Source organism: Sporomusaceae bacterium (assembly GCA_031460455.1).
Lineage (GTDB): Bacteria > Bacillota > Negativicutes > Sporomusales > UBA7701 > Anaeroselena.
The window spans coordinates 54,624-149,832 of the sequence record JAVKTQ010000009.1; the positions used below are offsets into that span (position 1 = coordinate 54,624).

Annotated in this window: 93 protein-coding genes, 5 tRNA genes and 1 pseudogene (1 of these 99 running past the window's edge); 31 read left to right on the top strand and 68 right to left on the bottom strand. The window is 61.5% G+C overall.

Annotation, left to right across the window (positions count from 1 at the left end):
- The 4 genes from RIN56_13655 to RIN56_13670 all read right to left on the bottom strand — a co-directional run.
- Window positions 1–123: the beginning of an ABC transporter ATP-binding protein gene (locus RIN56_13655; protein MDR7867849.1), read on the bottom strand. Its footprint begins 1,416 nt before the window's first position; the window shows 123 of its 1,539 coding nt (coding positions 1–123); it begins with the start codon at window positions 121–123; its stop codon lies off the left edge, out of view.
- 82 nt (window positions 124–205) lie between these two features.
- Window positions 206–1,312 (bottom strand): BMP family ABC transporter substrate-binding protein, encoded by a 1,107-nt coding sequence (locus RIN56_13660; GenBank protein MDR7867850.1) that lies wholly within the window; start codon window positions 1,310–1,312, stop codon window positions 206–208.
- A gap of 161 nt (window positions 1,313–1,473) precedes the next feature.
- Window positions 1,474–2,526 carry a hypothetical protein gene (locus RIN56_13665; GenBank protein MDR7867851.1) on the bottom strand — a complete coding sequence of 351 codons (1,053 nt, stop codon included), beginning with the start codon at window positions 2,524–2,526 and terminating at the stop codon, window positions 1,474–1,476.
- Between the two features lie 43 nt (window positions 2,527–2,569).
- Entirely contained in the window at window positions 2,570–2,863 is a 294-nt protein-coding gene (locus RIN56_13670) for a hypothetical protein (GenBank protein ID MDR7867852.1), read from the bottom strand.
- Window positions 2,864–3,086: 223 nt separating this feature from the next.
- Here RIN56_13670 and RIN56_13675 point away from each other — a divergent pair, with 223 nt between their 5' ends.
- Window positions 3,087–3,509: a Fur family transcriptional regulator gene (locus tag RIN56_13675; GenBank protein MDR7867853.1), complete on the top strand. Its 423-nt coding sequence runs from the start codon at window positions 3,087–3,089 to the stop codon at window positions 3,507–3,509.
- Between the two features lie 18 nt (window positions 3,510–3,527).
- Entirely contained in the window at window positions 3,528–4,499 is a 972-nt protein-coding gene (locus RIN56_13680) for a metal ABC transporter substrate-binding protein (GenBank protein MDR7867854.1), read from the top strand.
- 37 nt (window positions 4,500–4,536) lie between these two features.
- Here the strand turns inward: RIN56_13680 and RIN56_13685 are convergent, their stop codons facing one another.
- The 3 genes from RIN56_13685 to RIN56_13695 are packed head-to-tail and all read right to left on the bottom strand — an operon-like array spanning window position 4,537 to window position 6,162.
- Window positions 4,537–4,866, bottom strand: a complete 330-nt coding sequence (locus RIN56_13685; protein ID MDR7867855.1) for a DHCW motif cupin fold protein — start codon at window positions 4,864–4,866, stop codon at window positions 4,537–4,539.
- A 46-nt stretch (window positions 4,867–4,912) separates the two neighbouring features.
- Complete coding sequence (locus tag RIN56_13690; protein MDR7867856.1) at window positions 4,913–5,866, bottom strand: GntR family transcriptional regulator; 954 nt, start codon at window positions 5,864–5,866, stop codon at window positions 4,913–4,915.
- Window positions 5,815–6,162, bottom strand: coding sequence for a hypothetical protein (locus RIN56_13695; protein ID MDR7867857.1), 348 nt, complete (start codon window positions 6,160–6,162; stop codon window positions 5,815–5,817). Before RIN56_13695 ends, RIN56_13690 begins: the two co-directional genes overlap by 52 nt.
- Window positions 6,163–6,350: 188 nt before the next feature.
- Here RIN56_13695 and RIN56_13700 point away from each other — a divergent pair, with 188 nt between their 5' ends.
- The gene (locus RIN56_13700; protein MDR7867858.1) at window positions 6,351–6,677 is read left to right on the top strand and encodes a DUF1992 domain-containing protein; all 327 of its coding nucleotides are present in this window, start codon (window positions 6,351–6,353) and stop codon (window positions 6,675–6,677) included.
- 37 nt (window positions 6,678–6,714) lie between these two features.
- Here RIN56_13700 and RIN56_13705 read toward each other — a convergent pair whose 3' ends face one another.
- Together RIN56_13705 and RIN56_13710 are read right to left on the bottom strand one after the other, a co-directional pair.
- A complete protein-coding gene (locus RIN56_13705; protein ID MDR7867859.1) occupies window positions 6,715–7,566 on the bottom strand; it encodes a GNAT family N-acetyltransferase in 852 nt (283 codons plus the stop codon).
- Between the two features lie 16 nt (window positions 7,567–7,582).
- Window positions 7,583–8,671 carry a zinc-binding dehydrogenase gene (locus tag RIN56_13710; GenBank protein MDR7867860.1) on the bottom strand — a complete coding sequence of 363 codons (1,089 nt, stop codon included), beginning with the start codon at window positions 8,669–8,671 and terminating at the stop codon, window positions 7,583–7,585.
- A gap of 201 nt (window positions 8,672–8,872) precedes the next feature.
- On the opposite strand from RIN56_13710, the gene RIN56_13715 reads away from it, so the two are divergent.
- Window positions 8,873–9,865, top strand: coding sequence for a type II asparaginase (locus tag RIN56_13715; protein ID MDR7867861.1), 993 nt, complete (start codon window positions 8,873–8,875; stop codon window positions 9,863–9,865).
- Window positions 9,866–10,070: 205 nt separating this feature from the next.
- Here the strand turns inward: RIN56_13715 and RIN56_13720 are convergent, their stop codons facing one another.
- Entirely contained in the window at window positions 10,071–10,643 is a 573-nt protein-coding gene (locus RIN56_13720; GenBank protein MDR7867862.1) for a flavin reductase family protein, read from the bottom strand.
- Between the two features lie 272 nt (window positions 10,644–10,915).
- Here RIN56_13720 and RIN56_13725 point away from each other — a divergent pair, with 272 nt between their 5' ends.
- Together RIN56_13725 and RIN56_13730 are read left to right on the top strand one after the other, a co-directional pair.
- Complete coding sequence (locus RIN56_13725; GenBank protein ID MDR7867863.1) at window positions 10,916–11,455, top strand: hypothetical protein; 540 nt, start codon at window positions 10,916–10,918, stop codon at window positions 11,453–11,455.
- A 164-nt stretch (window positions 11,456–11,619) separates the two neighbouring features.
- Entirely contained in the window at window positions 11,620–12,213 is a 594-nt protein-coding gene (locus RIN56_13730; protein MDR7867864.1) for a cupin domain-containing protein, read from the top strand.
- Window positions 12,214–12,285: 72 nt separating this feature from the next.
- On the opposite strand, the gene RIN56_13735 is transcribed toward RIN56_13730, so the two are convergent.
- The 6 genes from RIN56_13735 to RIN56_13760 form a co-directional block, all read right to left on the bottom strand.
- Window positions 12,286–12,939 carry a YIP1 family protein gene (locus RIN56_13735; protein ID MDR7867865.1) on the bottom strand — a complete coding sequence of 218 codons (654 nt, stop codon included), beginning with the start codon at window positions 12,937–12,939 and terminating at the stop codon, window positions 12,286–12,288.
- Window positions 12,940–12,992: 53 nt separating this feature from the next.
- Entirely contained in the window at window positions 12,993–13,865 is an 873-nt protein-coding gene (locus RIN56_13740) for an EamA family transporter (protein MDR7867866.1), read from the bottom strand.
- Between the two features lie 131 nt (window positions 13,866–13,996).
- Complete coding sequence (locus tag RIN56_13745; protein ID MDR7867867.1) at window positions 13,997–14,389, bottom strand: hypothetical protein; 393 nt, start codon at window positions 14,387–14,389, stop codon at window positions 13,997–13,999.
- A 469-nt stretch (window positions 14,390–14,858) separates the two neighbouring features.
- Window positions 14,859–14,990, bottom strand: coding sequence for a hypothetical protein (locus tag RIN56_13750; protein ID MDR7867868.1), 132 nt, complete (start codon window positions 14,988–14,990; stop codon window positions 14,859–14,861).
- A 22-nt stretch (window positions 14,991–15,012) separates the two neighbouring features.
- Window positions 15,013–15,195, bottom strand: a complete 183-nt coding sequence (locus tag RIN56_13755) for a hypothetical protein (protein ID MDR7867869.1) — start codon at window positions 15,193–15,195, stop codon at window positions 15,013–15,015.
- The gene (locus RIN56_13760) at window positions 15,192–15,419 is read right to left on the bottom strand and encodes a hypothetical protein (protein ID MDR7867870.1); all 228 of its coding nucleotides are present in this window, start codon (window positions 15,417–15,419) and stop codon (window positions 15,192–15,194) included. The genes RIN56_13755 and RIN56_13760 overlap by 4 nt, the downstream gene beginning before the upstream one ends.
- 234 nt (window positions 15,420–15,653) lie before the next feature.
- Here RIN56_13760 and RIN56_13765 point away from each other — a divergent pair, with 234 nt between their 5' ends.
- Complete coding sequence (locus RIN56_13765) at window positions 15,654–16,031, top strand: helix-turn-helix transcriptional regulator (GenBank protein ID MDR7867871.1); 378 nt, start codon at window positions 15,654–15,656, stop codon at window positions 16,029–16,031.
- Between the two features lie 10 nt (window positions 16,032–16,041).
- Here the strand turns inward: RIN56_13765 and RIN56_13770 are convergent, their stop codons facing one another.
- The 4 genes from RIN56_13770 to RIN56_13785 form a co-directional block, all read right to left on the bottom strand.
- Window positions 16,042–16,167, bottom strand: a complete 126-nt coding sequence (locus RIN56_13770) for a hypothetical protein (GenBank protein ID MDR7867872.1) — start codon at window positions 16,165–16,167, stop codon at window positions 16,042–16,044.
- 226 nt (window positions 16,168–16,393) lie between these two features.
- A complete protein-coding gene (locus tag RIN56_13775; GenBank protein ID MDR7867873.1) occupies window positions 16,394–17,236 on the bottom strand; it encodes an MBL fold metallo-hydrolase in 843 nt (280 codons plus the stop codon).
- A gap of 11 nt (window positions 17,237–17,247) precedes the next feature.
- Window positions 17,248–17,454 (bottom strand): hypothetical protein, encoded by a 207-nt coding sequence (locus RIN56_13780; GenBank protein ID MDR7867874.1) that lies wholly within the window; start codon window positions 17,452–17,454, stop codon window positions 17,248–17,250.
- 1 nt (window position 17,455) lies between these two features.
- Window positions 17,456–17,971 (bottom strand): DUF134 domain-containing protein, encoded by a 516-nt coding sequence (locus RIN56_13785; GenBank protein ID MDR7867875.1) that lies wholly within the window; start codon window positions 17,969–17,971, stop codon window positions 17,456–17,458.
- Between the two features lie 141 nt (window positions 17,972–18,112).
- Between RIN56_13785 and RIN56_13790 the strand changes: the two genes are divergently transcribed.
- Window positions 18,113–19,006 carry a DMT family transporter gene (locus RIN56_13790; GenBank protein MDR7867876.1) on the top strand — a complete coding sequence of 298 codons (894 nt, stop codon included), beginning with the start codon at window positions 18,113–18,115 and terminating at the stop codon, window positions 19,004–19,006.
- A 65-nt stretch (window positions 19,007–19,071) separates the two neighbouring features.
- Here RIN56_13790 and RIN56_13795 read toward each other — a convergent pair whose 3' ends face one another.
- The 3 genes from RIN56_13795 to RIN56_13805 all read right to left on the bottom strand — a co-directional run bounded on the left by RIN56_13795 (window position 19,072) and on the right by RIN56_13805 (window position 21,179).
- Window positions 19,072–20,043 carry an EamA family transporter gene (locus RIN56_13795; protein MDR7867877.1) on the bottom strand — a complete coding sequence of 324 codons (972 nt, stop codon included), beginning with the start codon at window positions 20,041–20,043 and terminating at the stop codon, window positions 19,072–19,074.
- Window positions 20,044–20,191: 148 nt separating this feature from the next.
- Window positions 20,192–20,641 carry an Lrp/AsnC family transcriptional regulator gene (locus RIN56_13800; protein ID MDR7867878.1) on the bottom strand — a complete coding sequence of 150 codons (450 nt, stop codon included), beginning with the start codon at window positions 20,639–20,641 and terminating at the stop codon, window positions 20,192–20,194.
- Between the two features lie 94 nt (window positions 20,642–20,735).
- Window positions 20,736–21,179: a MarR family transcriptional regulator gene (locus RIN56_13805; GenBank protein ID MDR7867879.1), complete on the bottom strand. Its 444-nt coding sequence runs from the start codon at window positions 21,177–21,179 to the stop codon at window positions 20,736–20,738.
- 187 nt (window positions 21,180–21,366) lie between these two features.
- Here RIN56_13805 and RIN56_13810 point away from each other — a divergent pair, with 187 nt between their 5' ends.
- Entirely contained in the window at window positions 21,367–22,434 is a 1,068-nt protein-coding gene (locus tag RIN56_13810) for a radical SAM protein (protein ID MDR7867880.1), read from the top strand.
- Window positions 22,435–22,762: 328 nt separating this feature from the next.
- On the opposite strand, the gene RIN56_13815 is transcribed toward RIN56_13810, so the two are convergent.
- From RIN56_13815 to RIN56_13840, 6 genes are all read right to left on the bottom strand, one after another.
- Window positions 22,763–22,978: a hypothetical protein gene (locus tag RIN56_13815; protein ID MDR7867881.1), complete on the bottom strand. Its 216-nt coding sequence runs from the start codon at window positions 22,976–22,978 to the stop codon at window positions 22,763–22,765.
- Window positions 22,979–23,130: 152 nt separating this feature from the next.
- A tRNA-Trp gene (locus tag RIN56_13820) sits at window positions 23,131–23,206 on the bottom strand.
- 5 nt (window positions 23,207–23,211) lie between these two features.
- Window positions 23,212–23,286 (bottom strand) — tRNA-Gly (locus RIN56_13825).
- A 3-nt stretch (window positions 23,287–23,289) separates the two neighbouring features.
- Window positions 23,290–23,366 (bottom strand) — tRNA-Asp (locus tag RIN56_13830).
- A gap of 154 nt (window positions 23,367–23,520) precedes the next feature.
- Complete coding sequence (locus RIN56_13835) at window positions 23,521–24,093, bottom strand: hypothetical protein (protein MDR7867882.1); 573 nt, start codon at window positions 24,091–24,093, stop codon at window positions 23,521–23,523.
- A 14-nt stretch (window positions 24,094–24,107) separates the two neighbouring features.
- Entirely contained in the window at window positions 24,108–24,299 is a 192-nt protein-coding gene (locus tag RIN56_13840; GenBank protein MDR7867883.1) for a hypothetical protein, read from the bottom strand.
- A gap of 154 nt (window positions 24,300–24,453) precedes the next feature.
- Here RIN56_13840 and RIN56_13845 point away from each other — a divergent pair, with 154 nt between their 5' ends.
- The 6 genes from RIN56_13845 to RIN56_13870 all read left to right on the top strand — a co-directional run bounded on the left by RIN56_13845 (window position 24,454) and on the right by RIN56_13870 (window position 28,151).
- Window positions 24,454–25,065 (top strand): DNA-3-methyladenine glycosylase, encoded by a 612-nt coding sequence (locus RIN56_13845; protein ID MDR7867884.1) that lies wholly within the window; start codon window positions 24,454–24,456, stop codon window positions 25,063–25,065.
- A 220-nt stretch (window positions 25,066–25,285) separates the two neighbouring features.
- Window positions 25,286–25,477, top strand: a complete 192-nt coding sequence (locus tag RIN56_13850) for a hypothetical protein (protein MDR7867885.1) — start codon at window positions 25,286–25,288, stop codon at window positions 25,475–25,477.
- Window positions 25,478–25,546: 69 nt separating this feature from the next.
- Window positions 25,547–25,966 (top strand): VOC family protein, encoded by a 420-nt coding sequence (locus RIN56_13855; GenBank protein ID MDR7867886.1) that lies wholly within the window; start codon window positions 25,547–25,549, stop codon window positions 25,964–25,966.
- A 128-nt stretch (window positions 25,967–26,094) separates the two neighbouring features.
- Window positions 26,095–26,508 carry a GNAT family N-acetyltransferase gene (locus RIN56_13860; protein MDR7867887.1) on the top strand — a complete coding sequence of 138 codons (414 nt, stop codon included), beginning with the start codon at window positions 26,095–26,097 and terminating at the stop codon, window positions 26,506–26,508.
- Window positions 26,509–26,677: 169 nt separating this feature from the next.
- Complete coding sequence (locus RIN56_13865; protein ID MDR7867888.1) at window positions 26,678–27,268, top strand: TetR family transcriptional regulator C-terminal domain-containing protein; 591 nt, start codon at window positions 26,678–26,680, stop codon at window positions 27,266–27,268.
- 82 nt (window positions 27,269–27,350) lie between these two features.
- Window positions 27,351–28,151, top strand: coding sequence for a nitroreductase family protein (locus tag RIN56_13870; GenBank protein MDR7867889.1), 801 nt, complete (start codon window positions 27,351–27,353; stop codon window positions 28,149–28,151).
- Between the two features lie 88 nt (window positions 28,152–28,239).
- Here RIN56_13870 and pyrE read toward each other — a convergent pair whose 3' ends face one another.
- The 11 genes from pyrE to RIN56_13925 all read right to left on the bottom strand — a co-directional run bounded on the left by pyrE (window position 28,240) and on the right by RIN56_13925 (window position 42,132).
- Window positions 28,240–28,812, bottom strand: coding sequence for an orotate phosphoribosyltransferase (gene pyrE, locus RIN56_13875; protein MDR7867890.1), 573 nt, complete (start codon window positions 28,810–28,812; stop codon window positions 28,240–28,242).
- Window position 28,813: 1 nt separating this feature from the next.
- Entirely contained in the window at window positions 28,814–29,533 is a 720-nt protein-coding gene (gene pyrF / locus RIN56_13880) for an orotidine-5'-phosphate decarboxylase (protein MDR7867891.1), read from the bottom strand.
- 212 nt (window positions 29,534–29,745) lie between these two features.
- A complete protein-coding gene (locus RIN56_13885) occupies window positions 29,746–30,654 on the bottom strand; it encodes a dihydroorotate dehydrogenase (GenBank protein ID MDR7867892.1) in 909 nt (302 codons plus the stop codon).
- Window positions 30,654–31,370, bottom strand: a complete 717-nt coding sequence (locus RIN56_13890) for a dihydroorotate dehydrogenase electron transfer subunit (GenBank protein ID MDR7867893.1) — start codon at window positions 31,368–31,370, stop codon at window positions 30,654–30,656. The genes RIN56_13885 and RIN56_13890 overlap by 1 nt, the downstream gene beginning before the upstream one ends.
- Before the next feature lie 46 nt (window positions 31,371–31,416).
- Window positions 31,417–34,638 carry a carbamoyl-phosphate synthase large subunit gene (gene carB, locus RIN56_13895; protein ID MDR7867894.1) on the bottom strand — a complete coding sequence of 1,074 codons (3,222 nt, stop codon included), beginning with the start codon at window positions 34,636–34,638 and terminating at the stop codon, window positions 31,417–31,419.
- 2 nt (window positions 34,639–34,640) lie between these two features.
- Complete coding sequence (gene carA / locus RIN56_13900; protein ID MDR7867895.1) at window positions 34,641–35,705, bottom strand: glutamine-hydrolyzing carbamoyl-phosphate synthase small subunit; 1,065 nt, start codon at window positions 35,703–35,705, stop codon at window positions 34,641–34,643.
- Window positions 35,702–36,991, bottom strand: a complete 1,290-nt coding sequence (locus tag RIN56_13905; GenBank protein ID MDR7867896.1) for a dihydroorotase — start codon at window positions 36,989–36,991, stop codon at window positions 35,702–35,704. The genes carA and RIN56_13905 overlap by 4 nt, the downstream gene beginning before the upstream one ends.
- Entirely contained in the window at window positions 36,975–37,931 is a 957-nt protein-coding gene (locus RIN56_13910) for an aspartate carbamoyltransferase catalytic subunit (protein MDR7867897.1), read from the bottom strand. The genes RIN56_13905 and RIN56_13910 overlap by 17 nt, the downstream gene beginning before the upstream one ends.
- Before the next feature lie 458 nt (window positions 37,932–38,389).
- A complete protein-coding gene (locus tag RIN56_13915) occupies window positions 38,390–39,283 on the bottom strand; it encodes a hypothetical protein (GenBank protein ID MDR7867898.1) in 894 nt (297 codons plus the stop codon).
- 427 nt (window positions 39,284–39,710) lie between these two features.
- On the bottom strand, window positions 39,711–40,787 hold the full coding sequence (locus RIN56_13920) for a hypothetical protein (GenBank protein ID MDR7867899.1): 1,077 nt from the start codon (window positions 40,785–40,787) through the stop codon (window positions 39,711–39,713).
- 31 nt (window positions 40,788–40,818) lie between these two features.
- Window positions 40,819–42,132: a hypothetical protein gene (locus RIN56_13925; protein ID MDR7867900.1), complete on the bottom strand. Its 1,314-nt coding sequence runs from the start codon at window positions 42,130–42,132 to the stop codon at window positions 40,819–40,821.
- 190 nt (window positions 42,133–42,322) lie between these two features.
- On the opposite strand from RIN56_13925, the gene RIN56_13930 reads away from it, so the two are divergent.
- Together RIN56_13930 and RIN56_13935 are read left to right on the top strand one after the other, a co-directional pair.
- Window positions 42,323–43,561 carry a M20 family metallopeptidase gene (locus RIN56_13930; protein ID MDR7867901.1) on the top strand — a complete coding sequence of 413 codons (1,239 nt, stop codon included), beginning with the start codon at window positions 42,323–42,325 and terminating at the stop codon, window positions 43,559–43,561.
- A gap of 313 nt (window positions 43,562–43,874) precedes the next feature.
- The gene (locus RIN56_13935) at window positions 43,875–44,786 is read left to right on the top strand and encodes a serine hydrolase (protein ID MDR7867902.1); all 912 of its coding nucleotides are present in this window, start codon (window positions 43,875–43,877) and stop codon (window positions 44,784–44,786) included.
- Window positions 44,787–44,941: 155 nt separating this feature from the next.
- On the opposite strand, the gene RIN56_13940 is transcribed toward RIN56_13935, so the two are convergent.
- The 4 genes from RIN56_13940 to dcuC form a co-directional block, all read right to left on the bottom strand.
- A complete protein-coding gene (locus tag RIN56_13940) occupies window positions 44,942–45,850 on the bottom strand; it encodes a DMT family transporter (protein ID MDR7867903.1) in 909 nt (302 codons plus the stop codon).
- Window positions 45,851–46,060: 210 nt separating this feature from the next.
- Window positions 46,061–48,574 (bottom strand): magnesium-translocating P-type ATPase, encoded by a 2,514-nt coding sequence (gene mgtA, locus RIN56_13945; protein MDR7867904.1) that lies wholly within the window; start codon window positions 48,572–48,574, stop codon window positions 46,061–46,063.
- Window positions 48,575–48,624: 50 nt separating this feature from the next.
- Window positions 48,625–49,938, bottom strand: a complete 1,314-nt coding sequence (locus RIN56_13950; GenBank protein ID MDR7867905.1) for an amidohydrolase — start codon at window positions 49,936–49,938, stop codon at window positions 48,625–48,627.
- A 22-nt stretch (window positions 49,939–49,960) separates the two neighbouring features.
- Entirely contained in the window at window positions 49,961–51,247 is a 1,287-nt protein-coding gene (dcuC, locus tag RIN56_13955) for a C4-dicarboxylate transporter DcuC (GenBank protein MDR7867906.1), read from the bottom strand.
- Between the two features lie 120 nt (window positions 51,248–51,367).
- Between dcuC and RIN56_13960 the strand changes: the two genes are divergently transcribed.
- Both RIN56_13960 and RIN56_13965 read left to right on the top strand, forming a co-directional pair.
- The gene (locus RIN56_13960) at window positions 51,368–51,526 is read left to right on the top strand and encodes a hypothetical protein (protein MDR7867907.1); all 159 of its coding nucleotides are present in this window, start codon (window positions 51,368–51,370) and stop codon (window positions 51,524–51,526) included.
- 37 nt (window positions 51,527–51,563) lie between these two features.
- Entirely contained in the window at window positions 51,564–51,791 is a 228-nt protein-coding gene (locus RIN56_13965) for a hypothetical protein (protein MDR7867908.1), read from the top strand.
- Between the two features lie 81 nt (window positions 51,792–51,872).
- Here the strand turns inward: RIN56_13965 and RIN56_13970 are convergent, their stop codons facing one another.
- The 3 genes from RIN56_13970 to RIN56_13980 all read right to left on the bottom strand — a co-directional run bounded on the left by RIN56_13970 (window position 51,873) and on the right by RIN56_13980 (window position 55,661).
- Entirely contained in the window at window positions 51,873–53,057 is a 1,185-nt protein-coding gene (locus RIN56_13970; GenBank protein MDR7867909.1) for a GGDEF domain-containing protein, read from the bottom strand.
- Window positions 53,058–53,161: 104 nt separating this feature from the next.
- A complete protein-coding gene (gene ade / locus RIN56_13975; GenBank protein MDR7867910.1) occupies window positions 53,162–54,862 on the bottom strand; it encodes an adenine deaminase in 1,701 nt (566 codons plus the stop codon).
- Window positions 54,863–54,899: 37 nt separating this feature from the next.
- On the bottom strand, window positions 54,900–55,661 hold the full coding sequence (locus tag RIN56_13980) for a hypothetical protein (GenBank protein MDR7867911.1): 762 nt from the start codon (window positions 55,659–55,661) through the stop codon (window positions 54,900–54,902).
- Window positions 55,662–55,913: 252 nt separating this feature from the next.
- Here RIN56_13980 and RIN56_13985 point away from each other — a divergent pair, with 252 nt between their 5' ends.
- The 3 genes from RIN56_13985 (at window position 55,914) to bfr (ending at window position 57,664) form a co-directional block, all read left to right on the top strand.
- Entirely contained in the window at window positions 55,914–56,375 is a 462-nt protein-coding gene (locus tag RIN56_13985; GenBank protein MDR7867912.1) for a hypothetical protein, read from the top strand.
- 137 nt (window positions 56,376–56,512) lie between these two features.
- Window positions 56,513–57,082, top strand: a complete 570-nt coding sequence (locus RIN56_13990; protein ID MDR7867913.1) for a hypothetical protein — start codon at window positions 56,513–56,515, stop codon at window positions 57,080–57,082.
- Between the two features lie 117 nt (window positions 57,083–57,199).
- A complete protein-coding gene (bfr, locus tag RIN56_13995) occupies window positions 57,200–57,664 on the top strand; it encodes a bacterioferritin (GenBank protein ID MDR7867914.1) in 465 nt (154 codons plus the stop codon).
- Between the two features lie 64 nt (window positions 57,665–57,728).
- On the opposite strand, the gene RIN56_14000 is transcribed toward bfr, so the two are convergent.
- Window positions 57,729–58,202 carry a hypothetical protein gene (locus RIN56_14000; protein MDR7867915.1) on the bottom strand — a complete coding sequence of 158 codons (474 nt, stop codon included), beginning with the start codon at window positions 58,200–58,202 and terminating at the stop codon, window positions 57,729–57,731.
- Between the two features lie 267 nt (window positions 58,203–58,469).
- Between RIN56_14000 and RIN56_14005 the strand changes: the two genes are divergently transcribed.
- The gene (locus tag RIN56_14005; GenBank protein ID MDR7867916.1) at window positions 58,470–59,336 is read left to right on the top strand and encodes a substrate-binding domain-containing protein; all 867 of its coding nucleotides are present in this window, start codon (window positions 58,470–58,472) and stop codon (window positions 59,334–59,336) included.
- 11 nt (window positions 59,337–59,347) lie between these two features.
- Window positions 59,348–61,153: a diguanylate cyclase gene (locus tag RIN56_14010; GenBank protein ID MDR7867917.1), complete on the top strand. Its 1,806-nt coding sequence runs from the start codon at window positions 59,348–59,350 to the stop codon at window positions 61,151–61,153.
- A gap of 115 nt (window positions 61,154–61,268) precedes the next feature.
- Here RIN56_14010 and RIN56_14015 read toward each other — a convergent pair.
- The 13 genes from RIN56_14015 to RIN56_14075 form a co-directional block, all read right to left on the bottom strand.
- A tRNA-Leu gene (locus tag RIN56_14015) sits at window positions 61,269–61,354 on the bottom strand.
- Window positions 61,355–61,405: 51 nt separating this feature from the next.
- A tRNA-Leu gene (locus RIN56_14020) sits at window positions 61,406–61,491 on the bottom strand.
- Between the two features lie 77 nt (window positions 61,492–61,568).
- On the bottom strand, window positions 61,569–63,218 hold the full coding sequence (locus RIN56_14025; protein ID MDR7867918.1) for a peptide ABC transporter substrate-binding protein: 1,650 nt from the start codon (window positions 63,216–63,218) through the stop codon (window positions 61,569–61,571).
- A gap of 161 nt (window positions 63,219–63,379) precedes the next feature.
- A complete protein-coding gene (locus RIN56_14030) occupies window positions 63,380–63,946 on the bottom strand; it encodes a lytic transglycosylase domain-containing protein (protein ID MDR7867919.1) in 567 nt (188 codons plus the stop codon).
- Between the two features lie 62 nt (window positions 63,947–64,008).
- Window positions 64,009–64,608: a dephospho-CoA kinase gene (gene coaE / locus RIN56_14035; protein ID MDR7867920.1), complete on the bottom strand. Its 600-nt coding sequence runs from the start codon at window positions 64,606–64,608 to the stop codon at window positions 64,009–64,011.
- Between the two features lie 13 nt (window positions 64,609–64,621).
- Window positions 64,622–65,446 (bottom strand): bifunctional DNA-formamidopyrimidine glycosylase/DNA-(apurinic or apyrimidinic site) lyase, encoded by an 825-nt coding sequence (gene mutM / locus RIN56_14040; GenBank protein ID MDR7867921.1) that lies wholly within the window; start codon window positions 65,444–65,446, stop codon window positions 64,622–64,624.
- A gap of 13 nt (window positions 65,447–65,459) precedes the next feature.
- Window positions 65,460–68,084, bottom strand: a complete 2,625-nt coding sequence (gene polA, locus RIN56_14045) for a DNA polymerase I (GenBank protein ID MDR7867922.1) — start codon at window positions 68,082–68,084, stop codon at window positions 65,460–65,462.
- Window positions 68,085–68,204: 120 nt separating this feature from the next.
- Window positions 68,205–69,428 carry a L,D-transpeptidase gene (locus RIN56_14050; protein ID MDR7867923.1) on the bottom strand — a complete coding sequence of 408 codons (1,224 nt, stop codon included), beginning with the start codon at window positions 69,426–69,428 and terminating at the stop codon, window positions 68,205–68,207.
- Window positions 69,429–69,526: 98 nt separating this feature from the next.
- Window positions 69,527–70,666, bottom strand: a complete 1,140-nt coding sequence (locus tag RIN56_14055; GenBank protein ID MDR7867924.1) for an ATP-binding protein — start codon at window positions 70,664–70,666, stop codon at window positions 69,527–69,529.
- A 350-nt stretch (window positions 70,667–71,016) separates the two neighbouring features.
- Window positions 71,017–71,379 carry a hypothetical protein gene (locus RIN56_14060; GenBank protein ID MDR7867925.1) on the bottom strand — a complete coding sequence of 121 codons (363 nt, stop codon included), beginning with the start codon at window positions 71,377–71,379 and terminating at the stop codon, window positions 71,017–71,019.
- Window positions 71,380–71,434: 55 nt separating this feature from the next.
- Window positions 71,435–74,494: an SMC family ATPase gene (locus RIN56_14065; GenBank protein MDR7867926.1), complete on the bottom strand. Its 3,060-nt coding sequence runs from the start codon at window positions 74,492–74,494 to the stop codon at window positions 71,435–71,437.
- Window positions 74,491–75,639, bottom strand: a complete 1,149-nt coding sequence (locus RIN56_14070; protein ID MDR7867927.1) for an exonuclease SbcCD subunit D — start codon at window positions 75,637–75,639, stop codon at window positions 74,491–74,493. The genes RIN56_14065 and RIN56_14070 overlap by 4 nt, the downstream gene beginning before the upstream one ends.
- 19 nt (window positions 75,640–75,658) lie before the next feature.
- Entirely contained in the window at window positions 75,659–76,492 is an 834-nt protein-coding gene (locus RIN56_14075) for a flavodoxin family protein (GenBank protein ID MDR7867928.1), read from the bottom strand.
- Between the two features lie 147 nt (window positions 76,493–76,639).
- Here RIN56_14075 and RIN56_14080 point away from each other — a divergent pair, with 147 nt between their 5' ends.
- From RIN56_14080 to RIN56_14090, 3 genes are all read left to right on the top strand, one after another.
- Window positions 76,640–76,894: a hypothetical protein gene (locus RIN56_14080; GenBank protein ID MDR7867929.1), complete on the top strand. Its 255-nt coding sequence runs from the start codon at window positions 76,640–76,642 to the stop codon at window positions 76,892–76,894.
- A gap of 119 nt (window positions 76,895–77,013) precedes the next feature.
- Window positions 77,014–77,145, top strand: a complete 132-nt coding sequence (locus tag RIN56_14085; GenBank protein ID MDR7867930.1) for a hypothetical protein — start codon at window positions 77,014–77,016, stop codon at window positions 77,143–77,145.
- 30 nt (window positions 77,146–77,175) lie between these two features.
- On the top strand, window positions 77,176–77,355 hold the full coding sequence (locus RIN56_14090) for a hypothetical protein (GenBank protein ID MDR7867931.1): 180 nt from the start codon (window positions 77,176–77,178) through the stop codon (window positions 77,353–77,355).
- 639 nt (window positions 77,356–77,994) lie between these two features.
- On the opposite strand, the gene RIN56_14095 is transcribed toward RIN56_14090, so the two are convergent.
- Window positions 77,995–78,999: a DUF3089 domain-containing protein gene (locus RIN56_14095; protein ID MDR7867932.1), complete on the bottom strand. Its 1,005-nt coding sequence runs from the start codon at window positions 78,997–78,999 to the stop codon at window positions 77,995–77,997.
- Between the two features lie 159 nt (window positions 79,000–79,158).
- Window positions 79,159–80,334 (bottom strand): GHKL domain-containing protein, encoded by a 1,176-nt coding sequence (locus RIN56_14100; GenBank protein MDR7867933.1) that lies wholly within the window; start codon window positions 80,332–80,334, stop codon window positions 79,159–79,161.
- Between the two features lie 218 nt (window positions 80,335–80,552).
- Between RIN56_14100 and RIN56_14105 the strand changes: the two genes are divergently transcribed.
- On the top strand, window positions 80,553–81,296 hold the full coding sequence (locus RIN56_14105; GenBank protein MDR7867934.1) for a LytTR family DNA-binding domain-containing protein: 744 nt from the start codon (window positions 80,553–80,555) through the stop codon (window positions 81,294–81,296).
- A gap of 212 nt (window positions 81,297–81,508) precedes the next feature.
- Window positions 81,509–83,251: a TIGR03768 family metallophosphoesterase gene (locus RIN56_14110; GenBank protein MDR7867935.1), complete on the top strand. Its 1,743-nt coding sequence runs from the start codon at window positions 81,509–81,511 to the stop codon at window positions 83,249–83,251.
- 199 nt (window positions 83,252–83,450) lie between these two features.
- Here the strand turns inward: RIN56_14110 and metF are convergent, their stop codons facing one another.
- Window positions 83,451–84,314 carry a methylenetetrahydrofolate reductase [NAD(P)H] gene (gene metF, locus RIN56_14115; GenBank protein MDR7867936.1) on the bottom strand — a complete coding sequence of 288 codons (864 nt, stop codon included), beginning with the start codon at window positions 84,312–84,314 and terminating at the stop codon, window positions 83,451–83,453.
- Between the two features lie 124 nt (window positions 84,315–84,438).
- Here metF and RIN56_14120 point away from each other — a divergent pair, with 124 nt between their 5' ends.
- The gene (locus RIN56_14120; GenBank protein MDR7867937.1) at window positions 84,439–84,573 is read left to right on the top strand and encodes a hypothetical protein; all 135 of its coding nucleotides are present in this window, start codon (window positions 84,439–84,441) and stop codon (window positions 84,571–84,573) included.
- Window positions 84,574–84,856: 283 nt separating this feature from the next.
- On the top strand, window positions 84,857–86,803 hold the full coding sequence (locus RIN56_14125) for a PAS domain S-box protein (protein ID MDR7867938.1): 1,947 nt from the start codon (window positions 84,857–84,859) through the stop codon (window positions 86,801–86,803).
- 105 nt (window positions 86,804–86,908) lie between these two features.
- Here the strand turns inward: RIN56_14125 and RIN56_14130 are convergent, their stop codons facing one another.
- From RIN56_14130 to glgA, 4 genes and pseudogenes are all read right to left on the bottom strand, one after another.
- Window positions 86,909–87,226 carry a carbohydrate-binding protein gene (locus RIN56_14130; protein ID MDR7867939.1) on the bottom strand — a complete coding sequence of 106 codons (318 nt, stop codon included), beginning with the start codon at window positions 87,224–87,226 and terminating at the stop codon, window positions 86,909–86,911.
- 108 nt (window positions 87,227–87,334) lie between these two features.
- Window positions 87,335–90,565: a 4-alpha-glucanotransferase gene (gene malQ, locus RIN56_14135; protein MDR7867940.1), complete on the bottom strand. Its 3,231-nt coding sequence runs from the start codon at window positions 90,563–90,565 to the stop codon at window positions 87,335–87,337.
- Window positions 90,566–90,924: 359 nt separating this feature from the next.
- The gene (locus tag RIN56_14140; GenBank protein ID MDR7867941.1) at window positions 90,925–93,450 is read right to left on the bottom strand and encodes a glycogen/starch/alpha-glucan phosphorylase; all 2,526 of its coding nucleotides are present in this window, start codon (window positions 93,448–93,450) and stop codon (window positions 90,925–90,927) included.
- A gap of 28 nt (window positions 93,451–93,478) precedes the next feature.
- Window positions 93,479–94,876, bottom strand: a pseudogene (gene glgA, locus RIN56_14145) (glycogen synthase GlgA).
- Window positions 94,877–95,209 lie beyond the last annotated feature (333 nt).

A 95,209-nucleotide genomic window follows, 5' to 3' on the forward strand; every position in this document is an offset into this window, starting at 1 on the left:
GCCGTTCTCCCCGAGGAGAGCGTGGATCTCGCCCGGATAAATATCCATGTCGATATTATCGTTGGCCAACACGCCTGGGAAACGTTTATACATCCCCCGCATCGTGATAATCGGCTTTACCATGCATTTCCTCCGCTGGCTAAAACGCAGAGCGCCGGCAGGCCGAAGCCTGCCAGCTCTCCGTCAAGCGCATTATTTGTAATCCTTATTTCGGGATAGTACCGTCTACGCCTTCAACAAACCAGCTCCAGCCCAGTTGATCCTTATCGGACAGCGCCTGTCCGGCCGGCACCTTAACCGCGCCGGTCTGATCCTTGAGCGGGCCGGCGAAAATGTTCAGTTCGTTCTTCATGATCTTAGCCTTGGCGTCGGCGATCTGTTTCTTGGCATCCTCCTGAACCATCGGTCCGAGAGGCGCGATATCCGCGATGCCGTCGCTCATATGGCCCCAGTACTGTTCGCTCTTCCAGGTGCCCTTCTTGACGGAATCGACAACCTTCACATAATACGGGCCCCAGTTCCAAACCGCCGAAGTCAGCACCGCCTTGGGCGCCATCTTGCTCATATCGGTATTATAACCGACGCTGAACTTACCCTTCTCCTCGGCAGCCTGCTGCGGTCCAGGAGTATCCTGGTGCTGCGCGATGACATCCGCGCCGGCGTCAAGCAGCGAAACCGCGGCCTGCTTTTCCTTCGCCGGATCGTACCAGGTATTGGTCCAAATCACCTTAACCTTGGCGTTAGGGTTGACCGAACGTACGCCCAGGGTAAACCCGTTGATGCCGCGGACGACTTCCGGAATCGGGAACGCGGCCACATAGCCGATAACGTTGCTCTTCGTAGCCTTGCCGGCGGCGATGCCGGTCAGATAGCGGGCCTCTTCGATGCGGCCGAAGTAAGTGCCCACATTCGCGGCGGTCTTAAAGCCCGAGCAATGCATAAACACAACATTGGGATACTTCTTGGCGACGTTGATCGTCGGGTCCATATAACCGAAGCTGGTGGTGAAAATCACCTTATGGCCCTGCTCGGCGAGCTGGGTGATAACCCGCTCGGAGTCGGCGCCTTCCGGCACGGATTCGATAATCGTCGACTGAATATCCGGCATTTTCTCCATGAGATACTTGCGGCCCTGTTCGTGAGCGTAAGTCCAGCCTGCGTCGCCGACCGGCCCGATGTACACGAACGCCACCTTCATCTTCTCCGGGGCTGCCGGCGCCGCCGGCTTCTTATCGCCGCCGCCGCAGCCTCCCAGCACCAGCGCGGCCGTAAAAACCAAAGCCAGAGCCAGAATAACGTACCTGTTCTTCATTCCCGATTTGACCTCCCTGTTCGTGTTTTACGACATGGAAAAGCATTACTAGACAACGATTCACCGCGTGGGCACATTCCCCCTGCTCGCCCCAGGAAAAAATACAACTTTTTTTTGCGCCGCGAACACCGCCCTGAGAGCGGCGGCGGGACGCCCCGATCCTACAGCGCCTCGAACGAATTCTTCACGAAATAAAACAGATTCTCCAGTTTGGCTGTCGGCGTAAACACCCTCATATCGACAGGCTTCGTCAATTGCTCGGCCAGATCCTTGGCCATCGGCGGCAACGCCAGGAAACTGACCGTCGAACGGTGCACCGCGCCCGCCAGCGGCGTCAGCAGCGGCTCAGCGTGCGCCGGCTCGCGGCTGACCGCGTACAAGCCGTAATCGTACTTCGCCAGCTCCTGCGCCTCCGCCGGCACGCACCCCTGCGAGCCGCCGTCCGGGCCTTTCCCGCCCGTCACCAGCAGCACCGGAGCGTCATACGACGCCAGCCAGTCGGCCGCTCCCTGCAGCAGCGCCGGGCCAAACCCGTCCGCAGCAAGCCTCACGAACGAACCGGCGGCCCGGTAATCCGTCAGCAACAGCGGCTTCACCCGCGGGCCATCGTCGAGATACAAGGCCCCGCCTGCGGCCGATTCGCCGGTCGAACACACCGGCGCCGTAATATTAGCGAGCCCGTTCAAAGCTGCCCCGGCGCGCAACTGTTTGTACTCCAGCGGCGACGGCTCCAGAGCCGTGACCGCCACCCCGTTCTGTGCGGCCAGGAAAGAATAATAACCGTTGCCCGCCCCCACTTCCAGCAAATACTCCAGATACGGAAGCAGCCGCAGCACCAGCAGCGTCTCCCCCGCCTCCGACACGCCCCGCGCCAGCGGCTCCCAGTCGCCCCAGCCGTCGGTAATGAGATCGAACCCGAACAGCGTCCTGCAGGCGATACTCTCAGTACGCGACAAACCGACCGGCCCGTTCAGCACCGGGCTGTCCAGCGGCCACTGCCGCCCGTAGCCGGTACGGCGCAGCAGCGTCCGCACCAGCCGTTCACCCGTCCCGGCGGTGTCGTCATAGTCATGCCAGCACAACTGCAGACAGACAACCTTCCAAATCCGCCGGTAATTCTCCGACCAACGGTCGTCAGTCAGACGGGCGCAGACCTGTCCGTGATAATAGTCTATCTCGCCGAGCAGATACTCATTACGGGCCAGAAAACTCATCAGAACCTCTCCCGAAAAAATTCGCCAGTCGCGGCCCCCTAAATCAGCCCAACCTGCAAAGCACGCCGACGAAAGAGGCAAACGACACCCACGCAGCCGCCAAAACACCGTAAGGCACCAGGCTAACCGCCAGGGCCAGCCTCCTTCTCCCCCGCGCCCTAAGCCTTCTCGTCACGAAATTGAACACAACCACCGCGACGGGGTATACGGCCAGATACGCCCAGAACAAAGCGGCCGCAACCTGCGGCGTCTTTGCGCTATCGCCGATCATCTTCCCCAGGAAATAAGCTAAATAAGCATACGGGAAAATCAACAGCCAACTCAGTCCCTCGGACACCCGGCTCATCCCATCCCCGCTTTCCCGTCCGCTCGCGTTAATTCGTCGAAATCCGACACCAATAATTACTACACACACGCCGCGTATTCCTTCCAACAACTGCCGAAATCGGCCCGCCCCTCTCGCCGCTAAAAAAATTCCCCCTCGCCAAAATCACCCTTGCCGGCCATGAATAAACAGTATAAAATGGTAAATAGTAATATTACTATTTGGGAGAATTATTATGAACGACTTTCTGCACCTCCTGCGGAGCAAAGGCTTCAAGCTTACCCCGCAGCGGCGCGCCGTCATAGCCGCCCTGCAGGCCTGCGCCCCCTTCCCCACCGCGCAGGAAATCCACAGCCACGTCAAAAGCCAGGCTCCCGACGTCAGCCTCGACACCGTATACCGCAACCTCACCCTCCTCATCCGCCTCGGCATCGTCAACCAGGTCAACCTGCCGGGCCGCGGCGGCAGCGTCTTCGAAATCGTCGCCGACAACCACCATCATCATCTCATCTGCCTCGTCTGCGGACAGGCCGAGTGCATCGACTATTGCCCCGTAATCCCCCAGGAAATCGCCCAGGCTGCAGAACGCGGCTTCACCGTCGTCTCCCATTCCCTCGAATTCTACGGTTACTGCCGCGCCTGCCGTCCCGCAGGCTGAAAAAACAGGAGGCTTCCCATGAACCGGCTTCAAAAACATTGCCTAATCGGCGCCCTGTCCCTCATCCTCGCCCTCACCCTCGGCTGCGGCGCCAAAACCGGCGCCCCCTCACCGACGGCCCCGTCCGCCAAAATCAAAGTCGTCGCCTCCGTTTACCCCGTCTACGAATTCACCCGTCAGGTAGGCGGCGACAAAATCGACCTTTCCCAGCTCATGCCGCCGGGCGCCGAGCCCCACGACTGGGAACCCACCGCCAAAGAAATCGTCGCCATCCGGGCAGCGCGCCTCTTCCTCTACCACGGCGCCGGCTTCGAAACCATCGGCAAACTCCTCACCGCCGAAACCCTCGGCGCCACTAAGGCCGTCGCCGTCAGCCAGGGAATCCCGCTGCTCAAACCAGCGGAAGACGACGGCCACGGCCACGACCACGGCAGCGGCGACAAAAACGCCAAACCCCGCGACGCCCATACCGACGCCCATATGTGGCTCGACCCGCTCCTCGCCCAGAAAGAAGTCGAAGCCATCGCCGCCGCCCTCGCCGCCGCCGACCCCCCGAACGCCGACTACTACCGCCAAAACGCCGCCGGCTATATCCGCGAACTCGCCAAGCTCGACACGGAATACCAGACCGCCCTCGCCGGACTGCCCCGCCGCGAAATCGTCACAAGCCACGCCGCCTTCGGCTACCTGGTCGCACGCTACGGCCTCAAGCAACTGCCGATCATGGGCCTCTCCCCCGACAGCGAACCCACCCCCGACAAAATGGCCTCGGTCGTCAAATTCTGCCGCGAGCACCAAGTCAAATACATCTTCTTCGAAACGCTCGTCAGCCCCAGGCTGGCCGAAACCATCGCCCGCGAAACCGGCGCAAGCCTCCTCGTCCTCAACCCGGTCGAAAACCTCACCCCCGAAGAAGCGCAGCAGGGCAAAAACTACCTTGGCATCATGCGCGACAACCTCACCAATCTGAACAAAGCCCTCAGCCAATAAAAAACGGCACGCGAGCGCGTGCCGTTTTTTCTTCACCCTAATCGACGATAAAAAGCTTCGCTCCCGTCGCCGTCGAAGACCGGTGCGGATTGGCCCCGTCCGCCACCTGGTAGCTCGTCCCCGCCGGCAGCGTAAACTTCCGGCCGTCGTCCAGCTCGGTGACCAGCTCCCCTTCGAGCACCAACAGCACATGACCGCGGTTGCACCAGTGATCGGCCAGATACCCGGGCGTGTATTCCACCATCCGCACGCGGATATTGCCCATTTCGAAAGTGCGCCACAACGCTTTCCCCGTCACCCCGGGGTGCTCGGTCGCTTCCACCGTGCTCCAGTCGACCGTGCAGAACGGAACCTCCGTTATCACCATCCGACTTCCTCCCATCAACAATCGTCATTCCTGCCGCCGCAGCCTGTCAGTCCCGCTCCAGCAGGAACTTGCGCAGCAATTCGACGCCGCCCTGCTCCAGTACATTGCCGAACTCCATTACCCTCACCCCCGGCGGAGCGATCTTGCGCACCTCTTCCACCACCGACCGGCAGCCGGCGATTACTTCGACCTCGGTCAGCATCTTAGCCACCGCCTCGCGATTGGCATAAGGAATGCATTCATAATCGATATGCCTGATTCCGGCAGCGCCCAACGAACCGGACATCGCCTCCGTGCTCCCCTCCGTCCCGCAGATGAACCCCACCTTTGTCCCCGGCGGTAGCTGCCCCACCTGGAGCAGCGCCGACATTTCCGGCGCAGGCATGATCGCGATCACCTTCTTGTCCATCGGCTCGCAGATCGCCTTCACATCCTCCACATGGAAAAACGTCGTCACGACCACATCGACATCCGGCGCCGACTTGTCGTCCATCCTGTCGGCCAGATCGGCCAGCAAACAGCCCTCTACCGGCACCCTGATCTCTTTCTCCAGCGACGCGACATAGAAATTCACATCCGGCGGATTGCACTCCACAAAAAGAACCCGTGTCGCCTTCGCCGGGCCGAGCCCAAGCACCGTCTGGCTGAAAACGACCGTAAAAAGATCCTCGGCGCCGAAACCGAGCTCGCGCGCCCGCTCCAGCGCCTCGCGGGCCAGTTCTATCAAAGCCTGCTTCCGCTTGAACCCTGGGTCGGGCGGCAAATGCTCCGACACATATGTGCCCTGCCCGTGCTTCGTCACGATCACGCCTTCTTTTTCCAGCTCTTTATAAGCGACAATGACGGTATTCTTGTTAATCCGCAGATAACCCGCCAGATCCTTCGGCGGCGGCAACTTCGTGCCAGGCTGCAGATCGCCGTTCAGCAAAAAATACCTGATCTGCTCCTTCAACTGCTGATAGATGGGAAACTCCGTCTTCTTGTTAAGTTGAAACTCCATTCTTTCACCCCGCAGATACCAGGTTCATTTATCTTCAATAAACCATTCACCGCCTTAGCCATAATATCCTCCACCAAATCCTGGCCAAATAAGGGATGCACGGCCGTCCAGCCGGCCGCGTCCCCCGCATTGTATACCCCGAGGAGCTTGGGGCCGCGCGTAAGCACATAAAAATTTCCCAGTCCGGCGGCAATCGCCGCCTCGTCAAGGCATCGTCCCTCGCAGTGCAGCAGCCGCCACATTCCGGGAATATCGGCCCTTCTCGCCGCACGGACGGTGATAAACTCCTTCTCCACGCTCCGCACCTTCTTCCGGGTAACAAAAACCCACTTAACTAGATTACTATTTAATTAGTAATCTAGTTAAATGGTACCAAATGAAAAAGCAAAAGTCAACCCATATTTTGCCTGTCCCACCGCTATTTTCAGTCCCGCCGCTTTGCGGTATGATAAAGGCACGACTCACTGCCCCGGATGGTGAAAAAATGAGCGACGACATCCTCCACATCCTCGCCGAGCGGCGCATCCTCGCAGCCATCGAAGACGGCGAATTCGACAATCTTCCCGGCAAAGGCAAACCCCTCCCGCCCGACAACCTCGCCCTCGTCCCCGCCGACCGCAGGGCCGCCTACAAAATCCTCCGCAACGCCGGCCAACTGCCGGTGGAGCTCGACCTCAAAAAAGAAATCGTCACCCTAGAGCAGGCGGTCGCCGCCTGCGCCCCCGGTGAAGAACGCAGCCGCCTCAGCCGCAAACTCACCGAAAAGACCACCCTGTTCAACATCCTCATGGAAAAACACCGCCGCAAATAAAAAAACCTGACCATAAGCGGTCAGGTTTTTTCCATCCTCAGCCAAGTTCGAAAGTCGTCACCCCGAAAACCTTCTCAAGCGGCACGGCCGGTACATGCTGCGAGTACATCCGCGCCGTCGCGAACACCATCTTCATCCGGTAGTGGCGCACTACGTCCAGCGCCGCGGCGTTGGCCTCCGGCACGTCCAGATACACCGGCTCGCCCCCTGCGCGCGCCGCCAGGGCGGTAAAAAGCTCATCCGCAACAGCGCCGTCGTCCGCGAACAGCGGCCCGATCTTAAATCCCTGCCGGCACGGGCGCAGCACGCCATAGCCGGCCAGCCGGTCCCCGCGCCTGTAGCCCAGGGCCACGCCCTCCGGCTGGGCCACCCAGGCCCGCAGAAAGGCGGCGCGGTCGGTGCCGAACACCGCACCGTCATAATCGGCCACCGCTGCGAAATCCATCTCCGCCAGCGGCGCGACCCGGTCGCTCACCCGGCCGCCGGCCAGATCAACCCCCTCGTAGCGGGCGTTCTGATACGCCAGACGGAAACCCGACTTGCGGTAATTCTCCTGCTGCGCCAGCACTCCGTCCAGGCCGATATTGCGGCCCGCCAGCCTGTCCATCGCCGCCCGCCACAGCTGGATACCCAGCCCGCGGCCGCGATACTCCGGCGCCACGATGTAGAAACCGAGGAAACCGTAACCCTGTCCGTACTTCACCGCCGAGACGCAGCCCACCGGCTCGCCGTCCAGGCTGCCCAGCAGAAACCCCTCCCGGTCGGCGGCATAAAAACACGCCGCGTCGTGCAGCCCCGGATTCCAGCCCTCGCGGGCCGCCCACTCCACTGCCAGGTCGATTTCGGCCCGCTCCATGGTCTTGATGACAAACCCCTTACCCTTCATCATCCGGCCCTCCTTGATTCTACGGCTTTATTACCGCCTTCATCACCCGGCAATGCTCGACATCGTCGATCGCCTTATTCGCCTCGTCCAGACCGTAATGGCGGGAAACCATCTTCTCCCAGGCGAACCGCCCGCGATATTTTCCCATCACTAGAATCGAGCGGTAAAAATGACTGAGGTCGATCCCCCAGATACCCTTCACCGTCAGATGCTTCTTATTCAGCAGCCAGTGCGGATTCACCGTCACGTCGCCGTTGTCGGTGTACTGCCCGGCCACCACATACGTCCCCGCGTCGCGGGCCATCGCCATTCCCTCGGCTACCGCCCCCGGCGCCCCCGTCGCCTCGATCACGACATCCGCGCCCCGGCCGCCGGTCATCTCCTTCACAGCCTTCACACGGTCCTCGGCCTTCGTCGCCTCGATATTGATCACCGCGTCGACCCCGAACTCGCGCGCCAGCTCAAGCCGCAGCGCCGGGCCGCCCACCACGATAACCTTGATCGCTCCCACCAGTTGGGCCAGAATCGCCGCGTTCAGCCCCACCGGGCCGCTGCCCTGGACAACCACCGTGTCGCCCAGCTTTATCCCCGCCTGTTCCACCGCGTGGAAAGCCGTCGGCAGGCCGCAGCCGCCGCCGATGAACACCGCCGGATCGAGCCCGGCAGGCAACTTAACGATCTTGACCCCCGGCTTGAGGTAAATCTTATTGCTCCAGCCGCCCAGAAAACCGTCGCCCAGGCCGTAAGTGATGCCGTAAACCTTACGCTGCGGGCAGCGCGTCGACGTCTTTGCCACCAGACAATACCAGCAATCGTGACACGTCTCGTGCACATCGAGGAATGTCACCACATCCCCTTCCCGCAGCACATTGCCGTCCACATCGCGGACCTCGCCGTTCATCGCGCCCATACGTCCCACATTGATATGACCGGGAATTATCGGATACGGCACCCCCGCCAGCCGTCCGTGATACAGATGGACGTCGGTACCGCATACCTCGCTGTAAATCGTCTCCAGCCACGCTGCCCCCCGCTCAAGCTCAGGCTCCGGAAACTCCCGGATCACCAGCGGGGAAAGCGGCTTCTCCAAAATCGCTGCGCGAATCATCTTATACCATCTCCTTGTCCGTGTTACTGTTTTCTTCGGCGCCTTCCGGCCCAAACCCTTTCTGCCCGCCACGCCATTTCGTCCCGCGGCCCGCCCGGCAATCCGCGCCTTTTTATTGCGTCCGTTGCAAATCATATATTATGGTCGCTATCAGCAATGCTATAATAATCATACCAACACTCCCCAACCGGAGGTGCCCGCGTGAAAAAGAACATCGTCATCCTCGCCACCGGCGGCACAATCGCCGGCAAAGCCGCCTCCAGCACCGAAACAGCCTGCTACACATCCGCCCTCCTCTCCATCGACGCCCTCATCGCCGAAGTCCCCGCCCTCGCGGACATCGCCACCGTCAGCGGCGAACAGCTCGCCCAGATCGACAGCGCCGACATGACCCACGCCGTCTGGCTCGCCCTCGCCGGGCGCATAAACACCCTCCTCGCCTCGCCTGACGTCGACGGCATCGTCGTCACCCACGGCACCGACACCATGGAAGAAACCGCCTACTTCCTCAACCTCACCGTCAAAAGCGCCAAACCCGTCGTCATGGTCGGCGCTCTCCGGCCCGCCAACGTCATCAGCACCGACGGCCCCATGAACCTCTACGACGCCGTCGCCCTCGCCGCCTGCGACGACGCCGCCGGCGCCGGCGTCCTCGTCGCCCTCAACGACACCATCAACTGCAGCCGCGACGTCACCAAAACAAACACCGCCCTCCAGGACGCCTTCAAAGCCCCGGAGCTCGGCTACCTCGGCTATATCCAGGCCGGCAAACCCTACTTCTACCGCCGGCCGGCCCGCAAACACACCTTCGCCGCCGAATTCGGCCTCGCCGGCCTCACCGCCCTGCCCAAAGTCGAAATCATCTACACCTATGTAGGCAACGACTGCTGCCTGGCCGACGCCGCGGTAGCCGCCGGCGCCAGAGGCATCGTCGTCGCCGGCGTAGGCAACGGCGGCATGTCCGCCGCCACCCGCCAAAACCTCATCGCCCTCGCCCGCCGCGGCATCGTCATCGTCCGCAGCACCCGCGTCTCCAGCGGCATCGTCACCCGCAACAGCGCCGTCTGCGACGACGACTGCGGCTTCATCGCCGCCGACACCTTAAACCCCCAAAAAGCGCGCGTCCTCCTCATGCTCGCGCTGACGAAGACGGACGATCCTCCCACAATCCAGCGCATGTTCTTCGAATATTAGTTTTGTGGCAAAAAACAATGAGGCCGCCCATAAGCGCCCATCTGCTTCGTGCTCCTCGACTGCCATCCTCAGCGTACGTTCGTGTACGCTTCCGGTGTCAGCCTCCGGTGCGCCTAGCATCTGGGCACTTCTGAACGGCCGTGCGCATTCCATTTAGGAACGCTCCAATACGAAAGCCGCCCTTGCGGGCGGCTTTTTGTGTTCCCTATGCCTTCGGCTTATAATCCTTGCCCAGACTCCAGCCGTTGCCGAGCATTTGGCCGAGGCCCCAGTAGCGGTTGTCGAACATCGAGAACACCACCGGCTTCATCTTCGTCACGTCCGGCATCCCGTCGGTCAGAAACTCCTCCCCGGCGTGCGTCTCCACGATCTCGGCGACCACGATATAATCGTTGCCGCCCATGTCGAGCACCTCCCGCACCTTGCACTCCATGCTCAGCGGGCACTCCTTTATCATCGGCGCCCCGGCGACCTCGCCGCGGAACACCTCGAACAGCCCGCTCTTATCCACCTTGCTCCCCGACACCATCCCCGCGTAATCGGTCGCCGCCAGCATCCCCTCGGACGGGATATTCACGCTGAAAGCCTTGTTGGCCAGCAAACCTTTTGTGCTGTGATGGCCCCGGCCGATGCCGATAGCCAGCATGCCGGGGTTCATGTTCACGATCCCGCAGAAAGCGATCGCCAGGAAATTCGCCTTACCTTCCACCTCCGTCCCCACCAGCACCACCGGATAAGGGTACAGAAACGGCCTGTTGCCAAGCTTCTTCTTTGCCATTTTCTTTTACCTCCTCGTTTTTTATTCCTCTCGCTCTTTTACACGTGTCCCATGCCCCCGCCTCCCTCACGCTCATTCTCCGCCAATGCTGACTAACCAGTCAAATTTACCCTTTTTACCTGCCTTAGTCGCGCCTTTCGCCCGTATTCACCTCTGCTCCACGTTTTTCTCTGCCAACCAGAAATTGACTAGCCAGTCAAGGAATGGTACGCTAGTGTTAAGACAGGCACGGCTTAGGCCGGCCGCCACATTTTTGAAGAGAGGTGTTTCCCTTGCTGCGCCACCCAAAAATCCTCACCCTGTTCATCCTCTTCGCCTTCCTCACCTTTGTCGCTGGCGTCTCCGGAACCGCCGCTGTTGCTCAAGCCGCTGGCGTCGTCGTCGTCGAAAACTCGCCCGAAGCCTCCTTGGCCAACCTCATCTTCCGTATCCTCGACATCCCGGTTACAGTATACGAAATCAGCGAACTCAAAACAACCCGCAATATGGGCCACGGCGAAATCGCCCTCGCCTACAGCCTCGCTCACGCTTCCGGTTATCCGGTTAGCCACATTCTCCACCTTCGTTACGACCAAAAGATGGGCTGGGGGAAAATAGCTAAAACCCTCGGGGTCAAACTGCGCGGCGCCGCCGACAAGTCAGACAGGCTCCTCCGCGACGGAAATTTCGATATTGACGCCGACCAACTCAAGATCAAGATCGGTATCGACATCGAAGAAGAAGACAAGCCCGGCAAAGCCAACAAGAACGACAACGACGACAAAGACAACAAACCCGGTAAACCTGGCAAAAGCAACGGCAAAAACAAATAACCCCACCTCATAAAGGAACGACGGCTGAGCAGCCGTCGTTCCTTTCCATCCTCCGCTCCGCCCAGAATTGCCAGCCGACAAAGCGCCTCACTTGTAAATACTTCCCATATATGTTATCGTAGACATACGTACAATATAACATACGCCGTCCGGAGGAAAAACCAATGGAAAACCTGTCTGCCGTCATCGGCGCCAACCTGGCCGAAATCCGTAAACAGCGCGGGCTCAGCCTCGACAAGGTCGCCGAGCTTTCCGGAGTCAGCAAGGCCATGGTCAGCCAGATCGAACGCGGCGAATCCAACCCCACCGTAGCCACACTGTGGAAAGTCGCCCTCGGCCTCCGCATCGCCTTCAGCGAACTGATCACCGAAAAGCGCAACCCCGTCGAAGTTGTCCGCTCCGCCGACATTCCGCCCGTCATCGACGACGCCGCCGGCCTTAAAATCTTCCCCCTCTTCCCTTTCGAGCAGGACCACCACTTCGAAATATGCCTTGTAACCCTCGACCCCAGCGCCTCCCACGCCTCCGACCCCCACGCCACCCACACCGAAGAATACATCTTCGTCATCGAAGGCGCGATCGAAATCACCATCGGCGGCGACGCCTACCGGCTCGAAACCGGCGACGCCATCCACACCCACGCCGACAAACCGCACTTCTACCGCAACCTCGCCGACAGGCCGGTGCGCTTTCTCAACATCATCTACTACGGCCAGAGCGGCGACACCCCGCCCGCCAAACTCATCCGCGCCCTTTGAGCGCCGACCGCAAAACAGGGACTGCAGCCCGCTGGCCGCAGTCCCTTTATATTTGCCCGTATGCCCCCGGTATTATTTCGCCAGCAGCCCGGCCACCCCTGGCAGCAGCAGGGACGCGATCCAAAATCCTGCCAGCCACAGCCCTGCCGACGCCATATACACCACCAGCGCCCGCCAGGCGGGAATACCCGCCGCCGCGGCGATCGCGCCCAAAGTGATGTACGACGACCACACCAGGACGACATTATCCACCAGCGTGGTCACCAGCCCCTTGCGGTCGAAGAAGATAAACACTCCCAACTGCACGAAACCCATGAACACGCCGGGAATCGCCGTCGTAAAAGCATTCACCACCCGCATCTCCCATACCTCGCACCGGCCGCCCATCAGCCTGCTCAGCGCACACAGCAGATAACTTTCCACAATATAGTAAACCCACGACAGCATGAAAATCAGCGGCGTAAAAATCACCAGCTGCATCTTCGTCACCGCACCGTCGCCATTCCCCGGCTTGAACATCACCGCCAGAAACAGCATCACGATAAACAGCGCCGTGAAAGAAAACCACATCGTCTGCGCCGACTCAGCCGTCTCCTTTGTCAGCAGCCAGCGGGTCGTCGCCCGGGGCCGGAAAAAAATGTCCCGCCAGGGATTGATGTCCGGCAGCGTTTCCGGCTGCCTGCCCGTCCCAGGTTCTTTCCCGGCGCGGCGCTCCTCCTCGTCCATGTCCTTCCCCTTCCTGTCCGCCCCTGTCTTATCATCTCATCGGCGGCCGGAGTTCATCCCGTCCGTTTCTGCACGCCCGCCACAGCCGCGACCACCAGCGCCATACCCGCCAGCTGCCAGCCTGTCAGCGTCTCGCCGAACACCGCCGCCCCCAGCGCCGCCGCGACCAGCGGCTCAAGCGTCGCTGTCACCGCCGCCCGCCCCGGCTCGATATACTTCAGACCAACAGTATACAACAGATAAGCCAGCACCGTCGAAAACAACCCCAGCCCGGCGCCGTACCCCCAGACCTGCCAGGCGTCAAACAGCGCCCGCTGCTCCCACAGCCCGCTGAACGGCAGAATAGCCGCCGCCGCAAAAACAAAAGTATACGTCGTTACCGTCAGCGCTCCGTACCTGCGCAGCGCCAGCTTGCCGAAAATACTGTACAAAGCGTAGCCCACCCCGGCCCCCAGACCGGCGAGCAGGCCCAGCGGCCGCACCGCGCCCGAAAGGCCGGGCAACAGCCCCACCACCAGCGCGCAGCCGACAAAAGTGACCGCCACCGCCGCCGCCTTCCGTCCCGTAATCCGCTCCCCGAACACCGCCCGGGACAAAACGGCCACGAACGCCGGCGCCGTATAAAGAAGAACGGCCGCCACCCCGACCGAAGTCGTCTCGATGGCCGTAAAATAACACCAGTTGAAAAAAATAATACTAACAATACCAGTACCGACGAAATAGCCGCCGTCCGCCGGCCTGATCACCAGCGCCTTCCGGTCCATTACCGCCGCGTAAGCGACAAGTCCGGCGGCACTGACCGCCGCCCGCACGGCCACCACCTGGAGGGGCGAAAAACCGTACGCAGTCAAGCCCTTGACGAACACCGCGATAATGCCCCACAGCACAGCCGCCGCAGCGATCAGCCAATAAGCCCACCGACCCATACCTTCCTCCTCCGTCCGGCCTGCCGGCTATCAAGCAAGCGGCCCCTCACCGCTGGCGAGGGGCACGCCTTTAAATCAGTCTATAACCCGCCGGCGCTTTTTGTCAAGAGGCTGAAACGTCCGCTCACACCTCACAGCAGGATCGCCGCCAGCTTGTCGAGCGCACTGCGGCGGATGCCGAACAGGCGTGACCGCCGCACCCCCATATACAGGCTGACATGACGCCCGCCCCACCGTTCGAAATACATCAGCCGCACCAACTCCCGCTCCTGCTCCGACAACGCCTCACAGGCGATCTCGACCGCCTTTGCCCGCCGCGTATTCTGCGACCGTTCCTCCCTCCGCACCGCAAACGCCCCCGTGCCGTCCGGCGCCTCGCCGCCGCGGACCTTTCCATCGCACCCTGTCGTACAGCTCGGGAAGAGATGTTTCAGCGCCTCGGCCTCGATCGCCGCCTGAGCCTTTATCACCGGGTAACTCTCCAGCAAATCCTCCAACGCGGCGTCGCTGTACCAGTCGCCCATCCTCGCCCCTCCCCGTCAGTTGGCAGCAGCTCTGGCAATACCTCCGGAACTGAACGATCGCCCCCACCATCGCCGCCAGATCCGTTGGCAAACCGCGCCGCCCCTCGTACCACCACAGCGCCGACCGCTCATCCTCAGTCGTCAGCGGCAGGCCGTACATCGCCACATGCTGTGCCAGGCAGCCGCGCCCGCAGGCCTTCCGCAGCAGCGTCACCCGCGCGAAAATCGTCTCCAGATCGTCCCGCGCCTGCTGGAAAAGCGCCATCAACAGCTCCTCCGCCCCGCCGTCAGCGATCACACTCCTCACCCCCGGCCTGTCCGTCAGATATTCGTCCGCTCCGGTACTCGCGAAGGAACATTCCCACCCGTAACCGCCCGCACCCGCGCCGCGCCGCCAGGCTGCGCAGGAACAAACTGGCAGCCTCCCAGCGACAGGGGGGCAGCGCCTCGCGAAAATGCCTCCCGCCGCTCATTCCCCGTCCTGCTCCCCGGCAGCCCGCTCCGTCTCCCGCAGCCGGCCGCCGCAGGCCTCGCAAGGCTCGTCCACCAGCGCCGCGCTGTACCACACCCGCTCGCAGCCGGAACATACAAACCTCCGCACCCCATACCCCTCCTCTCGCCCCTTAGCACAGCCCCAGCATCCGGTCGACCAACCGCACCTTACAATCCGGGTGACCGTGAATCATCTTGCCGCTCTCGAACACCAGCCACTCCTCGTCGGCGAGAATCGCCTCCCCGCAGCCGCAGCAAACGCCCGCTTCCCGCGGCTCGCGCGGCGGCTCCAACCGCCGGTCGCCCGGCCTCATCCCCGCCGCCCCGCTTCCTCCGGCCCCGCCGCCCTTTCCCGGTAAGCGGCGATCGCCCTCCCCACCGCAGCCAACTGCGCCGGACTGAGATGGAGGCACACCATATCGGCTGTGCCGAAGCCTCCCAGCGTAAAATAAACGACCTCGCCAAAAGCAAACCGTTCCCCCTGGACCTCCACCGGCAATCCTTCCTCCTCATACAGCGACAGGCTTATCCTCGCCACACACGCCACCTCCAGTCGTTCGCAGCGGCACAACTTGCCCCCAATCGAATTATTCCGGACAACTTGCCTTGCATCTAAATATTATCGACTTTTTCGATTGAAGTCAATATCTTTTTTCGATATTAAATAATTATTTCTGCAATATTATCGAATTAATCGAAAAGGTTAACTATCGAACAAGCCGAAATATACCAACAAATACACCCATTGCATTCGACATATGGAGGCCATAGCATGGAATTTCACGGCGAACGCCTGCGGGCGGTCAGGGAATCGTTAAACTGGTCGATGACCCACACCGAAAAAGTCACCGGTGTCAAGCAATCCACCATCTCCGAGCTGGAGAACGGCATCATAAAATACCCGCGCGAAGCCACCGTAGCCAAACTGTGCCAGGGGCTCAAAATCAAGGACAAAAACTTCTTCTACCTCGACGAAGTCGTCCTGCCGGCCGATATCCTCCCCGCCGACACCCCGGAAGACCTCCTCAAATTCATCATGTCCGGCGACAACCTCCCCTGGATCGCCCTCGGCAAAAAGATCAAAGACAGCGGCCTGCCGCCCGAAGACCTCGAACAAATAATCGCCATCCTATCCAGAAACAAAAAGTAGCCCCTCACGACTACTTTCTGTCCGGGCAATATATACGCAGAAACTCTTCGAGATACTCGCCGTTTACCCAGTAAACCCCCTCTCGGTCGCGGATCCACTTCACCGCCGGGGAAAACGTGCATAGTCGGTATTTCATTTCCCCCTACCTCCGCATACATCGAACATACGTTCTACTTCTGCGTGCTCAGGTAAAATCCTTCTGACATAACAATATCATTTTCGTAAAAATTTGGTTACTGGCCACAGTCCCAATTATCCGGGACTTCAGTCCTAAATTTTACATTTTTAGGAAAATTTTGTTTTAATGGAAAAACATTACAAAAAACACGCATTGCAAAATGCGTGTTTTGTCGTTTATCCTTCTATACTTCGATCACCGTACCCACGAACGCCGGCACGAACTTCGCGCCGAAAATCCCATACAGCCTGGCCAGCATATAAAAACCGGTGCAGTGATTCGCGGCCACCAGCGAAGGCTCCAGCCGCTCCAGCTCCGCCAGCGTTGCTTCCTGCTGGCCCTTCTCCACCGGCCCCAGGTGAGTGCCGCCGACGATGGCGTGCAGCCGGCCGCAGCCCGTCACCGCCAGACCGTGCCTGATGACATTCACGATCCCTGCGTGGGCGCAGCCGCTTATCACCGTCAGCCCCTTGTCGCCGGCGTGGAAGATGGCCATATCGTCCGGCACAATATCGTGTTCGCCGCCGCAGCAGCCGTCCGCTCCCGCGGCCTTCAGGAACGGGTCGCCGGTCTCATACCCCGTTTCCCGCGGGACAGAGCCGCTTATCGTCAGCCCCGGCGCCAGCTCGGTCGGTTCCACCACCGGACGGAAATCCGCCCCGAGCGAAACAAGCTGTTCCTTAGCGTGCGGCATGCCTGCGAAGCGGGTAACCCCACCGGCCACCGAATAACGGTTGGCGAAAGCCTCGGAGTGGCAGTATACCGGCAGCCTCTTCCCGGCCTGAACAAGCATGGCCGCCAGGCCGCCCGTGTGGTCGTAATGGCCGTGGCTGAGAATGATCGCGTCCAGATCGGCGGGGCGGACGCCCAATAGGGCAAGATTAAACGTCGCAACCTCGCTCTGCCCGGCGTCGAAAAGGAACCGTCCGCCCTCCGTCTCTACAAGCAGCGACAAACCGTGCTCCGCCCGGAAAGGCTTCTTCGACTTGGGCATGATACAGTTGTCGACGACAACCGTTATCCTCATCCCAATCCCTCCTAACAGCCGTCGCAGCTGCCGCAGCCGCTGCTGGCGACCGTAAAGCCGGCCGCCCTAGTTCTGCCGTCTTTGACCTTGGCATTATCCACCACCACCATCGTCCCGGTGTGCGACAGATAAACCACATGGCCCTTCTCCGTATCGGCGAAAACACTCACCGCCGCGTCGCCGCCCGGCGCAGTCACCGTGCGCTCGAACTCCAGCATCTTAGCGCCCTCCGCAGCATCCGTGGCCTTGGCCATGAGCGTGCCCATGCCCGTGGTGCCCGCCGCCGCACGCCGTCGTAGTGCCGTCCTCGGCCACCTTCATCTTCTTCATCCCGCCGCATTTGGGGCACGCAATCTCGTACCCGTGACGGCCGCCGGCCGTGCACGGCGGCTCCTCCCAACGCTGTCCGCAGTCAACGCACTCGAATACCCTGTTCTTCATTGTATAACTTCCTCCTTCAAAAATAATCTGCTGTCCGGCGACCAACGCGGTCGCCACCTTGAACCTGGCGGAACGCAATATCCGCTGGAAGGTCGGCCGGGAAAGCCCCATCGCGGCGGCGCAGCCGCTCTGGTCGAGCCCCGCCAGATCCTTCAGGCGAATGGCCTCGAACTCCTCCATGGAAACCCGCGTCACCCCCGCCGCAGCCTCGCCCTCAGGCAGAAAGCGCCGGCAGAAAGGCTCCTCGTCCACGATCCCGCAACATTTTCGCCTCGCCACCCCGACCCCTCCCATTTGGGCATATGCTCAATTAATTATAACTCGCCTGCCACAAATAGGCAAGGCCGGCGGCCCATTTCCCGGCGAACATTCCCGCCCCCGCGAAAATAAGGTATAATGAATGCGTTTGGATAATTCCCCCCGGGAGGGATCGCCTTGGACAACACCCCGCTCTCCGCCCACACCCCCTGGCGGCGCGTTCTCGCCGACCTCTCCCTCATCGCCGTCGTCTTCGTCTGGGGCGTCACCTTCGTCGCCGTAAAAAACGCCCTCGCCGCAATCGGCGTCTTCACCTTCCTCACCATCCGCTTCGCCATCGCCTTCCTCTTCCTCGCCCTCCTCTTCCGTCGCCGCCTGGCCGCCGCCGGCTGGCCCGAAGTCAGGGCCTCGCTCATAATCGGCGTCTTCCTCTTCGCCGGCTACGCCTTCCAGACCGCCGGCCTTAAATACACCTCCGCCGCCAACGCCGGCTTCATCACCGGCCTTGCCGTTGCGCTCGTGCCCTGCTTCGCCGCCGTCGCCAGCCGTCGCCTCCCCGGCCTTCCGGTCGTCGCCGGCGCCGGCCTCGCCGTCGTCGGCCTTGCCCTCCTCACCCTCGAAAACGGTATCACCGTCAGCTACGGCGACACCCTCGTCTTCTTCTGCGCCGTCGCCTTCGCCCTCCACATCCTCGCCATCGGCCGTTTCGCCCCCCGCTTCGACGCCAAAATCCTCGCCACCCTCCAGATCGGCGTCACCGCCCTCTTAAGCGGCGTCGTCGCAGCGAGCGTCGAAACACTGCCCGCCCGACTGACAAGCGACGTCTGGCTCGCCCTCGCCATCACCGCCATCCCCGCCACTGCCCTCGCCTTCCTCGTCCAGACCACCGCCCAGCAGTTCACCACCCCCAGCCGCACCGCCATCATCTTCGCCCTCGAACCCGTCTTTGCCGCCCTTGCCGGCATCCACCTCCTCGGTGAAACCCTCTCCGGGCAGCAAATCCTCGGCTGCGTCCTCATCCTCGCCGGCACCCTCGCCAGCGAACTCCTCCCCGACCGGCAAAACGCATAGAAACACCGCATATGCAAAAAGCTGCCTTCCGGCAGCCTTTTTATATACCCTAAACCATATTATCGTCACTCCCCCCGGCTGGGGCAAGTCTTCTTGCGCGATAAGGCGGACTCCATCGCTGAAGTCCTGCGCACCTGGCTCGCGGTCAGGAGAATAACCGCAAACACGATCACCGCCGCCGACACCACCGTCCGCCCGCCCAAAGCCTCGCCGCCCAGCACCACGCCGAGCAGCATCGCCACCACCGGGTTCACGTACGCATACGTAGACGCCAGCACCGGCGAAGCATTCTGCAGCAGCCACACATACGCGCTGAAGCCCACCAGCGACCCGAACACCACCAGATAAACGAACCCCAGGAACGACTTCAGCGACACCGCCGCCACCGTCAGCTGGCCCCATTCGCCCGCGGCCGCGCCCATCAGCAGCAGCGTCGCGCCGCCGCCCAGCATCTGCATCCCCGTCGACATCACCGCCGACCCTGGCAAATTCACCTTACGCGACGCAATCGAACCCAGCGCCCACAAGAACGACGCCCCCGTCAGCACCAAGGCCCAAAACGGGCTCACCGGGCTCGCCCCCATAACAACACTCTCCCCGCCGGCCAGCAGGCCGATGCCCACCAGGCCCAGCGCCACGCCGGCCCACGTCGTCAGTCCCGGCCGGGTATCCTTCAGCCACAGCCAGTTAAGCGTCACCATCCACAACGGCGACGTCGCCACAAGCAGGGCAGTCAGGCTCGACGGCACCATCTTCGCCGCCCATACCACGCCCCCGTTGCCCCCGGCCAGCAGCAGCATCCCCACCCCGGCGGCCCGCAGCCAGTCGCCGCCCGCCGGGGCGGGCGCGCCCCGCCGGCGGGACAGCGCGTACATAAACGCCCCCGCCAGCACGAACCGCATCCCCGCCATCAGAAACGGCGGCATAGTCTCCACCGCGAACCTGATCGCCAGATACGTGCCACCCCAGCAGACATACACCGAAAATAAAGCGGCCGCAAGCATGGCCGCCTTCCTCTCAACCGGGAATTTCCCCATGACAGTTCCTCGTTTCCCCTCTTTTATAAGCATTATATTCTGTTCAATCGCGTCAGTAAAGAATAAAATTCTGTTTTTAGCCAACATTTAGAAACAAAATAACAACAGGCCCCTGTGGGCCTGCTGCAAAAAACCGCCTGACCACCCCTCATTCCGGCAGCGGCAGGCTGTTCGTCTCCTTCACCGTCGCCAGCACGATCGTCGTCTTCGTCGAACGGATCGCGGGAATATTGCGGAACTGCTCGCTCAGCAGCCGCCCAAGGTGCTCAGTGTCCCGCGTCCGCACCTTCACCAGAAAGCAGTCGTCGCCGGCCACATTGTGCACCTCCAGCACCCCTGGGACGGCGGCCAGCAGCTGGCCGGTATCGCTGCCCTCGCAGTAGTCGGCCTTCACCGCCACGAACGCCAGCAGACCCAGCCCGACGGCTGCCGGGTCGAGTCGCGTACCATACTCCCGGATCACCCGGCGTTCCTCCAGCTTCTTAATCCTCTCCAGGACCGCCGACGGCGCCATATTCACCCTGCGGGCAATCTCGGCGTTGGAAATACGGGCATTATTCTGCAGCATCTCCACAATCTTAAGATCGATATCATCCATAAAAGCCTCTCCCGCCAGCCAGACTTACCACCTATATTCTACCTGTTTTCCCGCCGCTGTAAAAGCCCCTCTTGGGGCCGCCACCGTCTCCCGCCTACTTCCTCGCCGGCAGCGTGCGCCTGAACGCCGCCGCCAACAGCTCTATTCCTTCGACAGCCACCCCGCGCTTAGCCTCCGGAATCGCCACCAGCACACCCGCGAAAACACGGCCCGACCGCTCGTTTATCTCGTCGCGCAGCCCTTCCCCGGCCGCGGTCAGCGCCAGCTTCACATACCGCCGGTCGGCCGGGTCCTGTTCCCGCCTAATATAACCCATGCGAACAAGCTCATCGACCACCCGGCTAAGAGCGCTCTTATCCATCATCACCCTGCCGGCCAGCTCGCCGAGGGAAATTCCCGGCGCGGCGCCCACCTCGGTGATCGCGTGGCACTGGGCATACGAACAATCGGCGCAGAACGACTTCTTCCCCTCCAGCAGCCCCACCGAACGGATAAAATCCTTCACCGCTGCGCGCAGAGCGACAACCTTCTCATCCATAACACCCGCACCTCAGTTGTAAAAACATACTGTTGATTTTTTAAACTATTGACAATATAATCTATATTAGATATTATACCCAGCGCTGCTCCAAAAGTAAAGGTCAAGGAGAATCGTGAACGACCTCCGCCAGACCATCGTCGCCCGTTTCGCCAACCCCTGACAGTGTCCCCAAGGAGAACAAACAATGCTGAAATCGGTCCGCGACTGGTTCGGGAACGCGGCGCAGCCGAAACGCCGCCGGATCACAGGCTTACAAGTCGAAGTCTCGACCGCCTGCCAGCTGTCATGCCGCTATTGTCCGCGCACCGTTATGGCCGCCGGCTGGCAAAGCGCCGTCATGCCGTGGGAGCTATATGAGCGCCGCCTCGCGCCCCACTTCGCCGCCTTCGAGATGATATTCCTCCAGGGCTGGGGCGAACCGCTCACCAACCCCCGCTTCTGGGACATGGCGACATTGGCCAAAAAAGCCGGCCGCAAGGTCGGCTTCATCACCAACGCCCTGCTCTTCGGCCCGCACGAGATCGAACTGGCCTGCGAGCTTGACATCGATCTCGTCTGCTTCACCCTCGCCGGAGCGACGGCCGCCACCCACGAGCATTACCGCGCGGGAGCCGACTTCGCGGCCCTGACCGGCCGCATCGCCGCCCTCGCCGCCCGCAAGGCGGCCAAAGGCCTCAGCAGGCCGGCGATCGGCGTATCCTACACCATGATCCGCGGCAACCTCGCCGAGCTACCCGCAGCCGTCAGTCTGGCCGCCTCCCTGGGCGCCAACCAGTTTACCGCCAACCACCTGGACTGCATCCCCGCCCTCGCGCTGGAAAACGACGCGGTATTCCTCAACTCCCGCCACGAAGACACCGGCCACGTAGCCGCCGCCGCACGTCAGGCCGCAGCCGCCGGAATCTTCTTCCGCGCCGAGCCCCCCAAGCTCGGCGGCGAAATACTGGTCTGCGAAGCCAACCCGCTCCATACCACGCTGTTCGTCAAAGCGGACGGCACAGTCGTCCCGTGCCACCAAATGGCTCTGCCGCCGGACCTCGTCGCAAACATCTGGTTCCGGGGGCAGCCATGCAGGTACAGCCCGGTCGTGCTCGGCAACGCCGCAGCAACCCCGCTGCCCGAGATCCTCGCCGGTCAACAGGCCCAGGAAATCTTCGACTGCTTCGAGCGGCGGGCCGACTACGGCCTCGACCGTCCCATCCCCGAAGCGCCGCCCGTCTGCAAAGTATGCTACAAATTATACGGAGCGTAATAAAGGCTGCCGGCAAAGTCGGCAGCCTCAACCATTGTATCCCCTGTGCAGCCCCGCGCGCCGGCCTCCCGGCCGCCCGCCAAAAAACTTAGCAGGCCCTGGCGGTCCTGCTAAGTCAACCGGCGCTTTCTGCGCCAGGCGCCATAAAGGCGCCTTATCGTGTTATCCGTCCCCCTGAGCCGCGGCGCGGCAACCTCCTCGCCCCGCCTTTCCCGGAAACCCAAGGCAACGTAACCCGCCACGACAACCCCAAGAACAAAACCTGTTCCCAGGCCGATCGAAAATACGCGGAAAAACTCCGAATCCGTCACATCGACCCTCCTTGTCTTCAGCGCCCCCGCCCATGTTCGCGCAAGCGGAAATAACGGAAAGCCGCAACACTCATCTGTCCGTCACGGCCAAGCCTGCGCCGCGAAACCAGCCAGGCATACCCGCCTGCCACAAGCGCCGCGGCCACAATCGCGTAGAGCAGCGCCTCGCCCGTCTCGATCCCGGGCAAGCCTGTCCACCACCTCAACAGCTCATCATATAAATAATCAAGCATAACGCCCCAATCCTTTGCGGCCTTTTTCCAAATTGTATCATAATTTACATATATTTACAATAGATAATGCTAATATTCCCTCCCCTGTCAAATAAACCTGAACGCGAAAAAGCTCCCTGTATTAACAGGAAGCTTTTCCGCGTGTCTGATTATGGCAGGGGCAGAAGGACTTGAACCCTCAACCAACGGTTTTGGAGACCGCTACTCTACCAATTGAGCTATACCCCTATGAATGGAGCGGAAAACGAGATTCGAACTCGCGACCCTCGCCTTGGCAAGGCGATGCTCTACCACTGAGCTACTTCCGCAAATGGCGACCCCGAACGGATTTGAACCGTCGATCTCCGCCGTGACAGGGCGGCATGTTAGACCACTACACCACGGGGCCTTGCGAGATATTATATTACCATGCTTTCCGCTACTTTTCAAGCAGGAGTTCGCCTCTTTACGGCCGATTATCCTCCTCATCCGTCCCCATGCTCGCTCAATGCGTTGTTTACAATAATTTGCGCCTCCCCAAAAGGCGGGCCTGCCTCCTCCGTTCAGCGCATAATCGGAATCTGGATTCCGCCGGCAATAGTTTTGCGGTCGCCGTATAACCACCAGGACATACTCCCCTTGAGCGGCCCACTGACAATCGCCGCCGGCCCATGGACCGACATCCCCAGCCCAAGATTAAACCGCGGTTTTGGGGCAGTTATATTGACCCTCATTTGAGTCTCTTCCGTAATGACCAGTTTGCCCTTTTCAAACTTAGTGCTTTCCTGGACCTCCGCAGGAATTTCATAGTCCTTGCCGTTGACCTTAACGAAAATCTTGCCCTGCCGCCGGTCAAACTGCACATCGGTTTTCTCTTTTTCACCGGTAGCCGGATCGCTTTCTTTCGGCACATAAACAATCTCACGCGTATGAGTGCCTTGTCCCTGGACAAAAACCACCTGCGGCTCGCCCGGTTGCGATGGCTTGCCGTCGGTACTGACGTTAAGCTGCGGCCCTGCTGCGGTTATCCCCCGGCCATCCCGCCATAGACGCCACTCATGCCAGCCGGTCCCGAGCGCCGCGATCAGGATGGAAACGATGAGCAGGAACTTCCATTCCCGGGCGATAAACGCCATAATTCCAATCCCCCTCACAGGCCGCCGGTTAGTGCATAACGAACGATTTCAAGAGTAACGGCGCCAGCCAGAAACGACCATCCGGCAACACGAAGCACAAAGCTGGACACCGCCGACTTCATATCGGCGTCCAATTTTTTCAGCCACTCCACTTTCCCGCTGAGCACAGCGATTACGTGGGTCATCCAATTGATCAGCCAACTCATTACGTCACCTCCTGTTATATTATTATTCAAGCCGCCGCCAAATGGTCGCCCTCCCGGCTTTTTCAGCCCCGCGGCGTTATCGGCCTGATACCGATTGCCCCCCCTCGCCGGATAGTGTACTATAAAGCTGTATTACTGCAAATGGAGGTCTCCCATGACCAACCACACCCGCTGGCACGGCGCAGAGGCACACCTGGCCGCCTGCGACCCCGTCCTCGCCCGCATCATCGACGCCTACGGGCACTGTACCCTCAAGCCTCAGGCCGACTACTTCGCCGTCCTCTGCGAATCCATCGTCTCCCAGCAGCTCGCCGTCAAAGCCTCCGACGCCATCTACGCCCGCTTCGCCGCCCACTGCGGCGGCTCCCCCACCCCCGACGCCCTCCTCGCCACAGCGCCGGAAAAACTTCGCGAACTCGGCCTATCCGGCAAAAAAGCCGAATACATGCACGACCTCGCCGCCTGCTTCCACCGCGGCGTCATCACCCCCGCCGCCTTTCCCGCCATGACCGACGCAGAAATAATCGCCCAGCTCACAGCCGTCAAAGGGATCGGCGTCTGGACCGCCCACATGTTCCTCATCTTTGCCCTCAACCGTCCCGACATCCTGCCTGTCGGCGACTACGGCGTCCGCAAAGCCTTCCTCCTCTCCTACGGCCTCGACGCAATGCCCGGCGCCAGGCTCATGGAAAGCATCGCCCTCCCCTGGCGCCCGTGGCGGTCAATAGCCAGCTGGTACCTGTGGCGCAGCCTCGAAAACAAGTAACCGTCAGCGCCATACAGAGCCACCCCCAGCCCCTCTGCCGCAGCAAAGGGGCTTTTTTGTCCACTTTTCCCCTGGAAAAAAATGCATATTTTCATCCGGCTTATATGGTAATTTTTGTAAATTAATGATAATATAATTACACAAGCCGGAAGGAGATGGTGGCTGATGGTGTATTGGTACGTGGTGTTCTATGGACTGCTGTTCGCCATCGTGATGCGCAATGCGCGCTGAGAACAGTCAGCCTGTCGCCGCCCACGAAACCGCCCTGCGCGAGCTGCTGCTCGCCGCCGACCGCCTCGCCGCCCTCACCAACGACTGGTACCCGGACGAATACCGATACATAACCGCCGACCTCTTCGCCGCCCTCCTGGAGCTGCAACTCGCCGCAAGGAAAATGCCCTCCGGCCGCTGAGCATACCGCCGCCCCCATCCGGGCAGGCTAAAGCCGTCAGACACTCTCTATACAAACGGAGGTAGACGGATGGCCAACCTGTACCCGTACATCTTTTCCGATGACGCCAAAAAACAGGCTGAATTCTATGCGAAAGCCCTCAACGGGGAAATCTTCCTCGTCAAAACATTCGCCGACATGCCCAACGCCGACGCAGCAACGCGGGAGCGCCTCAAGGACAAAATCCTCCATCTCCGCCTGCGGGCGGCCGGACAGGTATTCTTCATGTCCGACTCGGTCATGGAGCCAGTCCAGCGAGGCAACGGTCTCGACCTCACCCTGGAATTCGCCGACGAAGAGGAGGCGCAGCGGGCCTTCGAAGGGCTGTCAGCGGGCGGCAAAATCCAGATGCCCTTCGCCAAACAATTCTGGGGCACCATGTCCGGCATGGTCGTAGACCCCTTCGGCGTCAGGTGGCAGATCGCCACCCAGTTCCCTTCCGACAATTGATGAATACCCGCAGTTTATAGAAAATGCAGCAACAGGGGCCGCTCCGGCTCCTGTCGTTTTTTCTTGCCTATCGCCGCCCCGCGGTGTAATATAGTGGCAATAGCTACTTTTCACCGTCAGGAGGACTCATGGGAAACATCGGCATCAGACCGTTCCATATCGAAGATTACGACCGGGCCGTCGAGATCTGGCGCCAAGCGGGCCTAGCGATAAGACCGGGCGATGATAAAGCCTCGATAAGCCGCACGCTGGAGCGCAATCCCGGTCTCTTCCTTGTCGCCTGCGCCGGCGGCGAAATCATCGGCACCGCCATCGGCGCCTACGACGGCCGCCGCGGGCACCTCTACCACCTCGCCGTCCTGCCCGCCTACCAGGGCCGGGGCATCGGCCGCCGCCTCATCGCCGCCGTCGGCCAGCGTCTCGCCGCCCTCGGCTGTCCCCAGCTCAACCTCTCCGTCAACCTCGACAACACCGCCGCCATCAAATTTTACGAAGCCATCGGCTTCGAAACCCGTGGCTATATGCTGAGCAAAACGCTATAAGCAACAACGAAACCCGACGCATATTCGCATCGGGTTTTATCTTTTTAGGATACCTATCGCCGACCGGCCGTCTACCCGCCTTGGGTTAGCCACAAACCCAGGCAGAAACTCCCACCCGCCATGAAATTTTTCCCTTGCATATTATAGATGACCGGTCTAATATATAAGCATGGATAAACAAAACGTTCGCCTCCACCTCATCGAAATAGGCGCCAAAGCCTTCATGGCCAAAGGGTACCACGCCGTCGGCCTCAAGGAAATCCTCGCCGCCGCACAGGTACCCAAAGGCTCCTTCTATTACTACTTCCGCTCCAAGGAAGACTTCTGCATCGCCATCATCGACCACTACATCCGCCTGTACGCCGAAAGGCACCTCACCATCCTCTTCGATAGCGCCCGGCCGGTCAGGGACCGCCTCCTCGCCTTCTTCGCCCAGGAAAAGGAATACTTCCGCGAAAAACAGTGCCAGCACGGCTGCCTGCTCGCCAAGCTCGCCCTCGAGATGGCCCTGCTCAGCGAACCCATCCGTGCCGAACTCCAACGCGGCATGAACGGCTGGATACGGACCGTCGCCGCCTGCCTCGCCGAAGGTGAGGCCGCCGACGAATTCACCCTCTTCCGCCCCCCCGCCGTCATGGCCGAATTCCTCTACGCCGCTTGGGCGGGCGCCATCACCCGCATGCAGGCCACCCAGTCCCTGGAGCCGCTCGACATCTTCATATCCTTCGCCGCCCGCGAGATCGGCGGCCAACCCTCATAATCCCTTCACCGTATAGTCGACCGGTCCACTATAGGCCTTGATCGCATAAAATATAAAAACTTCTAAGGAGAGTGTTGTCCATATGTTCACCGTCTCCCCCGCCTGTGTCAAATGCGGCATCTGTGCCGAGGTATGCCCCATAAGCATAATCGGCATGGACGAAACCGGGCCCAAACTGCTGAGCAAAGACGCCTGCATCCGCTGCGGCCACTGTGTCGCCTCCTGTCCCCACGCCGCCCTAGACCATAGCCTCGCCCCCCTCGCCGCCCAGTCGCCCCTCGGCGACTTCCCCGTCCTCGACGCCGACACCGCCGCCCGTTTCCTCCGCTCCCGCCGTTCCATCCGCCGCTACAAACCCGATGCCGTACCCAAAGAAACGCTCCTCAAGCTCCTCGACATCGCCCGCTTCGCCCCCACCGGCGGCAACAGCCAGGGCCTTTCCTACCTCGTCGTCAGCGACCGCTCCCTCCTGCGCAAACTCAGCGACGCCACCCTCGACTGGATGGAAGAACAGATAAACGCCGGCGTCTCCTGGATCAAACCTTATGCCCAGGTAGTCCGGCGCTACCGGCAGGGCAACCTCGACATCTTCCGCAATGCCCCCCACCTCATCGTCGCCCTCGCGCCCAAAAATTTCCCCATCGGCGAAAAAAACACCCGCTACTCCCTCGCCTACGCCGAGCTCTACGCGCCCTCCCTCGGCCTTGGCACCTGCTGGTCGGGGTTCTTCGAAATGTGCGCCTTCGCCGGCTACCCCGCAATCTACGACCTGCTAGCCGTTCCCGAAAACATGGCGATCACCGGCGCCATCTTCTGCGGCTACCCCGTATACCGCTACCACCGCCTCGTCGACCGCAACCCCCTCGCCGTCGACTGGCGTTAAACAGTCAGGCGGGCGATAAAGGCCCATTCTAGGCCGCCTGAAGAAAAAGCCTGACACTCCCGTGTCAGGCTTTTTCTTCTTCCCTGGGTTACTTACCGGTACGCCCCCGCTTGGTAATCGGCGTCCCGGCCTGGCAAAGCGGGCAGGCGTCAGGCTGGTATGTAGGCACCGCCAGCTTCAGCAGCGCCTCCGTCCGCACCCCGAAGTCGGCCTTGCCGCCGCTGCGGTCGACCAGCAGCGCCACCCCGGCCACCTCGCCGCCCTGCTCCTTCACCACTTCCAGCACCTCGTGCACCGAGCCGCCGGTCGTGACGATATCCTCCACTACCAGCACCTTCTCGCCGGGGGCGATGGCGAAGCCGCGTCTGAGCGTCATCTTCCCGTTTTCCCGCTCGGTGAAGATGGCGCGGGTCCCGAGGTTCTTGCCCACCTCGTGGGCGAGGATGATGCCGCCCGTAACCGGGCCGACCACCACCTGTATCCCGGCGTCCCTGAACCGCTCGGCCAGCGCCGCGCACAGCCTGGCCGTATGCTCCGGCCACTGCAGCACCTGAAACTTCTCCACGTACAGCGGGCTGTGCAGCCCCGAGGTCAGCAGGAAATGCCCCTCCAGGATCGCCCCGGTATCGACCAGCAGCTTCCTTACCGCCGCTTCCTCCATGCTATGCCTCCTCCATTTCCCGCAAAATCGCCAGCGCCGCCGCCCGCGGCTCGGGCGCGGCCGTGATCGGCCGTCCCACCACCAGATGGCTGGCCCCGGCCCTTAAAGCCCCGGCCGGCGTCGCCACCCTGCTCTGATCGTTGACCGCGCTACCGGCCGGCCGCACGCCGGGCGTCACGATGAGGAAATCCGGCCCGCACGCCGCCCGGATGGCGGCCGCCTCCTGAGGCGACGCCACCACCCCGTCCAGCCCGGCTTCCCGGGCCATCTCCGCCAGGCGGACCGCCTGGACACCGATCGGCAGGGCGCAGTTCAGCCTTGTCCACTCGGCCTCGTCCATGCTCGTCAGCACCGTCACCGCGATCAGCTTCGGCCGCGGCCGGCCGCTCGTCGCCGCCGCCTCCACCGCCGCCGTCGCGGCCCCCTTCATCATCGCCAACCCGCCGGACGCATGGAAATTGACCATCGTCGCCCCCAGCCAGGATAGCACCTTGGCGCTCTGGCTCACCGTGTTGGGTATGTCGTGCAGCTTAAGATCGAGAAAAACCTCCTTGCCGGCCGCACGCAGAAAGCGGACCGCCTCGCCGCCCACGGCATAGAAAAGCTCCATCCCCACCTTGTAATGCCCCACCGCGTCGCCCAGCTCGGCCACCAGCCTCTGGACCTTATCGATATCGGGAAAGTCAAGAGCCACAATTAGACGATTATCGCTCACTCGCATCCGTCCCTTCCGTTCCTATGCGCAGGCCGTTCAGAGCCCCATATGCAAGGCGCACCGGAAACCCGCGCAGCGCCGCGTACTTATGTGCGTACGCAAGCAAGCGGGTTGAGGAGCAAGTGCGCAAGTTCTTGGCGCGACAGCGCCTAGAACTGCGGCCTGCCCCTTGCGGGTACGCAGCAGAGGGGGCTATCAACGGCCTGCCCCAGTATAGCCTAAATACTATCGTTCACCCGGCCGACCAACTCGCTCACATGTTTTATCCCGCGCTCCACCAGGTAATCCCTGATGCCCTCGGCAATCTCCACGCTCGCCCGCGGGTTGACGAAGTTGGCGGTACCCACCGCCACCGCGCTTGCCCCGGCCAGCAGGAACTCGATCGCATCCTCAGCCGTCATGATGCCGCCCAGGCCGATGACCGGGCACTTCACCGCCCGCGCCACCTGCCAAACCATCCGGAGCGCCACCGGCTTGATCGCCGGCCCCGACAGGCCGCCCAGCACATTGCCCAGCTCCGGCCGCCACCGGCGAATATCGATCGACATCCCCAGCAGCGTATTGATGAGCGACACCGCGTCGCTGCCGGCATCCTCGGCCGCCTTGGCGATGCTCACGATATCGGTCACATTCGGCGACAGCTTGGTGATCACCGGCAGGCGCGTGTTCCTGCGCACCGCCGACACGACCGCTGCGGCGCTCGCGCAGTCTGTGCCGAAAGCGATGCCGCCCTCCTTGACGTTCGGGCAGGAGATGTTCAGCTCCAGGCCCGCCACCCCCGGCACACTCAGGCGCCTTGCCAGCTCGGCGAACTCGTCTGTCGTCGCGCCGGCGATATTGACGATTATCGGCGCGTCGTACGCCGCCAGCCCCGGCAGAATGCGGCTCACGAACTCGTCCGCCCCCGGATTCTCCAGCCCGATGCAGTTGAGCATCCCGGCCGGCGTCTCGGCGATGCGCCGCCCCTTGTTGCCGTCGCGCGGCGTCAGCGTCGTCCCCTTGACCACGATCGCGCCGATCTTGTTCAAATCGACGAAATCGGCGTACTCCGGCCCCGAGCCGAACGTGCCCGACGCCGTCATCACCGGCGTCTTCATCTTGATGCCCGCAATATCGACCGCCAACATCACAGCTCAAGCACCTCCTCCGCCCAGAACACCGGGCCGTCGCTGCACACCTTGCGGCGCTTGCCGTCGGTGCCGGCGCACGTGCACGACAGGCACGCCCCCACGCCGCAGGCCATATGGTCCTCGAACGAAATCTGACACGGGATGCCCTTATCTCTCGCCAGCCTCGCCACCCCCTCCATCATCCGCAGGGGGCCGCAGGCGTAAATGCGGTCATACTTGCAATTCTCCAGCAGCTCGGGCAGCAGGTTGACCGTGAACCCCTTGCGCCCCATCGAACCGTCGTCGGTCGTCACATGGATGCTGCGGCAGGCGCCGAGAAAAACATTCCGCCACCACAGCTCCTCCTTCGTCCGTCCGCCCATCAGCGCCGTCACCGGCTTGGGGCAAAGCGCCTTGGCCAGGAACAGCAGCGGCGCCAGACCCATGCCGCCGCCCACCAGCAGCGGCCGTTCGGTGTTCATATCGAAACCGTTGCCCAGCGGGCCCATGCAGTCCACGAACTCGCCCGGCGGCAGCGACGCCAGCAGGGCCGTCCCCTGGCCGACGATGCGGTAAATCACCGTGATATTGCCCACCTCGCGGTCTACCTCGGCGATGCTCAGCGGCCTGCGCAGCAGCGGGTGATAGCTCTCCCCCACCCGCACATGCACGAACTGGCCGGGCTTCGCCGTCCTGGCGATTGCCGGCGCGCCGAGAGTCAGCCGCTTGATCATCGGTGCGAGGCTGAAATGCTCGATGACGATGCCGTCGGCCACAGTCTTAGACAAGCGCGTCTCCTCCCCCCACGTAATCCTGGAGGGCGAGCACATACACCAGCCGCCGCTCCTTCATTACCTCCAGCACCCGCAGCACCTCGTTGGCCGTGTCGATCGACGTCAGGCAGGGGATGGCGTGCTCCACCGTCGCCCGGCGGATGCGGAACCCGTCCCGCTCCGGCTCCTTGCCCTGGGTCAGGGTGTTGATAACCATATTTATCTTGCCGGCCTTGATAAGATCGATGATATTTATGCCCGATTCGCGCACCTTGAAAACCGTATATACTTCCAGGCCCAGTCCCTGCAGGTACCTGGCCGTCCCCTCGGTCGCAATCAGCTTATAGCCCAGCTCGACAAAACTTTTCGCCAGTTCCCCGGCCTCTTCCTTGTCTTTGTCGGCGACGGTGAACAGCACCGCGCCGGAGGCAGGGATGTTCATTCCCGCCGCCGTGATCGCCTTATAAAGCGCCCGCGCGTAGTTGAAGTCCACGCCCATCACCTCGCCGGTCGACTTCATCTCCGGCCCCAGCGATATATCCACCTGCTGCATCTTGGCGAACGAGAACACCGGCGCCTTCACCGCCGTATACTCCTGGTTGGGCAGCAGCCCGCCCGCGTAGCCCATCTCCCTGAGCGTGACGCCCATCGCCGCCTTGGTCGCCAGATCGACCATCGGCACATTGGTCACCTTGCTCAGGAAAGGGATGGTGCGGCTCGAGCGCGGGTTGACCTCCAGCACGTACACCGCCTCGTCCACCACCACATACTGGATGTTGATCAGCCCCTTCACCTTCAGGGCGAGGGCCAGCTTATTCGTATATTCGACGATCGTGTCCATTACCGCCTGCGAAAGCGTCTGCGGCGGATACACAGCGATGCTGTCGCCCGAGTGCACCCCGGCCCGCTCCACATGCTCCATGATGCCGGGGATCAGCACCTCCGTCCCGTCGGCGATCGCGTCCACCTCCACCTCGGTGCCCATCATATAGCGGTCGACCAGCACCGGGTGCTCGGCGGAAGCCTTCACGGCGTAGCGCATATAATCCATCAGCTCGGCGACATTATAGACGATCTCCATCGCCCGGCCGCCCAGCACATAAGACGGCCTCACCACCACCGGGAAGCCCACCTTCCCGGCCGCGGCCACCGCCTCCTCGGCATTCGTCACCGTCGTGCCCTTCGGCCGCGGGATGCCCAGCCTCTCCAGCAGCGCGTCGAACTTCTCGCGGTCCTCCGCCTGGTCGATATCGCCCACCGCCGTGCCGAAGATCGGCACCCCGGCCCTGGCCAGCGGCCCGGCCAGGTTGATCGCCGTCTGGCCGCCGAACTGGACGATTACCCCCTCCGGCTTCTCCTTCTCGACGATGTTCAGCACGTCCTCGGCCGTCAGCGGCTCGAAATACAGCCGGTCCGACGTATCGAAATCGGTGCTCACCGTCTCGGGGTTGTTATTCACGATGATCGACTCGAAGCCCATATCGCGGAGAGCCCACACCGAATGGACCGAGCAGTAGTCGAACTCGATCCCCTGGCCGATGCGGATCGGGCCCGACCCCAGCACCAGCACCTTGCGGCGGCCGGTCGTCGTCACCTCGTCCTCCTGGGCGTACGTCGAGTAGTAGTAAGGCGTCACCGCCTCGAACTCGGCCGCGCACGTATCCACCATCTTATAGCACGGCGTTATCCCTTTATCCTTGCGGAGCTGGCGGATATAGTCGGTCGTGCAGCCCGTCAGCTCGGCGATCGAGCGGTCGGCAAAACCCATCTTCTTGGCCGCCGCCAGCAGTTCGCCGGTCAGGTTCTGCTCCTTCAGCCGTTTTTCCATCGCCACGATAGCGGCGATCTTGCCGATGAACCAGCGGTCGATCGCCGTCACCTTGCAAATATCCTCGATGCTTATGCCGCGGCGCAGCGCCTCGGCAATCACAAACGCCCGCTCGTCGTTGGCCAGCTTCAGGTTGTCGCGGACCTTCTCGGTGCTCAGCGCGGCAATCTCCGGGATATGAAGGCGATGCAGGCCGATCTCCAGCGAGCGGACCGCCTTTAAAAGCGCCCCCTCGAACGACCGGTCGATCGCCATCACCTCGCCTGTCGCCTTCATCTGCGTGCCGAGGATGCGGTCGGCGAAATTGAACTTATCGAACGGCCAGCGCGGGAACTTCACCACGCAGTAGTCGAGCGTCGGCTCGTGGCAGGCCTTGGTTTTCTCCGTCACCGCATTCACAATCTCGTCCAGGTGGTAGCCGATGGCGATCTTGCTCGCCACCTTGGCGATCGGGTAACCCGTCGCCTTCGACGCCAGCGCCGACGAACGGCTCACCCGCGGATTGACCTCGATGACGTAATACTGAGTGCTGTGCGGGTCGAGAGCATACTGCACGTTGCAGCCCCCCTCGATGCCCAGCGCGCGGATGATCGTCAGCGACGCCGTCCGCAGCATCTGGTACTCGTAGTCGGTCAGCGTCTGCGACGGCGCCACCACGATGCTGTCGCCAGTGTGGATGCCCACCGGGTCGAAATTCTCCATATTACAGACCGTGATGCAGGTATTGTTCGCATCCCGCATCACCTCGTACTCGATCTCCTTCCAGCCGGCCACGCTCCGCTCCACCAGCACCTGGCCGATGGGGCTGTGCTTCAGACCGCGGATGACGATATCCCTCAGCTCGGCATCGTTCGCCGCGATGCCGCCGCCCGTGCCGCCCAGCGTATAAGCCGGCCGGACGATGAGCGGGAAGCCGATCTTGGCCGCGAACGCCTGCGCGCTCGCCAAGTCCTCCACGATCACGCTCTCCGGCACCGGCTGGCCGATCTCCTCCATCGTCTGCTTGAAAAGCTCGCGATCCTCGGCCTTCCTGATCGCCTCCAGCGGCGTCCCCAGCAGCACCACGCCGTACTTTTCCAGCACGCCGCGCTTCGCCACCTCGACCGCCATATTCAGTCCCACCTGGCCGCCGAGCGTCGGCAGCAGCCCGTCCGGCCGCTCCTTATCGATAACCTCGGCCACGAACTCAGGGGTGATCGGCTCGATATACACCCGGTCGGCGATATTCGCATCCGTCATAATCGTTGCCGGGTTGGAGTTTATCAGCACCACCTCGAGGCCCTCCTCCTTGAGGGCCCGGCAGGCCTGGGTGCCGGCGTAGTCGAACTCGGCCGCCTGGCCGATCACGATCGGCCCCGACCCGATAACCATAACCTTCTTCAGCTTAGTATTCTTCGGCACCTTTACCCCTCCTTCCGCAGCAGCTCCATATATTCGGCGAATAAATACGTGTTATCGTCCGGTCCCGGCGCCGCCTCAGGGTGGTACTGCACCGAAAAGATCGGCAGCGCCTTGTGCTTCATCCCCTCGATCGTCCCGTCGTTCACCGCCCGGTGGGTCACGATATAATCCTTGCCGTCCAGCGTCGCCTCCGCCACCGCGTAGCCGTGGTTCTGCGACGTTATATACACCCGGCCGGTCGCCACATCCTTCACAGGATGATTCGCGCCGCGGTGGCCGAACTTCAGCTTGTACGTATCAGCGCCCGATGCCAGCGCCAGCAGCTGGTGCCCCAGGCAGATGCCGAAAATCGGCTTCCTGCCCATCAGTTCCTTCACCGCCTGAATCGACTTCGGCACATCCTTCGGGTCGCCCGGGCCGTTCGACAGAAACACCCCCGCGAACCCGCGGCCCAAGATCTCCGCCGCCGGCGTATCGGCCGGGAACACCGTCAGGTCGCAGCCCGCCTTCACCAGCGAATTCAGGATATTGCGTTTGATGCCGTAATCCAGCACCGCCACCCGCGGCCCCTCGGCCGGCATGCGGTACACCTCCTTGGGCGTCACCTCCGCCACCACATCGAGCTCCGGCGGGCGGCCGAACAGTGCCTTTATCTCCTCCGCCCCCGCCTCCGCGGGCACGATAACACCCTTCATCGTCCCCGCCGAGCGGATGCGGCGCGTCACCGCCCGCGTATCCACCCCGTGGATGCACGGGATGCCGCGGCTCAGCAGATACTGCGGCAGGCTGCACTCCGTCTGCCAGTTGCTCGGCTCGCCGGCCAGCTCGCTGATCACGAACCCCCGCACATAAGACTTTATCGCCTGGTCGTATATCGCCGCCGTACCGTAATTGCCGATCAGCGGATACGTCATCGTCACGATCTGGCCGCAGTACGAAGGATCGGTCAGCACCTCCTGGTAGCCGGTCATGCCCGTGTTGAACACAACCTCGCCCACCGCCCGCTCGCGGCTTATCACCTCGCCGGCGAAAACGCTGCCGTCCTCCAGAATAAGCTTTCCTATCATCCGCACACCTCCCCGTTCCTCATCGCAAAGCGTCCGCCGACAATCGTCGCCACCGCCCTGCCTTTAAGCCGCTTACCCTCAAACGGGGTGCATTTGCCCCGCGTATAAAACCTCTCGCTTTCCACCGTCCACTCCGCCTCCGGGTCCAGCACCGTAATATCGGCCGCCGCCCCCGCCTTCAGGCTGCCCGCCTCCAGGCCGAGCACGCGCGCCGGCGCCGCCGTCAGCTTCTCCACGACCTCCGGCAGCGTCAGCTTGCCGCTGTGGTAAAGCCCCGTCAGCACCACGCCCGCCGCCGTCTCCAGGCCAGCGAACCCGCTTGGCGCGTAGCGGAACTCCATATCCTTCTCCTCATAAGCGTGCGGCGCATGGTCGGTCGCGATACAATCGATCGTCCCGTCCTTCAGCCCGGCCACCAGCGCGTCCACATGCTCGCGCGACCGCAGCGGCGGATTCACCTTCGTCGCCGGGTCGTAGCCGACCACTGCCTCATCCGTCAGCGTCAGATTATGGGGCGTAGCCTCGGCCGTCACCTTCGCGCCCCGCGCCTTGGCCCGGCGGATAAGTTCCACCGCCCCCGCCGTGCTCACATGGGCCACATGCAGCCTGCCGCCCGTATACTCCGCCAGCATAATATCGCGGCCTACCGCGATATCCTCGGCCACCGCCGGCCGGCCCTTCAGGCCCAGCATCGCCGACACCGCGCCCTCGTGCATAAAGCCGTCCTCGACCAGCGACTCCTCCTCCGCGTGCGAGATAATCAGCCCGCCGAACATACCGGCGTACTCCAGCCCCGTCCGCAGGATGCGGGCGCTGTTCACATGGTGGCCGTCGTCCGACAGCGCCACCGCCCCGGCCAGCAGCATATCGCCGACCTCCGCCAGCTCCTTGCCCTCCTGGCCCTTCGTCAGCGCGCCGATCACCTTCACATTCACAACGCCCTCGAGCTCGGCGCGGCGCATCAGGCCGTTCACCAGCACCGCGTTATCCACCGCCGGCCGCGTGTTCGGCATACTGCACACCGTCGTAAACCCGCCGGCCGCAGCCGCCCGCGTCCCCGAAGCGAAATCCTCCTTCGCCTCCTGGCCGGGCTCGCGCAGATGCGCGTGCATATCGATAAAACCGGGCGCTACCACCAGACCGCGGGCGTCGAAAACCTCCGCCCCGCCGGCGTCGATATCGCCGCCGATCCTCGCGATCACGCCGTCCTCGATCAAAACATCGCCAACCTTATCAAGCTTCTGCGCCGGGTCGATTATCCGGCCGCCCTTAAGCAGTAGTTTCAACTTTAGTCCCTCCCATCAGCACAAGGAACAGAATCGCCATTCGCACAGCCAGGCCGTTCTTCACCTGCTCCTGGATGACCGACTGATCGCTGTACGCCACATCAGGCGAGATCTCCAGCCCCCGGTTCATCGGGCCGGGATGCATCACCAGCGCGTCCGGCTTGGCCAGATTCAGCCTCGCCTTATTTATCCCGAAAATGCGCGCATACTCGCGGGCCGTCGGGAAAAGCCCCTTCTGCTGCCGCTCCTTCTGGATACGGAGGATATTCACCACATCCGCCCCCTCCAGCGCCGGCTCCACCCGGTCGTACACCTGCACACCCATCCGGTCCATATCGCGGGGCAGCAGCGTCCGCGGACCCGCCACCCGCACCTCGGCCCCCAGCTTTAAGAGCGCCCAGATATTCGAGCGCGCCACCCGGCTGTGGAGGATATCGCCCACGATCGCCACCTTCAGCCCGGCGATATCGCCCTTCTTCTCCTTGATCGAAAACATATCCAGCAGACCCTGGGTCGGATGCTCGTGCTGCCCGTCGCCGGCATTAACGATCACCGGCTTCACCACCTTGGCCGCGTAATGCGACGACCCCTCGGCCTCGTGACGCATCACGATCACATCCACCCCCATCGCCTCCACCGTCAGCAGCGTGTCCCGCAGGCTCTCGCCCTTCACCACGCTAGAGGCGCTTGTCGTGATATTCACCACATCCGCCCCCAGATACTTGCCGGCCAGCTCGAAAGAAGTCCTCGTCCGCGTACTCGGCTCGAAGAACAGATTCACGATCGACTTGCCCCTCAGCGTCGGCACCTTCTTAATATCCCGGTCGATGATATTCTTCATCTCGCGGGCCGTGTCGAGAATCAGCTCCATCTCCGGCACGCTCATGCCCTGCAGCTCCAAAATATCCCGTCCGCGCAGCGAAACCTGGCTTTTCGTCATCAGCCTCTCTCCTCCCGTTCTCTCTTCCATATGATACCCAAGCCTGGCTCCCCGCTTCCCGGACAAATTAAAGCCCTCTCGGCACACCAAGGCGCGAGAAGGCCATACAAACCCTTCGTATAGTTCCCTTCCCGGCCTCGCAGGACCAGCTTAAAGGTACCATATTATCACAATAGCCTCCCCGCGTGTGAGCACGCAAGAAGGCCAATCCCTCGGCATCAGATCCTTCCCGGTCTCACAGGACCAGTTTAAAGGCTATTATGTTATTGTCAATATTCTACCACCTACATTTTGTGCCTGTCAATAGGGGAAGGCGCTTCAAAAATCCATCTGCGGCGTTGCTCCTCGGCTGCCATCCTCAGCGTACGTTCGTGTACGCTTCCGGTGTCATCCTCCGGTGCGCCTTGCATCTGGAGCTTTTGAAACGCCTTCCGGCAGTACAAGAAAAGGTCTTGTTTTCATTCTTTAGTCTTCACCATATCAAACGAGCCGAAAAAGTTAATTAAATTTGACATTTTGGACTTAAATGTTGCGTAATTCAAAATAACATACATGGATGGATAATTATTGGCTACCCAATCGACATAATGTTCAAATCTACCATACATCGAAGTGGCAAGAGGCTGGTTAAATTTTCGTATTTTTTCCTCATTAAAAATCTCTTTGAATTTTTCTCTAGTAAAGCGATTCAATTCGTTATCTGGTGTCTCGCGAAGTATGACAATATCTTTTTGTTCGGCGACTTCTTCAATATTTTTAGCCTGTCTAATGTCATTAATCGATAAACCCTCTTTTATTCGCCATAATTCCGCTGTAGTTACAATAATAGGTACTAAAACAAATATTGGTGTCTTGTAGCCGAATGAGGCTAATTGGATATCAAGGCTGTGAATCAAATTATCAATCACAGCAAATTTCAGTTGCTGAATACCTTCTTTAATCGCTTTAGGATTACTATTGTCACGTAGTAATTCCACTCCTTTATAACAGAGGCTATATTCCTGATTATTGAATCGCCCATAGTTTAATTTATATGTGGACAATATATCAAGACTGGTAAATGTTTCGCAAAATTCACAATAAAAGAATTCATATCGATCAGGTGTAAATACCCACTTTGTATTATCATGGCGATATTTACACTCTATAAAAATGTTTAATTTTAATTTTGAATCGTATTCTTTTTGGCCAAAAATATCTGTAGAAAATGTAATTGGAATCCCATTCTCATTTAATCGTTCATATTTATACTCTGATGGATGCGAAATGTTCAACTCCTCCAAAGTCTGCCTGACATCATGCTCAAGCGGAAGCCCTGAAGATAAAAAAATTTCTTTCCAATCTTTACTCATTTATTATTCTCCATTTTATGGTTTTGTGTTTGAATTCTGTAAATATGAAAAAAAACCTTTGAATACTTTTTGCCTTCTTTATGATATTGTTTGCGACTTCCCCCGGTACTGGTCACCCAAGCGATGATGGCGGCGAAATTGCTAACCTCATCGGCGACAGCACCGTAGCAGCACCAAATTCACGTCCATGTTCAATTGTCGCTTCTCGCGGCCGTCCATGGCTGCTCGTGCGGTGCTGTACCCGCAAGGGGCAGGCCGCAGTTCTAAGCGCTAAAGCGCTAAGAACTTGCGCACGTACCGGCTCCTTCGCCAAGTAGCGGCCGCCGGCCTCGCTCTGGCACGGGGGGGTCGCCCCAACGCCGGGGACGCCGCAGGCGGAAAAGACACGGAAAAACAAAAAAACTCCCGGATTTCTCCGGGAGTTTTGCTAATCGAGGACAATCTCCTCCGTCACCACGCGGCGCTCCGGGCCGGCCAGGTACTGCACGACGATCACGTCGGGCTTCCCCCACTCCACCTTCAAAACTGCCTTTCGACGTACTTCCACCAGTGTCGTGAATTTCTGTTTCATTTTTACTTCTTTGTAATAGCCCTTGTTGTCAAACATGTCCCGTATTATCAGCGTATCGGCGCTCGCTATATAAACGACCCGATTGCCGTTCTCGGCCAATACTTCATCATACCTGTCCGAGCGTTTCTTAGCTTTGATATCATAATACTCGCTGCTGCTGTTTCCGGGGTGGTATACCTTGCGGATTCGCACGATATTGTCGTTGTACATCGTAACTGTCGGCCCGGTCAAGGGTCTGTCAAAGTAGATTTCTTCCTTTTCCTCGTCAAAAATTCTGATCGTATAGCGGTAGTCTACGTCCTTCGTCACCTTAAAATGCTTCTCGTCCGCCAACGTTTCGACCGGCACGACTATGAGCTTGTAACTTTTACCGTCCCATCTGTATAATCTTAACCCTAATATCAATTCCTTCCAGGGAGAAATATCGCTGGCCCGCACACCGATCGGAACCGCCTGGATCACAAAGTGCCCGACATGATTCAACCTATCGCTATCATCATAATAAGAAATCCCCAGGGTTGCCGACGTGCTCACGCCGTGATAGAACGGATGGAGTAACTTCCAAACCAAATCCAGCCTGCCGTCGTTGTTGAGATCCGCTTTGGCTATCGCTATAAGGACAGTCTGCTTTGTAATCGCTTCCGCTTTTTCAAAGTCAGCAGCGTAGTGTCTCCTTATAAGGCTTCTCTCTTCGGCGAAATCCGTCGTCGAGAAATCCAGCCACTCGATTTTATCCCCGTAAATTTTCATAGACTCAGCGCGGATATTGGCCGAGTAGTCTGGAAGCCCGGGTTTGCTTTTTGCTGCCGCCTCGTTGACGACGGCTTCCTGCTTCGCGGACGCTTCAGGGGCCTTGTCCCCGTCCTGCGCGGCAAAAAGGAGCACCGCGCCCATTGCCACAACGACAACAATGACGACGATGCTCCTCTTCACGACACATCCCTCGCTCAACTTCCTATTTTTGTCATTCTTTATCTGGATTATATCCCAATATCTCCGTCAAGTCAAACCCCGCCTTCTTCTCCAGGTATTCAGTCCCTTTCGTGCCGAAACCGTCAGCAGGAATACTCCCGCCCTCCAGTAATTTCCCTAAATCGCCGATGCCAACAAGGTGACAGGCCGCCAGCAACCCGGACGCCGACACCTTGACGCCGTGGATTTCTTTCCCTATGTACTTGTCATAGCCGTTATTTCGGATATACTCCCAGTTTTTCTTGATGGATGCCCTTATAGCAGCTTCCTGTGCCTCCGGGCTATTGAGGAAATCCTCGTAAGAATTGACTCCATACGCCTTTGCCTTATCCGTCCATGTTCCATTGAACTTATTGCTGTAGTTAGCTTTTGGTGCCCCATCGTCAAGGTAGTCGTAATAGAAACCTGCATCAGCCAACGCCGCGTCTCCCATTTGATACTTACCGATATAACCGTATTCTTTGTTCCTGGCTCTATAGTCGTTGCTTGATTCCCTCTCACCCAATTTGTCCAAATAACCAGTTAAACCGCGGTTGGTACCCGCATCCTTTGCACCTCCACCAGTTACGTTATTACCTGGTGCTTGACGCTCCCCCTGCGGCAGCGTCATATCCCCGTATGCCCCGCCGTCCGCATACCCGCCCGCGTAGGGACTGGCGGCTGCCGTATTCGTCCCTCGCCCGTCGGTGTTAACGTCATTACCGCCTGCCGTATAGCTCAGCGGCCTGAACGCATCACCACGGCTGGGGGAAAATATATCGGCAGCGTTTTTCCAGAACGGCCTTTGCCCCAGCAGCTCCCATCCTTTCATTTCGAAACCGCCGTTTTCATTAGGCGTAATCTTCCCTGTCTCCGGATCGTACGTAATCCCATGCAAATCCGGCTTCATCTCCCTGTTGCCGGGTGGCGTTGGCACGCGCGGTTCAGGTTTCAGCGCAGGCCATTCCTCCTCATCCTCCCCGTTGTCCCAGCCGTTGAGATAAAACTCCTGCCCCTTGGGTATCGCACTCTCATCGTACGGCTGGCCGAACATGCGCAGAATCCGCGCCTTCAGCCCAGGGTCCACCGGCCGGTACACCGGCTGCCGCCATTCAGCCTCCCGCCTCCGGTTGGCTTCATCCATTTTGCCAAGCTCCCACTCGATGTCCTCGTCATCCATCCCCGCCAGGCTCGGCTCATACCCCAGCGCCTTCATCCTCCTCAAATACTCTTCCTCTCTGCTTCTCGCGTTCATCTTCACTCCACCCCTTCTCGCCGTTTTCCGGCATAAAAAATAGAAGGCCGCCCCCTTGGCGGTCTTCTTCACGATACCATCATATCACACCATTTCGCCCAAACAGTCCACTAAAAGTCCACTTTTCGTCCAAAGCGGCATTTTTACAAAAATATTTTTCGTGGCTTGCCTCTGGCCGCACAACACATCCTCCCCCTATTCCCCGCCGCTCCTTTCCGTGGTAAAATATGGCTATAAGCCTACTATAAAGGGGGAAATGACCATGTGGAAAAAAGTGCTGATTGTCGTCATGGCGCTCGTTCTTATGTCGGCCGGCGTATGCCTCGCTGCCGGCAAGCAGGACGTCTACGCCAACGTCGACGCCATGCAGCAAAAACTCCTCCAGATCAACGACTTCATCCACGACAACCCCGAAACCGGCAACAAAGAATTCAAAGCCGTCGAACTGCTAACCAAGACGCTCGAGGAAAACGGTTTCAAGGTTGAAACCGGCGTCGCCGGCCTCAAAACCGCCTTCGTCGCCACCTATGTCAACAAAACCGGCGGCCCCACCATCGGCTTCCTCGCCGAATACGACGCCCTCGACAAACTCGGCCACGGCTGCGGCCACAACATCATAGCCTCCGCCGGCGTCGGCGCAGGCATCGCCCTCGCCAAAAGCCTCGGCGACATCCCCGCCACCATCGTCGTCTACGGCACCCCCGCCGAAGAAACCACCAGCGGCAAACTGCCCATGGTCGCCGCCGGCCTCTTCGACAGGCTCGACGTCGCCCTCATGACCCATCCCGGCGACCGCACCACCGTAGGCGCCAAATCGCTCGCCCTCAACCTCATCGACTTCATCTTCGAAGGCAAAGCCTCCCACGCCGCCGCCTCGCCCGAAAAAGGCATCAGCGCCCTCGACGGCGTCATGATGCTCTTCAACGGCATGGAATACCTCCGTGAGCACGTCCGCTCCGACGTCCGCATCCACGGCATCGTCACCGACGGCGGCGCCGCCGCCAACATCGTCCCCGAGCGGGCCGCCGCCCGCTTCTATGTCCGCAGCGCCGACCGCACCTACCTCGACACCGTCGTCGAGCGCGTCTACAACATCGCCAACGGCGCCGCCATGATCACCGGCACCAAAGTCACCATCAAAGAAATCAAAGCCTACGACAACAAAGTCATCCTCGACAGCCTCAGCGAACTCCTGCTCGAAAACGCCAAAGCCCTGGACGCCAAGCAGATCCTCCCGCCGCCCGAGAGCACCGGCTCCACCGACTTCGGCTCCGTCACCTTCCGCGTCCCCGGCGCCGAACTCGGCATCGCCTTCGTCCCTGTCGGCACCCCCGGCCACTCCCAGGCCTACGTCCAGGCCGGCACCACCGCCGCAGGCCACGCAGCCGTAATCGTCGCCGCCAAAACCCTCGCCGCCGCCGGCTACGACCTCATAACCAACCCCGAACTCCTCAAAAAAGTCAAAGCCGAATTCGCCGCAACAAAAGCCCCTAAAAACTAACCCGAAACACGAAAGAGCGGGGGCAGCCCCGCTCTCCTCGTCCCCCGCACGCGCTCCCCCGTCAATCTCCTCCAAAATAATCTTCGCCCAAGGAGGAGTTTTTGCCGTCAGAGCGAAGGTAAATATTGTCATAAATCTTACACCGTTTTCCCCAGCCTATAAAGTGCTGCTTCATTTATTGAGCGTAAATGAAATCCAGCAACAAAGGTCAACTTTGTTGCTGGATTTTCTTTTTGAAAGGAGGGATTGGCCAAAACCTCGTAAAGCCTGGTACTTCCCGCGGCTCAACCCCAAAAGCGAAAGGAGAGTAACAATGAACACCAAACTGACGGTAGCGGTATTCACCACCCTCATGCTCGTGGCCGTGGCTGTTCTGCCCGGCACGGCGAGCGCCGGCGACCTCCTTACCTCAAAGTGGCTTGCCGACCAGATCAAAAAAGAATGCAAAGACCAAACCACCTACCACTCCATCTACGTCAAGGACCTCGACTCCGGCCTGTACACCTACCTCAACCCCATGCGCCACAAAGCCGCCAGCCTTATCAAAGTATTCATCATGGCCGAAGCCTTCAACCAGAAGAAGCAGGGCAAGCTCGACTTCAGCGAAGTCGTCACCATCACCAAAAGCGATCAGTACGCCTGGGGCTCCCTCGATAAGGTCCCCGCAGGCACCAAAGTAACCGTCGGCGAACTCGTCGAGCAAATGATCGTCGTCAGCGACAACACCGCCACCAACCTCCTCATCCCCAAACTCGGCATGGACAACGTCAACGCCCTCATCAAAAAACTCGGCTGCACCGAAACCGTCCTCGCCAGAAGAATGCTCGACTCCGCCGCCGCTAAAGCCGGCCGCGAAAACTACACCTCCCCCAAAGACATGGCCATCATCCTCGAAAAACTCTACAACAAAGAATGCGTCGACCCGGAAAGCGACCAGAAAATGCTCGACATCCTCGCCCGCCAGCAGTGGAACGAGCGCATCCCCGCCAATCTCCCCCACGACCTCAAAATCGCCCACAAAACCGGCGAACTTGGCGGCGCCCTCCACGACTGCGGCATCGTCTTCGGCCGCCAACGCGACTACATTCTCTGCATGATGACCAAAAACGTCCCCGAGGAACACCTTGGCTACGACGACAACAACATCCTCATCTTCAACGACATGGCCCTCATCTCCAAACTCATCTGGAACCTCCTCGACGATCCCATCTATGTCAAAGACTGAACCTAGCGCCGCGCGAAGCAAGGCGGGGGGACTTCCTCCGCCTTGCTTCTTTCCGACCGTCTAGCGGCCAACCCCGCGCAGCGCACCCTCTTCTAGTCCACAACAAAAAAGCAATCCGCCGACGGCGGATTGCTTGCTTCCGTGACAAGATCGCTCTATCCCTTCTCTTTCGCCCGGCCGAGCCCCAGCACCCCGGTCCCCAGGCAGACCCCGGCCAGCACCAGCGCCAGCGCCGCCAGATGGTTCCAGTGCAGTTCCTCGCCGAGCCACAGCGCCGCCATGAACACCCCCGCCACCGGGATGCCGTTCTGGAAAAGCGTCGTCGTCGACGCCCCCACCCGCTGGATGCCCATATTCCACCACACCGCTCCCAGAGCGGTATTCACGAAGCTTGAGAACGCCAACACCGCCAGCGGCGCTGGCGCAAACGCCCCCTCGTAATACCACGCCTCGTTCGTAAATAAACCGAGCGCAATCAGCAAGGCCGACCCCATAAGCATGCTATAAGCCGTCACCAGCAGCGGCGACACCAGCGCCGTGCCGCGCTTGATAAAAAACGTCCCGGCCACGAACGCCAGCATCGACGCGACCATCACCGCATCGCCGGCCAGGCTCGCCGCGCCGCGCGTATCGCCCGCCACCACCAGCAGCACCCCGCCGAAGCCCAGCATGATCCCCAGCCCCTTCTGCCAGGTAAACGGCTCATGCATCAGGCGGCTCGCCAGCAGCGCCACAAATAGCGGGCTCAAGCCGAGGATCAGCGCCCCGTGCGTCCCGCTCGTCTCGGCAAGCCCCCACGACATCGTAATCTGGTGAAGGAAAATCGTAAAGGCCGCCGAACCGCCCGCCATCAGCCACGCCTCGCGCGAAAGCCTATGGTACCCGTGCTTGTACAACACCATCGGGAAAAGCACGCCCACCGCCAGCGCCAGGCGGATGGGCGCCAGCGCCAGCGGCGGAAAAAACTTCGTCAGATACTTGATCATTATCACATTTATCCCCCACAGCGTCGCCACCAGGGCAAGCAGCAGGAAAATCGCGTAGTCCGTCCGTTTGTCCAGAATATTTCACCCCAATATTGTCCCTGTTACTCCAGCGCCGCCGCCCAGAGCGCCAGCTCCTGATCCTCGGCCGTCGTTCGGCGACGTCCCGTCCCCGGCTCTTCCGACTTCACTGCCTCCTTACGGCACAACTCCGTATAAATTCCACATATTCCGGCCAAGCCCTTGCGGACCGCCGCCCTTTTTCACTTTATGAAACGCCGCTTCCCGCCCTCACCAGCCGTGCCGGGCGAAAAACCACCGTTTCACCCCTTCCACCAGCACCAGATACGCGGCCACCAGCGCGGCCACCGTCGCCAGATAAACAGCCGGCAGCGGCACAAAGCCGAAAAACTCGCCCACCGGCGTATACGGGATCGCGACCCCCACCGCCACGCACGCCAGCGTCGACACCGTCAGCCAAAAGCTCGCATGGCTGCGCAGCACACTGTAGCGCGAGCGGATCACGTGAATGACCAGCACCTGCGTCGCGAGCGACTCCACGAACCAACCTGTCTGGAATAAGGCCTCCCCGGCCTGGAACCCGTAAATCAGCACCGAAAACGTCAGCACGTCGAACAGCGAACTCACCGGCCCGAACACCAGCATGAACCGCCTGAGGAACTTCAAATCCCACCGCCGCGGCCGGCTGATGAACTCCTCATCCACCGCATCGCCGGGGATGGTCACCTGGGAAACGTCGTACAGGAAATTGTTCAGCAGGATCTGCACAGGCCGCATCGGCAGAAACGGCACCATCACCGACGCCACCGACATGCTGAACATATTGCCGAAATTCGAGCTCGTCCCCATCATGATATACTTCAGCGTATTCGCAAACGTCCGCCGGCCCTCCACCACCCCGTCCTTCAGCGCCGCCAGGCTCTTCTCCAGCAGGATGATCGCCGCCGCCTCCTTGGCCACGTCCACCGCATTGTTCACCGAAATGCCCACATCCGCCGTCCGCAGCGACGGCGCGTCGTTGATCCCGTCGCCGATATAGCCCACCACATGCCCCTTGCGTTTCAGCAGCGCGATGATCCGGTTCTTCTGCACCGGGTTGAGCCTGGCGAACACCGCCGTATCGTCGATCAACCGCGACAGCGCCTCGTCCGTCAGCCTGTCCACCTCGGCCCCGCTCATAATACGCTCCACCGGGATACCGACATCCGCGCACACCTTCCTGGCCACCAAGTCGTTGTCGCCGGTCAGCACCTTCACCTTCACGCCTAAAGCCTTCAGCTCGGCCAGCGTCTCACGCACCGTCTCCCGCGGCGGGTCGAAGAACGCCAGCGTCCCGCTGAAAATCAGCTTCTCCTCGTCCTCGGCCGTGAACCCGCCGTCCGCCGCCACCGGCTTGTACGCCAGCGCCAGCACCCGGCGCCCCATCTCGCTTTCAGCCGCGATCCGCGCCTCGATGGCGCCGCGCGTCTCGTCCGTCAGCGGCTTCACCTGGCTATCCTCCCAGTAGAAAGCGCAGCGGGGCAGCACGCTCTCCGGCGCCCCCTTGGTGATCAGCGTCCGTTCGCCGGCCCGTTCCACCACCACCGACAGCATCCGCCGCACGAAATCGAACGGGATCTCGTCCGCCTTGGCGAACTCCCCCGCCTCCGCCGGCGGCGTCCGGGCGGCGACCGTCATATCGAGCGGATTCTTCAGCCCGCCCTGCAGCGTACTGTTGAGGTACGCGTGAAGCAGCACCGGCCCATCCTGCCCGCCGTCCGCCCCCTGCCAACCGACCAGCTTCATCTCCCCCTCGGTCAGCGTCCCCGTCTTATCCGAACACAGTACATCCATGCTGCCGAAATTCTGGATAGCCGCGAGCTGCTTCACGATGACTCCCCGGTGGGACATCGCCACCGCCCCGTTGGCCATATTGATCGTCATAATCATCGGCAGCAACTCCGGGGTTATCCCCACGGAGATGGCCACCGCGAACAGGAACGACTCGAACAGATCGTGCTTCAGGAAAGCGTTGATGAAAAAGATCGCCAGCACCAGCACAACGATAACTCGCATCAGCATAAAACTGAACTCGCGGATGCCGCGCTGAAACTCCGTCTCCGGCCCCGCCATCGCCAGCGTATGAGCGATATGTCCGATCTCCGTCTCCCGGCCGGTGGCGACGACCACCGCCCGGCCCATACCGCTCGTCACGTTCGACCCCATAAACAGCGCGTAATCCATATCCGTCAGGGCCACGGCCTCCTGCGCCACGGCCGACGCCCGCTTCGCCGCCGGGAAAGACTCCCCGGTCAGCGACGCCTGGTTGACGTACAGATCCTTGGCCTCCAGCAGTCGCGCGTCGCCGGGCACCACATCGCCAGCGGCCACCACGAACACATCCCCCGGCGCCACCTCGGCCAGCGGCACCTCGCGCTCGCCGCCGTCCCGGATCACCGTCGCATGGACGGCCACGCGCCGCCGCAGGGCCGCCGCCGCCGCCCCCGAACGATACTCGTGGTAAAACTGCAGCGCCACGCTGAGCACCACCATCACCGCGATAATCAGCGCCCCGCTCACCTCGCCGAGGAAATACGACAGCACGGCCGACACCAGCAGCACCGCCACCAGCGGATTAGCGAACAGGCGCAGCAACGCGATCAGCGCCCCCGCCGTCTCATGCTCCCCAAGCACGTTCGCGCCGTAGGCGGCCAACCGCCTCGCGGCCTCCGCGCCCGTCAGCCCGTTTTTACCTGTCGCCAGTTCGCGGCAGATATCCTCGACCGACCCGTTCAAACGTCCCATGCCAGCCCCCAAAAAACCGGAAGCCGCAGACCAGCCGCGGCTTCCGGAAATTATTTCATTGGCCGCGTCAGCGTATCGGCCGCCAGGCACGCCATCAGCGACGCCGCCAGCGGCAGCGCCTCCTCGTCGATATCGAAGCGGAAATCGTGATGCCCGGCCGCCAGCGCGGTCCCCACCATCACATACGCCGCCAGGCCGCCCCGCTGCTGCACCCGCTCCATCAGGAACGTGCAGTCCTCGCTGCCGCCGATATTGCCGGCCGGCAAAATCTCGCCGAACAGGCCGCTGCGCGCCGCAACCTCGCGGACGCGCTCCACCAGCGCCGGGTCGCTCTCGCAGCCGGCTGCGCCGCCCATCTCCGCCATCGCCACCTTCACATCGTACATCATCGCGGCGGCCTCGACAATCCGCACCGCCTCCGCGTACACATACTCGTTGATGGCGCTCGTCGTCCCCCGCGTCTCCAGCTTCAGCACCGCGTTCGCGGGGACGACATTGCGGCCCGTCCCGGCCTGCAGCACGCCCACATTCACCCGCGACGCCCCCTGGCTGTGGCGGGAAATAGCGTGCAGATTCACCGCCGCCGTCGCCGCCGCCAGCAGAGCGTTCTTGCCCGTCTCCGGCGCCGCCCCGGCGTGGGCCGGCACCCCGGTGAACACCGCGTCCAGCTTCGTCGTCGCCAGGAACCCGACCGTATTGCAGGCCATCTGCCCAGTCTTCTTCAAATTAACGCCCAGATGCATACCGAGAATCACATCCGTATCGTCCACCACACCGGCGTCCATCATCGCCTTCGCGCCGCGGACCCCTTCCTCGGCCGGCTGGAAAATCAGCTTCACCGTGCCCGCCAGCTCGCCCTTCAGCGCCGCCAGCACCTCGGCCACCGCCAGGCCGGCAGCCGTATGGCCGTCGTGTGCGCAGGCGTGCATCGCGCCCTTGTTCACCGACGCGAACCCCTCGCGGTGCGGCCGGTGTCCGGCCTCCTCAGCCTCCACAGCGTCGTTGGCGTCCATATCGAAGCGCAGCGCCACCGTCGGCCCCGGCTTGGCGAACCTCATCGTCCCCACCACGCCGGTCTTGCCGCCCTTCATCTTCGCCACCCACGCGGGATTTGCCCCCTGAGTCAGCGCCCGTTCCATATGGCGTTCCAGCTCCGCGGCGCTCGGCAGGCCCATCATACTCCCCGCCGCCATCACCTCGTCGCCCGCCTCCACCTCATAACCCAGCTCAGTCAGAGCGTCGGCCACCTTTGATGCCGTGCGAAACTCCGTCCAGGCCACCTCGGCATAACGGTGAAAATCGCGCCGCCGTTCAATCATCTTATCCTTCAGCTTATTTGTCAGCTCAATGATCTTCCTGTCCATGATCGGGCCCCTTTCCTGTCGCTTACAATAGAATGAACATCACTACGATTGCCGCCAGGACCATGCCCAGCGCGTTGCGCTTCGTAATCTCCATCGGATTCACGCTCGCCAGCGCCGCGCACACGATCGCCGCCCCGGCCACCGGCGACATCGACCGGCCCAGCGCGCCCGTCAGGAACGCCGTCGACCCCATCGGCAGAATCTCAAAGCCGAACTGCTTCGCGTGAGGCGTGATCGCCCCGTTGAAAGCCAGCGTCGCCGCATCGCCGGAGCCCGACAGCACCGCCACGATAAACGGCCCGAACGTCGCCGCGATCTTCGCGATGCTCTCCGAATGCTTCATAAACTCGATCAGCGCGCCCGTCAGGCCGATGAGCTTCATCCCCTCGTTGAACACCGCCGCGCCGATAATAATGCCGATTACGCTCGCATAAGCCTCGCCCATGCCGGAGAAAAACTGCTTCGAAAGATCATCGGATTTGACACTTTTATAACTTACCAGAAAACCGAGGAACACGCCGGCGATCATTGCCTCCGGCACCGTAAAGGCGTGAATCGCCTTAAACGCCGCAACCTTGGGGAACAGCTTGCCGAGGCTGCCGGCAACCAGTAGCAGCAAAGGAATTACCGGCACAATCGCCTTGATAATGTTGACCTCGAACTTGGCAGCCTCGCCCTGGACAAGGGCCGCGCCTTCGTAACCGCGGTCCTCCTTGCGGATTATCGCCACCGCCGTCAGCGCCGCGGCAACAACCACGGCTCCCGCCAGCGACGCCATCGTGTGGCCGGCGATGACCACCATCGGGTCGGTTATGCCCGCCAGCTTGGCGATGAACGGGTTATGGGCGTTGCCGGGATTGAACGCGCTTCCCCACGTCCCCGCCAGCACCGCGCTCGCCGCGATCGCCGGATGCACGCCCGCGCTCATTAGCGTCGGGATCAGGATCGCGCCCACCGCCGCCGCGCAGCCCGCCGCGCTCGGCAGCGCGATATTGATCGCGAACGTAACAATCACCGTGCCCGGGATGAGAATCGACCGCGCCTTCGTCAGCGGCGTCGCAAGCAGATGCACGAGATGCGCATCGCACTTCGTATACTTCATCACGAACGCGAAACCCATGACCGTACAGATTACCGGCACCAGTCCTTCGTTGACCATCGCCTTGCTGAACGCCGTAAAGGCGGCCGGCAGCTTGCCCGACAACAGCGCCATCAGCGCCCCGGACAAGAAAAGAACCATCCTCGTCTCATACCGTTTGATGATAGCCGCAAACGTCAAAATAACAATCAATCCGCCAAGCCAGACCATCAATACACCTCCTAATAAAATAAGGCCTTGCAACTCTTATATATTCAAGCGGATTGCGCCTATTCCTTCTTCTCCCTTTTCACACACTGAAGAAAAAGCACTAACATATTATGTAATATAATGCAAATCCAGGAGACTTCCCGCAACACCCTCACCCAGACTATCCTCTGCGAACACCCTTTCCGACGCCATATCCTCGGCGGCCCCGCCCGCGCCTTGAAGCCCGACCTCCGGCGCGGCGCGACGGAACCTAGCGTCACCGAAAAGCATATTATGTAAAAAAGACTGTCCCCGTCAACCGAAGGAGGTGCTTGCCTTGTACCCGCGTCGCTACCCCCTCTGGGAAGACCCCGAAATCGAAGATTGGCGCGACGACTACCCGGATGACTATTCCCGCCTCTGCTTCCCCCTGGCCGCCATCGGCGCCATCGGCATCGTCGGCGCCCTCGCCTACTGCCGTCCCCGCTACGGCTGCTTCCCCTATCGCTGCTACCCCTACCGGTCCTGCTCCCCCACCTACATCTGCTATCCCCGCCGCGCCTAATCCCACGCCGGCAAACCCGCCGCACTGCAAAATCTGTCTGCCCATGTAAAAACCGTTCCTCGCAAAATTGGGAACGGTTTTTTACGTGCACACCCTGTTGCGGCCCTGCTCCTTCGCACGGTACAGCGCCTCGTCGGCCCGCTTCAGCGTCTGCTCCGGCAGCCCCTGCCGCCCGCCGCCCTCGGCCGCCCCGATGCTCACCGCCACCGACACCCGCTTCGCCGCCTTCGTGCCGCGGACCACGAACGCCCGCGCGGCGATCCGCTGCCGCACCTCCTCCAGGCACGGCCGCGCCTCCTCCAGGCCCACCCCCGGAAACACGACCGCGAACTCCTCGCCGCCATAGCGGAAAGGACGGCCGCCCCCGGCCACCTCCATCACCAGCGCCGCCACGAGCCGCAGCACATCGTCGCCGACATCGTGGCCGTATTTGTCGTTCAACTGTTTGAAATGGTCGATATCCACCATCGCGATCGTATACTTGTCCCCCAGCCTGGCCAGCTCCTCCTGCAGCGCCCGCCGCGAAGGCAGACCGGTCAGCTCGTCGCGGTACGCGATCGAATACGAATCCTCGATCGCCGCCACCGTCAGCATCGCCGCCGCCGCCGCGAAAAACAGCGGCAGCGCCGCCGGCTCGCGGAAATGAAAAGCAGCCGCCACCGCCGGCAGCACGTACAAAAACGCCCCCTCCACCGGCGCGGGACGCCTGAACTGTTTCAGCGCCAGCACCGCCGCCCCCGCCGCCAGCAGCAGCGCCGCCGTCCGCGGCAGCGCCGTCGTCCCCTTGAGCGCCAGCGAATCGCGGCCGATAAACGCCGCCACCTCCCTGTCCTGAGAAGCCACCAGCACCGCCGCCAGCAAAACCTGTCCCGCCACCAGCGCCAGCCTCGTCCGGCCGGCCGGCGTAAACAGCCCCTTCTCCCGCAGCAGCGAAAAAATCAGGATATTCACCGGCAGCAGCACCGCCGCGAAATAAAAAACCGCGGCCTCGTACAACCGGGCGTCGAACCCCGCCGGAACCGGCAGGGCAAGCGCCGTCTCCGCCAGCGCCAGCAGCAGCAGCACAACGAAAACCCGGCTGCGGTTGAAGCCGGCGCTCAGCGCCATCCCCACCGCCGCCAGAATAAACGAAGCCATCGCCAGCATCCCCGGCGCCGCCGGCGGCAGCGCCGCCCGCTGCCCGAAAGCCAGCGCCGCCGCGGCCAGCAGCGCCAGCGGCACGGTCAAAAACCGCCCCGCCAGCTCCCGCCCCCTGTTTCGTTTCAAATCCGCCATGCGCCGTTTCAACTTACCAGGCATCCTTACCCCCGCATCCCTGCCGGCTCTTATACTTCCCCGGTAATTCTCGGCCGCGGCCGTCTTTTCCTCCCCTACGCCTCCCATAGCCCGACGAACGCGAACCGCTCCACGTCCACCAGCCCCCGGTCGGTGATCTTCAGCGCCGGGATCACCGGCAGCGCCAGAAAAGACATCGTCATAAAAGGCGCAGGCAGCGTGCAGCCCAGTCCGTGCGCAGCCGCCTCCACCCGCGCGTGCTCCGCCGCCACCTTCCCGGCCGGCTCGTTCGTCATCAGCCCGCCCACCGGCAGCGGCAAAGCCGCCAGCACCTCGCCGTCCGCGACCACCGCCAGCCCGCCGTGCATCTCGCCCACCGCCTGGGCCGCGGCCTCCATATCAGCCTCGTTCTTCCCGACGACGATCACATTGTGGCTGTCGTGGGCGACCGAAGACGCCAGCGCCCCGCGCTTCAGCCCGAACCCCCGCACCAGCCCCACCGCCACATCGCCCCGCCGGCCGTACCGTTCGACCACCGCCACCCTCGCCAGCTCTCCGTCGGCCGCCACCTCGGCGGCCGTCAGCGTCACCCGGCGGGTCATCACCTGACCGGGCAGCGCCTCGATCACGTTCGCCCGCGCCCCCGCGGGCGCCGGCGGCAGCGCGAACCGGCCCTTCAGTTCCGGCAGCCGGACAGTATCCGCCAGCCTACCGGCCTCCGGTCGCGGCGTCTCGACTACCAGCCTCCCGTTCGCCGCCACCAGCCGGCCGCCCTTATAAACCCTTTCCACCGCGAAATCCTTCAAATCGGTCACCAGCACCAAATCGGCCCGGTATCCCGGCGCCACCGCCCCCAGGCCGGCCAGCCGGTAATGCCTTGCCGGATGCAGCGTCGCCATCCGCACCGCCGTCACCGCGTCCAGCCCGGCCGCCACCGCCCGGCGCAGCACATTGTCGATCTCCCCCTCGCCGAGCAGGTCGGCCGGGTGGCGGTCATCGGTGCAGAAAGAAAAACAGGCCGCGTTCCGCTCCGTAACCGCCGGCAGCAGCGCCAGCAGATTCTTCGCCGCCGACCCCTCGCGGATGATAACATGCATCCCCAGAGCGGCCTTCTCCCGCGCCTCCTCCGCCAGTGTACACTCGTGATCGCTGCCGATCCCCGCGCTCAGATACGCGTTCAGCTCCCGGCCTCGCACCAGCGGGGCATGGCCGTCGACCGCCAGACCCCTTCCCTTGGCCGCCGCAATCTTCGCCAGCACCGCCGCGTCGCCGGCCAGCACACCGGGGTAATTCATCATCTCCCCCAGCCCCGGCGAACCTACGGCCGCCAGCGCCGCCGCCACCTCTCCGGGGCCGAACTCCGCCCCGCCCGTCTCCAGCGGCGTCGCCGGCACGCACGACGGCACCGTATAAAAAATATCCAGCGGCAGCCCCTCTGACGCCGCCGCCATATAATCCAGCCCCTCCCGGCCGGCCACGTTCACTATCTCATGAGGATCGGCGACCACCGCCGTCGTCCCGTGCGGCGCCGCCGCCGCCGCGAACCCGGCCGGCGACAGCATCGTACTCTCGATATGCACATGGGCGTCGATCAGCCCCGGCAGCACGAACAACCCGCCGGCATCCACTACCTCCCGGCCGGCCGCGTAATCGCCCAGCCCGGCCACCACCCCGTCCTTCACCGCCACATCGGCGACGACCACCTCGCCGCTGAAAACATTCACCACCCTGGCGCCGCGCAGCACCAGATCGGCCGGGGCCTCGCCCCGCGCCACCGCGATAATATCCCGCGTCACCCCGCAAGCCTCCCTTATTCGCATACCCTAGCCACCCCTACTCCTTCTCCCCGTCCCCGGACTCGATGACAACCGAAGCCTCGGGATCGAACGGATTGGTGCGCAACGCCAGCGAATACAGATATGGATAATCGCGCCGCAGGTGGTTCATATTCCGCAGCCACTCGGCAAGCATGTGCCGGTACGCCCGTTTGATATCCATCGACAAATGGCCGTAATCCGCAGCGGGCAGATTGTCCAGCGTCGGCCGGTGCTCAAGCTCGTCGCTCAAATGAGTCACCGACAGCAGCAGATCGGTAAATGACTCGTACTGCGTCAGGCCGGGGCTCTCCAGCAGCGTGAGCAGGAACCTCCGGTGTACGCCCAGCAGCGCCTTCAGCGCCGCCAGATCCCCCTGTCTGCTGTCCATATCCATGCGGCAGTTGGCCAGCATCATCCTGGCCTCGATGAAACGCCTGTCCTGCCACGACTTATCCACCCTGACAAGGGCCGCCACATCGCCCGGCTCCTTATCGAACATCTGCAGCAGCTTCAGCAGCTCCGTCCCCAGCTCGCCGAAAAAAACGCCGACAACCATATTCAGCTTGCTGATTGTCGCCTGTTTCTCCCGCCAATTCAGCCACTTGTCGATAATCAGCGTTATCAGCACCACATGCACCGGCACGAACGCGATATCTTCCAGCAGAAAAATAAAAATATGATGGGCATCGCGGAAAATAATAAAATGCAAAACATACAGCACCGCCGACAGCACCGTCAGCAGCACCCCCATGCGCACAAACCAGTTCTGTTTTTCCAAACGGGGACACCTCCAAACAAGAATCACCATAATATTTCCATAGCCGCCGCCCCTTCACCTCTCTGCCGCCGGTCAGCCGTCCCATCACCCCTCGCCGGTCAGCCTTTTCAGCGGACACTGCCTCTTCTCGCCCGATATTTTAAACTTTTGTCAGATTATTATTGAGTTTTTGTATTACATTCTTTGGCGCAATGTCATAATTTTGTCACACATTCTGGCTACAATTAGAAACAAAGGAAAGGGGGTGGCAAATTGAAAAAAATATTCCTCCTGACTCTCATGGTCCTGGTTCTCTCCCTGGCGACGACCGCGAGCGCCGACGCCAAACACAGCCACGGGCGCAGCCACAACTGGTCCCACGCCAAATACAACAACAGCAGCTGGCATCGCACCCAACACAGCACGGTCACCATCAGCTGGCACCAGCACCGTAGCCACTACGCGCCGGCCAGATACCGCATGGAACGCATCCGCGACCACCGCTGGCACGATCGGTTCCCCGGCCTGCAGGCCTACCGCTGGCACGACAGTCACGGCGAAGGCTTCTGGTACCGCGGCCACCGCGTTAACGAAGGCGTATTCTTCTACAACGACGCCGACGAACTCGTCAGCATCGGCTTCATGCACAACGGCGCCTTCATCTTCATCCGCGACGACCACAGCGGCTTCGAAAACCGCGACAGCTTCTTCCTCTCGTGGTCGAGCCGGCACTGACGACTCCTTTTCCCTCCGATAAATATTTCCCCTTCGGGAAGGCTCGCGCCTTCCCCTTTCCTTTATCAGCCAAAAAAGGAATTTCCCTGCTTTATACAGAATATTTAGATAACAAACAAAAACGGAGGTGATCGCCCGTGAACCTCGCCTACGCGCTTATCGGCCCTCCCTCCTGCGGCAAATCCACCATCGCCAGGGAACTGACCAAATACGGCGTCACAGAAATCGTCGGCTACACCACCCGACCTCCCCGGCCAGGCGAACAGGACGGCGTCGACTACCGCTTCATCGACAAAGACACCTTCGCCAACACCGACCTGATCGAAAAAGTCACCTACTCCGGCCACTTCTACGGCCTCGGCAAAAAAGAAGTAATGGGCAAACTCGAAAAAAACCCCATCTGCGTCGTCGGCGTCGACCGCAACGGCTTCGACCAGCTTAAAAAACTCCTCGGGCAGCGGGTCGTATCCATATTCATCCTCATCGACGAAGCCACCATCATCGACCGCGTCATCGAACAGGGCGGCAACCCCGACACCGTTCAGGAAAGGATAAACTACGCCAAAACAACAGGAGAATTCGACCACTGGCAGATCGCCGACCATGTCGTCAAAAACACCGGCTCCCTTGAAAACACCGTCCGTCAGGTCATGGCGATAATGAAGCTCGTCGACCTCCGGTCGGCGACACCCCCGCCTCAACAATAAATATTATTAAAAAACAATATCTATAAATAAACTAAAATCAACTAAAAATCAAGAAGGTTTTTCCAATCCGAACGCATAATAATAATCAATATACCATCAGAAAAGGGAGGCTAACTCATGAAAGGCAACCCGAAACTTATCGAAACCCTCAACTCGCTCCTCGCCGACGAACTCACAGCCATCAACCAGTACATCGTCCACTCCGAGATGTGCGCTAACTGGGGCTACAGCAAGCTCCACGACCAATTCGAAAAACGGGCCATCGGCGAAATGAAACACGCCGAAACGCTCATCGCCCGCATCCTCTTCCTCGAGGGCATCCCCATCGTCTCCAAACTCAAAGACATCCACATCGGCGCCGACATCCCCAAACAACTCGCCAACGACCACGCCGCCGAAGAAGGCGCCATCGCCGCCTACAACGCCGCCATCAAGCTCGCCGGCGAAGTCAACGACTTCGCCACCCGCGAAATCCTCGAACACATCCTCCAGGACGAAGACGAGCACATCGACAAAATCGAAGAACTCCAGGACCAGGTTGGCCATATGACCCTGCCGATCTTCCTCACCACCCAAGTCTGATCCCGCAATCAAAAAACTCCCGAAGAAACTCTTCGGGAGTTTTTTTTGCCCCTGCCCTTCAAAATCAGCGGCGCAGCGCGAACTGGTGCGACGAAGGCCGCCAACCCTCGTGACCGAGGAAAATCTCGTCAGCATTCGCCTGCATCCCGTCGACCATCAGGCTGAACGTAAGATGGTTGCCGCCCATCACCTTAAAATCCAGGCCATCCACCGCCCCGGCCGTATGGAACTTGAAATGGATAACCTTCTTATTGTTATCCAGCCAAAAATGATCCCCGTACTCCAGCTTCTTGCCGTGGACCGCCGTAAAATGCCCGTCAGTCTTGATCGTGCCGCTGAACGGCAACGCGAACATCTTCGTATGCACCCTCATATGCATGCCGTCATTGTCGTGCCAGATAAAATACCCCCGCACATTCCCCTGCGCAAGCGCCGCCGGCACCCCCTCCACCGGCGCGTGCCAGGCCAGCGCCGTCCCGGCCGCCAATACCAGCGCCGCCACCAGCACCGCCACCGTAACCAGTCTCTTCACACCCATCACCCTTCCGCCATTTTGCTACTATCCTATACGCCAGCCCGCCCTTTTAGTACAGCCCCGGCAAATCCCCGCAAAAAAGCGCCCGGAGCGCCGCCGCTGCCTGCCGCCGCGATGTTGCCCCCGCCCCGGCGCTCCTGTCCATCACCCGGATAATTTATCCGCATGCAGGACAAATGTCATAATACATAGAATTTAGATATTAATCTTACACGCACGTTCAATTTTGCCCGTTTTTATCGAAAATTGCCCACCCATGGAGGCACCAACATGTGCAACCTCCGCAACGCCCTGCTCGCCGCGATCCTCAGCCTCATCCTCGTCGCCGGCTGCTCAGGCGCAGGCAACGCCCCCTCGCCCGCCAAACCCGGCGCCGACGCCAAGCCCGCCGCCTCCGGCCGCTTCATCGTCGCCGGCTCAGGCACCAACCTGCCCATCACCGGCAAACTCGCCGACGCCTACAACAAAAAAACGGGCGCCGCCGCTGTCGAAGTGCCGAAAAGCATCGGCACCGACGGAGCCGTCAAAGCCGTCCAGGCCGGCGCCCTCGAACTCGGCCTCGTCTCCCGGCCCCTCACCGACGCCGAAAAAGCCTCCGGCCTCGTCGAAATCCCCTACGCCCGCGTCGCCATAATCTTCGCCGCCCACCCTGGCGTCCCCGACACCGACATAAGCCACGACGACATCGTCAAAATCTATCGTGGCGAAAAAACCTCCTGGCGCGACGGCCGGCCCATCGTCGTCCTCATCCGCGGCATGCACGACAGCTCCAATATCATACTATACGGCCTCATCCCCGGCTATGCCGACGTCATAAAAGACTCCATCGCCCAAAAACGCTGGCAAGTAATGTACCACGACATCGACATGGCCGAAGCCCTCCGCGCCAAACAGGGCGCCTTCGGTCACACCGACTCCGCCGAAATCAAAATCAACGCCGGCATCAAACCACTCGCCATCGGCGGCGTCGCCCCCACCGACGACAACATCAGAAGCGGCCGCTACCCCTACGTCAAACCGCTCTCCTTCATCCACAAAGGCCCCCTCAGCGAACGCGCCACAGCCTTCATCGCCTTCGTCCACTCGCCTGAAGGCCAGACCATCATAACCGACAACGGCGGTACGCCGCTACAATAGGTGATAGCCAAGTGATAGACCGCATCGGCTTCTCCCGGCAATTCGCCAAAAGAATGCGCCTCCTCGCGGTGGTGACCTGGATCATCATCAGCATTGCTATGCCCGCCACCTACCTTGCCCTCAGCTACGGCGACCGCCACCGTTCCGCCGACCTGCGCGGCGAACTCCTCGCCGACAACATCAAACAAGCCATCCACGACAACCCCGAACTCTGGCACTTCGACATCCCGCGCTTCCTCGAAGTCGCCCACCGGTTCCCCGACTCCGAGCCCATCGTCTCCGTCCGGATCTTCACCGACACCGGCGTCCTCGCCTACGAGGAAAAATCCGGCCCGGCCGCCATCCTCGACATGACCACCCGCACCCCCATCAGATACAACAACCGCGTCTACGGCACCCTCGAAATCGTCGAAAGCATCGACCACCTCTTCCTCTCCTCCTTCCTCGCCCTCAGCCTCTTCTGCCTGCTCGGCGCCGCCATCGCCTACACCATATACCGCTTCCCGCTCGGCATCGTCCTCGCCGCCGAGCGGAAAATCTACGGCGTTGTCGACGAACTGCAGCACTCCCGCGACGACCTGCGCCGGCTCGCCGACCGCGACGCCAAAACCCGCCTCTACAACACCGCCTACATGATCGAACAGCTCAAAACCGAAATCGACGTGGCCGACGAACACAGCGCCCCCTTCTCCGTCCTCATGCTCGACATCGACTACTTTAAAAAATACAACGACAAATTCGGCCACGTCCAAGGCGACGTCCTGCTCACCCAGCTCGCCGACCTCCTTACGCGCCTCACCCGCAGCCGCGACACCCTCGGCCGCTTCGGCGGCGAGGAATTCCTCCTCCTCATGCGCGGCGCCGGCGAGGACGAAGCCCGCGAAGCGGCCTTTCGCCTCCAGCGGGCCGTCTCCACCCACGGCTTCCCCGGCGAAGACAGCCAGCCGGGCGGCCGGCTAACCGTCAGCATCGGCCTCATCGCCTACCGGCCCGGCATGACCGCCGAACAAATGCTCCACCACGCCGACGGGGCCATGTACGCCGCCAAAGAAGCGGGACGCAACCAGGTCTGCATAAGCGACGGCCAAACCTTCACCAGGGACGGCGACAAAATCATCCGCGTCGCCGACATCGCCTTCGCCAGCGACACCATCGGCCAGCTCATCGAAAAGCTCGAAACCGCCTCCCGCCGGCAGATACCCTCCGCTCACGTCTCCACCCTCATGGGCTTCCTCAAAGCCCTCGACTCGCGGGAAAGCAACACCGCCCAACACTCCCTCCTCGTCAACAAAATCGCCATGTCCATCGGCCAAAACATGGGCCTCTCCGAAAAAGAACTCCTCCAGCTCAACTGGGGCACCCTTCTCCACGACATCGGCAAACTCGCCATAGCCGACTCCATCCTCCTCAAACCCGGCTCCCTCACCCCCGAAGAATACGAAGCCGTCAAACTCCACCCCACCTTCGGCTACGACCTCCTCAAAAACAACGACTATCTCGACGCCGCCAACAAAATCATCCTCTACCACCACGAGCGCTGGGACGGCGACGGTTACCCCTACGGCCTCAAAGGCACCCAGATACCCTACCTCGCGCGCATCTGCGCCGTCGCCGACGCCGCCGCCTCCATGGCCGAAGACCGGCCCTACCGCAAAGCCCTCACCCCCGCAGGCATCGTCGCCGAAATCCGGCGCAACGCCCAAACCCAGTTCGACCCCGGCATCGTCGCCGTCTTCGGCATCCTCGCCTCCTGCGTCCTCCCCGCCGTCGCCGACGCCCGCCTCATGAACGAAATCAAAACGGTCCCCGGGGCCTGAGCCCACGGGGACCGTTCTTTTTTTTGCCTAAACGGCGGTCTCCCGGCATATATGCCGGGAGACCGCCTGCAAAACAAAAAAGCTTACGGACAATCCGTAAGCTTCTTCTTTCCTATGGTGCGGTCGAGTGGATTTGAACCACCACGAGGTTGCCCCCGCCAGCCCCTCAAGCTGGTGCGTCTGCCGTTCCGCCACGACCGCGAGTAAAAGGATATCCTGTTTTTTTGCCTAAAACCGAAGCCCAAAGATTTATGGTGCGGTCGAGTGGATTTGAACCACCACGAGGTTGCCCCCACTAGCTCCTGAGGCTAGCGCGTCTGCCGTTCCGCCACGACCGCGTTTCATCCTTGAGCCGCCGTTTTTGGCGACAAAATTATCTTACCACAAGCCCCTGTCTCAGTCAATACCTTGTCTGCTACCTTTTTTTGGTCAGGCCCCACTCGCGCGCGTTCCAGAGATTGCCGGCCTGAGTCGGGTTAGGCTTATAGTTTACCACCGTATCGCGCACCGCGTCAACATTCGAGCGGAAATACAGCGGAATAACCGGGACCTCCTGCGCCAAAAGCTCCTGAACGCGCAGATACGCCTGCCGCCTCGCCCCCACATCCACCAGCCGCGCCCCCTGCTCGGTCAGGCTGTCCACCTCGGCATGGCGCCAGCCGGCATAATTCTGCCCCTGCCAATTATTGCCCGCCCCAGGGATATTGCGCGAATGCCACAGACTGACATTATCGGGATCCAGCCCCGCCACCCAGGCGAACATCGCCGCCTCGAAGCGGCGGGCCCTGAGCACGTCGCCGAAAAACGCCGGCACATCCACCAGCCGCACCGTCGCCTCCACGCCCGCCTCCTTAAGCTGCTGCGCCACCTCGTTGGCCACCGCCTCGCGCGTCTTATTGCCAGACGTCGTCACCAGATTGAAAGACAGGCGTCGCCCGTCCTTCGCGAACACCCCGTCCGCCCCCGGCTTAAAGCCCGCCTGCGCCAGCAGCTCCCTCGCCGCCGCCACGTCGCGGCCCGGCGGCTTCACCGTCGGGTTATACGCCCACGACAGGGGCGACTGGTCGCCCGTCGCCACGCTGGCCGCGCCTTTCACCACATTAGTCACGATCGCCTGACGGTCCAGCGCCAGCGCTATCGCCCGCCGCACCCGCGCATCCTGGAAAAGCGCGTTGTCAAGATTGAAATCGAGATGCTCCCAGATCATGCTCGGCGTCATCACCGCCCGCACCCCGCTCACCGCCCTCACCTGATCCAGCTGGGCGCTGCCCACGTTGCTGACGATATCCACCTCGCCGGCCTTGATCTGCGTAAGCATGATATTGCTGTCCGGAATGATCTTGTACACGATGCCGTCCAAGTTCGGCCGGCCCTTGAAATACGCCGGATTGGCCTCCAGCACGATCGCTTCGGCCAGGCGCCACTCCTTGAACTTGAACGGCCCCGTCCCCACCGGCGCGCGGTTAAAGGGCGCCTTATTCACATCCTCCGCGTTTGCCAGCAGATGCCGGGGAAGAATCGTCGTAAACAGCGTCAAATACGGCGCGTAATACTGCCGGAACCGCACCACCACCGTCAGGGCGTCGGGCGTATCCACCGCGCTGATCCTGTCATAGCCGTCGCGGGAAACCACGTTAACCCGCCTGTTCATTATCAGCTCCCACGTGAACTTCACATCCGCCGACGTGAACTGCCGCCCGTCGTGCCAGGCGACCCCCGGCCGCAGGCGATACGTCACCGTCAGGCCGTCCGGGCTGACGCCGCCGTTCTGCAGCGTCGGCACATCGCTCGCCAGATCGGCCAGCCACTCGCCCTTGTCGTTCACCTGCACCAGGCCGCTGAAAACCAGGCTGCCCACCTCGGCGGTCGCCACCAGGTCGGAAAGCATCGGATTGAGCGTGTTCGGCTCCAGCAGACTGCCGTAGATCAGCTGCCCGCCCGGCTGCATCATCGCGGGCGTCGGCGCCGCCGGCGCCTCCGGGCGCCCCGCCTTCTCGCGTCCGCAGCCCACAGCCAGCAGCGCAATTATCACCATAAAGGCAATCACATATCTCCCGTACCTCAAAACCCAACCTCCCAAGTTCACCATGATGTGCTGCCGGAAGCGGTTTAGTAGGCTCCAGCTGCAAGGCGGACCGAGGACGCGCCGCGACGCGTACTCGGACGTACGCTAGCAAGCGCCCGCAGGGCCAACGCCGCAGATGGACCTAATAAGCCGCTTCCCCCTTATCTGCCATACAAATCTCTATACCGCTCGCGGGCCGATAAAACCTTCTTCACATACTCCCTCGTCTCCTTATACGGTATCCTGTCGATGTCCCGGAAGCCGCGCTCCCAGCCCATCTGGCGCATCCACTGGTTCACATTGCCGCGGCCGCCGTTATACGCCGCCAGCACCAGGATCTCGTTCTCCCTGAACTCCTTCTTCAGCGACGCCAGGTACCACGCCCCGAAACGGATGCTCGTATCCGGGTCGTTCAGCATCCCGGGCTGAAAACCCTCCTGGTCCACCTGGCTCGCCACCCACTGCCCCGTCTCGGGCATCATCTGCATAAGCCCCATCGCCCCCTTGGGCGAGCGGGCGTTCGCGACGAACTTGCTCTCCGTGCGGATAACGGCCGCGATCAGAAAAGGATCGACCTCATACTCCGTCGCATAGAAAAACACCTTTTCCCGGTACGGGAAAGGGTAGATATATTCCCGTTGAAACCAGTCGCTCTGGTACACGATAAAGCCGGCCGCCGCCGCCAGCATCGCCAGCAGCGCCAGCACAGCCACAGTGGTCTTGCGCAACATAATCACTCCGTCATCCATGCTCCCTATAAACTATGTTCGTTGGTACCGATTAATGTCGCCTATCTGCCGCCGGCCGCCCCGCGCCACGCCGCAGCCACCTGCACGGCCGTGTCCTGCGGATCGCCGCTGTTGTCGATAACAATATCCGCCCGGCGGGCCTTCTCCTCCAGGCTCATCTGCGCCGCCACGCGGGCCGCGGCCTGCGGGGCCGTCAGCGAATCCCGCGCCGTCAGGCGGCTAAGTTGGGTGGCCGCATCCACGTACACCACCCACACCTCATCCACATACCTGTCCCAGCCGGCCTCGTACAAAAGCGGCACATCCAGCACCGCCACAGCGCAGCCTTCCCGCTCCGCCGCCGCCAGCGCCTCTTTGGCCGCCGCCGTGATGCGCGGGTGGGTTATGCTCTCCAGAGCGGCCCGCGCCGCGCTGTCGGCAAACACCAGCTCGCCCAGCTTCGCGCGGTTTAGCGAGCCGTCGGCCAGCAGAATATCCCCTCCCAGCCAGGCGACAATCTCCGCCAGGGCCGGCCGGCCGGGCTCCACCACCTCGCGGGCGATAGCGTCGGCGTCGATCACCCTCGCCCCCAGCTCCCGCAGTATCCTGCTCACCGTACTCTTGCCGCTGGCGATGCCGCCCGTCAAACCGATAACGCGCACGCCCTTATCCTCCTCAGTGCTGGCACTGCGGGCAGTAATGCGTGCCGCGCCCGGCCACTTCGGAGCGGGCGATCGGCGTGCCGCACACACTGCACGCCTCGTTCTTGCGCCCATACACCTTCAGGTGATGCTGGTTGCTGCCCTTCTGCCCCGCCCCGTCGCGGTAATCGCGGAAAGTCGTGCCCCCGTGTTCGATGCCCTGGGCGATCACGGCGTTAACCGCGCCGTAAAGCCGCGCCGCCTCCTCGTCCGTCAGGTCGGCCGCCGGCCGCTCCGGCCGGATACCCGCCAGCGCCAGCGCCTCATCCACATAGATATTGCCCAGGCCGCCGATCAGCTTCTGGTTGAGCAGCAGCCCCTTGATCGTCACCCGCCGGCCCGCCAGGCTTTCCCGGAAATACTCCGGCGTGAACTCCGGCGACAGCGGCTCCGGTCCCAGCGTCGCCAGACCCGAAATGCGCCACAGCTCGTCCGTCGGCAGCACGTACAGCGTCCCCAGCGTGCGGCTGTCCGCGTACAGCAGCGCATCGCCGCCGTCAAGCGTGAAAACCACCCGCGTGAAGCGGTCGGAGGGCGCCCCCGGCGCGGCATAATAAAGCCGCCCCGTCATGCGTAGATGCACCACCATCACCTTATCGTTGTCCAGATGAAACAGCAGATACTTGCCGCGGCGATCTAGCCGCGTAATCACCGAATCCGTCACCACCGCCCGGAACTCCTCCGGAGAAGGCCACTTCACCAGGCGCGGCAGCAGCATATTCACATCCGTGATCCGCCGGCCCGTAACCTTATCGGTCAGCGTGCGGCGAATTGTCTCGACTTCCGGCATCTCCGGCATATATATCCTCCGTCTACTTGGCTTCCGCCCAGTTTTTCCCGAACTTGATATCGGTCGTCAGCGGCACCGCCAGGCTCGCCGTGCCTTCCATCGCCTCGCGGACGATCGCCGCCGCCCTGTCCCGCTCCGCCGCCGTCACCTCCAGCACCAGCTCGTCGTGCACCTGCAGCAGCACGCGGCTCTTCAGCCCGGCGTCCTTCAGGCGGCGGCAGACCTCCACCATCGCCTTCTTGATAACATCCGCAGCCGTCCCCTGGATCGGCGTATTCATCGCCGTCCGTTCGGCGAACGACCGCTGGTTGAAATTCGTGCTGTTGATCTCCGGCAGATAACGCCGCCGGCCGAACATCGTCGTCACATAGCCCTTCGCGTGGGCGCCCGCGATCATTTCGTCGATATAGCGCTTCACCCCCGGATAGCGGGCGAAATAACTGTCGATATACTCCCCGGCCTCCTTGCGGCTCACGCCCAGGCCCTGCGACAGGCCGTAATCGCTGATGCCGTACACAATGCCGAAATTCACCGCCTTGGCCCGCGAGCGCATCAGCGGCGTCACCGCCGCCTCGCTCACCCCGAACACCTCGGCCGCCGTCGCCGTATGGATATCCTTGCCCACCCGGAAAGCCTCGATGAGCCCGGCGTCTCCCGACATATGGGCGAGGATCCTCAGCTCGATCTGCGAATAATCGGCCGACAGCAGCATATCGTAACCCGCGTCCGGCACGAACAGCTCGCGGATCTTACGGCCCGCGTCCGTACGGACGGGGATATTCTGCAAATTGGGGTCCGAGCTCGACAGCCGGCCCGTCGCCGTGACCGTCTGGTTGAAACTCGTGTGCACCCGGCCGCTCGCCGGATTCACCAGCGCCGCCATCCCGTCCAGATAAGTCGACTTCAGCTTGGTCAGCACCCGGTACTCCAGCAGCTTATCGATCAACGGGTGCTCGCCCGCCAGCTTCTCCAGCACCTCGGCGTCGGTCGAATACCCCGTCTTCGTCTTCTTCAGCACCGGCAGCTTCAGCTTTTCGAACAAAATCACGCCAAGCTGCTTCGTCGAATTGACATTGAACTCCTCGCCGGCGATCTGGTAAATATCGGCCAGCAGGCCTTCCACCTTGCGGCCGATCTCGCCCGCCATCACGGCCAGGCCCGCCGTATCCACCTTTATGCCTGTCTGCTCCATAACCGCCAGCACCTCGACCAGCGGCAGCTCAATATCGTAATACAGCCTGTCCACGGCCGCCTCAGTCAGCAGCCTGTCCAGGACCGGCTTCAGCTCGCCCGATGCCGCCGCGGCCCACGCCGCGTAATCCGGGTGGCTGCGCCACTCCTTCTCCGGCCACGCCGCCGCCTTCCCCAGATACCGTTCCGACAGCCCCGTCAGCGGATAATCGCTCGCCGTCGGATCGAGGAGATACGCGGCCAGGAAAACGTCGAACGTCAGCCCCGCCAGCGGCTTCCCGGCCGTCAGGCACGCGCTCGTCAGCGTCTTGCCGTCATAAGTTATCTTGCCCACATTCGCGTCCGCCAACAGCGCGAGCACCTCGCCCCAGCCCTCCGTCCCGGCCGGGACGAAAGCCGTGCGGCCCCCCGCCGCCATCCCGAGGCCCGCGAACGTCACCTCCGGCACCTGGCCGTCCGTCACCGCGTGGCAGCGCAGCAGCCCCTCGCTGCGGGCGGCGGCCACAAGCTCCGCCACCAGCGCCGGCCTGTCCGCCACCGGCGCGGGCGGCGGCGCGGTAGGCCCGGCGGCCTCGGCCGCCCCGGCGCCGGGGAATATGCTGTCCAGCTTGGCCAGCAAGCTCTTGAACTCGAACTTCGTAAACAGCTCCCGCACCTTCGCCGCATCGGGCGCCGGCGTATAATCCTCAGGCGCGTCCGGCAGCGGCATATTGCACTCGATCGTCGCCAGCTTCTTCGACAGCACCGCCAGCGCCGCGTTCTCGCGCAGCTTCTCCTGCAGCTTCGCCCCCGGCGCCTTATCTATATTCGCCAGCAGATTCTCCACCGACCCGAACTCGGCGATCAGCTTCGTAGCCGTCTTCTCGCCCACCCCCGGCACCCCGGGGATGTTATCCGACGCATCGCCCATCAGGCCTTTCAGATCGACCACCTGCTCCGGCGTCACCCCATAATGGGCATACAGCGCCTCGCGGTCATAAAGCGCCATCTCCGAAATCCCTTTGCGGGTCAGCATCACCTTCGTCGCCGGGCCGATCAGCTGCAGCGCGTCGCGGTCGCCGGTCACGATGATCACCTCATAGCCGCCCTTCGCCGCGCGGCAGGCCAGCGTGCCGATAATATCGTCCGCCTCGAAGCCCGCCTCCTCCAGCACCGCGATCCCCATCGCCGCCAGCAGCTCCCGCACCAGCGGGAACTGCTCGGCCAGCTCGGTCGGCGTCGCCTTGCGCTGCGCCTTATACTCCGCATACTGTTCGTTGCGGAACGTCACCCGCCCCTTGTCGAAAGCCACCGCCACCGCGTCCGGCTTCACATCCGCCAGCAGCTTCACCAGCATCATCGTAAACCCGTACGCCGCGTTCGTATACTGTCCGGCCGCCGTCGCCAGCAGCGGCAGCGCGTAAAACGCCCGGTGCACCAGGCTGCTGCCGTCGATTATCACAAACTTACCGGACATAAAAAACACCACCTGTAAACATCATTAGCTTAACTGTTATAGTATTGGCTAGTCCCCCACAAATCCCTCTCTGATTTCCCGCTCCTGAATCTTTAATCTAACAAAACCAAAAGGCGGGAACTAATCGTTCCCGCCCTTCTCTATGAACGGATAAGTCAATTCTACGCTCCGCGCCTCCTGATTCCAGTACACATACGCCCCGAACACGTCGTAAACCTTCGTCAGTTGGATATACGGCGCCCCGCCGACCAGTACCGCCGGCGCCTTCGTCCCCTGCACGCTCAGCGCCCCGTCCGCCTCCTGCGCCACCTTCCGGCCGAGAGCCTCCGCAACCGCCGTCACCGGCACCGCCAGCACGCCCTCCACCACCTGCACGTCGCCCGCCAGCGGCCGGCCGTTCAGGAACAGGCTCACCACATCGACCGCCAGCACATTCTCCTCCTCGCGGAAAACCTGCTGCCCGCCGAACAGCGCGTGGGCATCGGCGGCCGCCAGATAAACCCGCTCGCCGATCACCGTCCCCGGCACCGCCCGTTTCGCCCCCCGCGCCAGCCGCCCGCCCTCGTCCCAGGCCACGCCCGCGCCGAGCGCCGCGGCCACCGGCCACAGCGGCACATACATAACCCCCTTCAGCGTCACCGCCCGCTCCACCAGCGTCTTGCCGTTAACCCGCACATTGTGGACGCGGGCGAACACCACCTGCCGGTCGGCCTCCTCGGCGACCATCGCCGCTATCTCCCCGTCAGTCAGCAGATCGCCCAGGCCGCGGGCGGCGAGGGCATCCCGCACCTCGCCCGCCGTCAGCCCATGCCAGCCGTAGATATCGGGATAAACCCCCAGCGAAACCTCCCCGTTGCTCTCCACCCTGATCTTGAACCGTTCGTAAGTCACCCTCACAGGCGTCCCGTAAGGCGCCACCTCGTAAAGCTCCTCCACATCCGCCTCGTGCATCCGGATGCACCCGTTCGACACGGCCAGGCCGATCGCCCAAGGGGCGTTGGTGCCGTGGATGCCGTACAGCGGCGCGAACCCCATCCAGCGGTACCCCAGCGGATTATGCGGTCCCGAAGGAACCACCTCCCCTGTGCGGGGAGGAAACCACCACGGATCCACCTCCTTCTCGAAAATCGCGAAACTGCCGAGCGGCGACGGCGTCGACGGCTTGCCGATCGCGACCGGATATGTCTTCACCAACGTGCCGCCCGCGAAAAACTCCAGCGTCCTGCTGGGCAGATTGAGCACAATGCTCGGCGACGCCAGATCGGGATTCAGCCTGGCGGCCGCCGGCGCCAGGCAAACGAAAAAAACCAGCGCGGCCAGCACCGCCACACGCGACAAAGCCAAGGACATCCCTTCCTAAGAGTTAGTGACCGCTAACAATGACCACTAACTTTATATGAAGGTATCCTTGGCCTATATTCCATATTTGGGTCGTTCAGAGCTCATTGCAGATTCAAAATCTGCTGATGCGCGCCGGCCATCCGTCTCCTCCGGTTGTCGAAGATCGGCAGATACACGTGCACCTTCGTGCCCGTCTTCTCGTCCGAACTGACGTTGATAAAGCCGCCGTGCTCGGTAACGATCCGGTGGGCGGTCGGCAAGCCCAGCCCAATCCGGTCGAGCTTCGTGCTGTAGAAAGGCTCGAACACCCTCGACAACAACTGCGGCCCCACCCCGACACCCGTATCGGCGATTGCCGCCACCAGCATATTAAGCTCCGCGTTCAGCCACGACCGGATCGTCAGCGTCCCCTGCTCCGGCATCGCCTCCATCGCGTTCTGCAGGATATTCACCATCGCCTGCTTCAGCAGATTGCCGTCGGCGGTCAGCGTCGGCAACCCCTCGGCAAGGTGCTTGTCGATCGCCACATTCTCCCCGCCCATCTGCTTAAAAACCAGCATCAGCGCTTCCTCCAGCAGCCTGTTCACATTCACCCCCGGCGACCTGCTGACTGGCGGCTTGGCGAACAGCACCAGCTCCTTCACCACATTGTTGATATACGAAACTTCCCCCAGCAGCATCTCCAGCACCTCGCGGCGCACACTGCAGCGGTCGTCCTCCACCCTGTTCATCATTACCTGCAGATACCCGCTCAGCGTCGTCAGCGGCGCACGCACGTGATGGGCTATTCCCGCCGCCAGTTCCCCGAGCGACATCAGCATCTGCGTCGTCTGAATCTGCTTCAGCGTCGCCTTCAGCGCCGAAATATCCTGCACAATGACAATGACCCCGTTCACCCCGCCGCCGCTGTCGCGCAGCTTGAGGCTGTCCACATGGACGAAAGCCGCCTGTTCGTGCATGGCCAGTTTGACGTTCGCGGCATAAAAATCCTCATATTCGGACACGGCGAACGTCTTCAGAAACTTCTCGCCGCAGTGCCGGAAAGCCTCGTCGGCCCGCTTGCCAAGGACCTCCGACCGTTCCAGGCTGAAAATTCGCTCCGCCTCGCGGTTGAGATTCTTGACCTGCAGCATCGCGTCAAGATGCATAATCCCCGCTTTGCCGGTTTCGAAAAAATCGCCGAAATCCTCTTCCCGGCCCAGATAAACGACCTTGTTGTCCCAGGCTTCTGCCGAATACACCGACCAGTCAACCCCTTTGTAACGTTGCTTGTCCAAGTCATAAATATCATTCTTGTAAGTATTTGTATTTCCTGCCTTCGACCAGCAAATTGTTTTCGTAAAAAAACGACATAATATTCGCCTCCCATCGCGGCAATTTGTGCAAATAATCACATAAACCCTTATAAATACAGGAAATAATCACAATAATTACCCACTTTAATTCGACATAACACGTATATCATTCGCCATTATTCGACGTTATTCAACACAACATCGTCCATCGCCCTTTTTCATGCGCCTCCCCGCGCACCATTCGACAAAAGCTGCCGATAAAGTACAAGGGCTCAGCCATCGCCGAGCCCCCCTCGTCATCCCCCGATATACTTCTGCCGGAAATACCCCGGATCGATCCCGTCCGGCACCACCGCGTGGAACCGCAGCCACTCGCTGCCGCCCACCTCCTTCGACAGCAGATACGTCTTCACCGGAAAATCGCGGTCGTCGACAAACATCAGCTCGTCGGTATCGAGCGCCTCCTCCATATCGTCGCGGGAAAAATCCTCGCTGTAAAAATACTGATCCACCGACAGCAGGCTGCCGTCGTCGTCATAAACCGCCCCGAAATACACCGCCCCGCAGTCCACCGTAAACTCGTACTCGCCCGTCACCGCCGGCGCGCGGCTATCGAGGAAAACCCCGCTCACCGGCACCCGGCTCATCTTCATGCTCATCCTGGCCCCTCCTTTGCTACAGCAAATTATGGCCGGATTCTCCCCCTCTTATGCATCACACGCTCCAGCGCGTAGTGCTGCCGCGGTCGGTCGGCACGATCTCCAGCCGCGCCTCGATACGCTCCTTCAGCTCAGGCACATGGGAAATAATCCCCACAAGCCGCCCGCTCGTCTGCAGCTCCACCAGCGCCTGCATCGCCATATCCAGAGCCTCCGGGTCCAGCATCCCGAACCCCTCGTCCACGAAAATCGTGTCAAGGTACACCCCCCCGGAATAACCCTGCACAACATCGGCCAGACCGAGAGCCAGCGCCAGCGACGCCAGGAAAGTCTCCCCGCCGCTCAGCGTCGCCACATGGCGGGCCACCCCCGTCCACGCGTCCTCGATCTCGATATCCAGCCCACCGGCCATCCCTTTATGGAGCGGGTCGTCCATCCGCCGCAGCGCATAGCGCCCGCGGCTCATTTTTTTCAGCCGCGCGTTCGCCACCCCCGTCACCTCATCCAGCAGCGCCTGCAGTACAAAGCGGTGGAAACTCACCCGCAGCGGATTCTGCCCGTTCGCCACCTGCGCCAGGCGGCCCAGCACCGCGTACTCCGCCTCGCGGGCCGCCCTCTCCGCATCCATCGCCTTCAGCTGCTCTAGCCACCCCTGCTGCTTGCTCACGCCCTCCTGCAGCCTGGCCTGCTCGGCCACCATCGCCTCGCTCGCCGCCAGCGCCGCCGCCACCGCAGCCTCCGCCGCCGCGACCTCCGGCCGCTCCAGGCCAGCCGTCGCCAGCTCCGCCTGTCGCACGCGGTCGCGGGCCACCGCCAGCGCCGCCTCATACTCGGCCACCGTCCGCTCCAGCTCTCCGGCCGCCGCGTCCGTCCGGCCCGCGGCCGCGAAATCCGCCTCATCGGCAAACCCCGCTTCCGCCAGTCGCGCGGCGAACCGTTCCCGTTCCGCCGCCGCCTGAGCGCCGGCAGCCGCCATGCCCAGCCGCGCCGCCGTCAGGCCCGCGGCCAGCCCGCTCACCCGCGTCGCCGTATCGGCCGCGGCCCGCTGCGCCCCTTCCCAGGCCAGATCCAGAGCGTCCCGGCGGGCCGTCGCGCGCGCCAGTTCCTCCTCCAGGCGGCCCGGCGCCCTCAGCTCGGCCGGCACCGCCTTCTCCCGCTCCGCCAGCACCGCCCGCGCCTCTCCGGCGGTCTCTCTGGCGGCCCTAGCCGCCGTCTCCGCCTCAGTCAGGCCCTTCTCGCGGTCGTCGGCCTCACGCTCATAAACAGCCAGTTGCTGCTCGCACCGCGCCAGCTCCGCCGCCGCCTGTCTCGCCTGCGCCAGCTCGGCGGCAGCCGCCCTGGCGGCCAGGCGCAGACTGTCCACGCTCTCCTGCGCCCGCTCGCCCACAAGCTCCCGGAGGTTATTGCCCCTCGCCGTCACCTCGCCCAGCGCCAGCGCCGCCTCCGTCAGCTCGGCGCGCCTGGCGGCCGCTTCCTCCTCCAGGCCGCGGACCGAAGCCTGCTCGGCCTCCAGCGCGGCCGTATCCGGCACCTCCGCGGCAAAATGGGCGGGAGCCGGATGCTCAAGCGACCCGCACACCGGGCACGCCTCGCCGGGCGCCAGTTCCCGCGCCAGCCGCGCCGCCTGCCCCTGCCGCCACCTCCGGTCGGTCGCCGCGCAGCGTTCTCTCGCCGCCGCCAGCGCCTGCTCAAGCTCCGTCACCTTATCGGCAAGCTCCTTATGCCGGCGGGAAGTCGCCTGCCATTCGCCGCGCAGCGCCGTCAGCTGCTCGCAGTTGGCCACAAGCTCGGCGGCCTCCTTCGCGGCGTTCTCCAGCACCGGCGCCCTGAAAGCCCCGGCCAGCAGCCGTTCCCGCCGCTCCCGCGTCGTCGCCAGCCTGGCCGCGGCCTCCTCCCGGCCCTTCTTCAGTTCGTCGTAAGCGGCAGCCGCCGCTTTATCCTGCTCCGCCGCCGCCACGAGACCGGCGCGGGCCTGCGCAAGCTCATCCAGCCTGCCGCCCAGCGCCGCCAGCGCATTAACCGCCTCCGCCGCCGCCCGGCGCTCGCCCTCGCGCTGCCTCTCGGCCGTCAGCGCCGCATCGGCCCGTTCCTTATCGGCAGCAGCCGCCGCCAGCGCGCCTTCCGCCCCGGCCAGCGCCGCCGCCGCCTTCTCCTCCTCCCGGCCGCGCGTCGTCACCAGCGCCGCCAGCTCGGCCAGCAGCGCCGCCTGCCTCGCCCGCGCCAGCTCGCGGCGCGCCCCGTCCACCGTCGGCGCCTGCGCGTCCAGCCCCGCCAGAGCCTGCGCCGCCTTCTCCCGGTCGGCAAAAAGCTCCTCCAGCCTCCTGGCCGCCGCCAGCTTCTCCTGGGCGGTCCCGAGCGCCAGTCGCGCCTCCGCAGCTTCCGCCGTCAGCGCCAGCAGTCGCGCCGTATCGCCCGCCAGCCTCACCGTCAGCTCATCCGCCGACTCCGCCGCCGCCTCCTGCAGCAGCCAGTCCCGCCTGCGGGCCAGCTCCTTCGCCGCCTCCTCCACCGACCTCGCCGCCTGCTTGAAAAACTCCTCGATCCGGCGATACAGCTCAGTCTGAAAAAGCGTCGCCAAAATCTCCTCCCGCTCGGCCGACTTCGCCAGCAGCAGCCGGCGGAACTCGCCCTGAGGCAGCACAACCACCTGGCGGAACTGAGTATACTTAAACCCCAGCAGCCCCTCCAGCGTCTCAGTCACGCGGTCCGACCCGCTCGCCGCCACCGTGCCCTCATCATCCGCCGCCTGCCCCGTCCGCTTCCACAGCGTCGCCGCCGGCGGCAGCTTCGTCGTCCCCGTCCCGCGCCTCTTCAGCACCTCCTGCTCCGGCGCGCGGCGCACGCGGTACACCTCCGTCCCCAGCGCGAAATCGAACGTCACCTCCGTCGCCACCGACGGCTCCACATAATCGCTCCGCATCTGGCGGCCGTCCCGCTCCGCCCCGCTCGTCCTGCCGAACAGCGCGAAACACATCGCATCCAGGATCGTCGTCTTCCCCGCCCCCGTCGGACCGTGGATAAGAAACAGCGACCTGTCCCCCAGGCGGCCGAAATCGACCCGCTCCGTCCCGGCGTAAGAGCCGAACGCCGTCATCGTAATCGCCAGCGGCTTCATGCCCCCACCTCCCGCTCCCGGCGGCCAAACGCCTCGATCAGCCCGGCGGCCGCGGCCTCCTCAGCCTCGCTCAGCCCCCGGCCCGTCACCTGCGCGAAAAACGCCGCGAACAGCTCCGCCTCGCTCTGGCGGCGGTGATCGGTCCGCGCCGCCGTCTCCGTAGCCGCCGCCTTATCCTCGAAAATACGGTGCAGCACATTGGGATAAACCCGGCGCAGCCTGCCCATCGGATCGAGCAGCGCCCCCGCGTCCTTCAGCTTCACCGCGATATAATCGTCCGCCCGCGGGTCGAGCGCCCCGGCGGCGATGATCTCCTCCAAAAAACCCTCCACGCAGCGCACATCCCGCCGCGGCGTCAGAGCCACCTCCTCCACCGTCGCCTTCCCCGCCGCGTCCAACTCCACCAGCGCCACCGCCTTATCGTGTCCCGCCTCCGCAAACGAATACTTCAGCAGCGACCCCGAATAACGGATATGCGCCCCGCCCGCCTGCTGGGCCCGGTGCAGATGCCCCAGCGCCACATAATCGAACCCGGCGAACACCGCCGCGCCCACCGTCGGCGCCGTCCCCACCGCCAGCGGCCGCTCCGACTCGCTTGCCAGAGCGCCGGCCACAAAAGCGTGCGCCACCGCCACCTTGCGGGCGCCGGCCGGCACAGCCGCACAGGCCTGTGCCGTCAGCGCCGCCAGCGCCGCCTCGTGCCCGGCCGCCTCCACCCCCAGCGCTTCGCGCACCACCGCCGGCTCGGCATAAGGGATGGGGCAGAAATACACCGGTCCGTGCTCGTCCGCCACCGCCACCGGCGCCGCCTCGGCCGCCACCAGGCCGGCCACATGCAGCTTCTGCCGCGCCAGCACCCGCCCGCCGAAGCCCAGCCGCTCGGGGCTGTCGTGATTGCCCGCGATCATGATCACCGGCACATCGCAGTCGAGCGCCAACCTCGCCAGCGTCTCGCCCAGCAGGCTCACCGCCTCCGGCGGCGGCACCGCCCGGTCGTACACATCGCCCGCGATCACAATCGCATCAGGCTTCGCCTCCCGCGCCAGCGTCACGAACTGCTCCAGCACATATGCCTGGTCGTCAGTCAGATGGAGATTATAAAAAATGCGGCCCAAATGCCAGTCCGCCGTATGCAAAAACCTCACAGTCCCACCTCCGCGCCCCTTATCGCCTTACCCACCAATCCGGCGTCCCGTATGGCTTCCTGCGCCGGAAAAGCTCCTCCCGCTCCGCGATATACCGCCGCTTTATCTCTTCCAACAGCGCCGCGTGCTCCGCCTTGCCAGCCGGCGAAAACCGCTCATGGCCGTCTACGAACTCGATCGCCACCTTGCCGTCCGCCGCCTTCAGCTCGCCCCGCGCGTCGCACATCACGCACCGCACCGCGCCGCTCGGAGCGATCTGCAGCACGCTGCTGCCGCACTCCCGGCACGTAAGCACCCCCGGCAGCGACACATCCGCCCCGCCGCCCGTCAGCCGCCCGGCCAAAGCCCGCGCCTCGGCCAGCACCTCCGGCCGCGCCGCCTCCCCAGGGCTGGCGGCCTGCACCAGCATGCTCCCCGCCACCTCCAGATGAAGAAAACGCGCGAAATTCAGCACCATCTCCCGGCCATACCCCTCCCAGCCAGGGATGCCATAAGACACCGCCGTCACGCACCGCTTGCCCGCGTACTCCGCGTTGTTCGCCAGAATGGAAATCAGCCGGTCGCCCACCGCCTTCACGCTCGTATGCGCGCCGAGGAAATACACCGGCGCCGCGACGATCACCGCGTCAGCCGCCTTAATCCGCTCCAGCAGAAACGCCAGATCGTCCTTTATCACACAGCCCGCCTCCGCCGGCAGGCACGCGTAGCACGCCCGGCACGGCCCGATATTAAGCTCCGTCAGGCGGATCATCTCCCGCTCCGTCTCCGCCGGCAGCGCTGCCAGCATCTCCCGCGCCAGAATCTCCGAATTGCCCAGTTTCCGCGGTGAACCGATAAGTGCAAGTACTCTCATCTCTTCATACCTCCAAAACATCTTAGCCGCATATTTCGCCCCCGCTCCCCCTTCTTCCTTGTCCGCCGCCGGGGTAATTGTCCCCTTGCCCGTCCCGCCGCTCCCATAGTACAATGATCATATAAATCTTCCAAAGGGGAGAACGCCATGGCCGAAATCATTTCCTTCTCCGACTACTGGTGGCGCTACTTCATCTACGGCGCCCTCTTCCACATCGCCGCCCTCACCCCCGCCTGCAAAACCGAGCGCCACGCCACCGCCTTCCGCGTCGCCGGCTACGGCATCGGCGCCATCCCCGTCCTCCTGCGCGAAGGCGTCCTCCCCGCCGTCCTCATGCTCGCCTTCCTGTACGGGTTTACCTTTGCCGCACAATACGTCAAAAGCATTTTCAAAGACCGTTGATAATAACAAAAACCGGCGCCAATCGCGCCGGTTTTTTTCATTTCTCGCCGCATTCCGGGAAAACTAACACCGGAAGGCGGCCGAGCCGCCTCCGCACAACATCGCCGGGAGGAACGACAATGGACGAAAAAAATCCGACCACCCCCGACCAGAACGACCCGCTGGCCGTCACCACCACCGACCGCAAAACGCAGAACTCCACCCCGACCGTATATCCGTACGTAGATTTCATTAACAGGACAGAGCCCTAACCCCACTCAAAAACCACCGGAGGTGACGAAATGGTCGACGTCAACATCACCGACAAACAACGCCGCGACGGCAAGCAGCCCGGCCACGCCCCCTGGGGCGGCAAACAGGCCGACCTACTCTCCAACCCCAAAGCCACCGCCGTCTTCCCGCCCACCGCAAAAGTGACCGCCATCCCCAAGGAAAATACCACCGAAAGCGACGAGGGATAACAACATGAAAAACAGCGGCGAACAGCACGACAAAGACGGCCAGGAATCCAGCCGCGCCTCGACCATGGTCAAAAACGCCGGCAACAGGAAAATCGGCCCGAAAAAATAATGAACTGATTGCCGGTACACAGGAATAGCACAAGAAGACCGCCACACGGCGGTCTCCCTTATTTCCATGCAGAACGGCTCAGCGCAACCGTTACAGGGCGGTCGGCTGTTCCCCGGCATTGGGTCACCCACGCACTGCGGGCGGCGGTCTTACTAAGCTCATCGCCGACAGCACCGCACCACCGCCAAATTCACGTCCATGTTCATTTGTCGGTTCTCGCCGCCGTCCATGGCGGCTCGTGCGGTGCTGTACCCGCAGGGGGCAGGCCGCCCCTCTAACCGCTGAAGCGCTAAGAGGGGCGCACTTACCGGCTCCCTCGCTAAGTAGCGGCCGTCGTCTCCGCTTGAAGGGGGCTGCACCCAATGCCGAAACGCTCACCCTTTGTTATCCATGTTTTCTTATACAACAAGAGCCCACGAAATTCGTGGGCTCTCATCAATCCTTGAGTAATTACATGGTGGAGGCGATACAAGGCCCTGCAAATCCCACTTTAACAACCCCGCTCACAATCGATGTATCAACCCTCGCAGCTACTCAGTAGCCGCCTGCAGAGCCAGGTATTTTCCCGTCCGTTTCGCGGCATTTTCCCGGAGATTATAGTAGTAAAACGGATAATCCAGGCTATGGTAAACCCCTTGGGGGAATACATCATTTCCCGGCGAAAATGTTTTGACGTCAGCGGTGCTGCAGATGATCACCCCTCTGGCTTTGTCGACACGGGCATCGGCATAATTTTTTACCGGTACCCAGTTTCCGGCCTTATTGAGCAGCCTCGAACCGAGACTTTGCTCTGCGGTTGCCAAGGTCTCATCCGTGGTCCAGGTTATCGGGTTTATCGCAATGCCGCCAGGCGATGTGACCGGATTTTTGCCCTTGATCACAGGCGCTTCCGTGTTATAGGAGATGATGACTCCGGTGTCGTCAGGGCCTTGCGCAAATTTCAGGTGCGGATTTTTCGCCAGGTAGTCCCCGGTAACCGAATAACCGATCACATAGGCCGCGATCATTCTTTGATACACCGCGGGATGTTCTTTCATATATTCCGCCAAAATAAGCAACATCAGGTCCGAGCCTTGGGAATGCGAGGCTAAGATAAACGGACGGCCCTGATTATAATGTTCGATATAATAGTCAAACGCAGCAAACACATCGGCTTTCGGCAGACCGCCAAGGACGGCAGCTTGCTCGTTGGCAGACAAAGATAAAGTATATGCGGCATCTGCCTGCCGGTAATAAGGAGCGTAAATATTCCCGACGGGTTCAAAAGCGGTGGCTTGTCTGCCGAGTGCTGCCTTTGCGCCTTGCACCATCGACTTGTTATCAATCTCGCAGATGTTCGGCTCATTTTTATCGACCTTTTGCCAGGCTGTCGGGTAGAGGAAGAATACATCCACCTCTTTTTCCACAGCGGCAGGTAAAGCCAGCCAACGGTCAGGCTTTGAGTAATCGATAGCCTCTTTTTCATTCGCCTGGGCCGCAAAGGTGAAACTAAACAGGAGGGCAATAACTACCAGGATAATTTTCTTTATACGCATATACACTCTCCTCTACTAATGCCCATCTTTACATCAGCATACTTATTACGACATATTTTTATCAACAAGCCCAGTAGAACCCGCAGGTTTTCGAGGAGAATTGACGAAAAAGAAGAACCATGCATCATAATGCATGGTTCTTCTTTTTCGTGGGCTGCGTTACCCGGAAGCCGCAAGGTTTTTCGGCAACTTGAGGGACACCGACACTTTGAAAATCCTTTGGTCGAAAGAACTGTCAAAGTGGCCGGCATACTTGGCCGTCAGCGCTTTCACGCTGGAAAGGCCGATTCCATGGTCCGCACCTTTTTTTGTAGAGAGCAGCCTATCCCCATCCCGAGGCAAAACAAGGCCATTGAAAGAATTGGTTATGGTAATTAATAAATGTCCTTTGGTTATTTCGCTCTTTATATCGATATAGCGCGACTCCTCGCCGCCTATTTTACTGCAGGCTTCAATGGCGTTATCCAGACAGTTGCCGAGAATAACGCATAGATCCAGTTCATCGATACCCAGGCCGTCAGGCAGGTTCAGCTCGGTGACGGTGGCGATGTTCAGCTGCTTAGCCTGTTTTAGATAATGAGCAATGAGCGCATCGGCGGATTTGTTGCTGCACACGCTGGGAAGGGAACTGTCGTCATAGATGCTGCTTAACTGGTTTAAATATTCCCGGGCAGCGGAAGCATTGTTTTTACCCAGGAACTCGGTGAGTGTCGCCAGATGATGGCGCAAATCGTGGCGAATTGCCTTGGTATCGGCAATACTGTTGTAGAGATTTTGATAGTGATCGCGCTGCAGCGCCAATTGTTTTTCCAGCGCTTGGTGCCGCTTGGTCTGGTCGATGGATCTTGCTATCAGGTAATAGGCAAAGGCCAGCAATAGCGTGCTTAATATCAGGGGAATAAAATTGGCCACCAATGAGTTTGCGCGCACACCATAAAACGACATTAATATGAACGCCAAAACGGGGAAAAAAGTGAAACTGGGATTTTGCCGGCTTATGATATCAATAATATCTCGGACAAGCGGCTTTACATATCTTCTTATTAACGGTAACGATGCCAGTTCAAGCAGAGCTCCCATCAGCATGAAGATGAATACTATTTGGTTATAAACCAATTGTTCTAAGAACAAGAAGATAAGGATGAAAAACTGCGACATGGAGAAAATCAAAAAGAAAACAAAAAGCTTAGCCTGGAGTGTTTCTTTAAAAATCAGCGCAATCGGGACTATATACAATAAGCCTACTATATAGCTGAGCAAAAAAGGATCAAGAATTACCGCTTGCAGCAAACTGCGCAGCAAGTGTTCGGCAGCCCAGGCAACAGCGAAGGCCATAATATGGCCCCCCCAATGGCCCCTTGGTGTTAAGAAAATATAAGTAAGCAAAATATTCGTTACCAGGAAGATAAAGGTGAATACAGGCGGCAAAATTGCCGTAAATTCTTGCATAAAACCTCGCCAAACTACGAAATACCCGTTGTTATCGCTTAATATAGTCCGCTGTTTTTCGCTCTGCCGCTTGCCGCGGCTAGGTTGAAGTATTATTGAGGGTTATGGTGAAGACTATGTTGATAATCGCGGTTTGTGAAGACAACAATGCTGAACGAAATGAAATATGCGCTACGCTGGAATCCTTCTTAAAGAGTCAGCAAATCAACGGCACCGTTTTCGCCTACGACAGCGCGGAAAAATTCATCTCGGCCATTGAAAGCAAAAGATTGCGGTTTGACATCGTATTTATGGACATCATCATGGGCGATATGGGCGATATGGACGGCATGACATGCGCACGCCTAATCCGCCAGTGGGACAAGCTGGTCAAAATCGTGTTTTTGACCAGTTCCACGGAGTATGTCTACGAAGGGTACGAGGTAAATGCCTCCGGCTACCTGGTAAAACCGCTGAGCACGGCGAAAGTGACCGCCTGTTTGCAAAAAACGATTGACGAATTGCAGCGCCTGGCCAAAGAAACCATCGCTGTCACCAGCGGCGGCGTAAAGCGGCGAATCCCGATTGACGACATCCTTTATCTGGAGAGCCGCAGGAACCAGGTGGAGGTTGTTCTAGCAGCGCCAGCTGAAAGATTGGTCGTTTATACCAAACTGGATGAATTCGCCCAAAGCCATCCGTCAAAAATGTGGCTCCGGCCACATCAGAGTTTTGTCGTGAATTTCCTGTATATCGAGGAATACGCCAGCGATAGTTTCGTTCTTCGTGACGGCACGGTCATCCCCATCAGCCGGACCTATAAAAATACGACCCGGGCGTCTTTTTACAATCTTTTGCATAATAAGTAGCCCTGCTTACCATGTGTCAACAGACGCATGGTTTTTTAATTTCGTCAAACCTCCTCAAAAACCTGCGATTTGTCCTTGTTCAGTTGATAAAAAGCTGTCGATTTTAGTACCATGAAGAAAATTACTGTCTATTAATTAGAGCAAGGCCCGGAAGTTTGCACCATAAATCTGTCTCAAATACAGGAGCATTACATTTTTGAGGAGGACATTTGATGAAAAACTCTAAGTTCTCACGGCGCAAATTTTTGAAGAAGACCGGACTTGCGCTGGCGGCGCTCAGCGCCCTTCCCGTCCGGCCGGCCTGGGCTGAGCAGCTGCTTGCGAATAAGTCTTTGTTAGACAATCAATCCGCCGGGGCAAGCTACCCAATAGCCGCCAAGGTTCTCACCACCCTGGAACGTACCGTTATTCCTGTCGCCGTGCCGGCTGCTTCGCCCAAGCCTCTTCCCAACGAAGTTTCCCAATACTCGCAGTATGGCTACGGCGCTTGGCAGACAGGCAGTGGTCTTGCTTTCCAAAAAAGACTTGATCTCATGCCGCCGGCCTATAGCAGCTCATCAGTCAAAAACGCGGCCACCCTTCTGCGGTTTTTTACCATGACCGACATTCATATTACCGATATGCAGTCGCCGGCCCAGACCATTTACTTTGGCCTTAAAGGCCAGCCCGGCATGTCGTCGGCGTATTCGCCGGTCATTCTTTATACAACACATGTTCTGGATGCCGCCGTTCAGACGGTCAACGCGCTGCATAAGAAAGCGGCCATCGATTTCGGTCTCTTCTTGGGTGATGCCATTAATAACTCCCAGTTCAATGAGCTGCGTTGGTATATCGATATTCTGGACGGCAAGCATATCAACCCCAATTCCGACCCTGAATCGGTCGCCCCAGCCGAATATCTGCGCCCCTTCCAGGCTGCCGGCCTTGATAAGTCGATCCCCTGGTACCAGGTTCGCGGCAATCACGACCATTTCTGGTCAGGAGTTTTCGCCCCAAATGATTACCTTAAACAGACCTTGGTCGGGGAATCCATCCTCAATATTGATGAACAGATAACTTCGGATAAGATTCTTGACACCCGCGGGTACTATATGGGCGTTGTTGACGGTTCGACCCCATATGGGGATGTCATCAAGGCAGGGCCGCAGGCTGATTTCGCCACTCCCCCCACTGTTGCCGCCAACCCTGACCGCCGCCATATTGCCAAGAATGACTGGATAGCCCAATTTTTCAATACCGCTTCAGAACCTGTAGGCCATGGATTCCCGCGGGACAGCGCCCTAACAGGCTTGGCCAATTATACTTTCGAACCCAAAGCCAACCTGCCGATCAGAGTAATCGTTCTTGACGATACCGAAAACGACGACACCGCCTTCGGTACGCGCGCCAACGGCGCCAGCGGCGCCCTTGATGAGGAGCGCTTCGCCTGGCTGGTGAAAGAACTCGACAAAGGCCAGGCCGATGGCAAGCTGATGATCATTGCCGCCCATGTTCCCATCGGGATAGGACCGATGTGGGACACCGCCTCCTCGCCCTCCGAGACGACTTTGATCGCCAAGCTGCACACCTATCCGAATCTCATCCTGTGGGTGGCGGGCCATCGCCACTACAACACCGTGACCGCCCTGCCGTCGCCTGATGCCAGCCGCCCCGAACTCGGTTTCTGGGAAGTGGAAACAGCCTCGCTGAGAGATTTCCCCCAGCAGTTTCGTATTTTCGATATTGTCCGCAACAGTGACAACTCGCTTTCGATTTTGGCCGCCAATGTCGACCCGGCAGTCACGCCGGGCTCGCCGGCCGCCATATCGCGCGCCTACAGCATTGCGGCTAATGAAATATTCGCCGGCGCGCCGCCTTACTCTCCCAGCGGGGCATACAATGCCGAACTTGTCATCCAGCTAAGCGCCGAAATGCAGGCCGTAATAAAAAACTGCGGAACACCGATTCACGGATAATCGGATAATCACGGCAGTTGGTGGAGCCACCTCCACCACCAAAACCACAAACAACAAAAAAGCCGCGTACTACGCGGCTTTTCGGCTTTTCCGGATTTGCATGGTGGAGGCGAGGTGCGCCGGACCCTCTCCATTTTACTGGTTTGTTATTTTTCAAAAAGCTCCCGGACTTTCGTCCGGGAGCTTTTTATCTTCGGCGCTACGCTCGGCCGATATTCTCCATGATCTGCTTCGTCTGCTTCGCCTTATTCATCGTATACAGGTGGATGCCGTCCACCTTGTTCGCTAAGAGGTCGATGATCTGCTCCGAGGCGTATTCAATGCCCGCCTTCTCCATATCGGCCGGCACGGCGCCGTATTTGTCCATCAGCGCCGAGAGCTTCGCCGGGATGGCCGAGCCGCACAGCGACGTTATCCTCTTTATCTGCGACGCGCTCAGCACAGGCATGATGCCGGCCGCCACCGGGCAGGCGATCCCCTGTCGCCGGATTTTGTCCATGAAGCTGTAAAAAAACGCGTTGTCGAAAAACAGCTGGGTGATGAGAAGATCGACCCCCTGCTCCACCTTCAGCCGCAGGTATTCCACGTCTTGGTCGACGTCGCGGCACTCCAGGTGCCCCTCGGGGTAAGCCGCCGCCGCCACGCTGAAACAGTCGCGACCCCGCACGTGCCTGACGAGATCCTTGGCGTACGGGAAGCCGTCCGCGGGCGGCACATATGCTTCGTCTCCCGCCGGCGGATCGCCGCGCAGCGCGAGGATATTCTCCACCCCTAAAGCCTGCAACTTGTCGAGCACCGCGTCGATCGTCGCCGCCGTCGCCCCCACGCACGTCAGGTGGGCCACAGTCTCCATGCCGTAACCGTTCTTCACCTTATCGACGATCTCTATCGACCGCGCCGAGCTCGAACCGCCCGCCCCGTAAGTCACACTGATATAAGCGGGGTTTAGCCCCTTCAGCTCCTCCAGCGTGGCGAAAACGGTATCGAGCGGGAAATCGGGCTTCGGCGGGAAAATCTCGAACGAAATGACCGGTTTCCCGGTAAACAGCTCGCGAATCTTCATCGTGTTACCCCCGTCCGTCCGGTAAATAAATATGTAATAGGGGAATAATAACCCGCGACCGCCTATTTTGTCAAGACAAATTCCGCCAAAAACGCCGAAAAAAAGCCGAGGAGGTGGCTAAAAAATGGTCAAGCCCCGCAACCCCGAAAAAGACCCCGCGGCTGACAGAGCCAACGCGCGGGAAGGCTACGGCGCCGGTAACCCCGAACCGGCCCAATTCAAAGCGGGAGTAGGCAAAAACGGCAAAAAACGCTCCTGAGGCGTGTTTACGGGCGCATTCTGGACAGACTATATTGCCGGAGGTGAAAGTATGGGCTTCAAAGACCTGCCGGGCGGCCAGAACGCCAAGGCCAAAAACAGCCGCGCCGAACTCGCCGGCGAAATATCCCCCCCGAAAAAAGAATCCCCCAAAGACAAATGATCTCTCCCACGGGGCGGCCCAGGCCGCCCCGTTCTGTTTTCCGGACCTGCGACAGGAAAATGTAGATTTATGTCGAACGGAATTCTGGTATAAACGTTAATCCCGCGCTCAGGGGGTTAGTATGCAGCATCCGATTGCCGACAAGCACGCAGCCGCCGGAAACCGCTCAGGGTTCGCGGCCCAGTTGCTCCAATTCCTTTTCCGCACCAGCAGAGACCTGCTCTTCGTCGTCGAATACCACGGCCCCGATAAACCGGCCGTCCTCACGGATGTAAACGATATCGCCTGCGAGAGGCTCGGCTACACCCGCCGGGAACTGATCGACCTCTACCCCGGCGGCGTCATGACCCCCGAAACGGCGGCCAAGCTGCCCTCGGTCCGGGCCAGGCTGCTTGAAGGGGAAGCCGTACGGGAGGACTTGATCCTCGTCGCGAAAAACGGCGCGACGATACCAGCCGAACTCAACGCCGACCTCATCAACTACCGGGGTAAAAAAGTCATCCTCGGCATCTGCCGCGACATCTCCGACCAGCAGAGTCTGGAAGGCGCCTGGCACGGCCTCCTGAAAGGCCTCGAAACCGAAGTTGCCCAGCGCACCGCCGAACTCATGGACATCAACCGCCAGCTCCAGGCGGAAATCCTCGAACGGGCCGGCGCCGAGGAAGCGCTGGCCGAAAAAGAACGGCAGCTCCGCCTCATCACCGACAACATGCTCGACATCGTCGTCCAGGTCGACCCTGCCGGCGTTATAAAGTTTGTCAGTCCCTCCTGCTACACCATGCTCGGCCACCAACCCTCCGCCGTTCTCGGCAAACCCATGCTCGACTTCATCCACCCCGACGATGTTGAATTCGTCAGCGCCGATTTCCGGCAGATACTGAACAACGGCGCCCCGATCGGCGCCCAATACCGGGTGCGTCATGCCGCCGGCCATTGGGTATGGGCGGAGAGCATCTCCAAAAGCATAATTGACGAGCAGGGCAACATCCTGGGGACGGTCACCTGCTGCCGGGACATAACCAGCCGCAAACGCATCGAGCAACAGCTCAAATACCAGGCCATCCGCGACCCTATCACCGGCCTCCACAATCGCACCTACTTCGAAATCGAGATGGCCCGCCTCACCAACCCCGAACTCCAGCCTGTCGGCCTCATCATCTGCGACCTCGACGGCCTAAAATACATCAACGACACCCTCGGACACGATGTCGGCGACCAACTGCTCGCCAACCTCGCCGACCTCATCCGCGACCCCTTCAGCGACGACGAAGTCGTCGCCCGCATCGGCGGCGACGAATTCGCCGTCATCCTCCCCCAAGCCGACGAAGCCTCGCTGGCCGCCGCCCGCGGACGCATCAACGCCACCATCGAAGCCTACAACAGTAAAAACCCGACCATCCCCCTCTGCGTCTCGGTCGGTACGGCCATCACCGGCCCCACGCTCAGCATCCACGGCCTCTTCAAAGAAGCCGACAACTCCATGTACCGGGAAAAACTCCTTAGCCAGCACTCCAGCCGCAGCTCGGTCGTCCAGGCCCTCAAAAAGGCGCTCGAAGTGCGCGACTTCGTGACCGAAGGCCACGCCACCCGGCTCCGCGACCTCACCCTCCGGCTGGCGAAAGCCTGCGGCTTCCCCGACTACAAACACACCGACCTCTGCCTGTTCGCCGAATTCCACGACATCGGCAAAGTCGGCATTCCCGATCATATCCTCTTCAAACCGGAACAACTCACCCTGGGGGAGCTCAAAGTCATGCGCAGCCACGCCGAAATCGGCCACCGCATCGCCATCTCCACCCCCGACCTTGAACCCATCGCCGACTGGATCCTCAAACACCACGAATGGTGGAACGGCAAAGGCTATCCCCTCGGCCTCAAAGGCGCGAAAATCCCCATCGAATGCCGGATGCTGGCCATCGCCGACGCCTACGACGCCATGACCAACGACAGGCCCTACCGCAAAGCCATACCGCCGGCCGAAGCGCTGGCCGAAATCAAACGTTGCGCCGGCACCCAGTTCGACCCCGACCTCGCCGAACAGTTCGCCCTCCTGCTCGCCCCCGCCTGACCAAAGAGCCGCCCACAATACCGCCCCCGCCCCCATCGCCATAAAAAGGCTTCCGGATTAAATCCGGAAGCCTTTTTCCTTTAACCAATACCCTCTGCGGCGCTTTTAATGGGAAACCTCAATCGAATAATTCGCCCCGGAATTGTTGTCCCAGTGGCCGGCGCTGTCGTGGAAGCAAAGGTTGAGCGAATTGGTCGCGGCCACCGGCACGGCGGCGGCGAAGCCGGTTGCGGTGCGCACCATTTTGTAATCGAGCGCGCCTTCCCAGGCGGCCCCGAAACCGAAGCGGACATACAGCCGATCCGCACCGTTATTGGCGAGAAGGCCGTTGTAGACGACCTTTACGGTTTCGCCTTTTGATGGGAAGGCGGGGCGCACTAAGAGGCCGTTGGCGGCGTATTTCCGGTTGATATGGCGGGTCATGGCGGTCATCCTCCCCTTCTGGCATTGTCTGGCGTTAGCAAACATTTCCCCTGGCATTTTTCTCTGGCATGTCTCTGTCATTTAGTATGCCCGCGGGAGGGCGGATTGTCACCGGCCATATTTTGCCGTCAGGGCGGCAAGCTTGGCGGCGAGTTCCGGCGTTATGTCGCCTTCATTATACCGCCACGCCCAGTTGTGACCGCCGACCGTGCCGGGGATGTTCATGCGCGCCTCGCTGCCGAGGCCGAGGATGTCCTGGAGGGGAATAACGGCCAGGCAGGCGGCCGCCTCGTAGGCTGTTTCGATGTACCGCCAGCCGTCGGCGCTGTCGTCGCCCGTCCTTTGACGATGCCAGCCGAGGACGGTGTCGTTGTCGTGGGTGCCGGTGTAGACGGCGGCGTTGTCCTCGCCGTCCGGCCAGTCGCCGCCTTCGAGGGCGAACTGGAGGATCTTCATGCCGGGGAGGGCGAACTTGTCGCGCAGGCTTTCGACGGCCGGGGTGATGACGCCGAGGTCTTCGGCGATGACGGGCAGGCGGCCGAAGTGTTTTTCCATCGCGGCGAAGAAGGGCGCGCCGGGGCCTTTGACCCACTCGCCCCGTTCGGCGGTCGCCTCGCCGTACGGCACGGCCCAGAAGGCTTCGAAGCCGCGGAAGTGGTCGATGCGGACGGCGTCGGCCAGCCTGAAGGCCTGGGCTAGCCGCTCCCGCCACCAGCGGTAGCCGTCGGCGGCCATGGCGTCCCAGTCGTAGAGGGGGTTGCCCCACAATTGGCCGGTGGCGCTGAAGTAGTCGGGGGGGACGCCGGCGACGGCCAGCGGCCGGCCGGCTTTATCGAGTTGGAAGAGATGGCGATTGGCCCATACGTCGGCCGAGTCGGCGGCGACGAAGATGGGCAGGTCGCCGATAATTTTAACGCCTTTAGAGTTGGCGTAAGCCTTGAGGGCTAGCCACTGGGCGAAGAAAATATACTGTTCGCGGCGGCGGCGTTCGATGTCGCCCGCGAGCGACGGACCATAGCGCTCGGCAGCGCCCGGCTCCCATTCCGTCCAGGGGAGGCCGCCGAAGTTGTCCTTGAGGGCGGCGTAGGTGGCGTAGTTGTCGAGCCACAGGGCATTTTCGGCGAGGAAGGCGGGGTAGCCGGCCTCGTCGACGGCTATCTCCGGCGAGATGAGGCCGGGGCTGCCGGCGAAGGCCGAGGCGCTCTGGTAGGGCGAACCGCCCCAGCCGGGCGGGTTCAGGGGCAGTATCTGCCACCATTTCTGGCCGGCGGCGGCCAGCCAGTCGACGAAGCGGTAGGCGGACGGCCCGAGGTCGCCGCCGGGCAGCGAGGAGGGATGAAGGAGTACGCCGGCGGCGCGGGCGAAGGCGGGCGGGTCTTCGCGGCGCTTGAGGAGGACGGCGCCGGACAGCGGCCCGAGGACGAGGCTTAGTTTGCCGTCCCGCACGCCCACCGGCTGGTAGCCGGCGAGGGCGTTGTAGAGTTCGCCGGCGGCGTAGTCGCTGATGTCGAGGTCGAGGCGGACAGGCTCGCGGGGCGAGCGGTTGAGGAGAATGATGGCGGTATTGGGTTTTTCCGGGCGGCCGAAGGCGTCGCGGCCGCGGCCGATGCGGCGGATGTAGCCGTAGACGTCGCTTTTTGCGTACAGGGGCAGCCACTCGCCGCCGCGGAGGACGGCGTGCCGGTGGCGGAGGGCGGTCAGCTTGCGGTACCAGGCGACGAGGTCGCCGTCTTCCGCTCCCCAGGGGTAGGTGGCGCGGTTGAAGGGGTCGGTGTAGCCTTCGACGCCGGCTTCGTCGCCGTAGTAGACGCAGGGGGCGCCAGGGAAGGTCATCTGGAAGAGGGCGAGGAGCTTGAGGCGGGCGAGGCCGAGGCGGCGCTGCTCCGGCGGCAGGCGGTAGCGGGCCTGGTCGATGATGGTCATCTTGTCCGGGGAGGGGGCTTCGCCGAGGAGGGTGAGGGCGCGCGGCACGTCGTGGCTGCCGAGGAGGTTCATCGCGGCGTAGAAGTTCTCGCGGGGGTAGTTCTCGTACAGGCTCATGAGGGCGGCGTGAACTTCCTGCGCGTCTCTGCGGCCGAGGGCGAAGTCGAGGAGGATGGCGCGGAAGGGGTAGCCGGTGGCGGCGTCGAGGCCGTCGCCCCAGAAGTACTGCCGCCGGTGGCTGTAGCTCTCCTTGTTGGAGGCGTCTTCCCATACCTCGCCGATGAGGACGGCGTCAGGGTCTTCCTGTTTGAGCACCGCCCGCAGGCGGGCGATGAATTCGTCGGGCAGTTCGTCGGCGACGTCGAGACGCCAGCCTTTGACGCCGAGCCGCGCCCAGTGGCGGACGACGCTGTCGTGGGCTTCGATGATGTAGTCGACGTAGGAGGGCTCCAGTTCGTTCACGTTGGGCAGCGTACCGATACCCCACCAGGATTCGTACTGATCGGGCCAGTGGCTGAAGCGGTACCATTTGTAGTAGGGCGAATCCTTGGACTGGTAGGCTCCCGGTCCGGGGTAGCGGCCGTCACGGTTGAAGTAGATGCTGTCGCTGCCGGTGTGGCTGAAGACGCCGTCGAGGATTACCTTCATGCCGAGTTCGCCGGCGCGGGCGCATAGCGCGGCGAACTCGGCGTTGTCGCCGAACATCGGGTCGATGGTTTTGTAGTCGCCGGTGTCGTATTTGTGGTTGCTGGGCGACTCGAAGACAGGGTTGAAGTAGAGGGCGGTGACGCCGAGGTCCTGGAGGTAGGGCAGCTTGGCGAGGACGCCCTTGAGGTTGCCGCCGAAGAAGTCGTAGGCGAAGATGGCGCCGGTGCGCATGTCGCGGACGTAAAAGGGGATGGCGTCCCAGTAGGGATGGATGAGGCTGGCCTTCGGGGGGGTCATTATGGCGCCGTCCGGATTACCGTTATAGAAGCGGTCGACGAAGATCTGGTAGATGACGGCGTCCTTGAGCCACTGCGGCGTTTTGGCGTCCGACCGGTGGACGGTTATCTGCCAGGCGGCCGGGGCGTAGTCGTAGATCTGGCCGCGGCCGCCGCGGCGGGCGGGGTTATTGCCGTAGTAGAATGTGCGGCCGTGGCGGTGGAGGAGGAAGGAGTACCACAACAGGCCGGGGGCGGCGGGGGCGGCGATTTCGGCCTGGTAGACGCGGCTGTCGCCTTCTTCGCGCCACAGGGCCATGGTGATGTCGCTGTCGCCCTTGCCGTCCTGCCAGACGCGGAGGAGGGCGGCGTCGGGCCGGTCGGGGGTGCGGACGGCGAGGCGGAGGGTGACGGGCGTGCGACAAGAAACAGCCCCGAAAGGGCTGCGGTAGAAGTTGTTATGGGAGTCGTGGAGGAGCCAGTCGTTGTCCATGCGTCACCTGTGCCTTGTTTTGATTCTTGTTTCGGTGCTATGGCTGCGCCGGTGGCGGGTTCGGGTTTGCCACACGCTGCGCCGGCGGTCTTAGCAGAGAGCCGAAAACGACAAGCGTAGCGCAGGCGGTTCGTGCGATTCGCTATGCAGGGCGAACTAAGCTCGTCGCCGACGACTGGCCGTACGTCGCTAACGGTCTCCTGACCGATAGCGGCTCGCTCGCCGTCCATGGCTCGCGCCGGCCGTCGTTACCGGCTCTCTCGCTAAGTAGCGGCCGCCTTGCTCGCTACCGTGGCTGCACCCGTACCCGCCAACGGCGCGAAGCCTTTTTGACCAAAAGAAGTACAACAGATACGACGCTAATTATATGTGGCGTTGGAGAGGGTGGCTTGAAGGGCGGGGCGGTGGGATAGGGTGCAGCCGCTCTGGGCGCGGGCGAAGGCGTCGTCGGCGCTGCAGTAGCAGCGGACGGGGGCTTCGGGGCGCAGTCGCCAGATGTCGACGGCGTATTCGGTGAAGGTGCGGTCGCCGGAGAATTTGCCGGAGTGGGCGATGTTGCGGATGGCCATGTCGAGCCAGCGACGGCGGTCGCGGTAGCGGCGCTCCAGCTCTTTCTGGGCGTCGACGTAGGCGGCGAAGTCTTTGAGGACGAGGAAGTGGTCGCCGTGGTGGAGGAAGGAGTCGAAGATGGGGCGGTATTCGTCCGGGCCGCCAGGCAGGAAGCCGCTCACCAGCTGGTCGAGGACGGTCCGGACGCGCTCGTCGCCGTTATAGATATCCCAGGGGTTGTAGCCGCCGCGCTCGTAGATGGCGAGGACTTCGTCGGCGGTGAGGCCGAAGGTGATGATGTTGTCTTCGCCGACGGCGTTCAGGATTTCGATGTTGCCGCCGTCGAGGGTGCCGATGATGACCGCGCCGTTCATGATGAATTTCATGTTGCCGGTGCCGCAGGCTTCGCGGCTGGCGGTGGGTATCTGCTCGCTGACGTCGGTGGCCGGCAGGAGCAGTTCGAGGAGGGAGACGTTGTAGTTTTCGAGGAAGATCACCTTGATTTTGTCATTGATGCTCTTGTCGTTGTTGACGACTGCGGCCAAGTCGTTGATGAATTTGATGGCGAGCTTGGCGAGGCGGTACGCGGGCGCGGCCTTGCCGCCGAAGATGAAGGCGCGGGGGGTTATGTCCATGCCGGGGTCGGCCTTGAGCCGGTTGTAGAGGTGCATGATGTGGAAGGCGTTCATGGTCTGGCGCTTGTAGCCGTGGATGCGCTTGACGTGGGTGTCGAAGATGGCGTCGGGGTCGACCTTGAGGCCGGTGGTGTCCCTGATATGGGCGGCCAGCTTGCCTTTATGGTAGCGGCGGAGGGCGGCGAATTTGTCCTGGAAGGCCGCGTCTGTGGCGTGAGGCAGCAGGCCGAGGAGATCGCAGGGGTACTGAACCCACTGCGGGCCGACGGTCTCGGCGAGGAGGTCGGCGAGCTGGGGATTGGCTTTGACGAGGAAGCGGCGGTGGGTGACGCCGTTGGTTTTGTTGGTGAATTTGTCGGGGTAGAACTGGTGGAAGTTGCTCATGACCCGTTCTTTGAGGATGCGGGTGTGGAGCTGGGCGACGCCGTTGACGCTGTGGCTGCCGGCGATGGCGAGGTGGGCCATGTGGATCCGTCCGTCGGCCACGACGGCCATTGAACGGATGCGGTCCCAGTCGCCGGGGTAGCGCTGCCACAGTTCGCGGCAGAAGCGTTCGTTGATTTCGTTGACGATAATGAAGAGGCGCGGCAGGAGGGCCTGGAATAGATCGACGGGCCACGTTTCGAGGGCTTCGGGGAGGATGGTGTGGTTTGTGTAGGAGATGGTAGCGACGGTGAGGCTCCAGGCTTCGTCCCAGCCCATGCCGTGCTCGTCGATGAGGAGGCGCATGAGCTCGGGGACGGCCAGCGCCGGATGGGTGTCGTTGATGTGGACGGCGACATACTCGCTGAGGCGGGAGAGGAGTATGTCCCGGCGGATCAGGTCGGCGAGGATGGACTGGAGGCTGGCGCTGGTGAGGAAGTAGTGCTGTTTGAGCCTCAGCGCCCGGCCGTCGTGGGTGGAGTCGTCGGGGTAGAGGACGCTGGTGATGGTTTCGACGTCGTTTTTGTATTCGATGGTTTTGAGGCAGTCGTTGCGATTGGTGGCCGAGCAGATGAAGTCGGTGCGGTGCGGCTCGGCGCTCCAGAGGCGGAGGGTGTTGACGGTGTCGCTCCGGTAGCCGACCATGGGAACGTCGTAGGGGACGGCCAGCACTGTTTCGTAGTTTTCGTGACGGTAGCGGAGCTTGCCGTTGAGTTCGGCGGCGACGGCGCCGCCGAAGCGGATGTCGACGGCTTCGCCCTCGCGGCGGAATTCGTAGATGAAGCCGGTTTTGAGCCAGTCGTCGGGGACTTCGATCTGCCGGCCGCCGACGATGCCCTGCTCGAAGAAGCCGTAGCGGTACCTGAGGCCGCAGCCGTGGCCGGGAAGCCCTTCGGCGGCCATGGAGTCGAGGTAGCAGGCGGCGAGGCGGCCGAGGCCGCCGTTACCCAGGCCGGGGTCTTCTTCGCTGTCGAGGAGGGCGCCGAGGTCGACGCCGAGGTCGAAGAGGGCGGCGGCGACGGTGTCGCGGATGCCGAGGTTGATAAGGTACATGTCGGTGAGACGGCCGAGGAGGAACTCAATAGACAGGTAGTAGACCTGCTTCTCCTGGCGCTGGCGGCTGCGCGACTGCAGCCACCGCCGGCCAATACTGTCCCGGATGAGGCTGCTGAGCGCCTGGTACCTCTCGCCGTCGGTCGTCTCTTCGAGCGGTTTGCCGTGCAGCTGCGCCACTTTGTCCTGATACTGCCGTTGGAATTCTTCTTTGTCGATGTGCATGGGCGGCCTCCTTGACGACGAGTTGGTCGTATAGTTCGCTGTAGCGCCGCGCCGATCTCTCCCAGCCATAGTCGCCGCTCATGGCGGCTTTGACGAGGGAGCGCCAGGCGGGCCGGTCGCTGTAGTGGGAGAGCGCCCAGCGCAGGGTGTGGAGCAGGTCGTGGGCGTTGTAGTTGGCGAAGCTGAAGCCGTTGCCTTCGCCGGTGTACTGGTTGAAGGGACGGACGGTGTCGCGCAGGCCGCCGGTCTCGCGGACGAGCGGCAGGGCGCCGTAGCGCATGGCGGCGAGCTGGGCGAGGCCGCAGGGCTCGAAGAGCGAGGGCATGAGGAAGAGGTCGGCGGCGGCGAGGATGCGGCGGTACATGGCGTCGTCGAAGGGGAGGACGGTGGCCTGGCCGGGGTGGCGGAAGGCGAGGTCGTGGAAGAAGGCGCGGTACCAGTCTTCGCCGTCGCCCATGACGACGAGCTGGAGGTCCATGGCGAGCATTTCCCCGGCGACGCGGATGATGAGGTCGAACCCTTTCTGGCGGACGAGCCGGGCGACGACGGCGACGAGCGGCGTTTCGGCCCTGACGGCCAGGCCGAGCGCTTCCTGGAGCCTGAGCTTGTTTTCCCGCTTGCCCTCCAGGCAGCCGTTAGTGCCGTAGCGGTGGAATAGGTGAGGATCGGCCGCAGGGTCGTAGGTTTCGCTGTCGATGCCGTTGAGGATGCCGGTAAGGTCGCCGCCCCGCTTTCTGAGCAGGCCGTCGAGCATTTCGCCGTGGAAGGGGTGGCGGATCTCTTCGGCGTAGCTGGGGCTGACGGTGGTGACGCGGTCGGCGTAGGCGATGCCGGCTTTCATGAAGCTGATCTGGTCGTAGAATTCGACGCCGTCCGGGGTGAAGTGCTCCCAGCCGAGGTCGACGATGTCGCCCATGACGGTTTTGGCGAAGATGCCCTGGTGCTTGAGGTTGTGGATGGTGAAGACGGTGCGGGCGCTGCCGCCGTGGGCGGCCAGATAAGCGGGGATGAGGCCGGCGTGCCAGTCGTGGCAGTGGAGGATGTCGGGCCGGAAGGCGAGGTGGGGCAGGGCTGCGAGGACGGCGCGGGCGAAGTAGGCGTAGCGCTCGGCTTCGTCGTAGTGGCCGTAGAGGCGCGGGCGGTCGAAGTAGTAGCGGTTGTCGAGGAAATAAAAAGGCACGTCCCGGTGCCTGAGGGCGTGGAGGCCGCAGTATTGCCGCCGCCAGCCTACCGGGACGGTTATCTCTGTGACGGGAGCCATCGCCGCCCGCAGGCCGGGCGGGACGGCGCCGTAGAGGGGCATTATGACTCTGGCGTCGATACCCAGCCGCCGGAGCGCGCCGGGCAGGGAGCCGACGACTTCGCCCAGGCCGCCGCTTTTGGCGAAGGGCGCGGCTTCGGCGGCGGCGAACAGTACTGTTGTCATGGGCGGTCATCGTTCCTTCTTTCGTGATGGATTTTGGCACGTTAGGATTATTGTATGCCGCGGGACGGTATGTTTATGCGCCGGGAAAAAGAAAAAAGCCCGCGATGGTGCGGGGGCGATAGTCGGGCGCAAAAATATTTTTTGGTGAAAATACCGCTTTGGACGAAAAGTGGACTTTTAGTGGACTGTTTGACAAAAAAGCGTGATATGATGATATCGTCAAGAAGACCGCCGAAAGTGGACTGAACCCTATCCAATAGACACGAATAAAGAGGCCTATCGCAGGATTTCATGAAATTACGCAGACTGACGTCGTTGTTCAAGCGGCGTCAG

Coding starts and splice junctions, on each gene's coding strand:
- RIN56_13660 (MDR7867850.1), bottom strand. CDS start 1,312: ATGAAGAACAGGTACGTTATTCTGGCTCTGGCTTTGGTTTTTACGGCC.
- RIN56_13665 (MDR7867851.1), bottom strand. CDS start 2,526: ATGAGTTTTCTGGCCCGTAATGAGTATCTGCTCGGCGAGATAGACTAT.
- RIN56_13675 (MDR7867853.1), top strand. CDS start 3,087: ATGAACGACTTTCTGCACCTCCTGCGGAGCAAAGGCTTCAAGCTTACC.
- RIN56_13680 (MDR7867854.1), top strand. CDS start 3,528: ATGAACCGGCTTCAAAAACATTGCCTAATCGGCGCCCTGTCCCTCATC.
- RIN56_13685 (MDR7867855.1), bottom strand. CDS start 4,866: ATGGTGATAACGGAGGTTCCGTTCTGCACGGTCGACTGGAGCACGGTG.
- RIN56_13690 (MDR7867856.1), bottom strand. CDS start 5,866: ATGGAGTTTCAACTTAACAAGAAGACGGAGTTTCCCATCTATCAGCAG.
- RIN56_13700 (MDR7867858.1), top strand. CDS start 6,351: ATGAGCGACGACATCCTCCACATCCTCGCCGAGCGGCGCATCCTCGCA.
- RIN56_13705 (MDR7867859.1), bottom strand. CDS start 7,566: ATGATGAAGGGTAAGGGGTTTGTCATCAAGACCATGGAGCGGGCCGAA.
- RIN56_13710 (MDR7867860.1), bottom strand. CDS start 8,671: ATGATTCGCGCAGCGATTTTGGAGAAGCCGCTTTCCCCGCTGGTGATC.
- RIN56_13720 (MDR7867862.1), bottom strand. CDS start 10,643: ATGGCAAAGAAGAAGCTTGGCAACAGGCCGTTTCTGTACCCTTATCCG.
- RIN56_13730 (MDR7867864.1), top strand. CDS start 11,620: ATGGAAAACCTGTCTGCCGTCATCGGCGCCAACCTGGCCGAAATCCGT.
- RIN56_13735 (MDR7867865.1), bottom strand. CDS start 12,939: ATGGACGAGGAGGAGCGCCGCGCCGGGAAAGAACCTGGGACGGGCAGG.
- RIN56_13740 (MDR7867866.1), bottom strand. CDS start 13,865: ATGGGTCGGTGGGCTTATTGGCTGATCGCTGCGGCGGCTGTGCTGTGG.
- RIN56_13745 (MDR7867867.1), bottom strand. CDS start 14,389: ATGGGCGACTGGTACAGCGACGCCGCGTTGGAGGATTTGCTGGAGAGT.
- RIN56_13755 (MDR7867869.1), bottom strand. CDS start 15,195: ATGAGGCCGGGCGACCGGCGGTTGGAGCCGCCGCGCGAGCCGCGGGAA.
- RIN56_13765 (MDR7867871.1), top strand. CDS start 15,654: ATGGAATTTCACGGCGAACGCCTGCGGGCGGTCAGGGAATCGTTAAAC.
- RIN56_13770 (MDR7867872.1), bottom strand. CDS start 16,167: ATGAAATACCGACTATGCACGTTTTCCCCGGCGGTGAAGTGGATCCGC.
- RIN56_13775 (MDR7867873.1), bottom strand. CDS start 17,236: ATGAGGATAACGGTTGTCGTCGACAACTGTATCATGCCCAAGTCGAAG.
- RIN56_13780 (MDR7867874.1), bottom strand. CDS start 17,454: ATGCTGGAGTTCGAGCGCACGGTGACTGCGCCGGGCGGCGACGCGGCG.
- RIN56_13785 (MDR7867875.1), bottom strand. CDS start 17,971: ATGGGAGGGGTCGGGGTGGCGAGGCGAAAATGTTGCGGGATCGTGGAC.
- RIN56_13795 (MDR7867877.1), bottom strand. CDS start 20,043: ATGGGGAAATTCCCGGTTGAGAGGAAGGCGGCCATGCTTGCGGCCGCT.
- RIN56_13800 (MDR7867878.1), bottom strand. CDS start 20,641: ATGGATGATATCGATCTTAAGATTGTGGAGATGCTGCAGAATAATGCC.
- RIN56_13805 (MDR7867879.1), bottom strand. CDS start 21,179: ATGGATGAGAAGGTTGTCGCTCTGCGCGCAGCGGTGAAGGATTTTATC.
- RIN56_13810 (MDR7867880.1), top strand. CDS start 21,367: ATGCTGAAATCGGTCCGCGACTGGTTCGGGAACGCGGCGCAGCCGAAA.
- RIN56_13815 (MDR7867881.1), bottom strand. CDS start 22,978: ATGCTTGATTATTTATATGATGAGCTGTTGAGGTGGTGGACAGGCTTG.
- RIN56_13835 (MDR7867882.1), bottom strand. CDS start 24,093: ATGGCGTTTATCGCCCGGGAATGGAAGTTCCTGCTCATCGTTTCCATC.
- RIN56_13840 (MDR7867883.1), bottom strand. CDS start 24,299: ATGAGTTGGCTGATCAATTGGATGACCCACGTAATCGCTGTGCTCAGC.
- RIN56_13845 (MDR7867884.1), top strand. CDS start 24,454: ATGACCAACCACACCCGCTGGCACGGCGCAGAGGCACACCTGGCCGCC.
- RIN56_13850 (MDR7867885.1), top strand. CDS start 25,286: ATGCGCGCTGAGAACAGTCAGCCTGTCGCCGCCCACGAAACCGCCCTG.
- RIN56_13855 (MDR7867886.1), top strand. CDS start 25,547: ATGGCCAACCTGTACCCGTACATCTTTTCCGATGACGCCAAAAAACAG.
- RIN56_13860 (MDR7867887.1), top strand. CDS start 26,095: ATGGGAAACATCGGCATCAGACCGTTCCATATCGAAGATTACGACCGG.
- RIN56_13865 (MDR7867888.1), top strand. CDS start 26,678: ATGGATAAACAAAACGTTCGCCTCCACCTCATCGAAATAGGCGCCAAA.
- RIN56_13870 (MDR7867889.1), top strand. CDS start 27,351: ATGTTCACCGTCTCCCCCGCCTGTGTCAAATGCGGCATCTGTGCCGAG.
- pyrE (MDR7867890.1), bottom strand. CDS start 28,812: ATGGAGGAAGCGGCGGTAAGGAAGCTGCTGGTCGATACCGGGGCGATC.
- pyrF (MDR7867891.1), bottom strand. CDS start 29,533: ATGCGAGTGAGCGATAATCGTCTAATTGTGGCTCTTGACTTTCCCGAT.
- RIN56_13885 (MDR7867892.1), bottom strand. CDS start 30,654: ATGTTGGCGGTCGATATTGCGGGCATCAAGATGAAGACGCCGGTGATG.
- RIN56_13890 (MDR7867893.1), bottom strand. CDS start 31,370: ATGATCAAGCGGCTGACTCTCGGCGCGCCGGCAATCGCCAGGACGGCG.
- carA (MDR7867895.1), bottom strand. CDS start 35,705: ATGATAGGAAAGCTTATTCTGGAGGACGGCAGCGTTTTCGCCGGCGAG.
- RIN56_13910 (MDR7867897.1), bottom strand. CDS start 37,931: ATGACGAAAAGCCAGGTTTCGCTGCGCGGACGGGATATTTTGGAGCTG.
- RIN56_13915 (MDR7867898.1), bottom strand. CDS start 39,283: ATGAGTAAAGATTGGAAAGAAATTTTTTTATCTTCAGGGCTTCCGCTT.
- RIN56_13930 (MDR7867901.1), top strand. CDS start 42,323: ATGTGGAAAAAAGTGCTGATTGTCGTCATGGCGCTCGTTCTTATGTCG.
- RIN56_13935 (MDR7867902.1), top strand. CDS start 43,875: ATGAACACCAAACTGACGGTAGCGGTATTCACCACCCTCATGCTCGTG.
- mgtA (MDR7867904.1), bottom strand. CDS start 48,574: ATGGGACGTTTGAACGGGTCGGTCGAGGATATCTGCCGCGAACTGGCG.
- RIN56_13950 (MDR7867905.1), bottom strand. CDS start 49,938: ATGGACAGGAAGATCATTGAGCTGACAAATAAGCTGAAGGATAAGATG.
- dcuC (MDR7867906.1), bottom strand. CDS start 51,247: ATGGTCTGGCTTGGCGGATTGATTGTTATTTTGACGTTTGCGGCTATC.
- RIN56_13960 (MDR7867907.1), top strand. CDS start 51,368: ATGCAAATCCAGGAGACTTCCCGCAACACCCTCACCCAGACTATCCTC.
- bfr (MDR7867914.1), top strand. CDS start 57,200: ATGAAAGGCAACCCGAAACTTATCGAAACCCTCAACTCGCTCCTCGCC.
- RIN56_14000 (MDR7867915.1), bottom strand. CDS start 58,202: ATGGGTGTGAAGAGACTGGTTACGGTGGCGGTGCTGGTGGCGGCGCTG.
- RIN56_14005 (MDR7867916.1), top strand. CDS start 58,470: ATGTGCAACCTCCGCAACGCCCTGCTCGCCGCGATCCTCAGCCTCATC.
- mutM (MDR7867921.1), bottom strand. CDS start 65,446: ATGCCGGAGATGCCGGAAGTCGAGACAATTCGCCGCACGCTGACCGAT.
- polA (MDR7867922.1), bottom strand. CDS start 68,084: ATGTCCGGTAAGTTTGTGATAATCGACGGCAGCAGCCTGGTGCACCGG.
- RIN56_14060 (MDR7867925.1), bottom strand. CDS start 71,379: ATGAGCATGAAGATGAGCCGGGTGCCGGTGAGCGGGGTTTTCCTCGAT.
- RIN56_14065 (MDR7867926.1), bottom strand. CDS start 74,494: ATGAAGCCGCTGGCGATTACGATGACGGCGTTCGGCTCTTACGCCGGG.
- RIN56_14075 (MDR7867928.1), bottom strand. CDS start 76,492: ATGAGAGTACTTGCACTTATCGGTTCACCGCGGAAACTGGGCAATTCG.
- RIN56_14080 (MDR7867929.1), top strand. CDS start 76,640: ATGGCCGAAATCATTTCCTTCTCCGACTACTGGTGGCGCTACTTCATC.
- RIN56_14085 (MDR7867930.1), top strand. CDS start 77,014: ATGGACGAAAAAAATCCGACCACCCCCGACCAGAACGACCCGCTGGCC.
- RIN56_14090 (MDR7867931.1), top strand. CDS start 77,176: ATGGTCGACGTCAACATCACCGACAAACAACGCCGCGACGGCAAGCAG.
- RIN56_14095 (MDR7867932.1), bottom strand. CDS start 78,999: ATGCGTATAAAGAAAATTATCCTGGTAGTTATTGCCCTCCTGTTTAGT.
- RIN56_14100 (MDR7867933.1), bottom strand. CDS start 80,334: ATGGCCTTCGCTGTTGCCTGGGCTGCCGAACACTTGCTGCGCAGTTTG.
- RIN56_14105 (MDR7867934.1), top strand. CDS start 80,553: ATGGTGAAGACTATGTTGATAATCGCGGTTTGTGAAGACAACAATGCT.
- RIN56_14110 (MDR7867935.1), top strand. CDS start 81,509: ATGAAAAACTCTAAGTTCTCACGGCGCAAATTTTTGAAGAAGACCGGA.
- metF (MDR7867936.1), bottom strand. CDS start 84,314: ATGAAGATTCGCGAGCTGTTTACCGGGAAACCGGTCATTTCGTTCGAG.
- RIN56_14120 (MDR7867937.1), top strand. CDS start 84,439: ATGGTCAAGCCCCGCAACCCCGAAAAAGACCCCGCGGCTGACAGAGCC.
- RIN56_14125 (MDR7867938.1), top strand. CDS start 84,857: ATGCAGCATCCGATTGCCGACAAGCACGCAGCCGCCGGAAACCGCTCA.
- RIN56_14130 (MDR7867939.1), bottom strand. CDS start 87,226: ATGACCCGCCATATCAACCGGAAATACGCCGCCAACGGCCTCTTAGTG.
- malQ (MDR7867940.1), bottom strand. CDS start 90,565: ATGGACAACGACTGGCTCCTCCACGACTCCCATAACAACTTCTACCGC.
- RIN56_14140 (MDR7867941.1), bottom strand. CDS start 93,450: ATGCACATCGACAAAGAAGAATTCCAACGGCAGTATCAGGACAAAGTG.